The 115,343-nt window shown below is 61.6% G+C and carries 66 protein-coding genes and 1 pseudogene (1 of these 67 running past the window's edge); 36 read left to right on the top strand and 31 right to left on the bottom strand.

What is annotated here, in order from left to right:
- Together HU806_RS06610 and HU806_RS06605 are read left to right on the top strand one after the other, a co-directional pair.
- Positions 1–1,395, top strand: partial view of a dermonecrotic toxin domain-containing protein gene (locus HU806_RS06610; protein WP_186610624.1) — the 3' portion only. 3,438 nt of this gene lie to the left of the window's left edge; only the last 1,395 of its 4,833 coding nucleotides appear in the window; the start codon falls outside the window, past its left edge; it ends in the stop codon at positions 1,393–1,395.
- Positions 1,396–1,547: 152 nt separating this feature from the next.
- Positions 1,548–2,546, top strand: a complete 999-nt coding sequence (locus HU806_RS06605; RefSeq protein ID WP_186610623.1) for a FecR family protein — start codon at positions 1,548–1,550, stop codon at positions 2,544–2,546.
- Between the two features lie 49 nt (positions 2,547–2,595).
- Here the strand turns inward: HU806_RS06605 and pvdQ are convergent, their stop codons facing one another.
- Positions 2,596–4,944, bottom strand: a complete 2,349-nt coding sequence (gene pvdQ / locus HU806_RS06600) for a bifunctional acylase PvdQ (protein ID WP_186610731.1) — start codon at positions 4,942–4,944, stop codon at positions 2,596–2,598.
- 296 nt (positions 4,945–5,240) lie between these two features.
- Between pvdQ and HU806_RS06595 the strand changes: the two genes are divergently transcribed.
- Positions 5,241–5,621: a fe2+ zn2+ uptake regulation protein gene (locus tag HU806_RS06595; protein ID WP_186610622.1), complete on the top strand. Its 381-nt coding sequence runs from the start codon at positions 5,241–5,243 to the stop codon at positions 5,619–5,621.
- Between the two features lie 7 nt (positions 5,622–5,628).
- Here HU806_RS06595 and HU806_RS06590 read toward each other — a convergent pair whose 3' ends face one another.
- Positions 5,629–5,817 carry a hypothetical protein gene (locus HU806_RS06590; protein ID WP_186610621.1) on the bottom strand — a complete coding sequence of 63 codons (189 nt, stop codon included), beginning with the start codon at positions 5,815–5,817 and terminating at the stop codon, positions 5,629–5,631.
- Between the two features lie 334 nt (positions 5,818–6,151).
- Between HU806_RS06590 and HU806_RS06585 the strand changes: the two genes are divergently transcribed.
- The 6 genes from HU806_RS06585 (at position 6,152) to HU806_RS06560 (ending at position 15,312) form a co-directional block, all read left to right on the top strand.
- A complete protein-coding gene (locus tag HU806_RS06585; RefSeq protein WP_186610620.1) occupies positions 6,152–7,378 on the top strand; it encodes an MFS transporter in 1,227 nt (408 codons plus the stop codon).
- A 27-nt stretch (positions 7,379–7,405) separates the two neighbouring features.
- Entirely contained in the window at positions 7,406–8,533 is a 1,128-nt protein-coding gene (locus HU806_RS06580; protein WP_186610619.1) for a LuxE/PaaK family acyltransferase, read from the top strand.
- Between the two features lies 1 nt (position 8,534).
- A complete protein-coding gene (locus tag HU806_RS06575; protein WP_186610618.1) occupies positions 8,535–10,949 on the top strand; it encodes an acyl-CoA reductase in 2,415 nt (804 codons plus the stop codon).
- A 48-nt stretch (positions 10,950–10,997) separates the two neighbouring features.
- Positions 10,998–12,272: a phenylacetate--CoA ligase family protein gene (locus HU806_RS06570; RefSeq protein WP_186610617.1), complete on the top strand. Its 1,275-nt coding sequence runs from the start codon at positions 10,998–11,000 to the stop codon at positions 12,270–12,272.
- Entirely contained in the window at positions 12,269–13,213 is a 945-nt protein-coding gene (locus tag HU806_RS06565; protein WP_186610616.1) for a GNAT family N-acetyltransferase, read from the top strand. Before HU806_RS06570 ends, HU806_RS06565 begins: the two co-directional genes overlap by 4 nt.
- Positions 13,214–13,317: 104 nt before the next feature.
- Entirely contained in the window at positions 13,318–15,312 is a 1,995-nt protein-coding gene (locus HU806_RS06560; protein ID WP_186610615.1) for a methyl-accepting chemotaxis protein, read from the top strand.
- Between the two features lie 181 nt (positions 15,313–15,493).
- Here the strand turns inward: HU806_RS06560 and HU806_RS06555 are convergent, their stop codons facing one another.
- Positions 15,494–19,024 carry an Ig-like domain-containing protein gene (locus tag HU806_RS06555; protein WP_186610614.1) on the bottom strand — a complete coding sequence of 1,177 codons (3,531 nt, stop codon included), beginning with the start codon at positions 19,022–19,024 and terminating at the stop codon, positions 15,494–15,496.
- A 276-nt stretch (positions 19,025–19,300) separates the two neighbouring features.
- Positions 19,301–22,810: a hypothetical protein gene (locus HU806_RS06550; protein ID WP_186610613.1), complete on the bottom strand. Its 3,510-nt coding sequence runs from the start codon at positions 22,808–22,810 to the stop codon at positions 19,301–19,303.
- Between the two features lie 253 nt (positions 22,811–23,063).
- Here HU806_RS06550 and HU806_RS06545 point away from each other — a divergent pair, with 253 nt between their 5' ends.
- From HU806_RS06545 to HU806_RS06480, 14 genes are all read left to right on the top strand, one after another.
- The gene (locus HU806_RS06545; protein ID WP_186610612.1) at positions 23,064–23,510 is read left to right on the top strand and encodes a DUF411 domain-containing protein; all 447 of its coding nucleotides are present in this window, start codon (positions 23,064–23,066) and stop codon (positions 23,508–23,510) included.
- A complete protein-coding gene (locus tag HU806_RS06540) occupies positions 23,510–23,944 on the top strand; it encodes a YqaA family protein (RefSeq protein ID WP_186610611.1) in 435 nt (144 codons plus the stop codon). Before HU806_RS06545 ends, HU806_RS06540 begins: the two co-directional genes overlap by 1 nt.
- Before the next feature lie 87 nt (positions 23,945–24,031).
- Positions 24,032–25,063, top strand: coding sequence for an alpha/beta fold hydrolase (locus tag HU806_RS06535; RefSeq protein WP_186610610.1), 1,032 nt, complete (start codon positions 24,032–24,034; stop codon positions 25,061–25,063).
- A gap of 11 nt (positions 25,064–25,074) precedes the next feature.
- Positions 25,075–26,037: a D-2-hydroxyacid dehydrogenase family protein gene (locus HU806_RS06530; protein ID WP_186610609.1), complete on the top strand. Its 963-nt coding sequence runs from the start codon at positions 25,075–25,077 to the stop codon at positions 26,035–26,037.
- 549 nt (positions 26,038–26,586) lie between these two features.
- Entirely contained in the window at positions 26,587–28,158 is a 1,572-nt protein-coding gene (gene glgA / locus HU806_RS06525; protein ID WP_186610608.1) for a glycogen synthase GlgA, read from the top strand.
- 8 nt (positions 28,159–28,166) lie between these two features.
- Positions 28,167–29,969 (top strand): malto-oligosyltrehalose trehalohydrolase, encoded by a 1,803-nt coding sequence (gene treZ / locus HU806_RS06520; RefSeq protein ID WP_186610607.1) that lies wholly within the window; start codon positions 28,167–28,169, stop codon positions 29,967–29,969.
- On the top strand, positions 29,966–32,044 hold the full coding sequence (gene malQ, locus HU806_RS06515; protein WP_186610606.1) for a 4-alpha-glucanotransferase: 2,079 nt from the start codon (positions 29,966–29,968) through the stop codon (positions 32,042–32,044). The genes treZ and malQ overlap by 4 nt, the downstream gene beginning before the upstream one ends.
- Positions 32,041–34,827 carry a malto-oligosyltrehalose synthase gene (locus HU806_RS06510; protein ID WP_186610605.1) on the top strand — a complete coding sequence of 929 codons (2,787 nt, stop codon included), beginning with the start codon at positions 32,041–32,043 and terminating at the stop codon, positions 34,825–34,827. The genes malQ and HU806_RS06510 overlap by 4 nt, the downstream gene beginning before the upstream one ends.
- 21 nt (positions 34,828–34,848) lie before the next feature.
- Positions 34,849–35,202, top strand: a complete 354-nt coding sequence (locus HU806_RS06505) for a DUF2934 domain-containing protein (protein ID WP_186610604.1) — start codon at positions 34,849–34,851, stop codon at positions 35,200–35,202.
- Positions 35,203–35,348: 146 nt separating this feature from the next.
- Entirely contained in the window at positions 35,349–37,508 is a 2,160-nt protein-coding gene (gene glgX / locus HU806_RS06500; RefSeq protein WP_186610603.1) for a glycogen debranching protein GlgX, read from the top strand.
- A gap of 254 nt (positions 37,509–37,762) precedes the next feature.
- Positions 37,763–38,527, top strand: a complete 765-nt coding sequence (locus HU806_RS06495; RefSeq protein WP_186610602.1) for a PIG-L deacetylase family protein — start codon at positions 37,763–37,765, stop codon at positions 38,525–38,527.
- Positions 38,528–38,713: 186 nt separating this feature from the next.
- The gene (locus tag HU806_RS06490) at positions 38,714–39,466 is read left to right on the top strand and encodes an endonuclease/exonuclease/phosphatase family protein (RefSeq protein ID WP_186610730.1); all 753 of its coding nucleotides are present in this window, start codon (positions 38,714–38,716) and stop codon (positions 39,464–39,466) included.
- A gap of 167 nt (positions 39,467–39,633) precedes the next feature.
- Positions 39,634–42,054, top strand: a complete 2,421-nt coding sequence (locus HU806_RS06485) for an autotransporter family protein (RefSeq protein ID WP_186610601.1) — start codon at positions 39,634–39,636, stop codon at positions 42,052–42,054.
- Positions 42,055–42,213: 159 nt separating this feature from the next.
- Positions 42,214–43,839, top strand: a complete 1,626-nt coding sequence (locus HU806_RS06480; protein ID WP_186610600.1) for an NADP-dependent glyceraldehyde-3-phosphate dehydrogenase — start codon at positions 42,214–42,216, stop codon at positions 43,837–43,839.
- A 13-nt stretch (positions 43,840–43,852) separates the two neighbouring features.
- Here HU806_RS06480 and HU806_RS06475 read toward each other — a convergent pair whose 3' ends face one another.
- Positions 43,853–44,746, bottom strand: a complete 894-nt coding sequence (locus HU806_RS06475; RefSeq protein WP_186610599.1) for a DMT family transporter — start codon at positions 44,744–44,746, stop codon at positions 43,853–43,855.
- Positions 44,747–44,879: 133 nt separating this feature from the next.
- On the opposite strand from HU806_RS06475, the gene HU806_RS06470 reads away from it, so the two are divergent.
- A complete protein-coding gene (locus HU806_RS06470) occupies positions 44,880–45,329 on the top strand; it encodes an Lrp/AsnC family transcriptional regulator (protein WP_186610598.1) in 450 nt (149 codons plus the stop codon).
- Here HU806_RS06470 and HU806_RS06465 read toward each other — a convergent pair.
- Positions 45,274–46,224, bottom strand: a complete 951-nt coding sequence (locus tag HU806_RS06465) for a LysR substrate-binding domain-containing protein (RefSeq protein ID WP_186610597.1) — start codon at positions 46,222–46,224, stop codon at positions 45,274–45,276. The genes HU806_RS06470 and HU806_RS06465 overlap by 56 nt on opposite strands.
- Positions 46,225–46,286: 62 nt before the next feature.
- Positions 46,287–47,891 (bottom strand): alpha,alpha-trehalase TreA, encoded by a 1,605-nt coding sequence (treA, locus tag HU806_RS06460; protein ID WP_186610596.1) that lies wholly within the window; start codon positions 47,889–47,891, stop codon positions 46,287–46,289.
- Between the two features lie 151 nt (positions 47,892–48,042).
- Between treA and HU806_RS06455 the strand changes: the two genes are divergently transcribed.
- The gene (locus HU806_RS06455) at positions 48,043–49,356 is read left to right on the top strand and encodes an SDR family oxidoreductase (protein ID WP_186610595.1); all 1,314 of its coding nucleotides are present in this window, start codon (positions 48,043–48,045) and stop codon (positions 49,354–49,356) included.
- Positions 49,357–49,671: 315 nt separating this feature from the next.
- Here HU806_RS06455 and HU806_RS06450 read toward each other — a convergent pair whose 3' ends face one another.
- Both HU806_RS06450 and HU806_RS06445 read right to left on the bottom strand, forming a co-directional pair.
- The gene (locus tag HU806_RS06450; RefSeq protein WP_186610594.1) at positions 49,672–51,102 is read right to left on the bottom strand and encodes a diaminobutyrate--2-oxoglutarate transaminase; all 1,431 of its coding nucleotides are present in this window, start codon (positions 51,100–51,102) and stop codon (positions 49,672–49,674) included.
- A gap of 35 nt (positions 51,103–51,137) precedes the next feature.
- A complete protein-coding gene (locus HU806_RS06445) occupies positions 51,138–51,353 on the bottom strand; it encodes an MbtH family protein (protein ID WP_186610593.1) in 216 nt (71 codons plus the stop codon).
- Positions 51,354–51,551: 198 nt separating this feature from the next.
- Here HU806_RS06445 and fhuF point away from each other — a divergent pair, with 198 nt between their 5' ends.
- Positions 51,552–52,289, top strand: a complete 738-nt coding sequence (gene fhuF, locus HU806_RS06440) for a siderophore-iron reductase FhuF (RefSeq protein WP_186610592.1) — start codon at positions 51,552–51,554, stop codon at positions 52,287–52,289.
- 9 nt (positions 52,290–52,298) lie between these two features.
- On the opposite strand, the gene HU806_RS06435 is transcribed toward fhuF, so the two are convergent.
- The 10 genes from HU806_RS06435 to HU806_RS06390 form a co-directional block, all read right to left on the bottom strand.
- Complete coding sequence (locus tag HU806_RS06435) at positions 52,299–53,942, bottom strand: cyclic peptide export ABC transporter (protein ID WP_186610591.1); 1,644 nt, start codon at positions 53,940–53,942, stop codon at positions 52,299–52,301.
- Positions 53,939–57,721, bottom strand: coding sequence for a non-ribosomal peptide synthetase (locus tag HU806_RS06430; RefSeq protein WP_186610590.1), 3,783 nt, complete (start codon positions 57,719–57,721; stop codon positions 53,939–53,941). The genes HU806_RS06435 and HU806_RS06430 overlap by 4 nt, the downstream gene beginning before the upstream one ends.
- On the bottom strand, positions 57,718–66,750 hold the full coding sequence (locus tag HU806_RS06425) for a non-ribosomal peptide synthetase (protein WP_186610589.1): 9,033 nt from the start codon (positions 66,748–66,750) through the stop codon (positions 57,718–57,720). The genes HU806_RS06430 and HU806_RS06425 overlap by 4 nt, the downstream gene beginning before the upstream one ends.
- A gap of 11 nt (positions 66,751–66,761) precedes the next feature.
- Positions 66,762–76,226, bottom strand: coding sequence for a non-ribosomal peptide synthetase (locus tag HU806_RS06420; protein WP_186610588.1), 9,465 nt, complete (start codon positions 76,224–76,226; stop codon positions 66,762–66,764).
- Positions 76,227–76,268: 42 nt separating this feature from the next.
- Complete coding sequence (locus HU806_RS06415; protein ID WP_186610587.1) at positions 76,269–81,077, bottom strand: non-ribosomal peptide synthetase; 4,809 nt, start codon at positions 81,075–81,077, stop codon at positions 76,269–76,271.
- Between the two features lie 66 nt (positions 81,078–81,143).
- Positions 81,144–82,097, bottom strand: a complete 954-nt coding sequence (locus HU806_RS06410) for a TauD/TfdA family dioxygenase (protein WP_527251135.1) — start codon at positions 82,095–82,097, stop codon at positions 81,144–81,146.
- 158 nt (positions 82,098–82,255) lie between these two features.
- Positions 82,256–83,200 (bottom strand): ABC transporter substrate-binding protein, encoded by a 945-nt coding sequence (locus HU806_RS06405; protein ID WP_346657154.1) that lies wholly within the window; start codon positions 83,198–83,200, stop codon positions 82,256–82,258.
- Positions 83,201–83,242: 42 nt separating this feature from the next.
- Positions 83,243–84,292 carry a FecCD family ABC transporter permease gene (locus tag HU806_RS06400; protein WP_186610585.1) on the bottom strand — a complete coding sequence of 350 codons (1,050 nt, stop codon included), beginning with the start codon at positions 84,290–84,292 and terminating at the stop codon, positions 83,243–83,245.
- Positions 84,289–85,272, bottom strand: a complete 984-nt coding sequence (locus HU806_RS06395) for an iron chelate uptake ABC transporter family permease subunit (protein ID WP_186610584.1) — start codon at positions 85,270–85,272, stop codon at positions 84,289–84,291. Before HU806_RS06395 ends, HU806_RS06400 begins: the two co-directional genes overlap by 4 nt.
- Complete coding sequence (locus HU806_RS06390) at positions 85,269–86,072, bottom strand: ABC transporter ATP-binding protein (protein ID WP_186610583.1); 804 nt, start codon at positions 86,070–86,072, stop codon at positions 85,269–85,271. The genes HU806_RS06395 and HU806_RS06390 overlap by 4 nt, the downstream gene beginning before the upstream one ends.
- Positions 86,073–86,362: 290 nt before the next feature.
- On the opposite strand from HU806_RS06390, the gene HU806_RS06385 reads away from it, so the two are divergent.
- Positions 86,363–88,576: a TonB-dependent siderophore receptor gene (locus tag HU806_RS06385; RefSeq protein WP_186610582.1), complete on the top strand. Its 2,214-nt coding sequence runs from the start codon at positions 86,363–86,365 to the stop codon at positions 88,574–88,576.
- Positions 88,577–88,770: 194 nt separating this feature from the next.
- Positions 88,771–89,985 carry a multidrug effflux MFS transporter gene (locus HU806_RS06380; RefSeq protein ID WP_186610581.1) on the top strand — a complete coding sequence of 405 codons (1,215 nt, stop codon included), beginning with the start codon at positions 88,771–88,773 and terminating at the stop codon, positions 89,983–89,985.
- Between the two features lie 6 nt (positions 89,986–89,991).
- Here the strand turns inward: HU806_RS06380 and fabF are convergent, their stop codons facing one another.
- Genes fabF through HU806_RS06365 form a run of 3 tightly spaced genes read right to left on the bottom strand, consistent with a single transcriptional unit; the run spans position 89,992 to position 95,443 of the window.
- A complete protein-coding gene (gene fabF, locus HU806_RS06375; protein ID WP_186610580.1) occupies positions 89,992–91,278 on the bottom strand; it encodes a beta-ketoacyl-ACP synthase II in 1,287 nt (428 codons plus the stop codon).
- Complete coding sequence (locus HU806_RS06370; protein ID WP_186610579.1) at positions 91,275–94,337, bottom strand: efflux RND transporter permease subunit; 3,063 nt, start codon at positions 94,335–94,337, stop codon at positions 91,275–91,277. Before HU806_RS06370 ends, fabF begins: the two co-directional genes overlap by 4 nt.
- Positions 94,334–95,443, bottom strand: coding sequence for an efflux RND transporter periplasmic adaptor subunit (locus HU806_RS06365; protein ID WP_186610578.1), 1,110 nt, complete (start codon positions 95,441–95,443; stop codon positions 94,334–94,336). The genes HU806_RS06370 and HU806_RS06365 overlap by 4 nt, the downstream gene beginning before the upstream one ends.
- A gap of 219 nt (positions 95,444–95,662) precedes the next feature.
- On the opposite strand from HU806_RS06365, the gene HU806_RS06360 reads away from it, so the two are divergent.
- Positions 95,663–97,138: an efflux transporter outer membrane subunit gene (locus HU806_RS06360; protein ID WP_186610577.1), complete on the top strand. Its 1,476-nt coding sequence runs from the start codon at positions 95,663–95,665 to the stop codon at positions 97,136–97,138.
- 54 nt (positions 97,139–97,192) lie between these two features.
- Here HU806_RS06360 and HU806_RS06355 read toward each other — a convergent pair whose 3' ends face one another.
- On the bottom strand, positions 97,193–97,813 hold the full coding sequence (locus HU806_RS06355; protein ID WP_186610576.1) for a TetR/AcrR family transcriptional regulator: 621 nt from the start codon (positions 97,811–97,813) through the stop codon (positions 97,193–97,195).
- Between the two features lie 65 nt (positions 97,814–97,878).
- A complete protein-coding gene (locus HU806_RS06350) occupies positions 97,879–98,835 on the bottom strand; it encodes a threonine dehydratase (RefSeq protein ID WP_186610575.1) in 957 nt (318 codons plus the stop codon).
- Between the two features lie 95 nt (positions 98,836–98,930).
- Between HU806_RS06350 and HU806_RS06345 the strand changes: the two genes are divergently transcribed.
- The 6 genes from HU806_RS06345 (at position 98,931) to HU806_RS06320 (ending at position 105,406) form a co-directional block, all read left to right on the top strand.
- Entirely contained in the window at positions 98,931–99,752 is an 822-nt protein-coding gene (locus HU806_RS06345; protein WP_186610574.1) for a helix-turn-helix transcriptional regulator, read from the top strand.
- A gap of 138 nt (positions 99,753–99,890) precedes the next feature.
- On the top strand, positions 99,891–100,889 hold the full coding sequence (locus HU806_RS06340) for a response regulator (protein WP_186610573.1): 999 nt from the start codon (positions 99,891–99,893) through the stop codon (positions 100,887–100,889).
- Positions 100,890–100,893: 4 nt separating this feature from the next.
- Positions 100,894–101,847, top strand: coding sequence for a sensor domain-containing diguanylate cyclase (locus HU806_RS06335; protein ID WP_186610572.1), 954 nt, complete (start codon positions 100,894–100,896; stop codon positions 101,845–101,847).
- A 217-nt stretch (positions 101,848–102,064) separates the two neighbouring features.
- A complete protein-coding gene (locus HU806_RS06330; protein ID WP_186610571.1) occupies positions 102,065–103,075 on the top strand; it encodes a zinc-binding alcohol dehydrogenase family protein in 1,011 nt (336 codons plus the stop codon).
- Positions 103,076–103,092: 17 nt separating this feature from the next.
- Complete coding sequence (locus HU806_RS06325) at positions 103,093–104,619, top strand: D-arabinonate dehydratase (protein WP_186610570.1); 1,527 nt, start codon at positions 103,093–103,095, stop codon at positions 104,617–104,619.
- A gap of 73 nt (positions 104,620–104,692) precedes the next feature.
- Positions 104,693–105,406, top strand: a complete 714-nt coding sequence (locus HU806_RS06320; RefSeq protein ID WP_186610569.1) for a FadR/GntR family transcriptional regulator — start codon at positions 104,693–104,695, stop codon at positions 105,404–105,406.
- 405 nt (positions 105,407–105,811) lie between these two features.
- Here the strand turns inward: HU806_RS06320 and uxuA are convergent, their stop codons facing one another.
- The 6 genes from uxuA to HU806_RS06290 form a co-directional block, all read right to left on the bottom strand.
- Positions 105,812–106,987, bottom strand: coding sequence for a mannonate dehydratase (uxuA, locus tag HU806_RS06315; protein WP_186610568.1), 1,176 nt, complete (start codon positions 106,985–106,987; stop codon positions 105,812–105,814).
- 16 nt (positions 106,988–107,003) lie between these two features.
- Positions 107,004–108,461, bottom strand: a complete 1,458-nt coding sequence (locus HU806_RS06310) for a mannitol dehydrogenase family protein (protein WP_186610567.1) — start codon at positions 108,459–108,461, stop codon at positions 107,004–107,006.
- A 13-nt stretch (positions 108,462–108,474) separates the two neighbouring features.
- Positions 108,475–109,767: an MFS transporter gene (locus tag HU806_RS06305; protein WP_186610566.1), complete on the bottom strand. Its 1,293-nt coding sequence runs from the start codon at positions 109,765–109,767 to the stop codon at positions 108,475–108,477.
- A 77-nt stretch (positions 109,768–109,844) separates the two neighbouring features.
- Positions 109,845–110,876: a Zn-dependent oxidoreductase gene (locus HU806_RS06300; RefSeq protein ID WP_186610565.1), complete on the bottom strand. Its 1,032-nt coding sequence runs from the start codon at positions 110,874–110,876 to the stop codon at positions 109,845–109,847.
- A gap of 53 nt (positions 110,877–110,929) precedes the next feature.
- Entirely contained in the window at positions 110,930–112,141 is a 1,212-nt protein-coding gene (gene manD, locus HU806_RS06295) for a D-mannonate dehydratase ManD (RefSeq protein WP_186610564.1), read from the bottom strand.
- 4 nt (positions 112,142–112,145) lie between these two features.
- Entirely contained in the window at positions 112,146–113,147 is a 1,002-nt protein-coding gene (locus HU806_RS06290; protein WP_186610563.1) for a sugar kinase, read from the bottom strand.
- Between the two features lie 152 nt (positions 113,148–113,299).
- Here HU806_RS06290 and kdgR point away from each other — a divergent pair, with 152 nt between their 5' ends.
- Positions 113,300–114,082, top strand: coding sequence for a DNA-binding transcriptional regulator KdgR (gene kdgR / locus HU806_RS06285; protein ID WP_186610562.1), 783 nt, complete (start codon positions 113,300–113,302; stop codon positions 114,080–114,082).
- 482 nt (positions 114,083–114,564) lie between these two features.
- Here the strand turns inward: kdgR and HU806_RS06280 are convergent.
- A pseudogene (locus HU806_RS06280) lies at positions 114,565–115,343 on the bottom strand (hypothetical protein); the annotation flags it as partial.

Genomic DNA, 115,343 nt, shown 5'->3' with positions numbered 1-115,343 from the left:
GAAGACTTGCAGCGGCATGATTGGAAGAGCGGGCTGCACAATTTTATCGCCGGCGCCGCGGAAATGGTTTCCCTTGGTTTTTTGAATCGCAATGATACATTCGGCCTTCTTGACCCCATCGAACCCATTTCGGCGAGCACCCCGCCACCGTTGGACTGGAAGGACATCGCATGCACGGCGTCGGCCCGCACCGACCTGCAAGTCTTCGAAGCCTTGGATGTCAGTCTCTCGGACCTTCAACGAAACTTGATGCACGGAATCTACAGGGCAGTGGAAACCGGCAAGCTATACATTCCCCTCGCCGGCAAGGTGTATCAAGTGGCAAAAGCCGGCCTGGCATGGCGAATCATTCACGACGACGGCGAAGGACCGTTATTGAAGTATTCGCCTGATGACTCGAGATGGGCGATTGACCCACAGCGCCAGACGATTCGCTTCGGTAAGGCCGGGTCGAAAATAGCCGTCACCTACAGTGACTTACAGGCCAAGGGGTCATTGAATATCGAAGCGCGGGGCATGGCGCAGATACGCAGGAAATACCCTTATCGCGCCAATATGATCGTGCAAGCGCTGGAGACGGCACGGTTCTATTGCTCCAACGCCCTTTCAAATCTAGAACGACTGAAACGGCAGGTGCTTGCAGGCTCGCGACTGGATACCTACCTGAAGGCATTTTTTGGCGTCAGCGCCGTCGACGCCAGTCTTATCGGCAAAATAGACGCAGCGATCTCACCGATATGCCAGGCATTAGCCAACCCTTTATGGGCGCAGCAGAATGGGGAAAACATCGTTGTCGGCAGCCTTAAACATTTAGGGGACAGGGCGCCAGCCTTTGTGCTGGACCCCGCCAGAGTCGACAGAATTTACCTCACGCAACATTTTTTCGAGATGGGACTGGATTGGTATAAGTCCGCCGTACCCGATTACTTCAATGTCGACGCGCATGGCCAGGCAGCCACCTTCATCCACGAAGCTTCCCATCTGCTGCTCAATACACTCGATATTGTTTACCTGGATGCGGCGTATCCATTTCTGGACTTGATTCCGACAATGACCCATTCGGGACGAATGGAATACGAAGCGCTAAAAGTCAAGCAAGAGGAGGGATTTTCTTTGGCCACACCAAAATCAAAACTGTTTACGCAATGGAATGAATCAGACAACAGGCTTACGAACATCGAGCAATTGCCTATGTATAAGGACACCGTCCGAGAAATCCTGAAGATAACCGGCGCTGAAAACATGAATGGCGCACGTGACGCGTTCCTCGACCCGATTCTGCCGGACAAGCGCATCGACGTCATGCTGCGTAACGCCGACTCGATCACGCTCTTGATTTGTGAATTGGGACGGCAACTCGATGTGAGTCCCACCCGCAAAGTTGTGGCGTCGTGATCTGGATGGTGGTGTTGATCTTTTTTTCACGCACGGTATGCGACGCTAGGCTATGACACGAGAAAAAAACGCTCATTGATGCTCAAACGCCATAACGGCTGTTCTCGGCAGCTCATGCCGAAGGTTAGAATGCGGCAAACCAGGAAGAGTCAATGACCGAACGTATACTCTCGGAAGCCGAATATGACGCCATCACCGATGCGGCCGCGCATTGGTGCATGCGTCTGCATGCCGATGACTGCACGAATACCGAGCGGCTCGCATTCAAGCAATGGCACGACGCCGATCCCTTGCATGCCTTTGAATACGAAGCCATGCTGGAAATCTGGGGCGCTGCCGAACACTTGCCGCGTGTCGAGCCGATGCCCGCCGCCCCGCGCCCCCGATCCCGGTCCCGCTGGAACCGGTTGGCCATCGCTGCCACGGTGCTCGCCCTGGGCCTGCCCCTGGCCGCGTTCACCGGTTGGAACCTGGGATGGCTACCCAACGCCTATCAGCGATTCGAGGCCGGCACGAGCGTGCGTCAGATCATCCTGGACGACGGCAGCCAGGTAGAACTCAACCTGGGCAGCGAACTGGTGTTCGCCAACTACAAGGACGAGCGTCGGGTCACGCTGAAAAAAGGCGAGGCTTTTTTCGACGTAAGCCATGATACCCGGCATCCGTTCGTTGTCCGGGCAGGCCAGGGCCAGGTACGCGTGACGGGTACGCGTTTCAACGTCTGGATGTATCAGGATCAGGTACGGGTCACGCTGCTGGAGGGTTCCGTTTGGGTGACCAGCAACAAGGCGTCCAATGCTGGCGGTTCACAGCTGTCACCCGGGATGCAGGCGAGCTACAAGGCTGGCGATTTCCAACCGCAGGTTCGCGAGGTCGGGGTCGATGACAGTTCATTGGCGTGGCGTAACGGCAAGCTGGTGCTGGATAACCTCGCCCTCTCGGACGCTCTGCCTTTGATCAATCGCTATCTCGACCACCCCGTCATGCTGGCCGACAACAGCACGGGCACCTTGCGTATCGGCGGTATCTACAACCTCAACGAGGTGAAGAACCTCGTGCCTACGTTGCCTAAGGTCTTGCCGGTCTACCTGACACAGAACAAGGACGGCAACCTGGTGCTCAACGCCATCGGCCGCCCACCCCGAAACTGAAAAAGCCGCCACCCATACGGGTCGCGGCTTTCTGTCCAGCTCGGCTTGACTACTGCGTCGCCACCTTTGCTGCTCGATCAGCCTCTCGAATAATCAGCGCTTGATAATGCGGGTCGGCCTTGATCTGCTGTTCGGTGAAGGGCAGCACACTCCATTGGCGGTTCGAGAACGCCTGGGTCTGATCCGCCGAATAAGGCGATGAGGGATCGCTGGAGAGCGAGAAGGCCAACAACCCCTGAGCATTGGGACCGCTGCCGTCAAACGTCACCACTTGCAGATAGCTGGTGCCGCCGACCACTTCGCGTTTACCGTTCGCGCCCGGCACGCTCTGGATCGCGTTGTAGATTCCCAATTCTCCAGGTCCGCCGTGAATGGGCGTGCGATGGGCACCGCTGCTGGCCACCTGTATGTCCTGCCATTGACTGTCCGCAGGCAGCCCGGCCGCCTTCAACGCGTCCACCGATGCACGCATGGCCTGACGCAAGGCCTCGGCCACCGCAGGCCGCTCGACCGCCAGGCCGCGAGGGGTATGTTGCGGATCCTTCGGGTCAAATGCGACGCGCCAGATACCAGGCACAGCCTGCAACGCCTGCATGATGTGCTGGAAATGGACGAAGCCCACGCCGTTGTCCAGGCTCGCGGTGCGATCCCAGTTCTTCAGACGAGTGCATGCCTCGGCCAATGCCGATGCATCGGCTCCCAGGTCGCCGGCGCAAAACCCCAACAGGTCGGGCATGACCTGATCGGCCAGATAGACCTGGTCGTCCATGACCATGCGCTGCAGGTCATTGACCGTCACTGGCCCGCTCTTGGCCAACTGGCCCAGTCGATCCAGGGCAAACCGCGCGCGCAGGCCCAGCGGCAGGTCTTGCTGGCTGATCACCGGCGAATAGCCGGACAAGGGCCGCGAGGGGTTGACCATCCAGGCGGAATCGTTGGAGTTCTGCACGTAATCGCGACGTGACAACTGTGGGAGCTTGTCGGCCGCGTAAATACCCTTTTGCACGGCTTTGGGGTCGATGTCCCAATCACATTCACTGCGCGAGCCATCCAGCACGATCAGCTTCTGGCCGGCCCTGGGATCGCTGCAGCGGGCAAGCTTGTGGGCGTCGACGTTGGGCACCACCGAGACGTTCATGTACAGGCTGTGACCTTGGTCGTCCACCGCCAGCGTATTGACCCACGCAATCCCATGGATGCGCTGGACAGTGTCCTGCAGATCCTTGAGCGTGACGGCACGATTCATCGCGTACCACTGCGCCAGTACCCGATCATTTTCCAGGTTGGCATCGCGCAAGCTGTAGGCGAACCGGTTATCCCAGTCCAGCTTGCCCGGCCATTGCACGATCGGCCCGAACCTGGAGCTATAGACCACCCGCGAAACGGGCTTGACCTGCCCATCGGCTTGCTTGATATCCACCGTGACCGTTTGCTGACGCATAGGCACTGACTTGCCATCGAACAGGTAGCGGGTCGGGTCTTTGGGGTCCAATTGCAGGCGGTACAGTGTGAAGTGTTTTGACGTATCGACGGTGTGGGTCCAGGCCAGATGCTGGCTGAAGCCGATATTGATCATCGGCAAGCCTGGGAGGGCCGCACCCATCACGTCAAGTTTGCCAGGTATGGTCAAGTGCATCTGGTAAAAACGCATGCCACCCAACCAGGGAAAATGCGGGTTCGCCAGCAGCATGCCGCGCCCGTTGAAGGAGCGTTCGCTGCCGATGGCCAAGGCATTGCTCCCGCGTTCAAGGGCGAAACGCTGCTGGCGGGCCGCCGCGACAGCGAAGCCGGACGTCGATAGGTCGGCTTGCGCGGTTGCCTTGGGTGGCTGCGCCCCGGCCAAGGCCTCGGCGAACTGGCCGACGCCGCCCTCTACCAGCAGACGCCGGGTCAGCTTCACCAAGTCCTGCGTGGTGATCGGTCGTACCCATTCGCTCGCGCATTGTTCGGGCAGGCCTTTCTCCCTGCGCTCAGCCAACGCACGGTTGTAACCGCCCACATAACCTTCCACCAACTGTTGGACCTCGGGCGCCTGGGCCTGCCAGAAACCGGAGACAGCCTGCGGTGTATTGAGCCAGGTGAAAAACAGGTCGCTGGCTCGGTTCTCTCGTTGCTCGACCGTGACCTGTTGCGGGCCAAAATAACGCGAGCGTTGACCATTGACCGTCACGATTTCATTGGCCAGCAAACACAAATTATCCTGCGCGTAAGCGTAGCCGATGCCGTACCCCAGCCCCCGCTCGTCCTGGGCCCGAATATGCGGCACGCCAAAACTGGTGCGACGAATTTCCGCAGTGGCCTGCTCAGCCTCGCCTCGCGCGCCGACCACGGTACTCAGGCCCAGGGTCATCCCCAGCAACGCACCGGCAAAGCAAAACCTCGATAACTGCCCGGACATTCCCACATGCACTCCCGCTCGATAGCTTTCAAGAACCAGGACGGTCACCGGTACGTCCACGGACAACATCCGGTCCGGCCTGGAAATCCACATGCCGCATGCTGAACGCGGATGTGCCTACCTTGAGAACGAACCGGATGAAAAAAAATTAACGGTCTCGCAACCCGCTTTTACGGGGCTTCGGCCAGGTCCAGGCAATTTTTTCACATCAAGGCTCTCATGATTGGTCACTTTCGTTCGTCCTATACAGGAGAGCATTCGTGATTGTTTCTGTCAGGCTGATAAGGAGTCTCTACATGCATAACACGCAAGTCCCCATGGAGGGTAAGCCAGGATCGGCCCGCGTCGCGATGACAAACACCCACCGCGAATTTCCGGGGCCAACGGAGCGAGGCGGTAACGAACAGATCAAGCGGCTGCTCAAGAGCTATGGGCTCAGGACCAGCCTGATCCGTCTCAAAGTCATCGATGCGCTGCTCAAGGCCGCCGAGGAAAATCGCCGCTTGGGCGTACGGGGTGTTCACAGCCAATTGCTGGGATTGGACATTCCATTGTCCTTCCTGAGCGTGCGTGAGGTTTTGAAGCGCCTGTGCAGCGAGGGCGTGGTTACGCTCAATCCCGATAAAAGCTACAGCTTGCACCACAGCGCCGTGGCCTTGCTCAACCCTGGGGAGTGACCGGCGCTCAAGGCTTGACCTTGCGCCGCATCACGCCGTTGATCCCCACCACGATGACCGCCACGGCAATGGCGATGTATTGAAACAGCTGCTCGCTGATCATGCCTTTGCCTTGCATCCAGGACAGTCCCAGCATGATTGCCAGGACGACGAGCACCACCAGAATCGAGTATTTCAAACGTTGTGAATGTGTCATTTGCCATGTTCCTGAAGTGATCCGTTGTGCATCCCGCGTACTTCCCAGGCACTGTTTCGCCGATGTCATTTGCGCGATGCAGGCAGGCCATATGGTACAGCCGTGGCGCATTTTTGCGCGACTGCGGCTGTAGAAGATTGGTCAGCTGTCTCCATCGGACGTCAGATTATTTACCAATAGGAACTGCAAGCATCCTCTGAAGGATACTTCCTACAAACGTAGTTCCTTTTTCCCTCACCGATACAGGGAAAGACGCCTTACGACCATGGACGCCCCCACGTACTCTCGAAAAAGAAGTGATTTTCTTCTTTCCGAAAGCCAACGTTGGGTACTCATGCAGAATCAGCCGTCCCTTTTATCACCCATTCGCCTGACAGGTTTCTGCCTGGCAATCGCCCTTTTCGAATGCCTCACTTACATGGCCAGCGACCTGGTCATGCCCGCCATGCTCAAGGTGACCCAGGACCTGGATGCGCCTGCAGATCAAATTCCTTATGCGTTCAACTTGTACCTTTTGGGCGGCATCCTGCTGCCATGGCTGATCGGTCCGTTGTCGGACCGCCATGGCCGGCGCCCATTCATGCTCGCCGGTTGTGGCGGGTTTGTGGTCGCCTGCGTGGCAATCACCCAGGTCACCGACATGCATGGGTTCAATGGGCTCCGTCTGATCCAAGGCATGGGGCTGGGCTTTGTGATTGCGGTCAGCTATCCGGCCATACAAGAAGTATTTTGCGAAGCCGACGCCGTGAAAGTCATGGCGTTGCTGGGCAACCTCGCCCTTCTCTCGCCGTTGCTGGGGCCATTGGTGGGCGGGCTGCTGCTGCAATGGCTGTCCTGGCGCGAGCTGTTCATGCTGCTGGCCGGCCTCGGTATGGTGAGCTGGCTCGCTTTGTGGTGGTTCATGCCGCGAAACATCCAAGTTACGGCTAAAACGCCGGACGTCGAGGCGTTAGACGTGCGTTCGCTGGTCAGGCGATACAGCGCGCTGCTGGGCCATGTGGGGTTCATGTCGGCCAGCGTCGCGCTGGGCTTGATGAGCTTGCCGCTGATTGCCTGGATCGGCCTGTCGCCCTTGCTGTTGATCCAGGGCCAGGGCTTGTCGCCACTGGAATATGGGGTTTGGCAGATTCCGGTTTTCTCGGCGGTGATCCTCGGAAATTTCCTGCTCAACATCCTGGTAGAGCGGGTCGGCGTGCGCCGGGTGGTCTACTACAGCCTGTGGCCTTTCTGCGCTGGACTGGTCGCCTTGGTCGTAGCCAGCCAATTCGATCTTCCCCTCACCGTATTGGTCAGCAGCCTGTCGCTGTACGCCGTCGGGCTCGGCATGGGCAATGCCGCGTTGTATCGACTGGCGCTGTTTGCCAGCGATGACAGCAAGGGGCTGGTCTCGGCCATGGTCGGGATGATTTCCATCGCGGTGATGAGCGCGGCGGGCTCGCTGTTGGCCCTGCTGGGTGCCGGGGCGAACCTGCAATCCTTTGCGTTGATGGCCGGCATCGCCGGGCTCAGCTGTCTTGTTGCGTTGCGCCTGTTCATAACGCAACCGTCCGCTCACGTTTGAATGCTCCCCCTCTCTGAGGAAAACCTGATGATTCACTTTCCCTACGCCGATGCGCTTTGCGCATTGCCGCAACCGTATGGCTGCGATTTGGTACCCCTCGGGTTGTTCGATAAGGCGATGGCTGAAATCAGCCTGTTCCACTGCCATCACTCGCCCGGCTACGAAGACTGGCTCAACGCCAACGGCCTTACGGTGGACGACTTGGAGCACCTGACCGACTGGTCGCGCCTGCCGCCTATCTATGCCAATTACTTCAAACAGCGATTGCTGCTCAGCCCCACCGCCGAAGATGCACTGGAGCTCACGTCTTCTGGCACCAGCGGCCAGAAAAGCCGCATGCGTTATGACGAGCGCAGCATGGCGGCGGCCCAAGGGATGGTGGCAAACATCTTTGACTACTATCGCTGGAACACACCGGATTCGCCCTGCAACTACCTGCTGTTCAGCCATGAACCCGAAGCAGCCAATCGGCTAGGCACCGCGTATACCGATCAGTTCCTCTGCCGCTTCGCACCGGCCAATCGCGTCGCCTATGCCCTGAGGCGTACCGGAAAAAGCCACGAGTTCGACGTTTTCGGTGTGATCGCGGCCTTGCAATCGTTCGCCGAAGAAGGACTGCCGGTGCGCATTTTCGGCTTTCCGGCGCTGCTGTGGCACGTGCTTGAGCGCATGACGGACACCGGCCAACTGGACCTGAAGCTAGACCCCGCGTCTCTGGTTTTCCTGGGCGGGGGCTGGAAGAAACAGGCCGCAGAGGAAATCCCCCGCCGTCAGGTCTACGAACGTATCACCCGGCAACTGGGCATCGAGCCCCATCGCTGCCGTGACGGTTATGGCGCGGTCGAGCACGCGGTGCCCTACATCGAATGTGAACGCCATCGGTTCCACGTACCGGTCTATTCGAAAGTCTTCGTGCGCCACCCCGCGAACTTCAGCGTCCAGCCGTTCGGCGAGGCAGGACTGCTGTCGTTCGTATCGCCTTACATCTCTTCCAGTCCGGCCCATGCCGTGGTGATGAGCGATCTGGCGACCTTGCACCCCGCCACCTGCGAGTGCGGCCTGAAGACCCAATGGTTCGAACTGCACGGTCGGGCCGGTACCAGTGCCAGCCGAAGCTGCGCCATGGCCGCCGCCGAACTGATCAAGGAAAACTGACATGTACCTCGTAAATGGCCAACTGAGCGCCGACCTGACGCTCGAAACCGCGCTTGAATGCCTGCAAGCGCAACTCCCCGCGCTGCTGGACGTCCCGCCCCGCAGCGAAGAGGTACTCGATTGCGCAGAGGCGTTCGTAGCGAGGCTGCGCACGCCCGGCCAGCAGCTCATGCTCGATGAGGATCAGCGCCAGGCGCTGATAACATTCTGTGACCGCAAGCACTTGAGCCTCAAGCTTGAGCGGGAACTGGGAGCGAGTCCACGCTCGTTGCGGCGAATCGATTACGGCGACGGCCCCTTCGAAAGCTGGCAGCCCCTTGGCCTCGTGGTGCACGTCACCCCGGGTAACTCAGCCTTGCTGGGATTCTGCGCGGCGTTGGAAGGCCTGTTGGCGGGGAACGTGAACTGGCTGCGACCCAGCGCTCGCGATGGCGACCTCACGGCCCGCCTGCTGGCGGCATTCTTGAGCGGCGACCCGAGTGGACGGCTGCACGGTTACGTGGCGGTACTGCCTGTGCCAGCCAAGGAGAGCAGGCGTCTTTTCGCACTGGCGCATGGCGTCAGCGCCTGGGGTGGCAACACCGCGCTGACAGCGCTGCGCGAGCAGATTCCAAGCGGCTGCCGCTGGATCGACTGGGGTCATCGGGTCAGCTTCGCCTATATCACCCCTGCCGCCGCCAACGAGCAGACGCTGGACAGCCTGGTGGATGAAATCTGCCGCCTCGATCAACAGGCGTGCTCCAGCCCGCAATGGCTGTTGGTCGACAGCAACGAGCCGGCGCAGCTGCAAGCATTGGGCAACGCCCTGGCTGCCGCTTTCGAACGGCGGAGCGGACACTGGCCCGCCCTGGAAGCCACCGCGGCTGAAGCGTGTGAAATCACCACCCGAACCGCATTGGCCCGACTCGATTACAGTTTCGCCGGAGCAATCGGCGAGGTCTGGGCGGGTGACGGCTGGCGCATTTTGTGGGAGCACCACCGCGAACTGCTGCCCTCGCCACTGTTTCGCACGTTGCTGCTGCGGCCGGTGCCTGAAGAGCTGCTTTGTGAAACGTTACTGCCCTGGCGGAACGTACTGCAGAGCTGCGCCCTGATCTGTGAGCCGGAGCGGGCGGCCGGGTTGGCGCGCCGCCTGATAACGGCGGGCGTCACCCGCGTGGCCTCGACCGCCGCGATCCAACAGGGCTATGACGGCGAGCCACACGACGGTGTCTACGCGCTGCAGCGATTGAGCCGGCGAGTATCAGTCGGACTAGCGCCGGATGTCGCCAGTCATCGTGTCACGCTGGATGCCGTTGCCGCGGCGGTGCCGCTCCATCCGTCGACGCCAATCATGGACAAGGCCGCGTTCCTTGCACTGCCCCTAGCCCCTCAAGCCCAACTGTTCTTCCGCTCTGGCGGCAGCAGCGGCGCCCCCGTGCTGTCGCCCTACAGTTATGGCGATTTTGAGCACCACATGCGTGCCGCCGCCGACGGCCTGCGCGCTGCGGGCCTGGATCCTGCGCAGGACCGAGTCATCAACCTGTTTTATGGCGGCGGTCTGTACGGCGGCTTCCTCAGTTTCACGAAAATCCTGGAACAGATGAAGGTCGTGCATTACCCCATGAGCGCGCCAGCCGATGAGGATTTCGCCGAGATCGCGCAGTTGATTGTCGATCATCGGATCAACACCGTGATTGGCATGCCCAGTACCCTGCACCGCCTGTTCGCAAGCCAACAGCGGGAGCTCCAACGCTACGGCGGCGTTCATAAAATATTGCTTGGCGGCGAGCACCTGGGGCCAGACAGCCGCACGTTATTCCAGCAGTGTGGCGCCACCCGGATCTGCTCAGCCATCTACGGCACCGTGGACGCGGGGCCCCTCGGTCATGCCTGCCTGGCCAGTGATGACGGCGTGTTCCATCTCATGGACGACATTCAATACCTGGAGATCGTCCAGCCGGACATCGACAGTCCGGTCGCCGCGGGCGAAACCGGACGCTTGCTGTTCACGTCGCGCATACGTCAGGCGCGGCCTCTGCAACGCTACGAAGTTGGCGACCTGGGGCGCTGGCTACCCGGTCGCTGCGCGTGTGGCCTGGAATCGCCGAGATTCCAATTGCGCGAGCGCCACGGCCACCTGCTGCGCGTTGCGACCGAATTTATCAATACTCGGGAACTGGTCGAGCAGGCACAAGCGGCCATCCAGATCGTGCTCGATCACGAGAACGGCGGTTGTGAACGCTTGCTGATTCGCACCAATGGCGACGCCGAAACGGTTCGACGCAAAGTGCTGGAGCTTGCACCGCTGCGCACGTCCGTAGATGCCGCGCTGCTGGTCCTGAACGTCCGGAGCTGTCCGATAGAGCGCTTCGAACGCAATAAGCACAGCGGCAAAGTCCCGCTGGTAATTGATCGCAGAATCTGCGGCCAGTGAGCCCGTCCGTAATCGATAAGCAGACCTTCAAGCCTTGAGAGAATCCTGATGAGCGCTTCATTATCTTACGAGCAGTGGCTCAACCACATCCGCACGCATTCGGCCTTCTACAACACGCAGTTAAGCCATTTGCCCGCCCAGGGAAGCGCCTTCGAACAACTGCCGGTGGTCGATTTAAATGAATACTGGAAAGGCAGCGATGACCTGGATAATTGGCGAGTACTGACCGACAAAGTCAGCGATGCACTGGTTTTCAAAACCGGCGGCACGACCAGCCAAGGCAAACTTTCGGTATATACCCACGCTGAATGGCAATTGATGCTCGACTGCTTCGGTCGCAGCCTGTCCGCCCAATTGGACGCTGGAGATAGAATCGCCAACCTGTTTTTTTCCGGCGACCTGTACGCCAGCTTCCTGTTCATTCATGGCGCCCTTTGCAGCGTGGACATACCCATCACCGAGTTCCCCTTCACCGGATCGGTGGAACTCGACGCGTTGGCCGAGGCCATCGCCGGGTACGGCATCAATGTGCTGGTAGGCGTGCCTGCGCACTTGTTGGCATTTGCCAGCCATGTCAACGGACAAGGCCGATCGCTGCCAGAAATCACCACCATCCTGTTTGGCGGCGAGAACCTGTTCGAAAGCCAGATGCCGACCTTGAAGCGGGCGTTTCCCCGCGCGCGCTTTGCGTCGATCGGATACGCCAGTGTGGATGCCGGCCTGGTCGGCGCCAGCACAGCCGATTGCGGTTTGGGGGAGCATCGCGTGTTCGACGAACAGACTCGGGTAGAGATCATCGACGACCTGAGCGGTGAAGTCATCGAGGCCTGCGGTCAAACCGGCAACCTGGTGGTGACCAATCTCACCCGGACCTTGATGCCGATCGTCAGATACCCGGTAGGCGATCGGGCCATCTGGTGCGAGCCTGCCGGCACGCCACGGCGCAAGTTCGCCCTGCAAGGGCGCAGCGCACAAAGCCGTCGTGTCCGGGTGGGTGTGTTGTCGCTGTTCCCCGAAGAAATCAACGACATCGTCCGACGCATGGGCGGCGATCTTCAATGGCAACTGATTATCGAGCACGCCCAGGACAATGATCGCGTGCTTCTCAAGTGGCGACCCGATGTACCGGCGAACGCTGGGCAAATACGCTCGCGGGAACTGAAAGACGCCTTGATCGAGCAATATCCTGGCCTCGATCAACTCCGCGTGGATGTCCAGACCTGCAATGCGCAGGAGCTCGAACGCCATCCCCGTTCCGGCAAGCACCTGTCGATCATCGATCGTCGGGTCTACGGTGCGCCGACCGATAGGAGCCTCGGATGAGCCAAGTGGTCATCAGGCCGTTCAGCCCTACGGACAGTGCCGGTACCTGCGAGCTTTTCCGCCGGGTGTACGGCGATCATTACGTCTCGCCGGACGTCTACATGCCGCAGATGATCTGCCAGCATCATCTCCAGGGCCGATGGCATTCCTTGGTCGCGGTGATTGGCGATCACGTAGTCGGTCATGCCGCACTGTGTCGCCAGCAGCCTGCGAGCCAGGACGCCGAACTGGCGTTGGTGGCGGTTGATCCTGATTTGCAGGGCGCGCAGATTGCCACGCGGCTGGGAGAGCAACTCCTGGACCGCTGCCAGGCGCTCGGGCTCGCCAGGTTATCGATCAAACAAGTCACCAGCCATCGATACAGCCAACGGCTGGCACAACGGCTCGGTTTTCACGACACCGGCTTGTTGCCTGATTTCGTGCCCTCTCCGTTCGCCACGGACCGGGCCGAAACCATCGTCATTGGCTGTCAGGTCAGCGGCGGCAACGATCGGCCGTTGCCGCATCTTCAATGGCCTGCTCAATACCAATGGCTGATGGATCCACTGGCGTCGCGATTCGGAACCACCCTTGACGAGACTCCGACGGCGATACAACCGCTGCGGGTAAGCCATTTGCCTGGACGAATCGACATCGTGGCCGAGCGCATGGACGCCTGCCTCGTCGGGCAACTGCGACACCTGCCAGCCCACTGGCCGCTTTCGGTACGGCTCGGTCTCGGTCGGCACTTCTGCACGGACTACCGCCTACTGATGGCCGCCGGGTTCTTCTTCACCGGAATAATGCCCAACGAGAGCACGCAACGCTGGCAGGCGCTGTTTCACCGTATCGCCCAAGCGCGCAGGCTCACGCTGGATTCAGCGCCAATGCAACGGCTTCACGATCAATTGCAGGCGCACGCTCAAGCCTGGAAAAACACCCAGGCCAGCTCGGCCGCCTGATACCCGCCTGACCTGCGCTCAAGCTATTGGCAAGGACGCCGATAGAATCGGTACGCCTATCCCAAATTGTTTCCGAAAGACGCCTTCGTGCAAGGAACACCCACATGCCCTCATTGCGCACCATTCAGGCCCGCTACACGCTGTTCCTGGTTCTGTTTATTCTGGTGTTATCCATCCTGACCGTTGTCGGCATCAGCTATCTGGTCGCGCCCAAGCTGCGCCACACCGAAGAGCAAGTGGCACTGAACCGCATTGCCGAGGTCGCCGAACAGATCCAGGGCGAACTGAACAAGGTACAGGCACAACAACGCAGCATTACCCAGACCATCCCTCTGCTCGACAGCGATGCCATCGACAAGGTATTGCCAGGCCTGGTGGACCAGTACGGCGAGCTGAAAATCTTCGGCGGCGGGATCTGGCCATTGCCCAACCAGCGCGCCGAAGGCCGTAACAAATTCAGTACCTTCTGGCACCGTGACGCCTCCGGCAAGCTGGCAGTCAATACGTTCTGGAACAGCGACGCCGCGCCGAACTATTACGAACAACCGTGGCACAAAGGTGGCATGGCCACTGCGCCGGGCAAATGCGCCTGGGCGGCCGCCTACAAGGACGACGCCAGCGCCGAGCCTCGCACCAACTGCGCCATGGCGATCCAAAAGAATGGCGCGCCTTATGGCGTCTCCACCATTGACGTGACCTTGGGGTTCTTTAACAACCTGATTGCGCGCAAGGAAGCCGAATTGAGCGCCGAAATGCTGATCGTCGAAGGCGACGGCAAGATCATCAGCAACAGCTCGCGGATCAGCGGGCCGATCGTGCTGAAGAACATCAGCGAATTGGCGGCGGATTCGCCCTTCGCCGCCCAGGTCAAGGCTGGCCTGGCCCACCGCGACCAACCGTTGCAGCGCGTCGAGTTCGACAACAAAGGCGAAGCCAGCACGTTCTTCATGCGGCCGATCGAAGGCTCGCCGTGGTTCCTCGCCACCGCGTTGCCGACCCGCCTGATCACCGCCCAGCGTGACGATGTGTTGAACACCCTGAGCCTGCTTCAGATTCCGATGGTGATCCTGCTGGTACTGATGCAGCTGTATGCAATCCGCCAGTTGACCCACCGCATGAAAATCCTCAAGGGCAACATCGATGCGCTGTCGACCGGCGACGCCGACCTGACCCGCCGCATCACCATCCGCGCCGAGGACGAACTGGGTGCCATCGGCCATTCGGTCAACAAGTTCATTGCCTATTTGCAGGACATGATCGGCGAAGTCACCCAGGCCACCGGCGCCATGGCTTCGAGCCTGGACAACCTGCAGCGGACCTCGGCCCACACCAGCGAAATCCTCATGCGCCATGCCTCGGAAACCGACCAGACCGTGACGGCGATCACTGAAATGAGTTCCACGGCGGAAAGCGTGGCGCAGAACGCTGCCGAGACGGCGGCCTTCACCCAGCGCGCCAACGAGCATGCCGACCGTTCCCGGGTTGTGGTCGGTGAGGCGTCGAACAGCGTCGTGGCGTTGATCGACGAAGTGGCCATAGCCACCCGCAAAGTCGAAAGCATGCAACAGGACGCGCAACGCATCACCGAGATCCTCGGCGTGATCGGCGCCATCGCCGGACAAACCAACCTGTTGGCCCTCAACGCCGCCATCGAAGCCGCCCGGGCCGGTGAACAAGGCCGTGGCTTCGCGGTGGTGGCCGACGAAGTTCGCGCCCTTGCCGCCCGGACCCAGGCCAGCACCTCGGAAATCAACGAAATGCTCACCCGCCTGACTCAGGGCGTCAGCTCCTCCGTGTCGGCCATGGAGAACACCCAGGCCAGCTGCCAATCCGCCGCCGACGCCACGTCCCGGGTCAACTCGGGCCTGGATGAAATGGCCGGTTCGGTCAGCCAGATCAACAGCCTGAGCACCCAGATCGCCACCGCCGCCGAGCAACAGAGCGCGGTGACCGAGGAGATCAACCGCAGCATGGTGCAGATACGGCACATGGTGGAGGAACTGGTGGAAAGTGGTCTGGCCAGCGAGAACAACACTCGGCAACTGCTGGATGCCAATAGCCGGGTGAATGCGATTATGGGGCGGTTCAAGGTTCGGTGATGTACGCACTTGATGAAAGCACCGTGGGGTGAGAAAGCCTACTCTCTCATCCCACAGTGGTCGGGTGCATGCCGCCCGCGCTAGCTCTACGGAACGCTGTTTGGAAAACAAATGCGTATCCTTTTCTCTCAATCTTGGCGAATTCTGGATCAGCCGCGACGCTAGAAGTTGAACTCCGCCATCACGGTTTATTGCGATAGCAGATCGTCCACCACACCTGAGTGCCATCGTATTGTCCGGACAGGTGGCGACCCTGGTCCAGGAAGCTCAAATCTCGCCACCTGGTCGTCCCACCAGGATCGTTGGCGAGCCAAATGTGTGCATCGCCGCCGTCTCCCCATCCATAACGGATCAGCGATCCCCACTCGGGGTAGAGATGCCCCAGTCGTCTGTCTCCTTGTTGTCCTTGAACTACAGTGAAGTCGGCAACAATTGGAGGTCGATACCCCTTGCCCGCATTGGCTTGGACGTAGGCATAGAGTTGAGCGACAGAACGCCGCGCCAGCGTTTCCGTCAGGAACCACTTGGCGGGCGCGTTCAGGGTGTATGCGACGCTGCGCCCGGCACCATCGCGCGCGGTGATCGTGGCAGCTCCCGTCCAAGCCCGAACCAGCGTTACCTGGCCCGCGGCATTGACGGTGACCTCCGGCCGAGAGGACGTGTAGGTGACCGGACCAACGGCCCGGCCCACTGACCGAGTGTAGTAGGCGCCATCGAAGCCCGTCGTCGGTTGGAATACGCTGGGGTTCCAGCCGTTGATGCTGAATGCATTCCATTCAAGTCCGAGCACCCTCAAGGAGTACTGCGCAGAGGGATCGCCGAGGGGCAGCCCATTGCGATGCACCTCATAAAACACCAGCGCGAAACGATCGCTGTTGGGCAACAGCGTGCCCTGACCAACCGTATAGTCCAGCGGGGCTGGGGGAGTCCCCACCCGCTTGCTCTGCCGGGCACTGCCGTCAGCGGTGCCTTCGAAGATCATCGTCACGTCATCGCCGGGGCGCATGTCGTCGAATTCAACGCGGATCGTTACGCCGCCGGGCAGAACGCTCGGATCCACCGTGTCGTCGGCATCTGCCTCGATGACTCTGGGCGCCGGCAAGTCTAGCGCCACCCGTATGCTGTAAGAGCGCAGCGGGAGGGTGACGGCCTCGGCCTCGTCCTGGCTTCGGTCCAGGGTCACCTTGAATTCCAGGTCCAGCTGCGTGTCGTTCCCCAGGTCCTGCAGGTAGCTGTAGGGGGCTGTGCTGAGGGCGTAGCCCTGATCCACCCATCCCTGGCTGACGCGGCTGCCCGGCGCCAGGGTCAGGTCGTGCGCAGTGCCGTCCGCCTTGCGCCCCTTCAGCCGCAACCAGACGTACTGGCCGGCCGCGATGAGCGGCCATACGCCCACGCGGATGGTTCCGCCGCTGGTGACGGTGCCCAAGTCCAGCCCTGCGCCCTCGCCACTGTTGTCCGCCTGCAGGATCTTGGGCTTGGCGACCAGCAGGTCGTCTTGGGCAATAGGCTGCACCACCAAGGTGAGGTCGGACGAAGGAATGGGATCCTGGTTGCCCCGAATGACCTCATAAGACACCGTCACCGAGTTACCCAGATTAAAGGCCACCACACTGTTGGGGATTTCGATCCCCAACCCATCGCCGACCAACGATTCGTCTGAGGTGTATGAACCGTCGTCCGGCGCACCGGCCCAGGTGACCTTCAGCTTGTCATCGGGCAACAGACCATCGTTGGCCGGCACTTCGATGGTCAGCGAATCCTTGGCGTTCACCGGGTTCAAGGTACCTCCGTTGGCCTCCTTCACCGACGGAGGCTGCAGCGCCAACGCCGTCCCGATCACAAACTTCAACGAATCCGAATAGCTGTACTTACCCGTCGCGAACCGCAGGATGTCGTATTTGACCTTTAGTTCTCCCCCCCGATGGGCTTCGAAATGCTCCTGCACAAACGCAGCGCTCAGGGGAAACTCCACGGGTTTACCTTCGCTCAAGGCGTTAAGGGGCTTGGAGTCCTCATCGAGCAAAACACCTTGGGCATCACGTAACTCCCAATGTACGACATCTCCGCGCTTGGTCGGGTTGGTGACAGGATTGGGACACGTGACCTTGCTGGTGCCGTTGGGCAAGTCCTCGGGTTCCAACGCTCCGTCCTGCTCCCCCAGCACAATGGGCGGCGCCAGTTCGAATCGCGGTTCGCCTACGTTCAACAGCGCCGCATGGCGCGAGCCGCGACTGATGATATTGTCATCTTCATCGACACTCAGCAGGTTGTACGACAGGTCCAGCGTGCCGCCTTCGAGCGTCTTAAGGTGAGGGCCATCGACGGTGAAAAAGAAATCTTCCTTATTTTCTACTTCCTCCACGCTAGGATGGATCCACTTAAACTCCGGCTCATAGCTGCTCTGGTCAGCACGGGTCCCGGCCCATTTGAGTTCGATGGCCATCTCCGCCGTGATCACCTCGTCGAACGGAATGCGGATCCGCGTGCTCGTCAGGTCCGGATCGAGCGCACCGCTCTGGGCGTCGTCGGCAATGGGCGCCTCCAACTGGGTGGGCTCGCCGATGATGTTGATGAAGCGGCCCTTGGATTGCCCGATGACCGTACCGCCACGTTCCAGCTTGTAGGAAAACACCGCCTGGGTCCTAGCCAGGGCGCGGGCGGCACTGTTGGGCAGCAGGACCTCGACCACGTCGGGCGGGTTTTTCCCAAGTGTCTTGCGAGCCGTGGACTCGATAGGATCGCCGTCGAGAGTCGTGCCCTTGACGCGCATGATGATCACATCGTCCTTGGCGAATATGTCAGGGTCTACGGCCCAGACCTCAAGCATCACTGCCGCGTCGCCGAGCGTATCCAGGTCAAGTACGTTGCCGTCAGCTTGGTGGACGATCGGAGCCTCCAGCCGTGAACTGCCGGTGTCGACCACGATGCGCGTCTCCGGGCACCAGTCCTCGGATTGGTTTTTCACCAGGTCGTGGATCTGGAACGTCACGGCCAAGCCATCGGAACCTGAATCCCCCGCCTCTAGAATGACCTCCTTGCTGACATGGAGGGTGATGGGGTTGTTGTCCGGATCGTCGACCTGCGCCTGCTCAACCGGATCGGACTCCACCAATACGCCGCCCCAGCTCAAGGTGATCAGGTCACCCACGGCAATGTTGGGGTAGGGCTCTGGGGTCGAGCTATCCGGCTTGGCCCGAACGATGATGTCGACACCGTTCTCGGCGGCGTCTTGGTCCACGCCGTCCTCGACGAGCGCGGGGTCGATGTACATATACAATTCGGAGTGTGAGCCGGGGTCTGGGTCGAGGTCCTGGCCGCCGGGCAGCTCCAGCTTGACGTAAAGCTTGACCGGCGGGGTGTAGGGTTCATCTGACTGACTGGGCCGCTTGACCGTATAGGTCAGCTCGTAGGGGCCGGTCAGGAAGCGGTTCGGTGGGACCCACAAAGTCACGCGCTCCCCCACTTCGGTTTGTTGAGTGATCGTGTGCTGATCAACCTCGCCGCCGTCCAGCAACAATTTGACGTTGTCGCTGATGCTCATCTGCGTCCAATCGAGGATGTGAACTTTCAACCCCTTGTCAGGAAAGTTGCCCTGGACGGCGGCGAAGTTAAGCCCCCACTCGCCGGACGGCAAATCCTGCTCTGTGCGCCCGGGGATCTCCGGGGCACGCAGGGCCAGTGGTGCTGGGGCTTTTTTCGGTTGAGTCAGCATGGCGGGCACTCCGGTCGTGAAGGGACGATGGAGTGATTTATGCGCCCGGGCGTGTGGGGTGGCTACTGTCAGAACTTACAGGTGTGGGCAGGTTGCCGACGGATGGTCGGGGGCTGGCTGAACACTGCCCGTGTGGCGAGAGAGCAAGCTCGCGCTGGCCTCATAGGAGCAGACGAAGCCTGCGATCTTTTTGGTCTTTCGCTCGAGACTCAAGTGTCAGGAGAAAGATCGCAGCCCGTTGCACCCCACAGCTTCTAAAATGCGAACAACCATCGCCTATGTATTAAGGCGATAGCAGATCGTCCAGCTTTGCGTTTCGCCTGTACTCCTTTGCGACCAATGCTGTGGGTGGTTGAGGTGCGAAAAATCGCGCCAGCGCATCGTCCTGCCCGCATCGTTGGTGAGCCAGATGGTCTGACTTTGCTCGGCAGCTCCCGGCCATCCAGGATAGACATTGAGAATGCCCCATTCGTACCAAAACCAGCCATTTTTCCGAGTGCTGACGTATGAATACCCAGAACACCAGTCCCTAATCAGCGCCGGTCGATACCCCTTCCCCGCATTGCTCTGGACGAAGGCGTAGTGCTCAGCGACATTCCGTTTCGCCAGCGTCTCCAAGAGAAACCACCTAGCCGGCGCCTTGATCGTATAGGAGGCGCTACGCAAAGCCAAATCGTAGGCGGTAATGATAGCCGATCCCGTCCAGGCCCGAGTGAAGGTGACCTTGCCGGTTGCCGGCTCGACATCGACCAGTCCCGGCCGGTCGCTGCTATAGCTCACAGCCCCGATCGCGCGACGGACCGTGCGCAGGAAGAATGCACCATCGAAACCCGTAGTGGGCTGAAAATTGGCCGGGCTCCACCCATTGACCGCGAAACTGTTCCATTCCAACCCCCTCACTTTCAATGGATAGTGAAGGGAGGGGGCGGAGATTGGCTTGCCATCGTCGAAGATCTGGTAATACACCTTGACAGTCCGATCGCTGTTGGCCGCCAGGAGTGCTTGCGTGATGTCATAGTCAATCGGCTCTACGCGCAGAACCCGCTTGGTCTGTGTGGCGCTGCCGTTGGCAGTGCCTTCGAAAGTCATGAGGATGTCGTAGCCGACAAGCATGCCATCGAAGGGCTGGACCCTAACGGTGATCCCACCGGGCAGCGCACTGGGATCGACCGTGTAGTCGCTGTCGGCTTGGACGACTTGCGGGGGGCCCAATACGCCGGGCAGCGTACTCACGACATAAGTCCGGACTGGGAATGTCTGCGACTTGACCTCGTTGGTGGACTTGCTGAAATCCACTTTGAACTCCATTGCCAGTTCACTGCCATGCTTGAGTTCCTTCAGGTAAACGTAGGGTGCCGCAACCCTGTACCGCCCGTCCCTGATCCATTCTGCATTCACCGCAGGCCCTTTGGGCGGTGGCGCCCAGATATCTCGGTCATAACCTTCGGTACCATCGGCTTTCGTCCCTTTCAAGCGCAGCCAAACGTCCTGGTCCACTGCGATCAGCGGCCAGGTACCCAACTCACACGTAAGATCGGTACCGATTGCACTTAAGGTCAAATCAGGCCCGTCACCATCGTTGGCGGCTTCAAGGATCTTCGGCTTGCCCATCAACAGATCGTCTTGGTGGAAAGTTTCCAGGGTCAGATCGAACCGGGGAGAAGGGATGCGTTCCTTATCGCCCCGAATAACTTCGTAAGACACCGCCACCGTCTCACCCATACTGAAGGCCACGACGCTGTTGGGAATCTGGATCTCCAAACCATCGCTGACCAACGATTCATCCGAAGAGTGTGAACCACCGGCGGGCGTTCCCGGCGCGCCGGTCCAGGTGACTTTCACCTTGTCGTCAGGACGCAGGTCGGCGTTGACTGGCACTACGACGGTCAACGTGTCCTTGGCAGCGACTGGGTTCAGCATCGCGCCATCGGCCTCCTTCACCGATGGGGCGTGCAGATCCAGCGCCGTCTTGACTAAAAGCACCAACGTATCCGAATAACTGTACGCCCCAGTGGCGTGCTTGAGAGTATAGCGGACCGTGACAGTCTGGCCGATATTGCCCATCACAAATTCGGCGCCCACTCGAAATGTCACAGGCCGGCCGGCAGACACCGTTGTGATAGACACCCAACTGCTTGTGCTGCCAAGAGGGTTTGAGCCGGTCCAGTAATAGGTCAGGATGTCGCCTTTGACCGTGCCCGAATAGTCGACCCGCACTGTGACTTTATCGATAACCTTTGAAGGATCGAGCACATCGTTCTCAGCCTCCGGGACTATCGGTGGCGGCAGCGTTGGGCTAATCGCCTGAACCTTGATCAGCCGATGTTCGGATTCACTCACCCCGTAGATCGCCGCTTCGTCATTGGAGACCCGGTACCACAGGTCAAGACGCCCATTGGCAAGGATGCTGATGTGCTCCTCGAATACATACAACGTCACCAATTTACTAGCGGCGTCATTTCTGCTGACGGTATGGGTTTCCCCGTGCATATAAGGCGCACCATTGGATCGCGTGCCTTCCCAGATCAACTCGATGAAATCGCCGTCGGCGATGCCGGGATACGAGACGTCCACCGTCGCCATCGGAGTGTCCGGTTCCAGGATCTCGCCCATCACTTCACGAAGGACCGGGGCGGGATACGCGTAAACATCGCCCACGACACTGGCAAACGCACGCTTGGAGGAAAGGGGCGGATCACCATTTTTCTTGGTCAATACATGCGAAGCGTCAGCCGAGCCCATGGCGATGGCGCGGACTTCTGCGTAGGGAATCTTCAGGGGAAGTATTTGCGGCACCTTAGTGATCTCGTGTGCCTGGGTGTGGATCAACGGCTTGCCCACCTGTGGCGTGCCGATCCAGGTCATCGTGACCGTGTCGCCGATTTCGAATTCCTCTTCCCGGACATGGATCAGCACGGTGACGTCCTGTTGGTTCAACGCCTTGAGATCGATGATACCGTCGACGGCCTCGTCGATGATCGGCGCCTCAAGGCGCCAGGCGCCGGCATCCACGACCACGTTGGTTGATATCGACCAGTCCTCCGAGTTATTCCATACCTCATCGTGCACCCGATACCGCACCGGCAGATCGCGGCTATCGCCGCCAGCCAGGATATCGGCCTGTTCGGCGATCACCTCGATAGGTTGTGTGCCCGCCACCTGCTCTGGCGTCAGAACGAGTGGCGTCAGGGAGACGCTACCCCATCTCACCTGGATGACGTCGCGCACGGCGATGTTGGGGTAGCGCTGGATCGTCATGGGCACGCCTTTGGCGGCCCACTCGGCATCCACGCCTTGAGCGATCACCTCGGGTGGCAACTGCACCATCTTGAGTTCCGAGTGCCCCGGCAGGTGCGGTTCCTTGTCGCGACCGCCGGGGCGATCCAGCTTGACCAGCAAGCGCAGCTCAACGGACGGATCGTCAGGGTTCGGTTTATCTTTGCGATGGACCACGTAATAGCAGCGTTCGATCCAGCCGGGCACGAACCACTCCTTGCCCACGAAGAAGTACAGAGGTTCGTTCTCCTCGCCAGCCAGCACTTCGTGGTGCCAGACGACGTTCGCATCCAGATAGACATCGACGATATCGCCCGCCTGCATGGGAAAGCTCCACGGGTCGAGGATACAAAAGACCCCTTGTTCGTGGTCCTCCACCACGCCCAGGCCGATACCGCCGTCACCGTCCACGATGGGGCTGGCCATGCCCGCGATGGTCAGCGCATAGTTTGACAATTGACCTTCGGCGGTTGATCTGGAGGGCGGTAAATAAAAGCGAAAAGAGGTCATGGCCAGTTCCTTTATCCAGCACGATGCGGTGGCTTTTTCAGATCGCGACGCGATAGATCGGATTTAGCGCCACATCAGCAGGATCAGCTACTGTCAGAACTTACAGGTACGGGCAACTTACAGATGAATGGTCAGGGGAGGATCACCAGTTCTTCGAGCCTGACAATTCTGTAATCCGCCCCTCAGCCTCCCGTCAGGCGCTCGCTGCTACTCTGTTATTCTCCGTCCAATTCTTTCGCCACGAGATCGCCCCATGGCCAATCCCCTGCATCTGCTCGCCCTGAGCGCCCTGCTCATTTCCTCCCTGGCCCAGGCCGCCGAGCCGCTTACCATCGATGTGCATCGCGACGCCAATTGCGGCTGCTGCAAGAAGTGGATCTCCCATTTGCAAGCCAACGGTTTCAAGGTCAACGACCACATCGAGGCCGACATGAGTTCGGTCAAGCAACGCCTGGGCGTGGCACCGAACCTGCGTTCGTGCCACACCGCCGAAATCAACGGCAAGTTTGTCGAAGGCCATGTCCCGGCCGACCAGGTGCTGGCGCTGAGCAAGCGCGATGATTTGCTCGGGGTGGCCGCGCCGGGCATGCCGATGGGCTCGCCGGGCATGGAAATGGACGGCATGAGCGACGCTTATCAAGTGATCGGCCTGAAACAAGACGGCACGCAAACCGTGGTGGCGGACTATCCGGCCCATTGATGAACGGGGCGTATATCGGGCTGTTCCTCGCGGCGTTTGGCGCGGCGACCCTGTTGCCGTTGCAATCCGAGGCGCTGCTGGTGGGCTTGCTACTCAGCGAGCGTTACGCGATCTGGCTGCTGCTGGCCGTTGCAACCCTCGGCAACGTCCTCGGTTCCCTGGTGAACTGGTGGCTGGGTACACGCCTGGAACAATTCAAGGATCGCCGCTGGTTTCCCGTCAGCCCGTCCCATCTGGACAAGGCCCGTCGCCATTACCAACGCTATGGGTATTGGACGCTGCTGCTCAGTTGGTTGCCGATCATTGGAGATCCCCTGACGTTGGTGGCGGGGGTGATGGGCGAGCCCTGGCGGCGCTTTCTGCTGATCGTGACCCTGGCCAAGGGCCTGCGTTATGGCGTGCTTGTTCTGGCGACTCTGGGGTGGATGGGTTGAACGTTCAGACGGTTCGGTTGCCTGTGGTTAATGTCGCCATAATCGAGCCGTTCCAGGATCGGCCGGTTGCCAAAAAGGAGATCGACCATGCCGCGTTCCACCGTCCGCTGGCTGCCCAGCCTGTTCCTGACCGCTGCCCTGCCGCTGCTCGCCCAGGCCGCGAATCCGCCCGAAGGCCCGACCTACGGTCCGCAATTGGAGGGCTTCGAGTACCCCTATACGCTCAAGCATTTCCCCATCCAGTCCCAAGGCAAGTCATTGCAGATGGGCTATATGGACGTGCCCGCCCAAGGCAAACCCAACGGCCGGAGCGTGGTGCTGATGCATGGCAAGAATTTCTGCGCGGCCACCTGGGGCGATTCGATCAAGGCCCTCAGTGAAGCAGGCTACCGGGTCATCGCCCCGGACCAGATTGGCTTCTGCACCTCTAGCAAGCCGGACCACTACCAATACAGCTTCCAGCAACTGGCAACCAATACTCAGGCGCTGCTCAAGGCCCTCGGCGTGCAAAAAGCCATCGTGATGGGCCACTCCACCGGCGGCATGCTTGCCACCCGTTACGCGTTGCAGTTTCCCGACCAGGTCGAGCGCCTGGCAATGGTCAACCCTATCGGCCTTGAAGACTGGAAAGCCCTCGGTGTGCCCTACCGCACCGTGGACCAGTGGTACGAACGCGAGCTGAAACTCAGCGCCGACGGCATTCGTACCTACGAACGCAATACCTATTACGGCGGACGCTGGAAACCGGAGTTCGACCGCTGGGTAGACATGCTCGCCGGATTGAACAAAGGACCGGGGCATAAGCAAGTGGCGTGGAACTCAGCGCTGATCTACGACATGATCTTCACCCAGCCGGTCTACTACGAATTCAAGGACCTGAAAGTCCCCACGCTGCTGCTGATCGGCACGTCCGACACCACCGCCATCGGCAGCGACATCGCGCCGCCGGCCGTGAAAGCCAAGCTGGGCCGCTACGACGTACTGGGCAAGCAGGTCGCCGAACTGATTCCACGATCGACACTGGTGGAGTTCCCCAATCTGGGTCATGCGCCTCAAATGGAAGAGCCGGATCGGTTTCACAAGGCCCTGCTGGGCTGGCTGGACAAACCCATTCCCTGAAGAGGTGTTCCATGGCGGTGCAGATAGCAGTCATCGACGATTGGCAAAACGTCGCACGTGATGTGGTGGATTGGTCGGCGCTGGACAGCGTTGGCCAGGTCACGTTCCTCCACGACTACCCCGCCGACCACGACACTCTCGCCGAGCGCTTGCAAGGTTTTGAGGTCATTTGCGTGATGCGCGAACGGACCCGTTTCGATGAAGCGCTGCTGCGCCGCCTGCCTGATCTCAAGCTGTTGCTGACCGGCGGCATGCGCAATGCCGCCCTTGACCTCAAGGCAGCGGCGGCGCTGGGCATCCAGGTGTGCGGCACCGAGAGCTACAAGCACGCTGCGCCGGAGTTGACCTGGGCGCTGGTCATGGCCCTGAGCCGCAATCTTGTGGCGCAAGCCAACGCCCTGCGCGCCGGACTTTGGCAACAAGGCTTGGGCGGTGACTTGCATGGCAAGACGCTGGCAATCCTCGGCCTGGGCAGCATCGGCACACGGGTGGCGCGGTTCGGCCAGGTGTTCGGTATGCGCGTGATTGCTTGGAGCGAGAACCTGACCGCCGAACGGGCAGCTGAAGTCGGCGTGACCTATGTGAGTAAACAGGCACTCTTCGAGCAGGCCGATATTCTCTCGATTCACCTGGTGCTCAGCGAACGTAGCCAAGGCCTGGTGGACGCCCAGGCCTTGGGCTGGATGAAGCCAGAGGCGCTGTTGATCAATACCGCTCGCGGGCCGATTGTCGACGAAGCAGCCTTGGTCGACGCACTGCGACACAAACGCCTGGCGGGTGCCGGCCTGGACGTTTTCGCCGAGGAGCCTCTGCCATCCGGCCATCCGTTCCGAACGCTGGACAATGTACTGGCGACGCCTCACGTCGGTTACGTCAGCCGACAGAACTATCAGCAGTTCTATGGCCAGATGATCGAGGATCTGCAAGCCTGGGCGGCTGGCAAGCCAATCAGGACGCTGGCCCCGGCCGGTTGAACGTCCCCTTCATCAGGGAGCAAGCTCGCTCCCTGATGAAGCATGTGGATGCCCTCTTATAAGCCGTCAAAACGCCTCCACCGAGCGCGCCCCCTAATGGTGCGGCGCGCTGTTGAAACGCGCACGCGATTGAATCGCCACTCCTCCCCTACGCCTTCAATGTTTCAAACGAACTGCACTTCGTCGGCTCATATCCCCCTACTTCGTGTAAGACATTGCCGACAATAAACGTGATTGTCTGACAATTCGACGAAGCGAACCGCACCGCTCTAGCTTCTGACCTAGACTGCCCGTCCGGGGGCAAAACCGACCGGTCATCAGAAGGAAAAAAAGTCGAAACTTTTCGCAACGGCGACGGGTCAGGTTAGAGGTAGGGCTACAACGGCTGGAGCATTCCTTGCAACGGTCCCCTCACCTGATTCGCTTCGCCGCATTGGGCAGCGCTTTGCTCTCCTTGCGTAGCGCTCGTGCGCCTGGCCGCAGGATTCGGCCAATGAAACAACAGCTCTGGCGCTTGCCGGAAACAGATCGAGAAAATAGGAGTTATTTATGATCAGTGCTGCCTTGGAACCACAGCAAGTCCGCTCTCAACTACCGCCGGCGGCTGGGTCGCCGACGGCACCGGTGCTGGCCACCGGAGGCAAGGCACTGCTCCCTGTAGCCCGACAGAATCCCAATCGCAAAAAGATCTTGTTCGTCACCTCGGAAATTGCCGACCTGGTAAAGACCGGCGGCCTGGGCGACGTTTCTTCCGCCCTGCCGCGGGCCATGGCCGGTTTGCATGACGTTCGGGTACTGATTCCCGGCTACCCACAGGTCATGAACAGCGGCAACCCAATCCACATCATTGGCGAACTGGGCGGCCATGCCGCGCTGCCGCCATGCAAGATCGGCCGCATGGACATGGCCGATGGCTTGGTGATCTACGTGCTGATCTGTCCCGAACTGTATGCCCGCGAAGGGTCTCCCTACGGCGCCAACAATGGGCGCGACTGGCCCGACAACCATATACGCTTCGCCCGCCTGGGCCTGGCCGCGGCGGACATCGCTGCCAATCTTGCGCAGATCCACTGGTGCCCCGACCTGGTCCACGCCCATGACTGGCCAGCCGGGCTTGCGCCAGCTTACATGCACTGGCGCGGCCAACGGACGCCTACCCTGTTTACCATCCATAACCTGGCGTACCAGGGCGTGGTCAGCCTGGCGTCCTGCCCTGAACTGGGCATTCCCGAGCATGCGTTGCAACAGGAAGGCATGGAGTTCTACGGCAAGCTGTCGTTCCTGAAAGCCGGCATGGCCTATTCCAGCCACATCACTACGGTCAGCGCCACCTACGCCCAGGAAATAACCACGCCGCAATTCGGTTGCGGACTCGATGGGTTCCTTGCCGCCAAGACCCAGCAAGGCCTGCTCAGCGGCATTCCCAACGGCATCGATGAGAGCTGGGACGCAGCTACCGACACTCATCTGCAGCGCCAGTTCTCCATCGGTGACTGGGACGGCAAGGCTGCCAACGCCGCCCATGTACGCGACCTGTTCGGCCTGGACGACTCCAGCGGCCCGCTGTTCGCCGTGGTGTCGCGCCTGGTTTACCAGAAAGGCCTGGACCTCACCGAAGCCGTGGCCGAATTCATCGTCGAGTCCGGCGGGCAGATTGCAATCATCGGCCGCGGCGAACCGGAAGAAGAACAAGCCATGCGCGAACTGGCGCTGCGCTTCCCTGGACGCATCGGCGTGCGCATCGGCTTCAACGAAACCGACGCTCGGCGGATGTTCGCCGGCAGCGACTTCCTGCTCATGCCGTCGCGCTACGAGCCCTGCGGCTTGAGCCAGATGTATGCCCAGCGCTTTGGCTCGCTTCCGGTGGCACGCAATACCGGCGGGCTCGCGGACACAATCGAGGACGGCGTTACCGGCTTCCTTTTCGATGAATCCACCGTGGAGAGCTACAAACTGGCCTTGAGCCGGGCTTTCAAGGTGTTCGAGTTCCCCGAACTGCTCAATGCCATGCGCTGCCGGGCGATGTCGGCCCCCTTCAACTGGTGCAAAGCCGTGGAACCCTACGCCGAACTCTATGAACAATTGGTAGCTAAATCGCTAGGAAAATCGGCCATTCAATGAGGTAACCGATGCCGTCAAGGACGCCTGAAACCTGGACCCACGGTGCGGTCTTGCTTGATCCCGAGCACACCCGTTTTGCCCTGTGGGCCCCTGATGCCTTTTATGTCAGTGTCGAAATCGACACTGGCGAATCCATACCGATGCTGCCCCAGGCCAATGGCTGGTTCATGATCCAGGCCCGTTGCCCCGCCGGCACTCGTTACCGCTTCAATATCGATGGAGAGCTGGAGGTGCCCGATCCGGCCTCCCGAGCCCAGGACGGTGATATTGACCGCCACAGCGTGGTGGTCGACCCCCACGCTTATCAATGGCGACACACCAGTTGGTCCGGTCGCCCTTGGTACGACGCTGTCATCTATGAGCTGCACGTCGGCGCCCTCGGCGGTTTTGAAGGCGTCGAACAACAGCTGGCACGCCTCGCCGGGCTTGGCGTCACCGCTATCGAACTGATGCCGCTGTCGCAGTTTCCCGGCGATCGCAACTGGGGTTACGACGGCGTACTGCCCTATGCGCCCCAGGCTTCCTACGGCACACCGGACCAGCTCAAGCACCTGATCGACAGCGCCCACGGCCATGGCTTGGCGGTCATCGTCGATGTGGTCTACAACCACTTTGGCCCTGACGGCAATTACCTGCATCGCTACGCCAAGGGTTTCTTTCGCGAAGACAAACACACGCCTTGGGGCGCGGCGATCGATTTCCGCCGGCGCGAGGTGCGCGACTTCTTCATCGAAAACGCGCTGATGTGGCTGCTGGAATACCGTTTCGACGGCCTGCGCCTGGACGCCGTGCACGCGATCGAAGACCCGGACTTCCTGCAAGAGCTGGCCGCCGAGGTACGCCAGCAGGTGGACCCGACGCGGTACGTCTGGTTGACCGTCGAGAACGAACACAACCAGGCCCACCTCTTGGAAGAAGGCTACGACGCCCAGTGGAACGATGACGGCCACAACGCCTTGCACGTGCTGCTGACTGGCGAAACCGATGCCTATTACGCCGACTATGCCGAGCAAACGACGGAAAAACTCGCGCGTTGCCTGAGCCAGGGTTTCGTTTTCCAAGGCCACACCAACCGCCACGGCCAAGCCCGCGGCGAACCCAGCGGACATCTGCCGCCCAGCGCCTTTGTGCTGTTCCTCCAGAACCACGACCAGATCGGCAACCGGGCGCTCGGCGAACGCCTGCACCAACTCGCCCCGCCACAGGCGCTGCAAGCCGCGACAGCCTTGTTGCTGCTGTCACCGATGATTCCGTTGATGTTCATGGGCGACGAAGTTATCGCCGAACAACCGTTCCTGTTTTTCACCAGCCACCATGGCGAACTGGCGGAGCTGGTGCGTGAAGGCCGGCGCAACGAATTCAAGGCTTTCAGCGCCTTTGCCGATCCCGAGAAACGCGAGCGGATCCCCGACCCGAACGCCGCCAGCACCTTTGACGCTTCACGGCCCAGCCTGGAGGCCCATCAACCGGAGCAACTGGCCAGCGAAGCGTTCTATCGCCAGTTGTTGAAAATCCGCCGCGAGGAAATCGTCCCGCGGTTGCCCGCCGCCCATGCCCTCGGCACCGATGTACTGGGCCACGGCGCCGTGAGCGCGCGCTGGCAAATGGGCGACGGGAGTGTGTTGCGTATTGACTTGAACCTCAGCGCCCAGCCGGTCAAACACAGCGCACCGCAAGAGGCGCACATTCTTTTCGAACATCCACCGCAGGCCATGGGTCTGTTGCAACAAGGGGTACTCACGCCCTACAGCGCGCTGGTCAGTCTGACGCAAGCGACCACCTTGCCCAACATCACTGGAGAGCGCCTATGAGCGATGCGCAACTTGAAATTCTCGCGGGTCGAGCGGGCCTGGCAGTCGATTGGATCGACGCCAACGGCCGAGCGCAGAAAGTCTCACCGGCGGTACTGCGCTCGGTCCTGACCGGCCTGGGCCATCCCGCCGGCAGTGCCCAGGAAATCGACGCCAGCCTGCTGCAACTGCAAGAAGACCAACAGAATCATCGCCTGCCCCCACTGATTACGGCGGACGCAGGCGTGAATGTCGACCTGCGTCGTTATTTCGAGCCCGCCACGCCTTGCGAGGTCCAGCTCGAGGATGGCGCGACGTTGAACCTGAAACTCGATGCCGATGCCGCTTTGCCGGGGATCGTTCCGGTGGGCTATCAGCACGTCAATATCCAAGGCCAGCATTTCACCCTGGCCGTGGCACCCGCTCGCTGCTATAGCGTCGCGGATGCCGTGGACGATCCGGCACCCAGGGCCTGGGGCTTGAGCGCGCAGCTGTATTCGCTACGCCGCCCTGGCGACGGCGGCTTCGGCGACACCCAGGCCTTGGAAGAACTGGCGCGGGTGGCCGGCGAACGGGGTGCCGATGCCTTGGCCATCAGCCCGATGCACGCCATGTTCAGCAGCGACACCGGACGCTACAGCCCCTATTCACCGTCCAGCCGATTGTTCCTCAACAGCCTGTACGCCGCGCCCGGGACCATCCTGGGCGAGCGTGCGCTGCGCACCGCCATCGACGCCACGGGCTTGACCAACCAACTGCGCAGCCTTGAAGACCAGCCGCTCATCGATTGGCCAGTCGCCGCCGAGGCCAAGCAGAGGGTTCTTCGCGCCCTGTACGACGGTTTCAGCCAGGGCGAACATCCGTTGCATGAGGATTTCAGCAGCTTTCGCCACAGCAGCGGCGAAGCCCTGGAAAATCACTGCCGTTTCGAAGCGCTCCAGGCCGAACGCGCAGCGCGAGGTGAAAGCCTCGACTGGCGGCAATGGCCCGCGGAATGGCGCGACCCACGCAGTGCGGCGATAGCCCGTTTCGCCGAAGAGAACACCGACGAAATCGGCTTCTACGCCTTCTGCCAATGGCTAATCGCCCGCTGTCTCGAGCGCGCCCAGAGCGCCGCCAGATCCAGCGGGATGAGCATCGGCCTGATTGCCGATCTCGCGGTGGGTGCCGATGGCGGCGGCAGCCAGGCCTGGAGTCGGCAGGACGAACTGCTCGCCTCGCTGACCGTTGGCGCACCGCCCGACATCCTCAACCGTTCAGGCCAAGGCTGGGGCATTTCGGCGTTCTCCCCGGAGGGGCTGGTTCGCAACGGCTTTCGCGCCTTCATCGAAATGCTCCGGGCCAATTTCGCCCATGCCGGCGGCTTGCGCATCGATCACATCATGGGCCTGCAACGCTTGTGGGTGATCCCCAACGATGCCCCGCCCACCGACGGCGCTTATCTTTACTACCCGATCGATGACCTGCTGCGGCTGCTGGCCCTCGAATCCCATCGTCATCGGGCCATCGTACTGGGCGAGGACCTTGGCACCGTGCCCGATGGCCTGCGGGAAAAACTCGCTGCGCGCTCCATCCTCGGCATGCGCGTGCTGCTGTTCGAACAGGACAACACCCACTTCAAGCCTATCCTCGATTGGCCGGACGATGCCTTGGCCACGACCAGTACTCATGATCTGCCAACCCTCAACGGTTGGTGGCATGGCCATGACATCGACTGGAACGCGCGACTGGAGCTGATCGACTCCCATACAGAGATGGACTGGCGAAAACACCGCGAGCGCGAACGCGACGGACTGCGCAATGCGCTCGACCAGGACCCGCAGAACTTTCGCGAAGAACACCGTGAAACCGATCAGGTGCTGGACGCCAGCGTGCGCTTCCTCGGCCACACCCGTGCGCCGCTGGTGTTACTGCCTTTGGAGGATGCCCTGGGCATCGACGAGCAGGCCAACCTGCCCGGCACCACCGACACTCACCCCAACTGGCGGCGTCGCCTGGCTTTGGAGAGCCGAGTGCTGCTGGACGACCCGGACGCCGCTCGGCGTCTGGAAATACTCGCCTGCGCGAGACTTCAGGCGAACGAGCGTGACCGATGAACCAGACATTGACTCCACCACTGCGGGCCACCCTGCGCCTGCAGTTTCACAAAGGCTTCACCCTGGACGATGCCATACCGCAAGTGCCTTACTTCGCGTCATTGGGCATCAGCCACATCTACGCTTCACCGTTGCTGAAAGCGCGGGCCGGGTCCATGCACGGCTACGACGTGGTCGACCCGACCCAGGTCAACCCGGAGCTGGGCGGCGAGGCCGCGCTCAAACGCTTGGTCGCGACTTTACGCGAGCACCGGATGGGCCTGATCCTCGACATCGTCTCCAACCATATGGCCGTCGGCGGCAACGACAATCCCTGGTGGCTGGACCTGCTGGAATGGGGGCGCCTGAGTCCTTATGGTGAATTCTTCGACATCCAGTGGCATTCCCCCGACCCATTGATGTCAGGCCAGTTGCTTCTTCCCTTCCTCGGCAGCGACTACGGCGTGGCGTTGCAAGAAGGCACCTTGAAGTTGCACTTCGATGCCATGCAAGGCAGCTTCCAGGTCGAACATTACGAGCATCGCTTCCCCATCTGCCCAATGCAGTACGGTGAGCTGCTCAAACCCTCGGACAACGTGCCCGCCGAACATGTCGATGCACTCAAGGCCCTGGGCGAGCGTTTCACCACACTGAACTACCAGAACGACGCCCACTCTCTCGCCCGTCCTTTGCAATCGGAATTGCGAGACCTCGCCGCGCAACCGGCGATCCTGAACGCCATTGAGGACAACCTGCGCGGCTATGATTCCACTGAGCCGGAAGGTTTCGAACGCCTGCATCGGCTGCTGGAGCGCCAGAGTTACCGGCTCGCGAGCTGGCGCACAGCCGCCGACGACATCAATTGGCGGCGTTTTTTCGACGTCAACGAGCTGGGCGGCCTGCGCGTCGAACGGCCCGCGGTGTTCGAGGCGACCCACGCGAAAATCTTCGAGCTGATCGCCGAAGGGCTGGTGGACGGCCTGCGCATCGATCACATCGACGGCCTGGCCGATCCTCGTGGTTATTGCCGCAAACTGCGCCGCCGCGTCGACTCGCTTGCGCCCTCGCGGCACCTGCCGATTTTCGTCGAGAAGATCCTCGGCGATGGCGAAACCCTGCGCCGGGATTGGAACATCGATGGCAGCACGGGTTATGAGTTCATGAACCAGATCTCGCTGCTGCAACATGCCCCCGCAGGCGCCGAGCCCCTCGCGGAGTTCTGGAGCCGGCACACTGAACGCCCCGCGCATTTCATCGAAGAAGCGCGCCTGGCCCGCCAGCAGATTCTCAACGGTTCCCTGGCCGGGGATTTCGAAAGCGTCGCCCAAGCCCTGTTGCAAGTCGCGCGGGACGACGTGATGACCCGGGACCTGACCCTGGGCGCGATACGTCGGGCATTGCAGGAACTGATCGTGCATTTCCCGGTGTATCGCACCTACATCAGTCCCCTCGGCCGCTCGGCCGAAGACGAAGTGTTTTTCCAGAAAGCCGTGGAAGGCGCTCGACAAACCCTCAGCGAAGCCGACTGGCCGGTCCTCGATTGCCTGGCCAATTGGCTCGGCGGCATGCCTTGGCGCCAACGCCCTCGCGGCGGCGAACGCAAACGGTTGCGCCACGCCTGCGTGCGTTTCCAGCAACTGACCTCACCCGCCGCCGCCAAGGCTGTGGAAGACACCGCGCTCTATCGCTCGGCGGTGCTGCTGTCGCGCAATGACGTGGGCTACAACACCGAACGGTTCAGTGCCCCGGCCGAGGAATTCCACGACGCCTGCATCGAGCGTATGCAGCACTTTCCCGATAACCTGATCACCACGGCCACCCATGACCACAAGCGCGGTGAAGACACCAGGGCCCGACTGGCAGTCATCAGCGAACGCACCGATTGGTACACCACATGCGTGGAGCAGTGGCGCATTCTTTCGCCGTCCCTGCACAGCGATCCCGCGGCCCCTTCGGCCGGTGACGAGCTGATTCTCTACCAGGCGCTGCTCGGCAGTTGGCCGCTGAACCTCGACCTGCAAGATCACAAGGCGCTGGCCGACTACGCCGAACGCCTGTGGCAATGGCAGCGCAAGGCCTTGCGCGAGGCCAAGTTGCAAAGCAGTTGGGCGGCCGTCAATGACGCCTATGAGCAAGCCACCCAGATGTTCCTCGAACGGCTGCTGCTGTGCGACGAGGGCTTGCCTTTGCGCTCTGCCATCGCCGAGGCGGTGCAGACCATCGCTGCGGCCGGCGCGCTGAATAGTTTGGCGCAAACCTTGCTGCGCATGACTGTGCCCGGTGTACCGGATCTGTACCAGGGCAACGAGTTCTGGGATTTCAGCCTGGTGGACCCGGACAACCGTCGCCCGGTGGATTTCGAGGCTCGCCGCCAGAGCATGCATGCCGACAACGCACCCGACGAGCTGATACACAACTGGCGCGACGGTCGAGTCAAGCAGGCGCTGATCGCGCGGACGCTGGCCTTGCGGTCCGAGTACCCGCAACTGTTTGGCGAAGGCAACTACCAGCCGCTTGTGGTGCTCGGCAAACACGCCTCACAGGTACTGGCTTTCATGCGTGAAAACCAGCAGCAGCGGGCGGTCGTCGTGGTGCCGATTCACGCGGCCAGTCTGCTGGAAAACGGTGCCCTGCCTCACGTGGCTGCATCGGACTGGGGCGACACACGCGTGTCGTTACCGTTTGCCGCCAAGGATGAAAAACTGAAGGGACTTTTTGCAAGCGCAGCAGTCACACCCCAAAGGGAGCTGATGGTCAGCGCCGCACTGGGGGATTTCCCGGTCAATGTCTTTATTGAATCTTGAGTCAAAGTCAGGAGCACTGCGATGAGTACCGACGATAAACGCATTCGTGAATTCGCCTACCAGATCTGGGAGTCGGAAGGTAAGCCCGCCGGGCAGGAAAAACGTCATTGGGAAATGGCCCGCAAGCTGGCCGAAGCCGAGGCCTTGGCGCCAAGCAAACCAGCGAAGGCAGCCAGCAAGGCCGCCGCCAGCAAGACTGACGGCACCAAGCCGGCAACCGCCAAGAGCGCCACCGCCAAGGTTGCCACCAAGAACACCACGCCCAAGGCCAAGCCGGCGGCAAAACCTTCGGCGACAGCGGCCGCAGTGGTTCCGCCTGCCGACAAGGCCGCCGTGAAAAAGCCCCGAGCGACGCGCAAGCCACCGGCGGTCTGACCTCCCGAACTCGTCGTTCTCAAGCCAGTGCTCCTTTTAACGAAGGGGCCTGCTTGTGGCGCGAGGGTTTATCTCCTCGCCACAAGCGCAAGGCACGCAGTCCTGCGTGCACCGCATCACCGTATCCGTCTTCTGCAGGAGCAACTATGACCCGTCCAAACAAAACCACGCCGCCGCCCGTTATCGAGGCTTCGCGGATTCGTGAGGGGCTGCCGTTTCCGCTCGGCGCGACCTGGGATGGCCTCGGGGTCAATTTCGCGTTGTTCTCAGCCAACGCCACCAAGGTCGAACTGTGCATCTTCGACGACACCGGCGAGGTCGAACTTGAACGTATCGAGCTGCCGGAATATACCGACGAGATTTACCACGGCTATCTGCCCGATGCCCATCCGGGCATGATCTACGGCTATCGGGTCCATGGTCCATACGATCCGGAGAACGGCCATCGCTTCAACCCCAACAAATTGCTGATCGACCCATACGCCAAACAATTGGTCGGGGAGCTTAAGTGGTCCGAGGCGCTGTTTGGCTACACCATTGGCCACCCCGACGGCGACCTCAGTTTCGATGAACGAGACAGCGCGCCCTTCGTGCCAAAGTGCAAAGTCATCGACCCGGCGCATACCTGGGGGCACGACCATCGGGTCAGCGTGCCGTGGGACAAGACCATCCTCTACGAAACCCATGTGCGCGGCATCACCATGCGCCATCCCTCGGTGCCTGAGAACCTGCGTGGCACGTTCGGCGGCCTGATGGTCGATGATGTCCTGGAGCACATTCGCAAGCTGGGCGTTTCCTCGGTGGAGTTGATGCCTATCCATGCCTTCGTCAACGACCAGCATCTGCTGCACAAGGGCATGACCAACTATTGGGGCTACAACAGCATCGCCTTCTTCGCCCCGGACCCGCGCTACCTGGCCAGCGGCAAGATCGCCGAATTCAAGGAAATGGTCGCGCACATGCACGAGGCCAACCTGGAAGTCATTCTGGACGTGGTCTACAACCACACCGCCGAAGGCAACGAACAGGGCCCGACCCTGTCCATGCGCGGCATCGACAACGCTTCGTACTACCGGCTGATGCCCGACGACAAACGCTACTACATCAACGACTCCGGCACCGGCAACACCTTGGACCTGAGCCATCCCTGCGTCCTGCAGATGGTCACCGATTCCCTGCGCTATTGGGCCACGGAAATGCACGTGGACGGGTTCCGCTTCGACCTGGCGACTATCTTGGGCCGATATCATGATGGCTTCGACGAACGTCACAGCTTCCTCGTCGCCTGTCGGCAGGACCCGGTATTGCGCCAGGTAAAAATGATCGCAGAACCCTGGGACTGTGGCCCCGGAGGCTATCAAGTAGGAGGCTTCCCGCCTGGCTGGGCCGAATGGAACGACAAGTTCCGCGATACCGTGCGCGCCTTCTGGAAAGGCGATGACGGCCAGCTAGCCGACTTCGCCAGCCGCATGACCGCTTCGGGCGAAATGTTCAACCAGCGCGGTCGTCGTCCTTATTCCTCAGTGAATTTCGTGACTGCCCACGACGGGTTTACCCTGCATGACCTGGTGTCATACAACGACAAGCACAACGAAGCCAACGACGAAAACAACCAGGACGGCAGCAACAATAATCTGTCGTGGAATCACGGCGTAGAAGGTCCGACGGACGATCCGCAGATCAATGCACTGCGCCATCGGCAGATGCGCAACTTCTTCGCGACTTTGCTGTTGGCCCAAGGCACGCCGATGATCGTCGCTGGCGACGAGTTCGCTCGTACCCAACACGGCAACAACAACGCCTATTGCCAGGACAGCGAGATCGGCTGGGTCAATTGGGACCTGAGCGAGGATGGCGAGGCACTGCTCAAGTTCGTCAAGCGTCTGATCAAGTTGCGCCTGTCTTACCCGATCCTGCGGCGCGGGCGATTCCTGGTGGGCAATTACAACGAGGACATCGGCGTCAAGGACGTCACCTGGCTGGCCCCGGACGGCAGCGAGATGACCGTTGAACAATGGCAAGACGGCCAAGGCCGCTGCCTGGGTATGTTGATGGACGGACGCGCCCAGGAAACCGGCATCCGTCGCAAGGGTGCCGACGCGACGTTGCTGCTGGTGGTCAATGCCCATCATGACATCGTCAACTTCCGCCTGCCGGAAGTGCCCGAAGGCAGTTTCTGGACGTGCATGGTGGACACCAACCAACCGGCTGTACGTGGGCAGGAGCGTTTCGATTTCGAGTCGGAATATTCTGTAACCGGGCGCTCGTTGCTGTTGTTCGAACTTCAACGTGAAGAAGAGGATTGAGGTCGGCTCAACCACTTGCACAGGGAGAGGATCGCAAGGACGCGCTCCTCTACCGCGCATAATGCAGCTAGAACAAAAAATAACGGTTCAGATACACATTCCGACGCGACGAAACCGCCAGCATGGTCAATACTTCGCCTGCGGTAGATTCCAGGACTGGAAGCATCGCGAATCACAGCCAGGCCCTTACGGACCACAGCGGGCGGCAGGCCCGATGCATGGCTGCAAGATTGGACATGACAAGGACGTACCTCATGAAACCCGCCTCTCGCTTGCAAGGCCGGCATCACCCGCAGATATGGAACAGCGCGCCACAACTGGCCGACATTCCCATCATCAGTACCCAGACCCTCATTCCCCAAGGTGCCCGCGCGGTCATCCTTGCCCCGCACCCTGGCGATGAAGTGGGTGCCTGTGGCGGGCTGCTCCAGCTGTTGAGCAACCTGGACCAACCCATGTTGCTGATCTCAGTCACCGACGGCAGTCTCAGCCACCCCGGCTCGCCATTGTGGTCCGATGAACGACTGCGCACGTTCCGTCCGCACCCCCAGGAAAGCGTGGACGCCCTGCATCGCCTGGGCGTGCCTTCCCATGGCCTGCAATGGGTACGTGCCGGTTTCCCGGAAAAAAGCCTGGACGAGCATGAAGCACAGCTCGCCGCGTTCATCGGCCATCACCTGCGGCCAGGCGACGTAGTCTTCAGCACTTGGCGCATGGATGGCGACAGGGATCACGACACGGTCGGCCGCGCCGGAGCCTTGGCCGCGGAAAAGATCGGCGCGGTGTTCAATGAACTGCCCGTGTGGGCCTGGCATTGGCCGGTTCGCGAACAGAACAAGATACCCTGGCATCGGGCTCGCAAGTTGCGCCTGGACGTCTGGACCACCGCGCGCAAGCGCCACGCCATGCACGCTTATGCCAGTCAGCTCAGCGGTGAACCCGCCAGCGGCATTGCACCGCTGGTACCGCGGGTGATCCTTGAGCGCATGGGCATGCCGTATGAGATTGTTTTCATCTGATCGTTGAAATTTGCGGGACTTGACTCCTGAGTTGATTCCGCTGTTCCAGTCGCCCGTGATGCCATGCCACCAAGAATTCCGGAACTGCCGCAGCCGCCATCAGTCGCATGAACAGATACGTCTGACGCAGGAGTGAACGTGACTCGCGATCCCGACTGGCGGGCCCAGGAACCACTGTCGCTGGAGATGCCAGCGACGGTTCATCGGTTGCGCGTGCTGACAGTGAATACCCACAAGGGCTTTACCGCCCTCAACCGTCGTTTCATCTTGCCCGAACTGCGTGAAGCGGTGCGCAGTACAGGGGCCGACCTGGTTTTCCTGCAGGAGGTCCTTGGCGAACATGATCGACATGCCTCGCGCTATGACAATTGGCCGCAGACCTCACAATACGAATTCCTGGCCGACAGCATGTGGAGCGATTTTGCCTACGGGCGGAACGCGGTTTACCCCGACGGCCACCATGGCAACGCACTGCTTTCCAAATACCCTATCCGTCAGTTCCGCAATCTCGACGTGTCGATTACCGGTCCGGAGCGGCGTGGATTGTTGCATTGTGTGCTTGACGTGCCAGGCCACGCCGAAGTCCATGGGATCTGCGTGCACCTGAGCCTGCTGGAAAGTCATCGCCAGCTGCAACTCAAGCTGCTCTGCAAGCTACTCGACTCGTTGCCCGAAGACGCCCCGGTGATCATCGCCGGCGATTTCAATGATTGGCAATTGCGCGGCAACATCACGCTCGCTCGTCGTCAATACCTGCACGAAGCCTTCGAACACCATCATGGCCGTCCCGCTCGGACCTACCCTGCCCGTTTCCCGCTGCTACGCCTGGACCGCATTTATCTGCGCAACGCCACCAGCCACGCGCCACAAATCCTCGGCAACAAGCCCTGGACACACCTGAGCGATCATCTGCCGCTGTCGGTGGAAGTGCATCTGTGATCGCGGATATCGGCAAAGCGACCTGTAAGATCTGACAGTAGCGACGCTCTTCATTCATTGCTAGCGTGCCTTGCATACAGCGAGCGTTGCCGGGTCCTGTGTGCCATCTGTCGCGCAACCACTGCTGAAACCGGCATGCCAGGGATGCTGATGCAGAGGGATAGCACATGATTCGGCGCGATCAGGGCTTCAATCGGTTGTTCAATGTTTTGTGGGTAGCGGCTCCGTTGCTGCTACCTGTCTCTTCCGCCATGGCCGCTTGCACGCTGACACCCACGGCAGGTAATGACACCTACGTGTGCGACAGCAGCACCAGTGCCGTCGGGCTCACGGACCTGTCGGGCGATAACACGCTGACAGTCGAAGGCACCGGCGTCATTCAAGGAGACGTTGTCTTCGACGCTGGGAACGACACTGTCAGGATCAATGCCAACGGCGTGATCGACGGAGACGTCCAACAAGGTTCGGAAGCCGACGTGTTTGTGATGAGCGGTGGCAGGATCCTGTCCATCTCCCAAGGCGACGGCCTCGATCAATTCACGATGACCGGCGGGACCATTGTCGATGCGTTCGAAGACGGCGACATCGCCCAAATGAGCGGCGGCACCATTGGCAGGGTCGACATGAAGCTCGATGACAACGTTTTCGATATGTCGGGCGGGCGAATCGAAGGAAACCTCGTTGCCGGTTTCGGCAACGACACGATCATTGTGTCTGACGGATTCATCGGCGGAAATATCAGCATCAGCGGTGGCAATGACAACGTTACCGTCAGCGGTGGAATCATTGGCGGCGAGGTCCGTACCAGCAATGGCAATGATCGATTCCAATGGAGCGGTGGCCTCATTCGCTCAGCCATCCTGCTGGGCGCCGGCACCGACACCGCGCTGGTGCAGAATCTCACCGAAGCAGGGCTGGCTGCCACCCCAAGCCTGAACGGTGGCCTGGGCCAGGACGTTTTAACGTTCGAGGGCAGCACCTCCGGTACCGGCGCCCGCTACGCCAATTGGGAAACGCTCAATCTGACCCAAGGCTCACGCCTGGATCTGGCCGACACACTGGTGCTGGGTGACAGCGCTACAGGCACCGGCGTGTTCAATATCGACAGCAGCAGCGTGTTGACATCGACCCAAGGCGTCATCGCTCCATTGACCGCAGGCCAGATGACCACGCTGAACAATGCCGGGGCGATCGATCTCAGCGATGGCAATACCCGCACCAATGACACCCTCACCGTGCAGGGCAATTACGTCGGCAATAGCGGCCAGTTACGCCTGCAAACGGTGCTCGGGGCCGATGACTCCCCCAGCGACAAGTTGGTGGTCAACGGCGGCACGCTCACCGGCAGCACCGCCATCACCGTGACCAACCTTGGAGGCGCAGGCGGCCTGACCACCCAGGACGGCATCGAGCTGGTCCAGGCCCAAGGCGGAGCTGTCAGCGACAGCAATGCCTTTTCATTGGCGCAATCGGTCTCTGCCGGTGCGTTCGATTATCGTCTGTTCAAGGGCGGCGTGTCCGACAATGCCAACAATTGGTATCTGCGCTCCACTGTAGTAGCAGGCCCGATCGCGGCCCCCAGCCCAACGTTACCGGCCCTGCCTGTCGCCGTACCCGGTGCCGCGCCGATTCCACTGTATCGCCCGGAAGTTCCCACCTGGTCAGTGTTGCCCCCCGCCGCGGCACAACTGACCCTGATGGCCTTGGGCACGTTTCATGATCGCCAGGGCGACCAACGCCTGCTGACCGAAACCGGGGCGTTCGGCGCGGGCTGGGGCCGAGCCTACGGCAAGGACCTCGACCAGACCTGGGCCGGGACGGTTGCGCCGCGGTTCGACGGCTCAATCAAAGGTTTCCAGGTAGGCAACGACCTATACGCCGCGCCGACCTCTGGCGGCCAGACCCAGCGTATCGGGTTCTTTGTCGGTCATACCGAATTGAACGGCAATGTCGACGGTTTCAATCTGGGTTTCGAAGGCCGACGCGCCGGCAAGATCGAACTCGACGGCGACAGCTATGGGCTGTACTGGACCCTGATCGATCCCTCCGGCGGGTATGTCGATGCGGTAGTCATGGGCACCCGGTTGAATGGCGACAGCCGCTCCGATCGCGGCGTCAAAATCGACAATCGCGGGCACGCCCTGACCTTGTCGGCGGAGGCCGGTTATCCGTTTGCGGTGGGGCGCGACTGGGTGCTCGAACCCCAGGCGCAGATCATTCATCAGAAAATATCCCTGGACACCCAGGACGACGGTATTTCAAAGGTCGAATTCGATTCCGACAGCGCCTGGACCGGTCGCTTGGGCGCGCGGCTCAAGGGGCGCTACCAGGTCAGCAATATGCCGGTTGAGCCTTATCTGCGGGCCAATCTCTGGCACACCTTCTCCGGCACCGATACGGTGACATTCGACGACACGCAACGGATCGAGACCGAACAACGCGCTTCCACCGCCGATGTAGGCGCGGGCGTTATCGTCAGCGTGGCGCCCAAGGTCAGTGCCTACGCCGGCGTGGACTACAGCAACAACCTCGACAGCAACCAGCAACGCGGCGTGGCCGGCAATATTGGCCTGCGGATCAGTTGGTGAGCCCTGGCGATCCTGCGATAGAGGGGCCCGCGTCCAAACGAATGGCAGGACCATCGGCCCCTACCACTTAAAAAACACCTCCATTAAGGCGTATAACGCTAAAAGCGATATACGCCTGAAGCTGCAGCCCATGGCTCATTTCATTGATGGAGTAACGACATGACCACAGCCAACCTCCTCGCGACCCTATTCCCAAGCGCCGCCGATGTTCCGCAGGCCTACCGTCTCGACGGGCAGGTCGAGCAACGTGAATACCTGGTCGATGGTGTCCTGAGAACCTGGCAAGGTCCGCTGGCCACGGTGCGCAGCCCGGTGTACCTGGCAGGTCCACATGGCGATGAACAAGTGATTCTCGGCAGCACGCCATTACTCGATGCCGAAACTGCGCTGACCGCCCTCGACGCGGCTGTCCGCGCCTATGATCGCGGCCAGGGCCAATGGCCGACGATGCGTGTCGCTGAGCGTATCCGCCATGTCGAAACCTTCCTGGCGCGCATGCGCGAACAGCGCGAGTCGGTGGTCAAGCTGCTGATGTGGGAGATCGGCAAGAACCTCAAGGATTCCCAGAAAGAATTCGACCGCACCTGCGATTACATCGTCGACACCATCGATGCCCTCAAGGAGCTTGATCGGCGCTCCAGTCGGTTCGAACTGGAACAGGATACGCTCGGGCAGATTCGCCGCGTCCCCTTGGGCGTCGCCCTGTGCATGGGCCCCTACAATTATCCACTGAATGAAACCTTCACCACGCTGATCCCCGCACTGATCATGGGCAATACCGTGGTGTTCAAGCCGGCCAAGCTTGGCGTATTGCTGATACGTCCATTGTTGGAAGCTTTTCGCGACAGCTTCCCGGCGGGCGTGATCAACGTCATCTACGGCAGCGGCCGGGAGACGGTCAGCGCGCTGATGGCCAGCGGTAAAATCGACATCTTCGCCTTCATTGGCACCAACAAGGCCGCCAGCGACCTGAAGAAACTCCATCCGCGCCCGCACCGCCTGCGTGCCGCGCTGGGGCTGGACGCGAAAAACCCCGGCCTGGTGCTGCGGGACGTCGATCTCGACAACGCTGTCAGCGAAGCCCTGACCGGTTCGTTGTCATTCAACGGCCAGCGCTGCACGGCACTGAAGATCCTGTTTGTCCATGAGGACGTCGCCCCGGCGTTCATCGAGAAATTCAACGCCAGGCTCGGCGCGTTGAAACCGGGTATGCCCTGGGAAGACGGCGTGGCGCTGACGCCTTTGCCCGAGGCCGGCAAGGTCGATTACCTGCATTCGCTGGTGGCCGACGCAATCGCCAAGGGCGCAGGCATCATGAACGCACACGGTGCTGAATCCAGGGCTTCGTTTTTCTACCCGGCTGTGCTCTATCCCGTGAATACCGCAATGCGCGTCTACCATGAAGAGCAGTTTGGCCCGGTCGTGCCCATCGTGCCGTACCGCGACCTCAACACCGTGGTCGATTACGTACTCGAGTCCGACTTCGGCCAGCAACTGAGCATTTTCGGCACCAACCCGGCCGAAGTCGGCAAACTGGTGGACACGTTCGCCAACCAGGTCGGGCGCATCAACATCAACGCCCAGTGCCAACGCGGCCCGGACACGTTCCCGTTCAATGGCCGGAAAAACTCGGCCGAGGGCACGTTGTCGGTGCACGATGCATTGCGTACCTTCTCGATCCGCACGCTGGTGGCAACCAAATTCCAGGAAAGCAACAAGGCACTGATCAGCGACATCATCCGGGAACGGGACTCGAACTTCCTGACCACCGACTACATCTTCTGACACCGATGGCCGGTTACGGCAGGGCTGGACGGCGCCACTTGATGCTCCAGCCCTGCTGCATGCCGGCAGCCGCCAGCAGAATCGCCGCCACACCCAGCCATTGCAGCGGTTCGAGGCGATGGCCGAAGGCAAACCAGTCGACGAAGATCGCTGCGATCGGGTAGATGAAGGACAGTGCGCCCGTCACCGCAGTCGGCAAGCGCTGGATCGCGCTGTACAACAGCACATACATTACGCCAGTGTGAATCATCCCAAGGGTCAGCAGGCTGGCCCAAGCCTCGGGTTGCTGTGGCAAGGCCGAGAAATTCGCCCACGGCGCCAGCAGCAATATCCCGGTGCTGACCTGGATCAGCGCGATCAGATGGGGCGGCGTGCCGGTCAGGCGCTTGATGATCAACGCCGCAACGGCATACAGAAAGGCCGCGCCCAATGCCAGGGCGATACCCACCAGATAGTTTCCGCCCCCCTGCCCTTGCTCACCGTGGGCACTGACGATGGCCAACATTCCGAGAAACGAAACCGCCAACCAGAACAGTTTTTGCGCGGTGATCTTCTCGCCCAGGAACAGCGCCGCCAACCCCACCAACATGAACGGCTGGACGTTGTACACGGCCGTACCGATGGCAATCGAAGCGTGGGAGTACGAAGCGAATAACAACACCCAGTTCCCCACGATCGCTACGCCGCTGAGCACCGCGAGCAGGAAAGTCGTCCGTGTCAGCAGATCCCGGCGCAAGAAACCAAAACCGGCGCAAATCAACAGCAACGTGCCAGCGCCAAATACGCAGCGCCAGAACACTACATCCAGCACCGGAACACCCGAGACCAGCACGAACCAGCCTATGGTTCCGGAAATCAGCATGGCGGCGGTCATTTCGAGCGAACCGCGGCGTAAGGTCTTGTCCATCTTCAGGCTCCTCCAGTCAGTGCGCACAGTATGCCGAGCCGCCGGGCTGCTTCTCCATGGCTTGAAAAAGGCTAAACTGCGTTTCGACCTTTTTTATCAAGGCCACTTGCGATTTTTGCCTAACGGAGCAGAAATGACTGACGATATCGACCAGATCCTCATCGGCGCCCTGATGGAAGACTCCCGGCGTTCGCTCAAGAACTTGGCAAACCTCAGCGGCCTGTCCTCACCCAGCGTCGCCGAGCGCCTGCGCCGACTCGAAGAGCGCGGCGTGCTCAAGGGTTATACGGTTGAGGTCGACCCAAAGAGCTTTGGCTATCAGCTCCAGGCTATCGTGCGCATCCGCCCGTTACCGGGGCAGTTGCAGGAAGTGGAGCGACAAATCCAGGCCATCGGCGAATTTACTGAATGCGACAAGGTGACGGGTGAGGATTGTTTCATCGCTCGTCTGCATGTGCGTTCGATGGAACAGTTGGATGTCTTGTTGGACAAGCTCAATGTTCATGCCGAGACCAATACGGCCATTGTCAAGAAGACGCCGGTGAAGCGGCGTTTGCCGCCCATGGCACCGACAAATCCCTAAAACAATCTTCGAGAAATTCGACACACACCTGCAGCTTGGCCGACTGACTAAGCCGGGTCGGATACACCGCCCAGACATTCGCGCTTTGCGAATACTCGGGCAGCACCTGGACCAGACGCCCCTGGTCCAGCATGGACCTGACGTCCCACATCGAGCGCAACAGGATGCCGCCGCCACTCAAGGCCCACTCCAGAACGATCTCACCGCTGTTGGACGACAACGGGCCGCCGACGCGCACCGTTTCCTCTTGGCCATTTTTAGTCAGTGTCCAGATGCCGAAGGCGTTGTTGCGCTCCTTGAGCACCAGGCAATCATGCGTCTTGAGGTCGTCCAGCGAGCGCGGCTCGCCCCGTCGCTCCAGGTAACCGGGGCTTGCGCAAAGCACCCGCCGATTACTCGCCAACTTGCGGCCAAGGTGTTGATCCGGCAAGTCATCGCCCACGCGGATTTCCAGGTCGAACCCCTCGCCGACGATATCGACGACACGGTCGAACACGTCCAGGCGGATATCGAGCCTGGGATAGGTCTGGGACAGTTTGCCGATGGCCGGGGCAACGTGATTGCGGCCAAAGCCAAGGCTGCTGCAAATGTGCAACGACCCGGTGGGTTGATGACGTGCCTGGGCGATATCGCCGACAAACTCATCGAAGTCACCCAAGAGTTTTTCGGCCCATACCTGCACACGCTCACCGTCGTCGGTCAACGCGATGCGCCGTGTCGTGCGGTGCAGCAGCTTGGTGGACAGGGTCGCTTCAAGGACTGAGATGCGCTTGCTGATATAGGCCGGTGAAAAGCCCAACTCTTGCGCCGCGCTTGCAAAGCCGTTCTTGCGAATGACCGTCAGAAAGACTTTCAAATCCTCTGGCAACGGAAATTGATCACGATGCGTGTTCATATACCCAATGGCAACGCTATTCTTCCCAGATTTCGCGAAGAATAGCATTGAACCCACTTGGATCAACCGCCGTATTTTTGCAATAACTTCAAGGTCACTCCGTTGGTCCAGCCGAAGCCGTCCTGCAATTCATACTCACCGCCTCCGCCACCGTCGCCTTGCCCGGATAGGTCGTACTTCTCGACCAGCTTGTCCTCTTTGCCATAAAGCGCTTGGACCTGCTGCAAGAAGCCATTGCCAATCTGCCTGGCCAGCTCGGTTTGCCCATATCGCTCGAGCCCTTCGACTGCCACCCACTGCAACGGCGCCCAGCCATTGGGTTCGTCCCACTGCTGACCGTTGTTGACCTGGGTGGTGGCAATGCCGCCCGGACGCAACAAGCCTTCACGCACCGCATCGGCCGTACGATTGGCACGCTCGGCGGAGGCCAGGCCGCTGTAGAGCGGGAAAAGCGTTGCAGCGGTGAGCGCCGGGCGTTGCCGGTTCCGCTGCCAATCGTAGTCGACGTAGTAACCGCCTTCGGCGTTCCATAGATGCGTTTCGATGGCCCGTTGACGCTGGACGGCGCGCTGGCCGTAGGCATGGGTGCACGGCGAGTTCTGGATGGTTTCACAGGCCTTGGCGATGGTGCGTTCCAAGTGATACATCAGGCTGTTCAAATCCACCGGGGCAATAGATGTAGTGCGGATTGTGGCCAGGTTCTTGTCGTCGTCCAACCAGCGCGAACTGAAATCCCAGCCGCTCTCGGCGCCGGCGCGCAGGTCGCGCCAGACTTCCTGCCGCGGCCTGTCGGGCGCCTGTCCGGCGGTCTTGAGATCCTGCAACCAGGACTCCTGCCGAGGCGTCGCGCTGGCGTCCCAATACCGATTGAGCACGCTGCCATCGGCGAGCTTGACCACGTGTTTCCCGGCCTCGCCGGCCTTGAGCGCTTGCGCACCGGCCATCCAATAGGCGTATTCCTTCTGCAATTGGGGAAGGTAGCGCCCGTAGGCCTGATCGCCTTCGATGTGCGCTTGCAGTTCCACCATGTAGGCGAAAAAAGGCGGCTGTGATCGGCTCAAGTAGTAGGTGCGATTGCCATTGGGGATGTGGCCATAGGTGTCGATCATGTAGGCGAAATTGTCGGTCATCTGGCGAATCTGCGCGTTCTTACCGCTTCGCTCCAACCCCAGCATGGTGAAATACGAGTCCCAGTAATACATTTCCCGGAAACGTCCACCCGGGACCACATATGGCTGCGGCAACGGCAGCAGGCTGCTGTATCGGGGGACTTGGGAATAGGTTCGGCTGAGCACGGGCCAGAGGTTGTCGATATGCTCTTTGATCGGCGCCCCGGGTTGCGACGCCGGGCTTTGCGCTTGGCCGGATTCGATGAAGTTGTCTTTCACGAACTCGTTGAGGTCGAAGTCGGCGCTGTCGCGACGGGCCAGGTAATCGGCGCGGATCTGCGAAGGGTCGCGCTTGGGCAGCGCATCGACGAAGTGCTTCTGGTCAGTGAAAATCTGCTCATGCTGTACGGCTTCGAACAGCTCGGGGTAGATCTGGTCGGGCGGCAGGTTGGCCCGATCCCGGGCGTCTGCATAACCCCACATGGCGGGAGGTTGGCTTGAACAAGCCGTGCACAGCACGGCGGCAAGGGACAGGCTGGCGAGATAAACAGGACGCATCCGAGGCTCCATGGTTTTGTCATTCCTTTCAGAAATAACTGACCGGAAAGGATGAGCCTCGGTTCACTTGAACTTCCTTTCCTCACCCCGACGGAACCCCGCTTTGTGCACTGCTCTCTATCGCAGAACCAACAGAGCGGAGGTATGGACCATGATCCACCCAGCAACCGGCATGAAGCCCGGCGAGCGCTACGTCATCGAGGACCTTGAGCGCGCGCCGCATTTCCCTGGTTTTATCCTCGATGGAAAATACTACCTGGGCCCTGAGCTGAACACAGCGGTGGGCTGGCTCGACGGCCAACGTTTCATCTACGACCAGCTCGACCCGACGGGCGAGCCGGTGTACCCCAATCGGGTCGCCGGCACGATTGAAGACCTGACATTGATCATGGCCGACGGTGTGCGTCTGAAACTTGCGCCCATCCACGCCGAGACCAACAGGCCCTCCCAACAACCCAAGGATCGCGCCGATCCCGCCCAGGGATCCAAGGCATCCCCCTTGGCGGAAAAACTCGTGGTCATCACCGGAGCGTCCAGCGGGATCGGCCGCGCAGCCGCCCAGGCGTTTGCCCGGCAAGGCGCGCGTCTGGTCCTGGCGGCACGCGATCGTGTCGCGCTCGCTGAGGTGGTCAACGAATGCCAGGCACAAGGTGCCACTGCGTTGGCGGTGTGCACCGACGTCACCCGTGGCGAGCAGATGCAGGCCTTGGCGGCCGAGGCCGCGACGTTCGGTGATGGTCGCATCGACATCTGGATCAACAACGCCGGCGTGGGCGCGGTGGGCAGTTTCGAGCAGACACCGCTCGATGTGCATGAACAGGTTCTGCAAACCGACTTGCTCGGCTACCTGCGTGGAGCCTATGTCGCCTGGCCCTATTTCAAGGCGCAAAAGCGCGGCATCCTGATCAATACGCTGTCGTTGGGCAGTTGGGTCGCGCAGCCGTATGCCGCGGCCTATTCAGCCAGCAAATACGGGTTGCGGGGTTTGTCCGAAGCGTTGCGCGGTGAATTGGGCGAACACCCGGATATCCACGTTTGCGATATCTATCCTGCTGTCATCGATACACCTGGCTTTCGCGACGGCGCCAACTTCACCGGGCATGCTCTCAAGCCACCGCCTCCGGTCTATGATCCGCAGCGGGTCGCCGCAGCGATGGTCAACTGCGCGCTCAACCCCAAGCCCAGCACCACCGTCGGCAGCGCGGCGATACTCGCCAGAGCGGCGCATTTCCTGCTGCCGGGATTCCCGCAGCTCTCCGGCTGGCTGACACGCCGGAGCCTGGACCGCAGCCCGCCGTTAGCTTCGTCTACGGGCAACCTGTTCGCCCCACCCAGCGGCCAGCGGCGTATAGAGGGCGGCTGGCGCAAACCCGCACGGCGGCCGACACCCTTGCTGGTGGCGGGCGCGGCGCTGTTGATTGGCGGTTGTCTGGTGGCGTTGGGCCGGGAGCGTGGTCGGGGGTAACGGGACCACTTCACCTGCTGTGAGCTGAAGCGCTGGAAAAAATGGGGCCATGGCGTAATGCTGTTCAATCAAGGCAATCGACAAACCCGTGGCGAGGGAGCTTGCTCCCGCTGGGCCGCGAAGCGGCCCTAAAACCTGCCAAATGCGGAACATCAGACACACCGCATCAGCCGGCTTACGACTGCTTCGCAGCCGAGCGGGAGCAAGCTCCCTCACCACGGGTCGTCATTCTCCTTAAATGAACCGCATTGGGGCCATGGCGAGGGGTTGACTCCATCGCCACGGTCTTTCAGAAAGACCTGAGCGGACTGCAACTCAGGCGATGTGCAACGCCCTTCCCTTGGTCTCTGCCAGGGCATTGTTCAAAGCCGTCTGGAACAGCTCGACCAACATATCGATTTCAGCGACCTGAATGATCAACGGGGGTAGGAATCGCACGACGGCCCCATGGCGCCCGCCAAGTTCGAGGATGACCCCCAGACGCAGGCATTGACGCTGAATGGCCTGGGCCAGCGCCGAATCCGCCGGGGGCACACGACTGTCGCTCGGCGTGTCACTGACGATTTCCACGCCCACCATGAGCCCACGGCCGCGCACTTGGCCCAGACAAGGGTAACCGCCCTGCAGCTGACGCAGCTGTTCCATCAGGCGTTGGCCCATGAGGTCGGCATGCCCTGGCAGGTCTTCGCTGATGATATGGCGCAACGTCGCGGCTCCCGCGGCCATCGCCATCTGATTGCCACGAAACGTGCCGGCATGGGCACCGGGTTTCCAGGTGTCCAGCTCTTCGCGATACACCATCACCGCCAGTGGCAGCCCGCCGCCGATGGCTTTGGAAAGTACAAGAATGTCCGGTTCAATGTCGGCATGCTGGAAGGCAAACAGTTTGCCGGTACGCCCCAGGCCGGTCTGCACTTCATCGATGATCAGTGCGACGCCATGCTTGCGGGTCAATTGACGCAAGCCCTGGAGCCAGCGTACCGGTGCCGGAATCACCCCGCCCTCGCCTTGCACGACTTCCACGACTACCGCCGCGGGCGGCAACACACCGGACTCCGGGTCGCTCAACAGCTGTTCGATAAAATGCAGGCCGGCATCGACACCGGCTTCACCGCCGATACCGAATGGACAGCGGTAGTCATAGGGATATGGCAAGAACTGCACGTCGGCCATCAGAGAACCCAGCGCCTGTTTCGGCCCCAGGTTGCCCATCAGGCTCAGTGTCCCGAGGGTCATGCCATGATAGCCGCCGGAGAACGTCAGGATCGGCTTGCGCCCGGTGGCGATTCTCGCCAGCTTCAAGGCCGCCTCGATGCCATCGGCACCGGTCGGTCCGCAAAACTGGATGCGCGCGTGACGAGCAAAATTTTCCGGCAATGCGTTGAACAGGTCCTCGACGAAACGATCCTTGACCGGTGTCGTCAAGTCCAGGGTGTGCAGGGGCAAGCCAGAATCGAGTGTCTGGCGCATGGCCGCGATGGCCGCCGGATGGTTATGACCCAGCGCCAATGTCCCCGCGCCAGCGAGGCAGTCCATGAACAATTGGCCTTGGGTATCACGCACATATAGACCATGGGCTTCTTGCAAGGCCAACGGAATGCGCCGCGGGTAGGAACGAGCATTCGACTCCCGGGCCGCCTGGCGTTGCAGATACGGGTTGGTGTTCAGTTCACGCGGCGCTTGTTGGCGGAACTGCTCCAGCGTGAAGGTTGCGCTGGAGGATGAACGGGGCTGGACACTTTCCATTTTGACTCCCTGAGTAACCACTCGGTTGTGGGCGATCAGCCCTGTCCTTGTACCTGCATGGCCTGACGCAGGCTTAGCGGGCGCATGTCAGTCCAGACTTTCTCGATATAAGCCAGGCACTCTTCCTTGCTGCCCTGCATGTCCACGGTGCGCCAGCCGTCGGGGACGCTGCGGTAGTCCGGCCATATCGAGTACTGCTCTTCTTCATTGACTACAACCAGAAACCGCGTATCCGGGCTATCCAAACTCATTGCTTGCTCCTTGATTGGCATGGCGGGAAAGGTCGCTACGATACAATACTAATGGTAGCGATTCTCATTAATATTTTAAAAATCTTACGTTGCTCGCATATTTCAATGTCGACGAGCAGTCGCAAGACGGTTGTGCGCTGTTTATACTTCGCCCCTCTGAACGATAACCTCTCTCAATTCGCGGTCACGGATGAGTCAATGATTCCCAGCCTTGCTCCGCTGTTCACCGGGCCGCTCGCTGCCTTTGAAGAAAAACTGCAACTGCGCAGCCATCCGCGCACCGATCTACAGGCCGCCGTGTTCTTCCAGCACGAGACGTTCAGTGCATTCGTCGACGATCTGCTGGCACGCTACAAGACCGATGAGCGTCTGGCCTTGGTGTCGCTGTGGTCCAAGTGGTATTTCAGTACCTTCCTGGCGCCAGTGATGGCCGCCAACCTGCTCCAGCAACGGGACCTGCCGCTCGCCCTGGCTGATGTCGGCCTGAAACTCGGCGATGACGCCAGGCCGCAAGCCCTGCATTTGCGCGACGATGGCCAGATACTCCTCCAGTGCACGGCCTTCGAGCGGTTCCATACGCTCGTCGAATGCCATCTGGAACCCGTCATCGAGATCCTTGCCAGTGTCAGCCGGGCATCGCCCCGGTTGTTCTGGAGCAACGCCGCCAACACCTTTGAGTTCGTCACCACGCGGATCGAACTGCACCCCCTGGCTGATGCCTTCAGCACCCTGCCGGCCAGGGAAATCCTCACTGCCCGGCTACGTCCCGAAGGCCGGCGCAACCCTCTGTTCGCGCCCGTGCGGTACCAAGACATCGGCGAGGACGAACCGCAGCGCCTGAGGCGCATCTGCTGCATTCGCTACCGTCTTCCCGGTGTCGGCTATTGCAGCAGTTGCCCACTCGATGAATCCAAGCGGCAGGACCAGCACGGCTGAGTGCCCCCATCAGTTGACCAACTGAAAAGGGTTCTCCGTGGCCCGGTCGTAATCGACGAGGTGGCCGTAATCGAGCCGATAGACCCGATCCGCCACGTCGAAATAGCGATCGTCGTGGGTGATGGCGATCACGGTCTTGCCGGCCGCTTTCAGCTCGGGCAACAGCTCGTTGTAGAACACATGGCGAAAGACCGGATCCTGGTCCGCAGCCCATTCGTCGAGCAGGAACACTTCACGGCCTTCCATCATCAGCAACAGCAAGGCCAGGCGTTTGCGTTGGCCCTGGGACAAGGCCGTGGTCGACAACCGTCCGGCGGCAAATTCGACCTTGTGGGCCAATCCGAGGCGCTCAAGATAATGATCCACTCGTGCCTCAAGCCCTTCATGGTCGCCCGCCTCGCCCAGCACGTCAGCGAACAGGTAGAAGTCGGCAAAGATGGCGGCGAAATGTTCCCGGTGCCATTCACTGGTGCTGGCATCAAGCGCTACACCATTGAGTGAAATCTCTCCGGACGCGGGCACGTAGAGCCCAGTCAGCAGCTTGGCCAGGGTCGATTTGCCGCTGCCGTTGCCCCCCACGATGAAAATCAGCTCGCCGCGGCGAATCGTCAGGTCGATCGGTCCCAGCTCAAACGCAAACTCGTCGTTCTTGCCGGCATAGCGGTAGCGCACGTCCGACAGACGCAGTTCGCGGAAAGGTTGCGCCGCTTGTGCGGGGGTCTTGAACTCCACCGTCTCGCCCAATGCCAGGGCGTCGATGGCCTGCAAGGCGACATGACCACGTATGACCGCGGGAATGGCGTCGAGGATCATCGAGATCGGCGTGCGCAGGAACATGATCGCCAACACGTAGCCGACCACCACCTGCTGGTTGAGCAACCCCAACCCCTGGCCGAGGAAAAACAGTGTGCCGATCAACATGAACACCAGCAGCGTCGTCCAGTTGAGGTTCACCGCCCACAGCGTATCGGCGCGTACCGATGCGTCCAGCGAGGCCCGCGCGATGGGTTCGAGCTTGTGTTGATAGAGCAAGTGCCGGCGCTCCCGGCTCAGGCCCAATTCGCAGCGCCCCTGGATCGTGGCTTCGAACTGCTCGGCCAACTGGTCGTCCTGCTGCCGGACGGCCTGCATCAAGGTCTTGACCTTGCGCCCCAGCAACACATCGAGACCAACGCCAGCGGCGATCACTGCCAGCGTCAGGACAAAGAACGGCAGGCTCAACCAGGCCATGTAGGCCAATCCCGCCAATAGCAGCAAGCCGTTGTACAAGGAAATCGGCAACTGCTTGAACGCCGTGGCGACAGTGGTCACGTCTTTGGTCAGCGCGTTGTAGATACGCGGGCTGCCGAGCCGCTCGATGCGTTCCAGCGTGGTTCCCAGTACCTTGCCCACCAGCCGCAGGCGTAGTTGATACACCAGGCGATGGCCGATCTGCACCAGCAACCACTGCGAGGTGACACCGCTGATGAACAACAGGACCAGCAGGCCACCGAACAGCAGCACGCCGCGACCGAGGTCGTCCAGGCCTTGCTCCAGGCAGCGGTTGATGTAGCCGATCAGGCCAATACTGGTGGCCGCGCTCAAGGCACTGCTCAGCACCGCGAGGAAAATGCGCCATCGCGCGTTATGCAGCAGTTCTTTCAATAACATCATGGGACCGGCACCACCTTGGCAGAGGTTTGCAACAGTAAAGGCAGCAGGTGTTCGACCAATCGCGGGTCGCCGAGCATCTCATGATGCCCCACGTCCAATGTCCACTGGCTGACAGGTTGGCGAGCATGGCGTTGCCACTGCGCGCGTAAATCCCCATGGGCATTACCGCGCCAGAGCCAGACCGGCACATCGACGGTCGGCAAGGCCTGCTCGTACAAGCGGGTCTTGATCGCGCGATATTGCGCCATCAACGCCAGTAATTCTGCGTCGGCTGCCTCCCACTGCAAGTGAGCGCGCACCTGCTCATCGTCGAGCAACCGGGCGACACCCTCGGCATAGTCAAGGCCGGCCAACAGGCCCGTCAACCGCTCCCTTAGCGACTCGCCGAGCGGCTGCGCGTGGCTGCGGCAATAAAAAGCGAAATCGGCGATCAACTGCCCGGCTTCATCGCCCTCGCCGGCCAGGCTACGCTGAGCATCGTGATCGAGCACCACCAGCCCTTCGACGCTAAAGCCACTGGCTTGCAGATGCGGCACCAGCAGCAAGGCCAGGCGTGCGGCCAGGCTCCAACCCAACAACACTAACGGGCGCTGTTTGAGCCGCGCCGGGATACTCGCCACGTATTGCCGCAACAGCGCGTCCATATTCCCGTGGGTCCAGCCGTCTTCAACGGCGGAGAGGCCAAACACCGCGACTTCGCCGCGCAGGTTATCGACCAGCGGTTGGTACGCCTGCAGATGCCCTTGCGCGCCATGCACCAGCAACAAGGCCGGCGCATGCGGATCGGCATCGTTCAGGACTTTCCACGGACCGCCACCGACCTCGCCCAGGCCTCGGACAAGATCGCGCACCGTATGCCGTTCGAACAGCAGGTTGGTCGGCAGGTTGAGGCCCAGTTGTTCGCGGATCAGCGACACCACTTTGATCGCCGCCAGCGAATGTCCGCCGACGTTGAAGAAGTTGTCGGTCACGCCGAGGTCGTCAACGCCCAGCACATCGCACCAGATGCCGAGGACGGCTGTCTCCAGCTCGCCAACTGGCGCCACGCGGGTATGCTGCAAGCGTTGCCGGGCGCGTTCGAGCAGGCTCTTGCGGTCGAGCTTGCCGTTGCTGTTCAGCGGCATGGCCTTCAAGGCAAAGATACCGCTGGGCAGCATGTAGTCCGGCAACTGGCGAGCCAGGCAGGCGCGCAGTTGATCCGTTCCTTGCCAGTGGGCGTCATCGCTAACCACAAAGGCCAACAACCGCCCGTGATCACCTTCACCGTCCAACAGCACAGCGGCCTGTAAGATGCCAGGCTGAGCCAGCATCGCTTGCTCGACCTCCGCCAACTCAAGGCGGAACCCGCGGATTTTCACCTGCTGATCGTTGCGCCCCAAAATGCGCAAAGCCCCGTCGGCCTGGCGCAAGGCCAGGTCGCCGGTACGGTACAGACGATTGCCGCTGGCAGGATCGACACCGAAGGCACCGCCGCCGACATCGCCTACATAACCCCTGCCGACGCTGGCGCCACTGATGCATAGCTCACCAGCCTGACCGGATGGCACCGGCCGTTGCTGCTCGTCGAGCAAATGAACGCGGTTATCACCCAGCACCTGGCTCAACGCGCAACCGCTCCCGCCTTGCTCCAGATCGATTGCCCGCCACAACACACCGACGGTGGTCTCCGTCGGACCGTAGTGGTTGTAAAGACGGCAGGTCGATTCAGCCTGTGCCAGACGTGTCAGCAGCGCCTCGCCAATCGGCTCGCCGCCCAACACCAGGACTTGACGTGGAAGCACATCGGCAGCCTGCTCGCCCATCAAGGCTTCGAGGTGCGACGGGACGATTTTCAGCACGTCCAACGGGTAACGCCGAAGCTCTTCGGCAAAGGCCTGTGCGTCGGTCACCGTCGACTGTGCGAGTACATGCACGCAACCGCCCTGCAGCCAGGCCGGGAACAGCACGGTATTGCCCAGGTCCGCTAGCAACGAAGACACCAACCCGTAATGCCCGCCCTCGGGCAACTGCAGGGCGCGGGTTACTTGGGTGGCGTAGTGACGCAATTGCCCCTGTTCGATCTGCACGCCTTTGGGTTTGCCGCTGGTGCCCGAGGTATAGAGCACGTAGGCCAAGTCTTGCGCCGTGCCGGGGACCGGCGCATCGAACGCCGGTCCGTTGCTTGCCTGCGACCAGCACAGGGTCTGCACCGACGTTTCCGGTGGCAAGTCATCCAGATGCAACAACAACGCCGGTTGGGCATCGTCGAGTATGCCGGCCAGACGCAGCGGTGGTTGTTGAGGATCCAACGGCAGATAGGCGGCACCTGCCTTGAAACAGGCGAGCATCGCAATCAGCATCTGCGCACCACGCGGCAGGTAGAGCCCAACCACCTGCTCGCGGCCCACGCCGGCCTGACCCAGGCTGCCGGCGACACGATCACTCAGGGCATCCAGTTCAGCGTAGGAAAATATCTGCTCGGCATAACGCAGCGCCGGTCGATCCGGGTGTGCCCGGGCGTGCTGGCGCAAGGTCGCAACGATGTCGAGATCCGATTCAAGGGCCGGACGCGCCGACGACGCCAGCAACTCCTCAGGCAGGCGCGCGTCAACGCTGTCAATGAGCCCGTTGGGATGCTGCACCAGTTGGCCGAGCCAATGGGCAAAACGCCGGAGCAGCGCCTGCACCTGCCCTTCGCGATACAGACCCTGATCGTAGGCCAGCGCCAACGCGCCGTTGCCATGGCCATCAAGGGTCAATTGCAGTTGCAATTCGACCGGTGTGTCGAAAGACAACCACTGCAACGCATCCAGTCGTGACACCTGCAAGACACGCAGCCCGGTCTGGAAACTGGCACGCCACTCAGGCAACAGCTGCGCCTGGCCGACGTATTCCTGCCAGTCGACGGCACTCTCCAATTGCCGGGACAATTGCCGGGCCAGATTGATCAGGGTGCTGTGCTCGGACATCTGCACCACCATCGGCAAGGTCTGCTCGAACACCCCATAGGCACCGGACAACTCCTCGTAGTTGTCCCGAGGATCATGCTGCAAACCGAGCTGGCCCTGCTGCTGTCCGTTGAGCCTGCCGAGCAAGGATCCCCAGGCAGCCAAGACCAGTTGTTCCACCGCCACGCCTTCACGATCAGCCAGTTCCGTCAGCAGTGCGGGCAGGGTCTGCGCCAGTTCCTCGCGGACAACCGCGTGACTGCCGCTGGCGACGCCGTAGCGTTCGACCAGACGCATGCCTGGGACATCCTGCAAGGCCAGGTTGCGCCAGAACTGCGCGCCCTGCTCAGCGTCTTCATCCAATTGCAGGCCATTGATCCACTCGGCGTAGTCAGCGTACTGCATGGGCTCGTCGCCAAGCGCTGCGGCACAACCCAGCATGTGCTGCTGCAAGCCGATTATGCTGCGCTGGTCCAGCGAGTAGACCGGGATCGCCAACAGCAGGTGATCATCGAGCAGCCAGGCGAGAATGTCGGGTTGTTCGGCGTGGCAACGACGCTGGGCCTCTTCAAGCCACCCTTGCGCAGCATGGCCGTCGCATGCCCGCCCATGGCGCCAGTCCAGCTGCAGCGAATGAGGCTCGATCACCCGTTGGCGCAACCCCGTGGCGCCCAGCGGGCGCTCATAACGCAGGCGCAACGCCTGATGCTGCGCCAGGCCGTCGCGCAGCCGTTGCTCGACGGTGCCCTCGGGCACGCCCGCCAATCGCATGCGCACCCAGCGCCAGGCTTGCGGATTGGCCTGGGCCAGTTGCTTCTGTTGCGGTGAAAGTGTCAGTCCAAGATCCATCATGGGGTCAACTCTGCGGAATTCTCTTCGGTCTGCGCTGGGGCAGCCATTACCTGGTGGCGGGCATAGATTTCACCCATGGCCACGACAATTTTTCGTTCGCCTTCGAACGGATCCCGGGCGTGCGCCGCGAGCATGTTATCGAGCATGACCACATCACCTTGTTGCCAGTCGAAACGCACGGCACAGCGGTCATATGCAGCATTGATGGCTTCGATGGCCGCCGGCTCGAGTTCCGAGCCGTCACCGTAGAACACCTGCCTTGGCATGGCCGCCTCACCATCACGCAAGAACTGCTCGCGGATATCGGCATCGAGAAACGCCGGGTGGTACAGCTGGATCTGGTTGAAGAAGCTCTCTTCGTCCGTCAATGGATGCAGAATCACCGCCGGGCAAACCTGGCGGGTATACAGGTCGTTGGCGCCGCGCCATTGGAATTCGATGTTGCTCTCACGGCAGATCCGCTCGACCTCGTCCCGATTTTCGGTCTGGAAGAAATGCTGCCAGCTGACGTCCAGGCTGGTGCTGAAATTGCGCACATACATCAGTTGTTTGCGCCGCAGGCTTGCCTGCAACCACGCTGGCAGTTCGCGGTAGACCTGGCGGCTGTCGACGATCGGCGTTGCGCCACCGGACGTCGCGGGTGTCTCGCAGTAGAACCACTGGCGGCGGGGCCAGCGGTGCTGATGCGCGCTTTCGTTATGAAACAGGATCATCCGGTCCTTGGGGTATGGCGTGGACTTGTAGATGTTCTTGCCGCCTTCTTTCTTCGGCAGGTCGCCGTACTGTCCATACAGTTGCGGACACAGCGCCTGGCAGAATGCCTCGAAGTCGGCCGGTGTCGGCAGATCGAAGCCACGGAACAGAATGCCGCCATGCTCGCGCAGCCACTGTTCGACCTTGTCGCGGTTGGCTTCGGCCCAGATGGCCGGGGCCAACTCACGGTCACGCAGCGAGACCAGCAAAGGAAACGTCGAGTCCTCTCGCAGCGGCCGGGCCTCGATGGGCTCACGGGTCGCCGCCGATCCGCCCTGGCGCATCTTGCCCAATTTGCTCATTTTGCGTTGCAGCGGGTTGTCCGTGGACATTGCGGCAGCTCCCTTTACAGTCGGAATCAAGGTATCGATGGGGTTGTCCGGCGCGCCGAGGACCATCTCCAGCAGCGACTCGAAGGCCTCGCGCAAACGCTCGACGGTGGCCTGACGGAACAGGCTGGTGCGATAGACCCAACGCAAGCTGATCGACTCGCCGTCTTCGCTGGCGAACAAGGCCATGTCGAACTTGGAATGGTGTTGCTCGCCGGCCAGCGGTTCGACCTGCAGATCGCCCAGCTGGCGCCGCTGACGTGGTGTGTTGTCGAGCACGAACAAGGTCTGCAACAGCGGATGGACATTGGCGACGCGCGGCAGCTCGAGGCACTCCACGACCTGTTCGAACGGCGTGTCCTGCCAGGCGAACGCTTGCAGGCAGACTTCCCGGACTTGCAGCGCCTGCTCACGGAAGCTCAACTCCGGTTGCAGGCGAATACGCAAGGCCAGCAAATTGACGAAGAAGCCGATCAGCGACTCGGTGGCCGGATGGTCGCGGTTCGCCACGTCCGTGCCGATGACCAGGTCGCGGCCTTGCGTCTCGCGTTGCAGCACGGCGGCATAGCACGTCAGCAGCAACATGAACGGCGAAGTCCCGCTGTCCCTGGCGAAGGTCTTCAGCCGACCAACCGTGGCGACGGACAGTTGGAAATCCACGGCTGCCCCGGCACCGCTGTCACGCTCCGGACGCGGAAAATCGAATGGCAATGGAACCTGCGCGGGAACGCCCGCCAGGGTCCGACGCCAGAAATCCAGGCCTTCGCGCTGACGCAACTGGACCGCGGCCGAACCTTGCCATACGGCATAGTCGACATATTGGATCGGCAACGCTTCCTGGGTCGGTAGCACGCCCCTGCTGTAAGCCTCGTAGCCTTCGATCAGCTCATCGACCAACACAGCGCCGGACCAGCCATCGGAAGCAATGTGATGCATGACCATTTGCAGCACATGATCCTGTTCGCCGAGGCGATACAGGACGACCCGCAGCGACGCCTCACTGCCGAGATCGAACGGTCGCAGCGCCATGTCACGGGCATCGACGGGCCACTGGGGCTCACTCGATGCCAGGCTTTGCAAGGCCACCGCCAATTGCGGGTGGATCCGCTGGCGTAGCTCGCCGCCGCGCTGATGATAGGTGGTACGCAGGATCGCATGGCGATCCACCAGCCGCTGCAGCGAACGTTCCAGAGCCTGGGCGTCGAGTTGCCCACGCAAACGAACATTGCTGCTCATGTTGAAACTACTGTCGGCCAGATCCAGCTGCTGCATCAACCAGACCCGTTGTTGCGCCGATGACAATGGCTGGTCGAGTCGCTGGTCAACCGTTGGAATTGTCAGCGATTCCAGATTCCGCTGACCCGCAAATTCCTCAATTCGCTCCGCCAGTTGCGCCAGCACCGGCGTTTCGAACAGCCAGCGCAGTGGCACGTCAAAGCCCTGCTCACGCAGGCGCCCACGCACCTGCGCGGCCATCAGCGAATGCCCGCCCAGCTGGAAGAAATGGCCATCGACCGGCACGTGTCGTACGTCCAGCACCGAAATCCAGATCTGCGTCAGCAGGGCCTCGCTGGCCGACAATGCGCGCTCGGTCGCTGGTGCACTGTCAGTCACCGCTTGCAGGCGTGGCAATTGCTTGCGATCGACCTTGCCATTAGTGTTGAGCGGCAGCCGCTCCAGCGCTTGCAGGTGCGTCGGCAACATGTAGATCGGCAGACGTGTCTGCAAATAGTCGCGCACAGCCGCCTCGCCAGGTGCGTTTTCAGCCTCCGCGACCCAGAAAGCCGCCAGATGCTCGCCTTGCACGGCCACGACCGCTTGCAGAACGTTGGGATGGCTAAGCAGGACGGCCTCGATTTCTCCCAGTTCGATGCGATACCCGCGCAACTTGATCTGGTCATCGGTACGCCCGAGGTAATACAGCTGCCCGTCGGGTTGCCAGCGCGCCAGATCGCCGGTGCGGTACAAACGACTGCCATGGCCACCGAATGGGTCGGCAATGAAACGCTCGGCGGTCAGCCCCGGCTGCCCGGCGTAACCCCGGGCCAGACCGTCGCCGGCGATATAGAGTTCACCCACGCAGCCTGGAGGCACTTCGCACAGGTGTTCGTCGAGAACATGACAGCGCGTGTTGAGCAGCGGTCGGCCAATCGGCGCCACCGGCAATTGCAGCGCATCGATCGGCGCGTGGGTCGACCATACCGTGGTCTCGGTCGGGCCATAGACGTTGATCAGTTGCGCCACGCACTGCTTCAGCTCGTTCGCCAATTCGGCCGACAGTGCCTCGCCACCGGCCAGGGCAACGCACCCCTTGAGCACCTGGCGATTGCCTTGCAGCAACATCGCCCAGGTAGCCGGCGTGGCCTGGATCAGGTCGACGTTGCTTTGCTCGATCAAGCGCGCGAGCAGCAGCGGATCCTGGCGTTCTTCATCGTCGGCGAGGACGACCGCGCCGCCACGCACCAGCGGCAGGCACAGCTCCAGGCCACAAATGTCGAAGGTAACCGTGGTCAAGGCCAGGTAACGCTGCACGTTTGCCAATGGCAGCGCCTGCTCCATGGCGAGGAGGAAGTTGGCGAAGTTGCCGCGACTGATCTGCACGCCCTTCGGTTGGCCGGTCGAGCCCGAGGTGTAGAGGGTGTAGGCCAACTGCCGAAGATTTCTCGGCAATCCCGGCGCCTGTGCCGCGAATTGCGCCAGCGGCAGGTCCGCCCATACGCACCCGCGCACCTGGGCAGGCCAATCGGTCGTGAGCGAATCGCAGAGCAGCAAGTGCGGCTGCGCTCGGTTGAGAATCTGCGCCTGGCGAGCAGGCGGATGGGCCGTGTCGAGGGGCAGGTAAGCGGCGCCGGCCTTCTGGATACCCAGCATGCACACTAGTAGTCGTTCATCCCGGGGCAAGCAAAAAGCGACCAGTGATTCAGGCCCGACACCCTGGGCCAGTAGCCAGCGAGCCAGGCGGTTGGCTTGGGCATCCAGCGCGGCGTAAGTCAATTGGCGACTGGCGCAATACACGGCGATGCGCTCGGGATGCACAGCGGCCTGCCCTTCAAAACGCGTCACGAAATCCGCTTCGTCTTGCAGGCCCACGACCTTGCCCGCGGTTGCCACGGTCGCAACGGAACGCAACGGGATTTCCAGCAAACGAGCGTGAAGATCGAGACCCGTCAGGCTGGCAAGTAACGCCTCGTAATCCTCCACCAACCGCTGGACGGTGTCCAAAGGCAACAACGCCGTCGCGTATTCGACGATCAAGTGGGCACTGGCCTCGGCGCCGCGCCCCCGGGTGAACAGGTTGAAGGTCAAGTCAAATTTGGCGCTCACTACCCCGCCCGGCAATGCCAACGCCTGCGCATTGATGCCAGGCAGCTTCAGGCTGCGGGAATCCTGATGATCGACCTGATAGTTGAACATCGTCTGGAACACAGGCGTGCGATCCAGACTGCGCTCGACATCCAGGACGTCCAGCAACCGCTCGAACGGCAGCGCTTGATGGGCCAGGTCCTCGGTCACTTTCCCGCTCAGGGCCTGGACAAACGATTGCAGGCTCTCGCGGCCATCGATTTGCACCCGGTGCGCCAGCGTGTTGACGAACAAACCGACCAACGCCTGGCTCTCTGCCGACTCACGTCCGGCCACTGGAACACCGACGGCGAAGTCGTTGCGTCCGCCGTGGCGCCAGAGCAGCAATTGATAAGCAGCGAAATACAGTACGAATGGCGTGACCCCAAACGCCCTGGCTCGCGCCTCGACCGCGGCACTCAGCGCGCCGGGCAAGACAAACTCGTCCCGCGCGCCGGCGTACGCCTGCGCTGCTGGCCGTGTGGATTGGCCGGGCAGTTCCAGGGGCTCGTTGCCCAGGCCTTCCAGGCGCTCCTGCCAATAAGCCAGCAACGCCCTGCCGTGTTCCCCTTCCAGCCGCTGCCGCTGTTCGTTGATCAACGGCAGCAAACCGGTTGCCGGCGGCAGCGTCCGGTCCTGATAGAGCGACGTCAGGTCCTGGACCAACAAGCCCATGGACCAACCGTCCACGGCAATATGGTGCACATTGAACAGCAGGCGGTAGTCACCGGGCGCAACCCGAAACACGTCAATGGCCAGCAATGGACCCTGCGTGAGGTCGAACGCACGCTTGGCGGCGCTGGCGATGGCCGCATCCTGCTCGGAATCAGTCAGGCCGCCGATGTCATGAACGTTGAACAGCGGCGCGGTCTTATCATCCAGGCGCTGCCAGACCTGCCCCTGCTCTTCGAAAAAGCGGCACCGCAATGCCTCATGCCGCGCCACCAGCGCCTGGCAAGCGCGTTGCAGACGAGACACATCCAGATCACCGCGCAAGGCCAGCAATTGAGTGACGTTGTAGGCGGTTTCAGCCGGGTCGAGCTGTTGCATGAACCACACCCGTTGCTGGGCATGAGACAACGGTTGTGGTTGCCCCGCGAGCTCGTTCGGGTCGGCAGTCGCAACGACGGGCACCACGGCAGCCGCAAGCACCTTGGCCAATTGCCGAGGACTTGGGTTTTCCAGCAGTTGCCGGGGCATCAGGCGCAGATTGGCCTGACGCAAGCGCGCGATCAATTGCAGGCTGAGAATCGAATCGCCGCCCATGGCAAAAAAATCCGCATCCGCTCCCAGCGCGGGTTGGCCGAGCAGCTCGCGGAAGGCCGTCAGAACCACAAGCAAGGCGGGCTCGGCGCGGCAGTCGATGCACAGCGCCATGGCCGCCAGTGTCGGGTACTGCAAGACATCGCGCGGTTGCAGCTTGAGCCCTTCCCTGGAAGCCAGGCCGATCAATTGCAAGCTGAGAATCGAGTCTGCGCCGAGGGCGAAAAAATCGTCCCCGCGTCCGACTTGAGTGCAACCAAGAATCTGGCACCACAGTTGCGCCAGACGCTGTTCGGTCGCGCCGCTCGGCTGTTCGGCGGCTTCACCGGTCGGCTCATCCGTCGCCGGCTCGGGCAATGCACGCCGGTCGAGCTTGCCATTGGCGGTCAGCGGCAAGGTGTCCAGCTCCACCCAATGGGCAGGCACCATGTGTTTCGGCAGTTGGCGCTTGGCCTCGGCTTGCAGCATCGCCAAGGCTTCGCTGGTTATCGAAGGGCTGATCCCAAGGGTGAAATACGCCACCAGTTGCCTGCGCCCTTTCACCTCGCAGGCGAGCACCGCACTTTCACGCACCTGAGGCTGGGCGTTGAGCCAGGCGCTGACCTCGCCCGGCTCGACACGGAACCCCCGAATCTTCACCTGATCGTCCTGGCGCCCGAGGAATACCAGGCGCCCGCTACGATCCAGGCGAACCCGATCACCGCTGCGATAAAAGCGCTGTCCCTGGGCGGTGCAACCGAACGCACGCGCGGTCAACTCAGGCTGACCCAGGTAGCCTTGTGCGACCTGCGGACCACCGATCAACAGCTCACCGACGACACCGACCGGTACGGACCTGTCATTGCCATCGACAATGCGCAATTCACAGCCGGACAGCGGCTGGCCCAACGGCAAATACTGGCCCGATTCGAACGCATCGGTCCCGAAGACTTCTCCACAGATCACGCCGACCGTGGTTTCCGACGGGCCATAGTGATTGAAGATGCGCAACTGCGGCGCCAACTCGTGCACCTTGGCGAACAAGGCCTGATCGAAACCCTCGCCACCGAGGATCAATATTTCCCTTGGCAATACGCGCCGGGCGTCATCCAAGGCCAGCAAGCCGCGCAAATGCGAAGGCGCGATCTTCAGGCAATCCACCGGATACTGATCGAGGAAGTCAGCCCAGCCGGGCGGATCGAAGGTCAACGACGCTGGCGGCAGGACCAGCGGGTCGCCAGCCGCGAGCGCGGCGAAAACGGACGTCAACCCCAGATCCGCGGCGACCGTCGCCAACGTCGCCCAACGGCTGCCCGGCCTGGCCTGCAAGCGCTGGCCAATTGCACTGGCGTAATGCGCGAGGTTGGCATGGGTGACCAGCACACCTTTGGGTTGGCCGGTCGAGCCCGAGGTGTAGATCAGATAGGCAGGCAACTGCGGCTGGCTGAGGCTTTCGGCCTCGCCGACACCCGCATCGACCGACCATTCGGCCGCGCTTACCACCAAGCGCGGGATGCCAACACCTGTTTCAGGCGCTTGCGCCAAGGTCACCCACAGGCTCGCGCCGCTGTCTTGCAATAGCTGCGCGAGTCGCCGGGCCGGTTGCGCCGGGTCCAGGAACAGGCAAATCGCGCCGCGCTGCCAACAGGCCAGCGTTGCCAGCAACTGTTCAGCGCAGCGCGGCATGCACAGCCCGACCACTTGCCCTGGGCCAATACCCTGCCCGGCCAGGCGCTTGGCCAATGATCGAGTGGCCACGCCGAGCGTAGCGTAATCGATGGTCTGCTCCAGGCCGCATAAAGCTTCGGCGGTCGGCGTATGCGTAGCCCAGTGCAGTACTTGCTGGTCCAACGGCAACGGGGTCCAATCCAGGGCTGGTCCTCGCAATTCGCTGGGTCGAGAAACCAGTTGCAGATCCGACAGGCGCCGCTGCGGGTGCTGCGAAGCATCCTGGAGAATCGCCAGCAGGTCGTCCTGCATCTGATCAATTGTGGACGCGTCGAACAACTCGTCGCTGTACTCCAGCTCACAGCGCAGCCGCGCGTCTGCAGTACGTACGATGCGCAGCGTCAAGTCGAAGCGCGCATGACGTTGCGGCGGGTCAAGCACCTCGACCGCGACACCGGGCAAGGCCAGGGTGCGACTTTCGGGCAAATCAACCTGGACGAACATCACTTGGAACAGCGGGCTCGAACGCGGACGCTCAAGACTTTCAAGCATATTTTCGAAGGGTAACTGTTGGTGGTCGAACGCGGCCGCGACGGTGTCACGGGTGCGCAGCAAAGCGCTGCCAAAGTCCGGGTTGTCTTGCAGGCGCTGGCGGATCACCAGGGTATTGAGCAACGGGCCAATCAACGGCGCCAGTTCCGGCCGATCACGTTGGGCCGCCGAAGTGCCCAGGCACAGGTCAGTCTCTCCGCTGTAGCGCGAGAGCAGGCAGCTGAAGGCCGTCAAGCCGTAGATATACAGCGTCACCCCTTGGTTGCGAATCGCCGTCTCGACCGCCGCTGTCAGTTGCGGCGAGAGTTCCCGGGCCAAGACCGCGCCGCTATGGCGACGTTGCGGGGCCGCGGGGCGCGGCCGGTCCAGTGGCAATGCCAGCGGTGCCGGTGCATCCACCAGTTGCTCGCGCCAGAAAGCGATCTGTTCCCGGCAGCTTTCGCTGTCCAGCCACTCGCGTTCCCACGCGGCGTAATCGGCGTACTGAATGCTCAGTTCCGGCAGCACGGTCGGCTCGTTCGAGGCGAGCGCCCGATAGACCTCGGCCAGTTCAAGGGTGAGTTGTTGGGCGGACCAGGCGTCATAAGCGACGTGGTGGATAGTGAAAAACAGCCAGGTGGATTGCTCCTGGGCATCGCTGAACGCTTGCCAGCGCCAAGGGGTCGACTGCGCCAGGTCAAAGGGTTCGGCGAGTTGGCGGGCGTACTCATCGGCGCACCATCGCTCATGCTCGGACGCTGCCATTGTCAACCGCTCGACAGAAGGCAACGGCACGTGCTGTGGCACGCAATGAGGCCGCAACTGTCCATCCGCCTCCGTGGTGTAGCGAGTGCGCAGCGTCTGGTGGCGGTCGACAACTTGCTGCATCGCCTGTTGCAAACGCTCGCCGTCCAGGCGTCCGTCAAAACGCAGCACCGAGCACAGATTGTAAAGGGCTCGGTTGCTCAGGGCTTCAGCCGACAGGAAGCGGCGCTGAGCCTGCGCCAGCGGCGTATGCTCGCCCCCGCCGAGTACGGTGGGGACGATCGGCAGGCGCCAGCTGTCGATGCCCTTCTCCGCCAGGCGCTGGCGAAAGAGCTTTTTTTTGTCTGCGGGCAAGGATGCCAGCCGCTGCGCAATCTCCAGGAAAGCTTGTTGCGTCATCGTACTCATCCTTACTCTTCCATCTCTGATAACAGGCGCTGCATTTCGTCCAGGGCTTCGTCGGTCGAGGGCCCCTGGGGTTTTTCGATCTGCTCGGCAAGCGCGGCGATCGTCGGATTCTGGAACAGGCTGCGCAGTTCGAGCTTGATGCCGAAGCGACTCTCGACCTGGGTCATCAAACGCATGGCCAACAGCGAATGCCCGCCCAGCTCGAAGAAGCTGTTGAACACGCCGACTTGCGGCAGCGCCAGCAAGTCCTGCCAGATGTCCGCCAGTTGGCGCTCCAGGTCGTTGCGCGGTGCCACGCCTTCGATCGCCACGGGTTGCGGCGCTGGCAGCGCCTTGCGGTCGATCTTGCCGTTGGCGTTGAGGGCAAAGCGTGGCTGCTCGATGAAGCCGGCCGGGATCATGTAGCCCGGCAGCACGCCTTCCAGATACCGACGCAGCGCCGGCTGATCTATCGGGCTCGGCACTTGCAGCCAGGCGAACAGGCTCTGGCTGCGCGAATCGATCATCACCACCGCTTCTTCCACACCCGGGTAACGGCGCAGCAGCGACTCGATTTCACCCGGTTCGATGCGGAACCCGCGCACCTTGACCTGGAAGTCGCCCCGACCGACGTAGGCCAGTCGCCCATCGTTGCGTCGGCGTACCAGGTCGCCGGTGCGGTACATGCGGCTGCCGGGCTCGCCTGCGTAAGGGTCGGGCAAGTAGGCCGCTGCCGTGGTGGCGGGCGCGCACTGATAGCCACGGGTAACCCCGGAACCAGCGATGTACAGTTCACCGGTGGCGCCCAACGGGACCGGACGGAGCATGTCGTCAAGCACATAGCAGCGGGTATTGAGCAACGGCGCGCCGATATCGGCGACACCGGACGGTACGTCTCGCAACGCCTGGGTGGTGGACCAGACGGTGGTTTCCGTTGGGCCGTAGGCGTTGATCAGCGCCACACCCCGGCCACGCAATTCGTTCACCAATTCACCGGGAACCGCTTCGCCACCGATCAGGCCTCGCAGCGGCGGCCAATCGGCCTGCCCGGTTTCCAGCAGGATTTGCCACCCGGCCGGTGTCGCCTGGAACACCGTGGCCCGGCGCAGCAGCGCGAACAGTTGATGCCCATCGACCACCTGCTCGCGGCGCGCCAGCAGTATGGCCGCGCCATTGACCAATGGCAGGAACAGCTCCGGCTTGCACATATCGAAGGCATACGTGGTGCTGGCAAGCCAGACATCCTCTGCGCCGAGCGGCAGCAAGCGATCAAGGCCGGCCAGCAAGTTGCTCAGGTTTCCTCGGGTGACCTGTACGCCTTTCGGTGTGCCGGTCGAGCCCGAGGTGTAGATCACATACGCGCGCTGTTGCGGGTCGACCGCCAGCGTCAGGTTGTCGTCGCTGCAAGTGTCCAGCTGCAACCGGTCGAGCAGGACGTGATCGACGCCGCCCAGGGCATCGGCGCACAGGCTTTCGCTGAGCACCAGGGCCGGACGCGCATGATCGATGATGAAGCGCAGGCGCTCGCCCGGGTGTTGCGGATCCAGCGGCAGGTACGCCGCGCCGGCCTTTTGGATCGCCAGCAAGGTGGGCAGCAACCAAGGACCGCGACTCAGGCAAACGGCAACCAGATCGTCGGTGCAGACGCCTTGCGCCCGTAGCCAGTGGGCCAGGCGATTGCTGATGGCGTGCAATTGCGCATAGTTCAGTTGCTGCTCCTGGCAATCCACCGCCAGCGCTTGCGGCGTCAGGACGGCTTGCCGTTCGAAGCGGGCAATCACGTCCACGGCCGGAGTCAAGGACTGCGCAGGCCGATTCCATGGCCGCTCTCCGAGCGCGTGATCGGCATTGGCCAGGTCGATGTCCCAGAGACGCGCCTCGGGTTGTTCCAGCATCCCTTCGAGCAGGTAGAGGAACTCATCGGCGTAACGCTGGGCGGTGTGCGCCAGGAACAGTTCGGTGTTGTATTCCAACACGCACGGCCAGTCCTCGCCCATCTGCTCGATGTGCAGGCCGATGTCCACCAGGGCGCTGTCGCTTTCGACGTTCAGGCGCTGTGCCGGCAACCCGGCGAAGCGCTGTTCGAGCGAGGCGTTGGCGTCCCGCTGGATCAGGTTGAACAACGCCTGGAACAGCGGCGTGTGGCTGAGGTCACGACGCACTTGCAACGCTTCCACCAAGCGCTCGAACGGCACGTCGGCATGCTGTTGCGCCGACAGGTGAGTGGCTTGCAATTGCTGCCAGAACTGCCGGACCGACTGTTGTGGGTCGATCTGGCTGCGCAGGACCTGGGTGGTGGCGAAGTATCCGATCAGGTTATCCGTGTGGGCCTGATGACGATGGGCGACCGGCAAGCCGATCCAGATTTCACGCTGTCCCGAGTGCCTGGCCAAGAGGGTTTTCCACGCGGCCAGCAGCGGTGCAAACGCGGTCAAGCCATGACGTTGCGCCGTATCGCGCAGGCGCTTGACCAGCGTTGCCGGCAGGTTGAAACGCAGGCGCTGCCCGCTGTAGCCCTGCTCGGCGGGCCGAGGCAGGTCGGTCGGCAGGTTCAGCACCGGCGGTTCGCCCGCCAGGGCGCCGCGCCAATATTCAAGCTGCGATTCGATCCGTGCCTGCCCGGCCGGACTCTGCCAACTGGCGGCGATGTCGCAGAATTGCAGCGGCAGTGGTGGCAGGCAAACGTCGCGACCTTCTAGCAAGTCGTGGTAGATCCGTTGCAGTTCGTTGAAGAGAATCTCCAGCGAGCGCGCATCGGCGATGATGTGATGCAAGGTCACCTGCAGCACGCTCCTGTCCTGGCCCTGATACACACGCACCCGCCACAGCGGCGGCGCGGTGAGGTCGAACGGACGCTGTGCCTCGTGGCTCAGTTTCAGCGCAAAAGCGCTGGAGTATTCGTCGCTTTCCAGCGGCTCGAAGTTCAGCGGCACGGCGCCGAGATCCTCGACACGCTGGCGCGCGCCCTCGGCTGTTTCGCTGAATACCGTGCGCAGGCTGTGTTGGCGAGCCACCAATTGCGTCAACGCCTGCTCCAGTAACGTGGGTTGCAGGATGCCATCCAGGCGCAGTGCCAGCGACAAGTGATAGGCCTGGGTATCGCCCTGCAAACGATCGAGGAACCACAAGCGTTGCTGAGTGAAATGCAACGGTGCCAAGGGTTCTTCGAAAGGTCGCAAAATGCCGTCAGCCTCGGTACTTGCCTGGGCCAGCGCAGCGGCCAGATCGCGCAGGACCGGTAGCTCGAACACAGTGCGCAATGGCAGGCGCCGGCCATGCTGTTCGGCGATCCGTGCGACCAGTCGCGCCGCCAGGAGCGAGTGTCCGCCCAAGGCAAAGAAGTTATCGTCGGCGCCAACCTCGGTGCATCCCAGCAGCTCCTTCCAGAGCTCGGCCAGGGTCAGCTCCCACTCACCCGACAGCGCGCCATGCTGGCCGTCACGCTGTTGCGGTGCCGGCAGGGCCTTGCGGTCAACCTTGCCGCTCGGGCTCAACGGCAGCGTGTCGAGACGTACAAACTGACTGGGCAGCATGTAGTCCGGCAACTGAGCGCCAAGGGCGTCACGCAGCAGCGCATCATCCAGCGCATCGCCTGCGTAATAACCCACCAGGCGCGCCGAATCACCGCTGCCCAACAGCACGACAGCGGCCTCGCGAACCCCATGGATACGGGACAACAGCGCCTCGATCTCGCCCAACTCGATACGGAAGCCGCGCAGCTTGACCTGGAAATCCAGGCGCCCCAGGTAATCGAGGCTGCCATTGCTGTTGCGGCGCACCCGGTCGCCGGTACGGTACATGCGGGCGCCGGCCACGAATGGGTCCGGCAGGAACGCGGCGGCGGTCAGGCGCGCAGCGGCGAAATAACCTCGGCCCAGGTTGGCCCCGGCCAGGTACAGCTCACCGGGAACACCAGCGGCCACCGGTTGCAAGTCGGCATCGAGAACGTACGCGGCGGTATTGGCCACCGGTTGCCCGATCGGCACCTCGACGCCGGCTTCGTTACCGCTGCGTACTTCAAAGGTGCTGTAGACGGTCGCTTCCGTCGGCCCATAACCATTGATCACATGGGCTCCCCTGCCCTCGATGGCTTCGGCCAATGCGCACGGCAGGGCCTCGCCACCGGAGATGGCGCGCACGCCTTGCCAACTGCGCGAGGTGTGCGCCACCAGCATCCGCCAGGTGGCCGGCGTGGCCTGCATGACGGTGGGTTGCCCGGACAGCAACAGTTGATCGATGGCCTGCGGGTCTCGCGCCTGTTCGCGATCGGCCAGCAGGATACTGGCGCCATGGGCCAGGGGCAGGAGCAACTCGACGATGGCAATGTCGAAGGTCGCGGTGGTCAAGGCCAGGACCCGGTCCCGTGCCGTCATCGGCAGGACCTGCTCGACGGCCAGCATCAGGTTCATCAGGTTGCCACGGCTGATCGCCACGCCTTTGGGCTGGCCGGTGGAACCGGAGGTGTACAGCACGTAGGCGAGCTGACCGGCGACGCAGGCCACTGCATTGAAGGTCTCGATCGAAGCGCTGGCGTCAATGTCGAGCAACGGCAGGTCGTTGTTCCACTGCGCCAACTCCGCGAGACTCGCCGCCGTGCCCAGGCACAACGTGGGCCGGGCCGCTTGAAGAATATAGCGGCCACGCTCCGGCGGTGTGTCCTCGGCCAAGGGCACATATGCAGCGCCGGCCTTGAGCACCGCCAACATGGCCATCGGCAGGCGCGCGTCGCGAGGCAAGCTCAGGGCAACGCGGTCTTCTATACCGACGCCCTGGGCCTGCAACTTCGCCGCCAGCCGCTCGGCGGCCTGATCCAGTTCGGCATACGTTAGTTGGGTATTGCCTGCCACAACGGCAATCGCCTCGGGCTGGCGAGCAACCTGGAGCGCAAAGGCCTCGAGTATGTCTTGATGACCGGTCACCGCGTGTCCATCGATCCGCGCAAGGCTCCGCTCAGCCGGCTGCCATGCCAGCTCGCCGAGCGGCTGGGCGGACTGCTCGATCAACGCGTCGAGCAATGCCAGGTATTGCTCGACCATCGCTTGCACGGTCTGCTCGCGGAACAGATCACTGCTGTATTGCAGGCTCACGCTGATGCCGTGTTCGCTGTCGCGCACGTCCAGGTGCAGGTCGCACAAGGCGCTGTCCGGGCGGTTGTCCAGCGGCTCGGCAATCAGGTCGGTGAGGTCGAAACGCTCCAGGGCATTGCCCGGGAAGTAGTTGAACATGACTTGGAACAGCGGGTTGTAGCTCACCTGCCGAACCACGCCGAGTTGTTCGATCAGGTAATCGAACGGCAAGTCCTGGTGGGACTGGACCGATACGGACAGCGCCTGCAACTCGCTCATCAGTTGCAGCAGGCTGCGCTCGCCGGAAAGTTTCTTGCGGTACACCAAGGTGTTGACGAAGCAACCCACCAGGGGCTGCAACGTCGCATGGTGCCGATTGGCCGCTGGCACACCGACCAGAATGTCGTCTTCGCCGCTGCGACTGCGCAACAGTAACTGGAACGCGGTGAGCATCGGGATGAAATTGCTCCAACCGTGGCGAGCGCTGAATGACCTCAGCCGTGCCGCCAGCGCTTCGGGCAAGCGTCGCTCGACACGGCCTCCGGCCTGGCTGGCCTGGGCAGGCCGGGCGAAATCGGTCGCCAGGTCGAGCACCGGCAGTTCGCCGGCCAGTTGCTCGCGCCAGTAGGCCAGCTCCTGCGCACACGCCTTGCTGCCCATCCACTGACGCTGCCAGACGGCGTAGTCGGCGTATTGCATCGCCGGGGCGAGCCGTTGAGTCGACAGGCCCTGGCGGCGGTTGCGATATTGCTCACACAGACCGTCGATGATCAGTTGCAGGGACCAGCCATCGGCAACGATGTGATGGCAGTTCAACGACAGGACAAACACCTGCGGCGCCAGGCGATACAGCCGAGCACGCAGCAACGGCGCCGCATCCAGGGCAAACGGTGTCATTGCATCCTGACGCAGCCGATCGTGCAGCGCCTCTTCGCTCGCCACATCGATCACCGGCAAATCAAGCTCGGTCTGCGCCAGGATCACCTGGCTAGGCCCTTGGGCCTCGCTGATAAACCCGCTGCGCAGTACCTCGTGCTGGTCGACCACCGCTTGCAATGCCGCATGCAGATCAGCGACATGCAGCTCGCCGGTCAGGCGCACAGCGCCAGCCAGGTTGTACGCCGGGCTATGCGGATCGAGTTGCTGCAAGAACCAGAGCCGTTGTTGGGCATACGAAAGCGGTAGCTTTTGCGGACGCGGCAGCAGGGTTGGCGAAGGTTTTAGCGCACCGGCCTGGTTTTCCAGCCAATCGGCCATGGCGGCGATGGTCGGACGCTCGAAGACCACGCGCAACGGCAAATCCTTGCCACTGAGTTTGCCGATCAGGCCGATCAACTGGGTCGCCAACAAGGAATGGCCGCCAAGCTCGAAGAAGTTGTCCTCGACGCCCACCTGTTCGAGCCCGAGCACGCTTTGCCAGGCTTCCACCAACTGGCCTTGCAATTCGCTGCTGGGCGCCACATAACGAGCCTGGCTTTGCGCGGCGAAATCCGGTGCGGGCAAGGATTTGCGGTCGATCTTGCCATTGCCGTTGAGCGGGAAACGCTCCAGGAACACGAATGCGCTCGGGATCATGTACGCCGGGAGATTGCCGAGCACGTGCTCGCGCAACGCCTCGACGCTGCAAGCGGTATCTGCCACCGCATAGGCCACCAGCACCTTGGCGCGTTGCTGGTCGTCACGGGCCACCACCACGGCTTCCCGCACGCCGGGATAACGGGTCAGGCAGGCTTCGATCTCGTCCAGTTCAATACGATGGCCACGGATCTTGACTTGATGGTCGGTGCGCCCAACGTATTCCAGGTCGCCGTTGGGCAGGAAGCGCGCCAGGTCGCCGGTGCGATACAGGCGCGAACCGTCATTGGCGATCGGATCCGGCAGGAAGACCGCCGCCGTGCGCGCAGGGTCGGCCATGTAGCCACGCCCGACGCCAACACCGGCGACGAATATCTCGCCGACGGCACCGATGGGTATCGGTTGCAAATCGGCATTGAGCAGGTACAAGCGGTTGTTCAGCGTGGCGCGCCCGATCGGTACGTTGATGCGCTCATCCGGCAGGCGTTCCAGCAATGGGTGGAAGGCGACGTCATCCGAGCACTCGGCGGGCCCATAGGCGTTCATCAACGGAATCGCCGGGTAGCGCTCGAACCAGCGCCGCGCCAAGGCCGGCGGCAAGGCCTCGCCCGTGGCGAGCACCCAGCGCAGGGGCGATGCTTCCAGCCCGGCGTCGAGCAGGCTCTGCATCAATGACGGCACCGCCTCGAGGATGCTGATGCCATGCCGTCCGATAGCCGAGGCCAGCGCCTCGGGGTCCTGCACGACGCAGTCGCCGAGAATCACGGTACGCGCGCCCAGCACCAGTCCGGCAAGGGTTTGCCAGACTGAAATATCGAAACATTGCGGCGCGGTCTGGGCAATCACGTCATCCGCATCGAGCCCCAGCCCCGGCAGCTTGCCAAGGATGTTATTGAGCATGCCCGCCTGGGCCACCATGGCGCCCTTTGGCGTACCGGTGGAACCGGAGGTGAAGATGCAATAGGCCAACGAGTTGTCGTGCACCACGATGTTCAGATCGTCGTCGCTGTAGCCGGCCAGTACCGATGGGTCATAGCGCACGGACTGGGGTCGCTGCTCGAGCAGATCCAATGCCTGCAAGGCCAGTTCGCCTTGTTCCGCACTGTGCACCAGCAACGGCGTACGGCTCTGGCGCAGCACCTGGGCCAGGCGCTGGGCCGGGTTGCGCGGATCAAGCGGCAGCCAACCGGCGCCGGCCTTGAGGGTGGCGACGATCATGACCACCAAGTCCAATCCACGCTCGTCGAATACGGCGATCAGATCGTCGCGATTGACGCCTTGCGCACGCAGGTGCCGGGCCAGCCGGTTGGCGGCGCGGTTCAACTGATCGAAAGTCAGGCTTTGCTCGCCGTGGACAATGGCGACGCGCCCTGGACTCTGGCGGACCTGCTGTTGGAAGCGCTCGATGAACAACGGTTGCAGCAGTTGCTCATCGGCTACCAGCCCGCCACCGGCCCAGACCTCGTGCTGGTGAGCGACTTCACGTTCATCCAGCATTGCCAGTTGATGCAACGGCGTCCCGGCGTTCGCGTCCAGGGCATCGCCCATGTTCAACAGCAGCGTGCGGAAATGCCGCAGCATCTGCTCGACTTCTTCACGCAGGAACCAGTCGGTCTGGTAAGTCAGCTGCAAGTGCAAGCGTTCACCCGGCACGATGACCACAGTGATCGGGTAATTGGTGTGGGTGCGGTTGGCCATGTCGCTGATCAGGTAGTCCAGCTGCCCCTGGCGCAGGTCGGCGGCGATGGGCGCGTTCTCGAACACGAACAGGCTCTGGAACAGGTCCTGGCGCTGCACATCGCTCCAACGCTGGATGTCGGCCAGGGAAACACTTTCGTGTTCGCGCAGGCTCAGGTTCTCGGTCTGCAAGGCTTTGAGCCACGGCCCCAGTGCGTCATCCGGGCGCCAGCTCCAGCGCAGCGGCAGGCTGTTGATGAACAGGCCGACGATGCTTTCCATGCCTTGCAGATGAACCGGGCGGCCAGCAACCGTAATGCCGAACACCAAATTGCGATCACCGCTATAACGCGCCAGCAACAGCGCCCAGGCACCCTGCACCAGGGTGTTGAGGGTGATGCCATGCCGGGCCGCAACGCTTTGCAGTGACTGGGTCTGCCCTGGCTCCAGGAACTCGACGCAGTCCTCGACCGGCTCGGTCGCACCCTGGATGCGGCCGGCATGACCGAAGCCAAACTCGTTGGGCGTGTCGAACCCCGCCAGGCGTTGTTGCCAGAAAGCCTGATGATCTTCCGGCTTCTGGGTTTCGAGCCACCGGATGAAATCGCGATAAGGACGCGGGGCCGGCAGATTCAATCGACGACCTTCCTGGGCGGCACGGTAGCCGTTGAGGAAATCCATCATGATGATCGAGAAGCACCAGGCATCCATCAGGATGTGGTGGTAGCTGCGCACGAACTGGTAGGTGTCGGGCGCCAGTTTGTACAACCGGACCCGCATCAGTGGCGCCTTGGTGAAGTCCAGCCCTTCGGCACGCTCCTCGCTGAGCAACTGATCCAGGCGACCCTGCTGCTCACCTTCGCTCAGGTGCGACCAATCCTCATAGGTGATCGGCAATTCGACCTGTTTGTGCACCACTTGCATCGGACGCTTCTGCTGCTTCCAGACGAAAGAAGTGCGCAACAGCTCATGGCGTTCCACCACTTGTGCCCAAGCCTGGCGAAACGCAGCGAGGTCCAGGTTCGGCATGACCATCACATGCCGGTATTGCAGCAGATACATGCCCTTGCCCGGGTGCATCAAGCTGTGAAACAGCAGTCCTTGCTGCATGGGAGCCAGCGGGTAAATAGCTTCGATATTGCGCGAAAGAGCTTTGACCTTGTCGTTCATGCTGACGGTATCCGAACCTGTAATGTTTGGGGACGCAGGGGTTCACTGCTCAAGTTGTTCGAGCAGCCCGAGGAATTCATCGTCGGACAAGCCGGAGTCGGCGAAATCCGAAGCCGTGGCTCGCCCCACCGAGGGCGCTTGGCAATGCTCCAGCAGGGCTATGAGTCGCTGCTGGAACTGCCGCGCCAATTCACCCACCAATGCTGCATCATGGACCTGCGGCGCATAACGCCACTCCACATGCAACTGGCCTTCGTTGACTAGCGCCGTCACATCCAGCCAATGCGTGCGGCGGGTGCTGTCGGCGCGCATGCCAGGGCACACCGGTCGCGACAGACGCCAAAGCCGCGAAGCGCCGATCCATTGATCGACCCGTCCCAGGTAATTGAACGTCAAGAGTGAAGCCGCACCCAGGCCGTGGGCCGGTTCCTGGCGCAACAGACCATAGCCAATGCCTTGTTCGGGGACACGGCGCAGCGCTTCCTTGGCCGCGATGATCGAGGGCTCGAGATCCCAGGAAGTATCGACGGCCAGCGGATAGCGGCTGGTGTGCCAACCGATTGAACGGGACAACTCGGGGCCCAGCTCCCAGCCGCTGCGGCCATGACTTTCCAGCTCAAGGGTGACGCGTTCGCGTCCCTGCCACTGACCGATGACACCGGCCAATGCCGCTAACAGCAGGTCCTGGACCTGGGTGCTGTAGGCCGCGTGACAATCGCCCAGTAGTAACTGGGTCTGCTCCAACGACAATTGCGTGGCCAGCGTGCGACTTTCGCCGTACACATTGGCTTGTTCGGGAACCGAGCCTTCGGCGGCCAACTGCTCATGCCAGTAATCAACCTGGGCCTGTACGGCGGGCTCGCGGCGATGTTGCTGCAAGGCCTCGCTCCACACATGAAAACCCGCCGAGACGGTAGGCAATGCCACGTTCGATTGCAGGTAGAGGCTTTCCAGTTCCTCCAACAGAACCTGCCAGGACACCGCATCCACCAGCAAATGATGCGCCGTGCACAGCAGCTCGCGGCTCTGGGAGAAATACACCCAGCGAATCAGTGGCGCCTTGGCCAGATCGAAGCCGTGCTGCCAGCGCTGCAATAGCGCTTCGCTCAACGGTTGCTCCTCGACGTGGAACAACACGTCGACCTGGGATTGGGTAAATGCCTGGTAGCGTTGTTGCCAACCCTGCGGCGACGCCTCAAATGTCAGGCGCAAGCTGGCATGACGCTGCAACAGCGTGCCCACCGCGTGGGCAAACCGGTCCAGCTCCAACGGTTCGTCCAGCGCCAACAGCAAGGACTGGTTCCAGTATCCGGGCTCGCTTTGCTCCTGAGCGAAGAACCATTGCTGGATCGGCGTCAGGGCAAATGCCGTGGTGGGTTCGATGTCGGAGGGCTTGGCACCCTCCTTCGCCGCGCCTGAATCAACCACTTGCCCGGCCCAGCCGCGCACCGTGGGGAACTCGAAAATCTGCTTGGGCTTGAGTTGCAGCCCCTGCTGCTTGGCCCGGGCGATGATCTGCAGGCTCAGGATGGAGTCGCCCCCGACGCTGAAGAAGTTGTCATCGACACGCAGTCCAGGGTTATTGAGGATTTCGCGAGCGATATCGAGCAGACGTTGTTCGAGGCTGCGCTGCGGCGTCTGCACCACTCGGGCCAAGGCCCGCACGGTCTGTTCGGCGAACAGCTGCTTGGGCGTCATGAGGATATTTTGCTGGCGCGCCAGGGCAATGATCTGCAGGCCAAGGATCGAGTCGCCGCCCTGGGCAAAGAAATTGTCATCGGGCCCCAGGTCGGGATTGCCGAGCAGCCCGCGCCAGATGTCGAGCAACGCGCTTTCGACCGCGTCCAAGAGCTCCTCGGTTGGAACCGTCGCCTGCGCGGTGGCCGGCGCTTGCTCGGCCAACTGCAGCAATGCCTTGCGATCGACCTTGCCGTTGGGCAACAGGGCAAACCCATCGAGGCAATGCCACTGGGCCGGCTGCATATAGTCCGGCAGTTGCGCTTGCAGGGTGGCTTGGATATCCGCCAACGCGCTCGACGGCGCGACCAGGAACGCCACCAGGCGGTTGCCCGTCAGCCGCGACGGGCTGTTCAGCACCTGGACGTCGCTCACATGCGGCATTGCCCGCAGCCGTGCCGCGACTTCCGCCGGCTCGACCCGGTAGCCGCGGATCTTGACCTGCTCATCGAGCCGGCCGAGAAACTCCACCCGCCCTTGATGATTGAGCCGTACCCGGTCGCCGGTGCGATAGCCATGCTCACCGAAGCGGGCGCGGTCTGCATCGCTGGCGCTGAGATAACCCAGCGCAACCGTCCTGCCCTGCACGCAGAGCTCGCCACTCACGCCGATCGGCAACAAACGGCCGTCGGGCGAACGCACGCTGACCTGGACATTAGGCAGCGGTCGACCCAGCGGTGCCGCGCCATCCATATCGACCTCATGGGTCAACACCCCGACGGTGGTTTCACTGGGACCGTAGTGGTTGACGATACGCAAGTCCGGCCTCAATGCGCGCAAGCGCGACACCAGCTCATGGCCCAGGGCCTCGCCGCCGGTTACCAGGCATTGGCGCGGCAACAAGCGTTGCGGATCGTTGGCGACCAGCAAGGCGTTGAGGTGCGACGGTACGATTTTCAGCAAATCCACGGGCTCGCGTTCAAGCACAGCCGCCAGCTCCTCGGCATCGAACGCCAGTTCCTCGGCCAGGAGCCGCAAGCGGCGGCCGCTGAGCAAAGCACCGAACAAGGCCGTATGCCCAAGGTCAGTGGCACAACTGGCAAGGCTTGCCAGGCTGGCATCGGCGGGCAGGTGCAGGCGCTCAAGACACCCCGTCACGTAATGAATCAGGTTGCCCTGGCTGACCGCCACGCCCTTCGGCCGGCCCGTGGAACCGGAGGTGTAGACGATGTAGGCCGGCAGGTCAGCATCAACCGACGCGCGCATCGGCGATTCGCTCGACAGCTCGGCATCTGGCAACGACAGCCAGCGCACCGCATCCGGCAGCCAGTCGGGACGCAGGCCCTCGCCGATCCAGATCTTGGGCGCGGCATCCTCGCAGATATCCTGCAAACGCGACTGCGGCCACTGCGGATCGACGGCCAGGTAGGTGGCGCCGCACTGCCAGGCCGCGAGCATGTGCATTACCAATTCGCGGCTGCGGGGCAGGCACAAGGCGATGCGTGCATTCTCCAGGTCTGTACCCGCTTGCAAGCGCTCGCCACGAGCCACTACTGCCCGGCCCAGTTCGGCATAGTTGAGAGTGCCTTGCTCGTCCTGAAGGGCGATTGACTCGGACTTGCACTGTTGAACGAACGCCTGCCAGGCGTTGCTGAACGGAACCGGCATGTCCGCGCCGTGAAGGATTGATTGTTGCGCGGGCGGCAGCCAATCGAGCTGGGCAAACGGCTCGTCCGGCTGTTCGATGACCGCGTGGACCAACGCAACGAACTGATCGCAATAACGCTGGACTGTTTCGTGGCGGTACAAGGCTTTGCTGTAACGCCACCGACAGAGGAAACCCTCCTCCTCATCCACCACGACCATGTTCAGTTCATGGGCCGCTCCACGCTGTTCCGACAGCAGGCGATCGAGGTACTGATGAAAAGGCGCGGCACGTTCCCTGTTGAGCGTGAACATGTGCTGGAACAGCGGCGCCTTGCCCGCCTGACGCTCGAAGTTCAACTGCTTGACCAGGCGCGAGAACGGGTAGTGTCGGTGCGCGAGGGCCTGCTTGACGGTGGCGTCCACCTCTCGGGCCCAATCACGACTTGAAAGATCTGCCTGCAAGCGACAGCGAACCGGCAGCGAGTTGACCAGATAGCCCGGCAAACTGAGGTGTTCGCGTCGCAAGCGCAGACCGCCGGCCGTACCCAGAACAAAATCGTCTTGGCCGGACAACACCCCGAGAAACTGTTGAAACAGCGAGAACCACCAGACGTACGGCGTTACGCCCCACTCTCGGGCGAGGGCCCGGATTCTCGCCGTGGTGGCGAGATCGAAGCGAACCGGCAGCTCCATTCCTTCGAATGACCGGTCACCGCCAAAGGCGAAATCCGTCGGCAAATCCAGCGTCGGGGCTTCGCTCAGTTGCGCCTGCCACCAAGCCAGCTCCGCAGCTTCAGTCGCCTCGCTGCGCACATGCAGCTCACTGTTGTAGTCGCGATAGGCATCAGGGTTGATCGCCGGCAACGGCTGATCATCGACCTGTGCGAACAACTCATTGAGCACGATATGGAACGTGGCCGGATCGGCGGCGATGTGATGGATCACCAGCACCAGCGTGAGCTCGGTATGACCATCCCGGGCGTTGCTCAGCACCACACCTCGGCTGACTTCCCCGGCCTGGAGATTGAAAGGCCGGTCGGCCAGTTCGGCAATGTGTTGCTGCAAGGTGTCGGTGTCCGCCGCTTGTAAGGCAACCCATTCCAACGGCTGGATATTTTCGCCACGACTCCACTGCACCAGGTCGCCGTTGCGTTCGCCGTAGGCCATGCTCAACACAGGGTAACGCCGCTGAATCGTGGCCCAGGCGTCTTGTAGGCGCCGGGGCAAGTCCTCCGTTACGAACTGCGCCTTGATTCGTCCTGCGTAAGCAAGGTTATAGGCACAACTGTCGGGCTCCAGTCGCTGTAGAAACCAGAGCGCCTGCTCATTGTCGGTCAGTGGCCGCGCATCAAAATAATCGGGATGCCGGGCGAGCCATTGCAACACCTCGTGCTCTCGCGAACGGAGCTCGATTTCGAGTTCATCCGTCAGAGCGCCCTGCGGCCCCGGCGTGATGATCAGTTGACCTTCAGCTTCCGACAGGCGAATTCCACGCAGCCAGCAGCGATGCATCAGGCGATCGAGCATGAGTTGTCCTTCATTTTGCTTGTTCGAAATCAGCCGTCTGTTGCAACGGCTCTGAAAGAGAGGGGGTCAACCCGCCGAAGCAGGTTCCGCCATGGCGACGACAACTTTGCGCGCGCCCTGGAATGTCGAGCGACCGTGGGCAACGAGCATGTTGTCGAGCATCAGCACGTCGCCCGCCTGCCAGGGGAAACTCACCTGGCAGCGCTGCAATACTTCGCGGACATGGTCAAGGGCCTCCTGCTCGATCGGTGAGCCGTCCCCGTAGAAAACATTACGCGGGACGCCCTCTTCGCCCACGATGGAAATCAGCGTCTCGCGCACAGGTGCCGCGAGATTGGAGATATGGAACAGATGCGCCTGGTTGAACCAGACCCACTCTCCCGTGATCGGGTGCTGGGCCACGGCCTGGCAGACCTGGCGCGTGGACAGCTCGCCATCGTCCTTCCATTGGAACTGGATCTGGTTGGCACGACAGAAATGTTCGACCTGCGAGCGGTCTTCGGTGCTGAACGCCTGTTGCCAGGGCAAGTCGAGGCCGTTGCCGTAGTTGCGCACGTACATCAGGCGCTTCTCGGCGAAACGCTGGCGGATAGCCGGGTCGAGTTGCTGGTAGACCATGCGGCTATCGGCTATAGGGGTTTCACCGCCCACAGGAGAAGCCTGTACGCAGTGGAACCAGATTTTCATCGGCCAATTGAGGGAATAGGACTGTTCGTTGTGCAGCGGGATAATCTGGTGGGCCGGATATTCGGTGGAGGTGTATACCCGGTTATTGAGCTTGGTGCGCGGTGTGGAGGCGTAGTCATAGGTCAGGAGTTCATGACCGAAACTGCGGGCGAACGCTTCGAAATCCGCCTCCCCATTGAATGCAAAACCGCGAAACAGAATCCCGCCCACACGTGGCAACTGGGCCTCGACTGCCTGAAGGATCTGCGCTCGGCTGTCCTGCCAGACCGCACCGGCGGCGGGCGCTTCAAGGATGAACGGCAAGGTCTGTTCGTTGCCCGGTACGCCTTCCATGGATTGAACCTGTGCACGCGCCAAACCAGTTTCCATTAGTAATCCCTCGCCATTCCGATGAGCGTGTTTTTTTCGAGAGCACAAACTAATACAAACGAGTAACAACCGCAATAGAGAATCATTGTCATTAATGACATTTGTATGACGGCTGATACATTTCACTTGTCCTGCAGCACACTCTCCCGCTCGGCGATATGAGACATCAACAAATAGGCGGAGCCCAATAATCCCTGCATCGTATCGGCATAGCGACTGCGGTTCAGGTACAGGAACTGGCGGTTCTTCACGGCAAACAGATTCCGCCATTGAGGTGACTGACGGAAGGCTGCCGTGCTGGCTTCCGAATCGAGCATTTCCTCATAAGTGTCGATAATGAAATCACTGTCGAAGTCACCGATTCGCTCCAGGCTGTAGGGCACATTCTGGCGCGCCTCGCGATACGCGGCGACACGACCCAGGCCGAAATCAGCGATGACATCATCCATCCCGCCACGGCCGATCAGCTGGAACCCGTCGGTATAGACTTCAAGCGTCGTGACCGTAATACGCGAAGGGTCCTTGACGCGCTTCTTGAACTCGCTGACCACCCATTGGTATTCGCGCAGCATCTCCTCATAGCGCTGTTGCTTGCCGACCAGTTCCGCGAGTTCCTTGGCGTATGTCTTGATATCGCTTTCCCGGGAGGGCAACAGCACCACCGGGGCGATTTTGCTGAGCTTTTCCTTGAGGTCGGCGTGATACGAAAGGCCCACGATCAGGTCAGGTTTCAAGGCGGCAATGGCTTCCAGGTCGGGGGACTGGTGTGAGCCGATGTATTGGATGCCCGTCACATCGAAGCGCTCCTGCGCGCCGCGAAACAGCACGTCTGAAAAAAGCTTCTTGCGCCCTGTCGAGCCGCAAGGCTTGATGCCCAGCTCCAACAATTGGGTGGTCAGGCTGAAATCGTGCAAGGACACGATGCAGTGAGGTTCAACAGGCACCTCGACCCGACCGAAACTGTTTTCGAACACTTTGGTTTCAGCCGCGCCAGCGTCCATGGACAGCAATGCCAGCGGCACGCATAGCATGCCGAGCAACCTTGGGAACATTCCTTTCAACCGCACGCACTTGCCTCCAGATAACTTCAATACGAACATCGCTGTGTTTCAGCGACTGCGTTGTCGCGCCAGCAGCACGATCAAATAAGGCGCGCCGATGATTGCGACAACCAGCCCCGCCGGTAATTGCAAGGGTGGAAAAACGCCCCTGCCCAGCGTATCGCCCGCCAACACCAGCAGCGCGCCCATCAAGGCCGACAACGGCATCAGCGCCCCGTGGCGATCGCCCGCCAGTTGTCGCGCCAGATGAGGGGCTACCAAGCCGACAAAGGTCATGGTGCCGACATTCGCCACGGCTGCCGCCGTCAGCATCACGCTACACAGCAACAGGAAAATCATCACGCCGGTGACGTTCAGCCCTCGGCTGAGCGCGACCTTTTCACCCAACTGCAGCAGGTTCAACTGACGGTGAAAAAACAGCAATGGAGCGCCTGCCAGCAACAACCAGATACCGAGGCTATGAACCTGCGTCCAGCCGGCCCGGTGCAAACTGCCACCCAACCACATCAGGGCGGACTCGACCTGATCGATGTTGCCGTAGGTGATCAGCAGGTCGGCGACCGCGCTGAGCATGGCGGTCAACCCGACGCCGACAAGAATCAAGCGCAACGGTGAGATGCCCTGGCGCCACGACAGCAGCGCGACGAAGAACGCCACGGCCAACCCGCCTGCCAGTGCCGCCAATGGGTAAAGCTCCAGCGGCAGCAGCGTGGGCCAGAGCACGATGATCAGCAACATCGTGACGCTGGCGCCTGACTCCACGCCGACAAGGCCCGGTGCCGCCAGGGGATTGCGCGTCAACGACTGCATCAACAGGCCGGCAAGCGACATGGCCATGCCCGCGAGGATTGCCAGCGCAACACGGGGTAACCTCAGCTCCCACAGCAGGTTGCGTGTCGTCGAGTTGACCTCATCGGGCGACACAAGCGCTTGCCAAGCCTGGGCAACATCCAAGGAATAACTGCCGACCGTCAACGCATACAACGACAAGGCCACCAAGGCAACCAGCAGCGCCAGCACCGAGATCAAGTCGATCGGTCGAGCGACCCAAGGCAACAACGGCAGCATCCTGGGCAGGGCCAATCCCAAGCGCGTCATCGGACTTTCCTCAATACCAGCAGGACAAAAACAGGCCCGCCGATCAACGCGGTGACGATGCCGGTATTGAGCTCGAAAGGACGCACCACGGTCCTGGCGGCGATGTCCGCCAGAATCAGCAGGAGCCCGCCAAGCAGGGGCGCGGCCAGCAACAAGCGACGATAGTCATCGCCAAACAACAAGCGCGCAGCGTGAGGCACCACCAATCCGACAAAACCGATGGGCCCCGCCAGGGCCACGGCGGATCCCGATAGCAACACCACGGAGGCCAGGCCGAACAAGCGCATTTTCAGCAAGTTGACGCCCATGCCGGCCGCGGCTTGCGGCCCCAGCCGATGGGCATTCAGCGCACGGACGTTGACCAGGCACAAAAACATGCCCAACACGGCGTAAGGCCAGACCCACGCTTGCATCGAGCCTCCGGTTACACCGATGGAGCCGGTGAGCCAACGACGCAGGCTGTCGAGCCCCTGCTGGTCGAGCAACAACAAGATAGAAGTGATGGCGCTGAACAACGCCGCAATCATTGCCCCGGACAGGGTCAGTCGAATCGGATTGTGCCCCCTTCCCGCCAGCAACAGAACGCCAATGGCTGCCACCAGGGCGCCACTGAAAGCAAACAGCGGGATCATCGACAGGTCGTGGCCCGGTAAAACCAGCAAGCCGAACACCACGAACAATGCCGCACCGCTATTGATCCCAAGAATTCCAGGGTCAGCCAACGGGTTGTCACCCACCGCCTGCATGATTACGCCGGCCAATCCAAGGCTGGCACCTACCAGCATGGCGACCAGCAAACGCGGCAGGCGGCTGCCGCGAATGACACTCTGGTCGGCGTTGCCCGGTGCATAGGCCACCAAGGCCTGCCAGGTGTCACTCCAGGGAATGCTCTTTGCGCCCACGGCCAGATGCAGCAGCGCGGCCAGCGCAATGGCGATCAACAGGCCCAGCCACACCGGCAAACGCAGACCGTGACTCACATGGCCTCCCGCACGGCCAATGGACGACTGCGGTTGGTTTGCGGCACACATAACGGATCGCCAGAATAAGGGTCGGTAATGATGTGCGCATCCAGGTCGAAGACCGCCTTGAGATTCTCCTGGGTGAAAACCTCGGCGGGCGACCCTTGGGCCAGCAACCGTCCTTCACGCATCATCACCAGGTGATCGGCGTAACGTGCAGCCTGGTTCAGATCATGCAGCACAGCCACGATGGTCTTGCCTTGCTCACGCAGGTCCACCAGCAGTTCAAGCAGCGTGATCTGGTGGGCGATATCGAGAAAGGTCGTGGGCTCATCCAGCAGGATGACCGGGGTGTCCTGGGCCAGGGTCATGGCAATCCAGCAGCGTTGCAATTGCCCGCCCGACAGGGTTGCCAAGGAACGGTCAAGCAAAGGGCCGATGCCCGCCAGGTCGATGGCGCGGTCAATCGCCAGTTGATCCTGCTCGGACCATTGGCGCCACCAGCTCTGCCAGGGAAAGCGCCCCTGCATCACCAGTTCCCGTGCGGTCATGCCGGCGGGTGATGTGGTGCGCTGCGGTAACAGCGCCATTCGTTGCGCCAGTGCCCGGCGCGAATACTGCCCCAGGGTTTTCCCGGACAGATGCACGTCACCAGCGCTCGGTCGCAGCATATGCGCCATTACATTCAACAGCGTGGTCTTGCCGCATCCGTTGGCCCCGATCAACGCGGTGAAGCAGCCTTCGGGAATTTCCAGGCTGACACCGTTGAGAATCTGTTGCTCGCCATAGCTCAGCCGCACGTCTGTGGCCTTCAGCATGATCGTCCCTCCATGCCCAAGAGGGCCTAATCGAATCGTCCAGCGCGCATTGCCCCTGGGTCATTTTTTGCAATGACACCACGTTGTAAACCGGCCGGGGCAAAAAAGTGGGGCACAGAATATGTCGAAACGAAAATAATTTCCCTACAAGCCTGACAATATTAATGCAAACCCTTATCATTCACAGTCAGATTATGGCCAGTAGACACTAACCTTGCTCGTCTGCCTGATGCCGCTGGACCAGGACAACAGGCTTGCGAAGCTGAAAAACAACCCCAAGGACTTCCTCGATGCTCGAAAGAAAAACAACAGTTGGCACCGAAAAACGCTACGCCTCGCGTCATCCAGCGTTTCACCTGAGCACTTTGGCATTGGCCTTGGGGAGTATTTTTTCAGCGCAGGCGATCGCTGCTCAAGAAGAGGCATCCAACAAGGCCCCTCTTCAACTCGGCGAAATCAATATCAATGCCGCCGCCGTTGAAAACCCGACGGCGCCTCTCGCCGGCAAGGTCGCCCTGCGCAACGGCAGCGCCACCAAGACCAACGCGGCCATCACTGAAACGCCGCAATCGCTGTCCGTGGTCACTGCCGATGAAATGCGTGATCGCAAATCGGACACCATGGCTGACGCCTTGAGCTATACGCCGGGTTTCACCAGCCAGCCAAGCAGCTTCAACCGCACGTCGGACCGGTTCCGCGTTCGTGGCTTCGACGTCGAGTCCGCCACCGGCGGCTCGCTGCGCGACGGCATGCGCCTGCAATACAACTCCTATGATGGCGTCCAGGAACCGTATGGCCTGGAACGCGTGGAAGTCATCCGTGGCGCGGCCTCGGTGCTGTATGGCCAACTCTCGCCCGGCGGCTTCGTCAACGGCGTCAGCAAGCGTCCAACCGAAACCCCGCTGCATGAACTGGGGCTGCAATACGGCAACCATGATCGCAAGCAACTGACCGCCGACTTCAGCGGCCCGCTCGGCGACAGCGAGGTCCTCAGCTACCGCTTGACCATGCTCAAGCGCGACAGCGACACCCAGCAGGACTACATCAACGACGACAAGCTCTACATCGCTCCGGCCCTGACCTGGCGTCCCAACGATGACACGTCGCTGACCCTGCTCTCGTTCTACCAGAAAAGTGACACGCGCTTCTCCGCCCCGCTGCCCTATCAATTGGTCAAGGGTGTGGGCGACGGTCCGTTCACCATCGGTCGGCACGACTTCATCGGCGAGCCCGACTACGACGACATGAATGGCGAAATGTCCGCCGTCGGCTACGAGTTCGAACACCGGTTTGATGAACACACCCGCATCAGTAACAAAATGCGTTACTACGAAGCGGATGTGAAGTGGAAATACATGCAGGCCCAGACCAGCCCGGCTGCTATCAACGGAGCGGTCAATACCGGCGTCCTGCGCCGCCAGTACAGTGACCGGCGTGAGCGCTCCCGTGCGTTAGCCAGCGACACGAATATCGAGACGCGTTGGAACATCGCAGGTATTGAAAACACTTTCCTGGTGGGCGCTGATACCTACGACGCGTCGTACGACTCGCACAACTTCCGGGCCAACTCGACACCTATCAACATCGGTGACTACAACTACGGTCAGCCGGTTGTTGTGGACAAGAGCCGAAACCGCGACCGTGGCTCGCAGATCGACACGTTCCAGAAAGGCATCTACCTGCAGGATCAAATCAAGTTCGATGACCATTGGCTGCTACTGCTCGGCGGTCGCCACGACTGGGCAGACCAGGATCAGGAAGCATTCAGGGACGGCCTGAAGCTGAGCCAGGGCGACGAAGCCACCACCTGGCGCGCCGGCTTGGTTTACCAGGCAGATAACGGCCTGGCCCCTTATATCAGCTACAGCGAATCGTTCTTCCCGGTCGCAGTGGCTGAAGCAACGGACAGGACCTTCGCGCCTACCGAAGGCAAGCAATACGAAATCGGCATCCGCTACCAACCCCCTGGCAGCAACATGCTGCTTAGTGCAGCGGTTTACGAGCTGACGCAGGAAAATGTCGTGAAACGCGACCAAGCTGGCGGCAATCCCCAGCAGATTGGTGAGCAGCGCTCCCGTGGCCTGGAATTGGAGGCCAAGGCAGACGTCACGCCTCAACTGACGGTCATCGCGTCATACGCCTACACCGATGCCCGCATCACCAAGAGCCAGGTCCAAAGCGAAGTCGGCCAGCGCAGCGAGGACACGCCTTACCATCAGGCCGCCTTGTGGGCGGACTACAATTTTGCCCTGTTCGGCGTCCCCCAACTGAAGGTGGGCGGTGGGGCACGCTACAAAGGAACTACCCAGGCCTCGCTTATCGATTCCCAGCTCCCCGCCTATACGCTCTTCGATGCAATGGCGAGCTACCAGATCGATAAAAACTGGGACATCGCCCTCAACGCCAACAACGTGACGAATAAAAAATACGTCTATTGTGAGGCAGCCGTTTGCCGCTATGGCGACGAACGCGAATTGGTGACCTCGGTAAACTTCCGCTGGTAACCTCCCCCGCTCGGTCGGCGCTGACAAGCGGCGACCGAGCCATTTCATACTGTACGAACGCCTCTCTGCGCCCCCTCGAACTCCCCCTACCGCACCGATCGCTCTGAAGACTCTTTTGACTTGACTCATGAGATTACGATCGTCATATTACGATCATCATAAGCTTCGTAAAAACCGGCCAAGAGGGGTGTCCCATGGAAACTGGAAGTGCTACAGCAGTCGCAGGGGCGCCGGCACATGCATCAAGCCAACCCCTGACCGGCCGAATCGTGGCGCTGCTCGCAGGCCTCGCGGCGATCGGCATGCTCTCCACCAATATCATCCTCCCGGCGTTCCCGGTCATCGGCGAAGAGCTCGGCGTGACCGCCCGCGAACTTGGCCTGACCCTCTCCAGCTTCTTCGTGACCTTTGCGTTCGCCCAATTGCTGGTCGGTCCGTTGGCCGACCGCTATGGGCGCAAGAAACTGGTGCTGGGTGGACTTTCTATATTCGTCGTCGGCACCGTCATTGCGGGCTTCGCCACGTCCCTCGATCTGCTGATCGCCGGACGCGTCGTCCAGGCATTGGGCGTCTGCGCAGCCTCGGTGTTGTCGCGCGCTATTGCCCGGGACCTGTTCGAGGGCGAAACGTTGGCGCGCGCCCTGTCGCTGACGATGGTCGCCACCGCCGCAGCGCCGGGTTTTTCGCCCTTGGCCGGCAGCGTCCTGTCCGTCACGCTCGGATGGCGCGCCATCTTCATTCTCGTCGGATTGGCCGCCGTGGTACTGGCTTTTTTCTATGTGCGTGACCTTGGAGAAACCCATCCCGTCGACCGCCGGGCACCGCACTCCACCGGCAGCGTGCTGCGTGCCTATGCCAGGTTGATGGTGGACAGGCGCTTCATTCTGCCGGCCCTGTCGATGAGCCTGCTGCTGAGCGGCTTGTTCGCGTCCTTTGCCGCCGCCCCCGCGATCCTGATGAAAGGCATCGGCCTGACGTCGGTGCAGGCTGGCTTGTATTTCGCCTCAACGGTGTTCGTCGTGTTCGCCGCCGGCATGGCGGCGCCCCGCCTGGCGCACCGCCACGGTCCTCGAACCATTGCCTTGCTGGGCATCGCCTGCGCCATGGTCGGTGGCGGCTTGCTGCTCGTCGGCTCCGCCGAGCCTGGCCTCGGCTGGTATGCGGTGGCGATGGTTACCTTTCTTTGGGGCATGGGGCTGGCTAATCCGCTGGGCACGGCCATCACCATGGGACCGTTTGGCAAGGAGGCCGGGATGGCCTCCGCGCTGCTGGGTTTTCTGTCCATGGGTGCGGCTGCGCTGACGACCTGGCTGGCCTCTGTGCTGAGCTTTTCACCCGTCACCACGCTGGGCGCGATCCAGGCGCTGACGTGCCTGGTCGCGCTGCTCCTGTTCGTCCTGCGGCGCTGATCGGTCTCAGTCTTCCCAGCGGCGAAACAGCACGCTGGCGTTGACGCCACCAAAGCCGAAGCCATTCGACAGCGCATGGGTGATCGGCATTTTCCGAGCCTTCAAACCGACCAGATCGAGCCCGCCGGCCGCCTCATCGGGATGAGTCAGGTTCAGCGTTGGTGGCACGACCTGGTCGCGCAGCGCGAGGACGGCGAAGATCGCTTCGATGCCTCCCGCCGCCCCGAGGAGATGCCCGGTGGCGGATTTGGTCGACGTGATCGCCACGCCCGAGCCAGTGCCAAATACCGCGCGAATCGCCGCCAGCTCACCGGCATCGCCGACCTGGGTCGACGTCGCGTGGGCGTTGATGTGCTGCACTTCGGCGGGGCTGACCCCAGCCTGGCGCAGCGCCTGCTCCATGGCGCGCCGTGCGCCGTTGCCATCCTCCGGCCCGGCCGTTAAATGATAGGCATCGGCGCTGGTGCCATAACCCACCAGCTCCGCCAGCGGCTTGGCGCCACGGGCCAGGGCGTGCTCCAGCGATTCGATCACCAGCAGCCCGGCGCCTTCGGCCATGACGAAGCCGTCACGCTCGCGGTCGAAGGGCCGCGAAGCTTCTTGCGGGCGCTCGGCGAACCCCATCGACAGTGCGCGGGCCGCGGCGAAACAACCCAAGGTCACACGGTCTATTGCCGCTTCGGTGCCGCCGCAGATGGCGATGTCCGCCTCGCCACTTCGAATGAGCCTGGCGGCGTCACCGATGGCCTGCACACCGGCAGCGCAAGCCGTGACAGGCGCGCCAAGCGGCCCCTTGAAACCATGTCGGATCGACACCTGCCCGGCCGCCATGTTGGCCAGGAAAGCCGGTGCGGTGAACGGCGACAACCGGCGCGGGCCACGACTGTCCGTGGTGCGCACGGCCTCGGCAATCGTGGCAAACCCACCCACGCCCGAGGAAATGATCGTCGCGGTCCGCTCTTGATCGATGGCATCGACGGGATGCCAGCCCGCTTGTTCGAGGGCTTCGTGAGCGGCCACCAGGGCGAACTCGATGAAGCGATCCATCTTCTTGCGGTCCTTGGGCGCGATGAGGCGTTCCGGGTCGTAGCCGGCAATTCCATCCTCTTCGAGGGAAGGCACCTGCCCGCCAACGGCAACGCCGGTTCCTTCGACGATGTCATCGGACAGGTTGCGAATCCCGGAATACCCAGCCAGCAGGCGCTTCCACACCTCTTCCACGGCACAGCCCAGGGGGCCGACAATACCGACGCCGGTGACGACGATGCGTGTTTGATCTTGGCGATTTTTCATGAAGCCCTCTTCGTCTCAGGACGGATCTTGAACCAGATGGAATACATCGCCGGCAGGAACACCAGCGTCATGATGGTGCCGACGAACGTGCCGCCGATCAGCGTGTAGGCCAGCGTCCCCCAGAACACCGAATGGGTCAGCGGAATGAACGCGAGGATTGCCGCCAGTGCCGTCAGCAGCACCGGACGGGCCCGTTGCACCGTGGCCTCGATCACCGCGTGGAACGGATCGAGACCTTCCTTGGCGTTCTGATGAATCTGCCCGATCAGGATCAACGTATTGCGCATCAGAATGCCCGACAAGGCGATCAGGCCGACCAGCGCGTTGATACCAAACGGCTGGTTGAAGATCAGCAGCGTCGGCACCACGCCGATCAAACCCAGCGGTGCGGTGAGGAACACCATGATCATCGCCGAGACCGAACGGACTTGCAGGATGATGATCAGCAGCGTCATCGCGACCATGATCGGAACCAACGGGACGATGGCCTTGCCGGCCTTACCCGACTCTTCGATGGCCCCCGCTTGCTCGATCCGGTAGCCGCTGGGCAGCCTGTCGATAACCGGTTGCAGTTGCTTGAAAATAGCACTGGAAACGTCCGGCGGTTGCAGGCCTTCATCGATATCGCCGCGCACGGTCATGGTGGGTGTGCGATCACGACGGCGCAGGATCGGGTCCTCCATGCGCACATCCACCTCGCCGACCTGGGACAGCGGAATCCGCTGTCCCGTCGCGCCCACCAGGGTGAAGCCTTCTATCTTGGCGGGATCCAGACGAATGTCCCCGGCGGCGCGACCGACCACCTGCACCGAGCGGATGTCTTCGCGAACCGCCGTGATCGGCACTCCTGCAAGGAGGAACTGCAACTGCTGCGCGACCGCGTTGGAGGTCAGCCCCACGGCCTGCAAGCGGTCCTGATCCAAGTTGAAATGCAAGGTTGGCACCCGCGGCCCCCAGTCGGTGTTGACGGTCCGCATCAGCGGGCTCGCCTGCATGACGTCCTGGACCTGGCTGGCGATCTCGCGCAGTTTTGTCGGGTCAGGCCCCATCACGCGATAGGCCACCGGGAACGGCGAATACGGGCCGAACACCAGTTGGGTCACCCTCACGCGCGCTTCCGGTGCAAGCCCTTCGGCGACCGCTTCACGGAGACGGAACTTGAGGGCTTCGCGCGATTGCTGGCTGTCCGTCAGCACGACGATCTTGGCGAAAGACGGATCGGGCAGTTCCGGCGCCATCGCCAGGTAGAAACGCGGTGCGCCTTGGCCGATGTAGGCGGTAACGATCTTGGCCTCGTCCTGTTTTTGTAGCCAGGCTTCGACCTTGGCGACGGTGGCGCTGGTCTGCTCGATGGACGTGCCATAGGGCATTTGCACTTCCACCAGCACCTCTGGCCGATCCGAGGTGGGGAAGAACTGCTTCTTCACCAGGCTCATGCCGAGGATCGCCACCACGAATGTCGCGATCACGGTACCGGCCACCCACCATTTGCGCGCAATGACCCGCGTCAGTACCCGACGAAAGCGGTTGTAATGGCGGGTGTTGTAAATGGCCGCGTGGCCACCTTCGACCTGTTTGATGTCCGGCAACAGTTTCACGCCCAGGTACGGCGTGAACGCCACCGCGACCACCCAGGAAGCGATGAGGGCAATGCCAACGATCCAGAACATGTTGCTGGTGTATTCGCCAGCGGTCGATTGCGCGAAGCCGTTGGGCATGAAGCCGATGGCGGTCACCAGCGTGCCGGACAGCATCGGCGCAGCCGTATGACTCCAGGCATAGGCCGAGGCTTTGATCCGGTCGTAGCCCTCCTCCATTTTCACCACCATCATTTCGATAGCGATGATCGCATCGTCCACCAGCAGCCCGAGCGCGAGGATCAGCGAACCGAGGGTAATGCGGTCGAAGTTCTTGCCGGTGGCGGCCATGACCACGAACACCACGGCCAGCGTCAGCGGTACCGCCGCCGCGACCACCACACCGACGCGCCAGCCCATGCTGACAAAACACACGATCATCACCACCAACAGCGCGACGAAAAACTTGACCATGAACTCACCGACGGCCGAGTCGATGTTCACCGACTGGTCGGTGACCTTGCTCAGCGTCATGCCCAGCGGCATGCCCTCGTTGATCGAGTTCGTCTCAGCGTCCAGCGCTTTGCCCAGGTCCAGGCCATTCCAGCCCTCGCGCATGATCACACCCAACAACAGCGTCTCTTCGCCGTCGTTACGCACCAGGAATGTGGCCGGGTCTTCATAACCGCGCTCGACGGTCGCCACGTCCGAAAGCTTCAGCGAGCGTCCCAGGACTGAAATGGGCGTATCACGAATTTTCTGCAGCTTGTCGAAAGCACCATCCAGGCGCAGGAAGACCTGAGGCCCGGCGGTTTCGATCGAGCCGGCGGGCGTGAGCATGTTCTGGCTGTTCAGGGCGGCGAAAATCTCCTGGGGCGAAACGCCTAGCGTCGCCAGCCGATCATGGGAAAAAGACACGAAGATCCGTTCAGGCTGCTCGCCGATGATGTTGACCTTCTTCACGCCCGGAACATGCAGCAGCCGTTGGCGCAACGCCTCGGCGTCGCGGACCAGCAGTCGCTGCGGTTCGCCCTTGGCTTTAAGGGCAAACAAGGCAAAGGTCACATCGGAGAACTCATCGTTGACCATCGGCCCGATGACACCGGCCGGTAGCTTGACAGCCTCGTCGGCGAGCTTCTTGCGCGCCTGATAAAACTCTTCCTGCACCTGCGACGGCGGCGTGCGATCGACCAGCGATACCATGGTGAACGCCAGCCCCGGGCGGGTATAGGTTTCCGTGCGGTCGTACCACTTCAGTTCTTGCAGGCGTTTCTCCAAAGGCTCGGCGACCTGGTCCTGCATCTCTTGGGCCGTCGCGCCCGGCCAGGCGGTAATCACCGTCAGTTGCTTGACCGTGAACGGTGGATCCTCGGCGCGCCCAAGCTGGAAGAAGGCCAGGACGCCCGCGACAGCGATCAGGAACAGCAAGAACACGGTAATGGAGCGCTCGCGGACGGCGAGCGCCGAAAGGTTGAAGCTCATGGGCGGCTCCCCGCGACGTCCACATCGCCTGGCGGAGCCAGCCTCACCGCGTCTCCTTCACGCAACAGATGGGCGCCCAGCGCGACGATCCGCTCGCCCATTTTCAGGTCGCCCGAGACTTGCGCGGCATCGTCGCTCAAGGCGAGGACCTGGACGGGACGCCAGGTAACTGTCGCCGGCTCGGCGGCGATCACCCACACACCGGTGCCTTTGCCCGAGTCGAGAATGGCGGCAATCGGCACTTGCAGCGCTTGCCCTGCTTGAGCGCCCTCGGCGATCCGAAGCGTCACCGTCGAACCCAGCGGCGCGTTAGCCAGCGCGCCCTCCAGCACATACCGCGCCTCGAAAGTACGCGTCACCCGATCGGCCGAATCCGACAGCAGCCTCAGCTTGGCGCTCACCACCTGCCTGGCGTTGCCATAAAGCGTCGCCTGGGCGGTGGACCCTGCGGCCGGCCGCAGGGTCTCGGGCAACTGCACGACGGCTTCGCGCTGTCCGGCCCGCGCGAGTCGGACCACAATTTGTCCAGGACTGACGACTTGCCCAGGCTCGGCGAGCGTTTCCATCACGACGCCGTCCGCATCGGCAAGCAGGACGGCGTAGCCGGAGGCATTGCGAGCCACGTCTGCCTGCGCTTGCGCGGCGCTGAGCTGCGCCTTGGCGGTATCGGCGGCGGCCTTGATCTGGTCGTACCCCGACGCGGAAATAGCGCCAGCGGCGACCAGGTCACGGTAGCGCGCCTCGTCATCAGCGGTCTGCTTGGCCCTGGCCCGAGCGGCGGCGACAGCCTCCTGTTGCGCCCGCGCCTGCAACCCCAAGTCGATCGGGTCGAGGCGCATGAGCGGCTGTCCCTTTTTTACACTCTGGCCGGTATCGACCAGACGCTCGAGCACCTTGCCCGCCACCCGGAAACCCAAGTCGCTCTGAACCCGTGCCGTGACGACACCGGAAAATGTACGAGAAGTCGCGGACGAGGCCTGGACTTCAGCAACCCTCACCAACGGCGCAAGCGTGCGCGGATCGTTCGCGGTAGATGACTCGCCACACGCCGTCAGGACGAGTGGCAACAAGCAAGCGGCAAGGGTGACGGATCGGTGCCGGAACATGGGGTCCCTTACTTGAACGAATAGGATGGGAATCGCATTCTCAGTCCAGTGACCATATCTGTCAATCGTCACAGCTTCTCGTAACTAGTTCTTTCACTTACCTTCGCCCCATAGCGCTCGACGATGAAATTACATTTTCCGCAAGCCAAGATAAGCCAGATTGACAGACAGTGACCACAACGTAATATGGTCACAACCCTCCGAGCCCAAGGAACCTCAATGCCACCCTTCCGTCCCATTGCCCTTTTGATGAGCGCCAGCTTGATGGCGGGTTGCGCGGTCGGCCCGGACTACCAGCGTCCCGAGGCCCCGCTTTCGAGTCGGTACTTGGGCCAGTCTTCGGCCGAACAGTCTTCGGTCGAACAGAGCTCCGCGAGCACACAGGCCAACCGGACCGCCTGGTGGGAAGGCTTTGGTGATCCCACGCTCAACGGACTGGTCGTCCAGGCTCTTGAACAGAACCTGGACCTGGCACAGGCCTCGGCGCGACTCACGCAGGCACGGGCGGGCCTCGGCGCCGCCAACGCCGCTTTGCTACCGTCGGGAAACATCAGCGGCCAAGCCGCGCGCGCTTATCAGTCGGTGGAAACACCGCTCGGCCAAGTGTTGGACTCAACGCCCGGTTACGACCGGTACGCAAGTTCCTACGAACTCAACCTCGGCGCCAGTTGGGAGGTTGACGCCTTCGGCGGCCTGCGACGCGGACGCGAAGCGGCATTGGCCGATTACCAGGCGTCCGAGGCGGGCGTCGCCGCCACGCGACTCGCCATTGCCGCGCAAATTGCCGACACCTACATCACCGTGCGCGGATTGCAGAACCGATTGGACATCGCGAACCGTCAAGTCAGAACGCAGCAAGACCTGCTGGAAAAAGTCCAGTTGCTCTATAACAAGGGCGTTGCCGCCAGCTATCAGGTCCGACAGACCGAAGGGCAACTGGCACAGGTGCAGGCCACGGTTCCGGTATTGCAGACTGGGCTCGATGTGGCCATGAACGCCGTCGATGTCCTGCTCGGCACGCCGCCAGGCACCCATCGCCCGCAATTGGCTGCACGACGAGATATTCCTCTTGCCCCACAGCTAACGGCAACGGGAACACCGGCCGACCTGCTGCGGCGCAGGCCCGACCTGATGGTCGCGGAGCGGCGCCTCGCGGCGTCCAATGCACGAATCGGCGAGGCCGTCGCCGAGTACTATCCGAAGTTCTCCCTCAGCGCCTTGCTCGGCAGCGCCACGGCGGTGTCCGGCGGTAATCTTTTCAGCAGCGGCGCCAGCCAGTCGGCGGGTGTGTTGGGCCTTCGCTGGAGGCTTTTCGATTTCGGCCGAATCAACGCCCAGATCGATCAGGCGAAAGGCCAGGAGGCCGAAGCGCTGGCCGCTTATCGCCAGTCTGTATTGCGCGCCACCGAAGAAGTCGAAAATGCATTCAGCGCCTTGGTCAACCGGGAAACCCAGGCGACCACCCTCGCCCAGGGCGAAACGGCATTGACCCAGGCCCGGCAGTCATCGTTCGTTGCCTATCAGAAAGGCACCGCCAGCCTGATCGATGTGCTCAACGCCGACGACACGCTGCTGCGCACTTCCGATGCTCATGCCCAGGCGCGCACGGAGTCGGCACGGGCGACGGTCGCGGCATTTCGAGCGCTGGGTGGTGGCTGGCAACCGCCTGAAGAGCTACCCGTAGCGACAAGGTGATTGTTTTCCAGAACAGTCACTTTTCCGCGACGTGAGCGTCCCTTCAACCAACGCTCAGGGCATCAGGCTGCGCAGGATGAGATTGGAGGTGAGCGTTGGGGCTTGCTCGACGAAATCGAGGTTGTATTGCAGCAGCAGCGGATTGACGAATGGCCGCAGGGCCAGGTGAATGGCGTCTACGGTTTCGTCCAGCGGCGTCTTGCGCTCGAACTCGCCAAGCTCGCGCCCTTCGCGGACGATCTGCAGCACGAAGCTCTTGATCTGCGCGTTGTAGACCTGCGAACTGGGCCAGTGCTCCGAGGCCGAAAACGCCGCGATGTCATAAAGTTTGCGGTCGTTGAAGAACAGGTCCACGCCAGTGGCCACCACGGTCTTGACCAGCCGACGAAAACGCTCCGTTGCTGACAGGCCCTCTTCGTTGATGGCCTTCTCGACGGCCGCAACGATAGTCGACAGGCAATTGGCACAGATGGCTTCGCCGATCGCCTGCTTGGAATCGAAGAATTTGTAGATGTACGCCTTGGAAAAGCCGATGGCCTTGGCCAGGTCGGAAACCGTGGTCTTGCCATAACCATACTGGCTGAAATGTTCATTGGCTGCCGCGACGATCTGATCTCGAATGTCGTGATCGACTGGGCCGCGAGCGCCGGGCGAGGTAACTGATGGCTGGTTCATGGGGGCAGCTTACGCATCCGAAAGCGGGTTGACAACGCATGACCCGATCGTAATACAGTCACCCATTATCCAATCACTTCGGCATACACCGACCTGTCGACATTGCCGCCCGACAGGATTACCCCGACGTTTTTCCCCTTCATCAACCCACGCTCCTGGATAAGTGCCGCCAAAGCCGCAGCGCCGGCCCCCTCTGCCAGGTTATGGGTATCGGTGTAATAGACCCGCATCGCCTCGGCAATCTCCTGATCGCTGACCGCTACGATCCGTGCCGCCCCGGCGCGATAGATGGCGAAAGCCTCGGGAATTGGTTTGCGCACCGCAAGGCCGTCGGCGAAGGTGTTGGCAGAGGCGGTTTCGCAGATTGTGCCCGCCTCGAACGATCGTTTCGCCGCCGTAGCCTCGGTGGACACGACGCCCACCACCTGCGTATTCAGGCCCAAGGCGTCACGAGCGGCGATCACCGCGCAGATGCCCGAGCCGCAGCCAATGGGCACGTAGACGGTGTCCAGGTCTGCCACAGCCTTGAACAACTCAAGGGCATAGGTGGCGACCCCTTTGACCAACTCGGTGTGAAATGGCGGCACGAGATACAAGCCCTGTGCCTGCGCCAGGCGTGCTGCTTCTTCACGGGCCTCATCGAAATCGCGACCATATTCGATCACCTCGCCACCGAAGCCGCGCATGGCGTTGTTTTTCTCCTCCGAGTTGCCTTGCGGCACCACGATCAACGCCTTCAGCCCCGTCGCGCTGGCTGCCAGCGCCAGGCTCTGGCCATGATTGCCCCGAGTGGCGGTGACGATACCGTTCACCTCCGGGCGCTCACGCTTGAGCCAATGCATGAAGGTGATACCGCCGCGCACCTTGAAAGCGCCCGTGGGGGTATGGTTTTCATGCTTGACCCAGACCGTGCAACCCAGCCGTTGCGCCAGCAAGGGCCAGGCGTATTGGGCCGTGGCGGGCATGACTTGGTAGACCTGGCGGGCGGCTTGTTCAATTTCGTCATGAGTCAGTGCGTACATGGTGGACCTCCTGGGGTTTCGCCGAGTCTAGCCAGCGACACCGAATCCGGGCTTTCAAAAAACTGACCTGACTTTTGCGGCGCTGCTTCACTACTATGAGCACCATGAGCCATCGAAACCGCACGCCGTTGCCGCGCCCGACTGAATCGATCCGTCGTATCGAGGTCGGCCCTTGGGCAATCGAATTGCTTCCCGGCTGCGCCTATGCCGCCCGCTACATCGCGACCCAGGCGGCGATCGGCTTTGCCTTCGACAGCCAGCGAGGCGTGCATGCCATCGGCAGCGACCGGATACAGCCTTTCTTTGCCATGCCCAACGGCCTGGCGTTCATCCCGGCCCAGTGTGACGTCTATTCGGAGTCTTCCCTGGGCGGCGAGTATCTGCGAGTGCTGCGTACCGACGGGCAGGCGTTGGCGGGAGACCGCGCCTTCAACAATCACCTCGCCCCCCGTGCCATCGCCCTCGCCCAACACATGCGGCGCGCGCTGCTGCACGGCTCGATGGACGACGATTGGGAGGCTTGGGCGCTGGCGTTGGCTGAATGCGCGGCGCCTGGAAAACGCTCGCCAGCAACGCTCCAAGGTTCGATGACCGACAGCCGGATGCGCCTGCTGGATGAGTTCATCGATGCGGGCCTCGACCAACCGCTGGGCGTGCCGGCGATGGCGCAACTGCTGGGACTGTCCGAAGGCTATTTCATGCGGGCCTTCAAGCACGCCACGGGCCAAAGCCCCCATGGCTACCTGATCGATCGGCGTCTGGCCAAGGCCCGGGCATTGATACGCGACACATCAACTACACTGACGCAAATCGCCCTCGCGTGCGGCTTCAGCTCACAGGCGCACATGACGACGACGTTCAAGCAGCGCCTTGGGGTGAGTCCGGCGCAGTTGCGCCAGATGACGAAGTGCATTTGACGTCCTTGACTTAATGGTCCAGTTTTTAAAAGACAGGACGTCATGCCTGATACCCCATTCGTTAATCAGAGGGCCTCAGCTGCCTATGAACGATCTACGAAACACCTCCCCCGCCATTGAACCGCTTTGGGCTTTCCAGTGCCGCTGATTCCCCTGGTCGTGTGTGACGACTCCACCATGGCGCGCAAGCAAGTATTGCGTGCGCTGCCGTCAGATTGGCCGGTATCGATCACCGAGGCCGCCAACGGTCGTCAAGCGATGGAAGCCATCCGCCAAGGCCTGGGGCAGGTCGTGTTGCTCGACCTGACCATGCCGGAGATGGACGGTTACCAAGTCTTGAGCGCCTTGCGGGCCGAAGGGCTGAACGCGCAAGTCATCGTGATTTCCGGTGACGTGCAGGATGAGGCGGTGCGCCGCGTGCTTGAACTGGGTGCGCTGGCGTTCCTGAAAAAACCGTTCGATGAAAAAGAGCTGCGCCAGACACTTACCCGAGTGGGGCTACTGACCCAACCCGGCAAGGCGCCGCCGCAGAGTCGAGCGGCACCGGACGCGGCCATCAGCTTTCAGGATGCATTTCGCGAGACGGTCAACGTTGCCATCGGCCAGGCAGCGGCCCTGATCGCACAAGTGCTGGGCGTCTTCGTGCAACTGCCGGTGCCGAACGTGAACATCCTCGAAGTCGGCGAATTGCACATGGCGTTGAACGACGTCGGCAGCTCCCAGCAGCTCACTGCCATCTGCCAGGGGTTTATCGGCGGCGGCATCGCCGGCGAAGCCCTGTTGATCTTCCACGACTCCGAGATCGCTGACATTGGGCACTTGATGCATCGCGAGAGCGCTGATTATTCGGACCTGGAAATGCTCGTGGACCTTTCCAGCATCCTGATCGGCGCTTGCCTGAGCAGCATCGCCGAGCAAATCGACGTGGTGTTCTCCCAAGGCCATCCGCAGATTCTCGGGCAACACGCGGCCATCGAGGAACTGATCCGCGCCAACCGCACACACTGGAAAAAGACCCTGGCGGTGGAAATCAGCTACAGCCTGGAAGGGCAGAATATTCGCTTCGACCTGTTGCTGCTGTTCACGGAAGACTCCATCGAACGGTTGAACCACAAACTCGCCTACCTGATGAACTGAGCCCATGACCGAATCCATTGATCTGAACGAATTCCACTGGTTGCTGGCCATCGTTCAGAGTATCGACGTCGGCGTGGTGGTGCTCGACCGCGGGTACAAAGTGCAGGTCTGGAACACCTTCATGGAGAACCGCTCCGGGTTCCAGCCCAAGGACGCCCAGAATCAGAACTTCTTCAATCTGTTCCCCGAGATCGATCGCCAATGGTTCACCCGCAAGGTCGAGAGCGTCGCGACCCTCGGCACGCCCGCGTTCACGGTCTGGGAGCAGCGCCCTTACCTGATGCGGTTCAAGAGCTACCAGCCGATCACCGGCCAGGAAGAGTTCATGTACCAGAACACCACGTTGTTGCCGCTGCGCTCGCCCGACAACCGCATCAACCATATCTGCCTGGTGATCTATGACGTCACCGACGTCGCCACCAACCGGCACCAGATCCAGGCCGCCAACGCACAGCTGCAACTGCTCTCCAGCACCGATCGCCTGACGGGGCTGTACAACCGCGGTCATTGGGAAGGCAGCCTGAAATCCGCCTATGCCCGGCATCAGCGCTACGGCAATGCGTTGAGCCTGGTGATGCTCGATATCGACCACTTCAAGCGAGTCAACGACACCTACGGCCACCAGGCGGGTGACAAGGTCATCGAGAACGTCGCAAGGCTCCTACATGAGCATGTGCGTGAGTCCGACGTGGCCGGGCGTTATGGCGGCGAAGAGTTCGGCGTCGTGCTTTCAGACACCGACAAGGACGGCGCGCGGGTGTTCGCCGAGCGCCTGCGCAAAGCCGTCGAGGAACTGCTGGTGCAATACAACGGCCAGGACATCCGTTTCACCATCAGCCTGGGGGTCGCCGACCTGAGCGAGCCCTCCAATGACCACGCCGAGCTGATCGCCCGGGCCGACCAGGCGTTGTATACCTCGAAGAAGACCGGACGCAATCGGGTGACGGTCTTCGGCTAGACAACGCCCACCTTCCGACACTGGTCAGTCCAATCCAGTTTTTTATGGATTGGTCTTGCCAATATTTTTCCCCGCGTGTAGTTTCGAGCCAATATCAGCGGCGCAGGTCACTGCGCGCGCACAACAAAAAAGACAGCCTCGGTCCCGGCAGCCGTGCGCTCACAACCCTCCTCGCCTGCAAGCCCGCGGCCTGCACGCTCGCTAAAGGAGCATCGATATGCTGACTGTCATCTGTAACGAACCCGGCTCGCTAACCGCCATCGAACGTGAAAAACCCTTCAGGAAACCCGGCGAAATCCTCATCCGGGTCAAGCGCGTCGGTGTCTGTGGCACCGACCTGCACATTTTTACCGGCAATCAACCGTTCCTCGAATACCCGCGCGTCATGGGCCACGAGTTTTCGGGAATAGTGGAAGGCACGGACGGAGCCAGCGACCTGGCGGTGGGCGACGTCGTCTACGTGATGCCTTATCTGTCCTGCGGAAACTGCATTGCCTGCCGCCAGGGCAAGACCAACTGCTGCACCCGTATCCAGGTGCTGGGAGTCCACTGCGACGGCGCGTTCACCCAATACCTGAGCGTCCCCGAGGAATTCGTTCACAAGGCCGTGGGAATTTCCCTCGACCAGGCGGCGATGATCGAATTCCTTTCGATCGGCGCTCACGCCGTGCGGCGGTCGAACGTCCAGCCGGACACGCACGCCTTGGTGGTCGGCACCGGCCCGATCGGCATGGCGGCGGCGATCTTTGCCAGCCTGCGCGGGGCGAAAGTGACGGTCCTGGATACGCGCAAGGATCGCCTGTCGTTCTGCGAGCAGCACTTGAACATCCATGCGGCCGTCCACATTGGCGAAGGCGACAGGCAGGCCTTGGCGGAGCTGACCGGAGGTGATTTTTTCGACGTGGTGTTCGACGCAACCGGCAATGCCCGGGCCATGGAGCGCGGGTTCGAGTTCATCGCTCATGGCGGCACCTACGTGATGATTTCAGTGGTGCGGGACTCCATCACCTTCTCCGACCCCGAATTCCACAAGCGCGAGGCCACGCTGATGGGCAGCCGTAACGCCACCCACGAAGACTTCCAGCACGTCGAACGATGCTTGCGCGATGGATTGATTCCAGATGCAGCCCTGAACACCCACCGACTGACGCTGGGCGACGTGGCCCATTCCTTTTCCACATTGCTCGACCCCAGCCAGGGCGTCGTCAAGGCAATCATTGAGTGCTAGGAATCGGAGGACGTGCCATGAACCCACCCTCTTCTTTGCTTGTGCTGACACCAGGAGATGATGTCGCGGTGGCCCGGGGCGATATCGCCGAAGGCCAACGCCTCGGCGCCGACGGCCTCACCCTGGTCGCCCGGCAACCGGTTCCGTCCGGCCACAAGATTGCCCTGCGCAGGGTATTGGCCGGCCAGCAAGTGCTCAAGTACGGGCAAACCATCGGCCAGGCGACCCTGGACATCGAGCCCGGTGATCACGTACACGTACACAACCTGCAGATGCCCGCCACCAACGCCGGGCATACCGTACAAAACACCTACGTGCCCACCCTGCCCGGCGAAAACCCCGCAACCTTCCAAGGTTACGTGCGGGACGATGGCCGCGTCGGTACGCGCAATTACATCGGCGTGATTTCCAGCGTCAACTGCTCGGCAACCGTCTGTAAGCACATCGCCAACGCGTTCTCTTCCGAGCGCCTGAAAGACTTCCCCAACGTCGATGGCGTCGTTGCGATCACCCATGGCAGCGGCTGCGGCATGGGGGCCAAAGGCGAAGGCATCGACATTCTCAAGCGAACCTTGCGCGGTTATGCCGATCACGCCAATTTCGCCGGCGTGCTGTTGGTCGGACTGGGGTGCGAAGTCAACCAGCTCACGCCATTGATGAACGAACTGGGGGATCGTTGTCCGGAACTAAAGGCCAGCCTGATCATCCAGGACGAAGGCGGGACTCGCGAAGCGGTGCGACAGGGCATCGCCCATATCGACGCGATGCTGCCCATCATCAGCCAGTACCGAAGGACGACCGTTTCCGTCCGCCACCTGTGCGTGGGTTTGCAATGCGGCGGCTCGGATGGTTATTCAGGCATCACGGCGAATCCGGCACTCGGCGCGGCCGTGGACTTGCTGGTGCAACAGGGCGGCACGGCGATCCTTTCGGAAACGCCGGAGATCTACGGGGCCGAGCACTTGCTGACGGCACGCGCCGCATCCGCCGACATCGCGACAAAGCTGATGGAGCGGATCCGCTGGTGGGAAACCTACGTGCACCACAACGACGGCGACATGAACAACAATCCTTCGCCGGGCAACAAGGCCGGAGGCATCACCACCATTCTGGAAAAATCCCTGGGTGCCGTGGCGAAAGCCGGTTCGACCGGGCTGATGGGCGTCTATCACTACGCCGAGAAAATCGATGCCCAAGGCCTGGTGTTCATGGACACGCCCGGCTACGACCCGGTGTCCGCAACCGGCCAGGTGGCGGGCGGCGCGAATCTCATCTGTTTCACCACCGGTCGCGGCTCGACCTACGGCTGCAAGCCCACGCCTTCTTTGAAAATCGCGACCAACACCCGCCTGTTCCAACGCATGGCGCTTGATATGGACTTCAACGCTGGCGGCATCGCCGATGGCCTCGAGTCCGTGGCGCAGGCAGGTGAACGGTTGTTTCGAATGATGCTGGAAACCGCTTCCGGCCGCCGTACCTGCAGCGAGGAAAACGGCCTGGGCGACAACGAATTCCTGCCCTGGCAGATCGGCGCGGTGATGTGAATGACCAGGCAGACAAACTCACGCCAAGCAAGCCTATGGTAGCCTTTGCGGACTATCCGATGGACACCAGCCCATGGCCTCACCGATCAACACCGCCGAACGAAAGCCGTATCAGAAAATCGCCGATCAACTGCGCAATTACATCGCCCAAGGGGATTTCAAAACGGGCTCCAGGCTTCCACCCGAACGTGATCTGACCCAGCTGCTGGGGGTTTCCAGACCCTCGCTGCGCGAGGCGCTGATCGCCCTTGAGATAGACGGTGAAATTGAGATCAAGATGGGCTCCGGCGTGTACGTGCGAGCCAGGCCCGAGCGCGGAAAAAACCGCAGCACGACCTTGGGCGAGAGCCCCTCGGAACTGATGCAGGCGCGCGCCCTGATCGAAGGCGAATCGGTAGTCCTGGCGTGCCTGCATGGCAAGAAAAGCGACTATCGCTACCTACAGGCGTGCATCGACGCCATGCGCGCCAGCATCGCCAACGGCCAGCCGCCGCTGGAGGATGACCGTAGATTCCATCATCACCTGGCCAAAATGAGCGGCAACTCCGCCTTGGTTCGAATCATCACGGCCCTGTTCGATGAACGACACACGCCGATTTCGGCCCACCTGAGCAAACACTCGGAAAACACCCAGACATGGGAAGCCGCGGTCGCCGAGCACGAGGCGATCCTGCACGCCCTCGCCAACAAGGACGTGTTCGGCGCCCAAACCTCGATGCGCCAGCATCTGAACCGCTCGGAAAATCGCTGGCTACAAGCGCTGGGGCCGGAAGACACACACGTCTGAACCGAGGGGCTTTTGTGGCGAGGGAGCTTGCTCCCGCTGGGTCGCGCAGCGACCCCCAACCAGACAACTCGGTGTGCCAGTAAGATCGGGATCGTTGCTTTTGGGGCTGCTGCGCAGCCCAGCGGGAGCAAGCTCCCTCGCCACGGTTTTAGTGGTGACTGAAGGATCGGGTGGATCAATCTTGTGGGCCTGCTGGCGTTTCCCGACCTTTCACCTCGATAGACGCCGCTACCGCTTTTGTGGCGAGGGAGCTTGCTCCCGCTGGGTCGCGCAGCGACCCCTGGCAGATTGAATGCGATCCGCCTGAGGCACCGAGGCGCCGGGGTTTAGGGCTGCTGCGCAGCCCAGCGGGAGCAAGCTCCCTCGCCACGGGTGTTAAACATGTCCCCGACTAATTATTCCTGGCTAACCCAACTGTCGACGCACGGCCAGTTCTACGCCGCGGATTTCCGCCAGGCCTTTGAGGCGGCCGATCAATGAATAGCCGGGGTTGCTTTTGCGTTGTTGGTCGTCGAGCAGTTGATGGCCATGGTCCGGGCGCAGCGGCAAGCGTGGGCCGCCTTCGCGCTCGCGCCGGCGCTCTTCAGCCATCAAGGCACTGATGACCCCTACCATGTCGACGTCGCCATCCAGGTGATGGGCTTCATGGAAGCTGCGCGGGTCGGCTTCCCGGCGGGTCGAGCGCAGGTGGGTGAAGTAGATGTATGGCGCAAACTGCTTGGCCATCGCCACCAGGTCGTTGTCTTCGCGCACGCCATAGGAACCGGTGCAGAACGTCAGGCCGTTGGCCGGGCTTGGCGCGGCGTCCAGCAGCCACTGGGCGTCTGCGGCAGTCGAGAGGATGCGCGGCAAGCCGAGCAGCGACCGGGGTGGATCGTCCGGGTGGATCGCCATGCGCACGCCCACCTCTTCCGCGACCGGGATCACCGCCCGCAGGAAATACTCCAGGTGCTCACGCAACTTGCCTTCGTCGATGTCGGCGTAGGTGCGCAGCAAGTCCCGGAAGTTATCCAGGCTGTAATGTTCCTCGGCGCCGGGCAAACCGGCGATCAGCGTGTTGACCAAGGTTTCGCGCTCAATTGGCGTCAGTTGTTCGGAGTACGCCTTAGCCTGCTGGATATCCTCGGCACTGTACTCGGCCTGCGCACCCGGGCGCTGGAGGATGAACAGATCGAAGGCGGCGAACGCGGTCTGATCGAAACGCAATGCCCAGCCGCCATCCGCCAGCTCATGGAAAAGGTCGGTACGGGTCCAGTCCAACACCGGCATGAAGTTGTAGCAGACGATATCGATGCCGCAGCTCGCCAGGTTGCGCACGCTTTGCTGGTAGTTGGCGATGTACTCGTCGCGCCGCCCACAGCCACGCTTGATGTCTTCGTGCACCGGAATGCTTTCCACCACTGACCAGCTCAAGCCGGCCGCTTCGATCATCTGCTTGCGCGCCGCGATAGCCTCCACCGGCCACACTTGGCCATTAGGAATTTCGTGCAACGCGGTGACGATGCCGGTCGCACCGGTCTGGCGAACGTCCGCCAGGGAAATCGGGTCTTTGGGGCCAAACCAACGCCATGTCTGTTCCATGTTGTTTTCCTTTTTGTCAGTTAGGTATGGCAAAGCTGTGCAACAGGCTATCGACGCCGTCTCGGGCCAAGGCGCCGTAGGCGCGGTGTACCGCCTCGCGAAACGCCGGGCGATCCATCAGCGCTGGCGGGAAGACTTCGTCCAGGGCAAGAAAAGCGTCCACCCGCGCTGCGCCGTCGAACCGTCCGGCAAGATCGGCAAAGATCGCGCTCAAAGGATCGTCGACCACGTGCGCCGCACGACCGGGCAACGGCTGCGTGCAGTAGTGAATCCACGCCGCGACGCCCAGCGCAGTGCAGTCGATGCCGCGCCCCTGGTCGAGCAACTGCTGCGCACCGAGCAACCAGCGTTGCGGCAGTTTCTGCGAACCGTCCATGGCAATCTGGCGCAGGCGATGTTGCAGGCTGTCGTTGGCAAAACGCGCCAGCAGGTCGTTGGCATACACCGAAAGATCGATGCCTGCCGGCATGTCCAGGGTCGGCGCGGCTTCCTCGGCCATGTAGCGTCCGATCAGGCGCGCCAACCGCCCATCACTGACAGCTTCGAAGACCGATTCATGGCCCGCCAGCAGCCCCACGTAGGCCAACAACGAATGGCTGCCATTGAGCATGCGCAGTTTCATCGTTTCGAACGGGCGCACGTCGTCGACCATCTGCACGCCGTCGACTTCCCAGTCTGGACGGCCGAGGGGGAAATTGTCTTCGATCACCCACTGGCTGAAGCTTTCACAGACCACCGCCGCACGATCGTCGCAGTCCAGTTGTTGCTCCAGCCGACGGAAGGATTCGTCGTCCATGGCCGGCACGATGCGGTCGACCATGCAGCTGGGGAACGCGACTTCTTGCTCGACCCATTGCGCCAACGCTTGATCTTGCGGCGCCGCCAACGCGCTGACCGCCTGACGGGTGCGCTGGCCGTTGTCGGGCATGTTGTCGCAGCACAACACGGTGAAGGCTGGAACGCCGGCGGCGCGACGGCGACGCAACGCCTCCAGGACAATGCCGGGAGCCGAACGCGGCGCGTGGGGGTATTCGATGTCATGGGCAATCAATGGATCTTCGCTGCGCAATTGCCCGGAGGACGGACTCAAGCAGTAGCCTTTTTCAGTGACCGTAAGCGTGACAATCCGCGTTTGCGGCGCGGCCATGCGCTGCAACAGTTGCTCCAGCTCATTGGCGCCAGCGCCGGCATACAAGGCTTCGCGCAGTACGTTGATTTCCCGCAGCGCCACCTGCTCGCTGTCAGGGTACTCCGCCACATGGTAGCGGCCTTGCTGGTCGCGCAACTGCTCGACCAAGGTGCGGTTGGAGCGAATGTTGGCACTGCACAGCCCCCACTCGCTCGTGCCGTGGCGATTGAGATGGCGTTGCAGGTACACCGCCTGATGAGCCCGGTGGAAGGCTCCCAGGCCCAGGTGCACGATCCCGATTTCACTGGGCTGGCCCGTGGCGGGGATCCGTTGGATGAGCGACATGGGCGTCCTCCTTTCAGGGATGATTCAGCGCTGGGCGTGGCTGGGCGCCGCCGTCGGCCTGCGGTGCGACACCCGCCACCGCCAGCGGCTTGACGTAACGCGCCACGCACAGTGCACCGATGATCGTCAGCAAGCCCGCCAGCAGGAAAGCACTGGTGAACGAGCCGGTGAATTGCACGATGAATCCGGTCAGGGTCGGCCCGATGATCCCCGAGGTATTGGCCAGGAAATGCATGAAGCCGCTGACCCCGCCTACCCGCGCCGCAGGCACGGTGTCCTGGATGATCGCCCAGTAGATCGCCCCGGTGAGATAGAGGAAAAACACCGCCAAGGCCACCAGGATAACGGCCGGGTACAAGGTCTTCACCACCCCGGCGACGCCGATGCAGCCGGCGCAGGCCAGCAGGCACGTCACCAGCACTACCTTGCGCGAGAACATGATCCGCCCGGTCTTCTTGAACACGAAGTCGGAAATGAACCCACCCAATGCCAACCCCAGGAAACCCAGCAGCCAAGGAATGACCGTGGCGATACTCATGTCCTTGACGTTCAGGCCATGGGCCATGGTCAGGTAGCTGGGGAACCAGGTCAGGAAGAAAAACAGCGTGTAGTTATAGGAAAAGAACGCCAGGGAAGTGAACAGCACCGTCGGCTGCTTGAGGTAGAACCGCAGCGGGAACACCGGTTGCGACGCCAGCTCGCTCTGACCCTCGGCCCGCAGGATGTCCTCGGCGCCCTCGCCTTCAGGCTTCTCCTTGACGAACTTGTACCAGACCGCCGCCCAGATCAGGCCGACCAACATAATGATGATGAACGATACTTTCCAACCGTAGGTGACAGCGATAAAGCCCACCACCGGGCCGGAGATCGCCCCGCCCAGCGGCGTGCCGGACATCGAGGCACCCAGGGCTCGAGCCCTACGCTTGGGGGTGTACCAGTTGTTGACCATTTTGCTGGTGGTGACGCTCAGCGGGCCTTCGCCCATGCCGAACAGGATCCGGATGAGCACCAGCGAAGCAAAGCCCACCGTCAGCACCGTGAGACCGCTGAACAACGACCACAAGACCATGGCCAGCAACAACGTGGTCTTGGCGCCGTAACGGTCGGCGGCCCAGCCACCAATGAAGTTGAAGGCGGCATAACCGACGAAGAAGCTGCTGAAGATCATGCCCATCTCACCCGTGCTCAGACCGTAGTCCTTCTGGATGAAAGGCGCCGCCACAGACAATGCCGACCGGTCGAGGTAGTTGATGACCCCGGCCAGGAACAGCATGATGATGATTAAGCTACGTCCTTGACCAAACATGGTGGAACCTCCCGCTTGTTGTGTTTATTCGGTGAGGATGCCTATGACAGGCACGATGAAACGGTGGTACAGACGGCTCAGTGATGGGCGTTCGTCAGCTCCACCAGCACTTTTCGGGTTTGCTCGGGGTGCTTCTCGATCAGATCGATGGCGCCGGGCATCTCGTCGAAGCTGACGCGATGGCTGATCAGGTCCTGGACCTGCAACTTGCCGCTGGCGATCAGTTCGATCACCTGGGGAAACTTGCGGTTGTTGAGGCGCGAACCGACCAAGGTGAGTTCCTTCTTGATCATTTCCAGCTGCACAAGATCGCTGGGCGTGGCATTGAAGCCGAGCAGCCCGATGCGCCCGGCCGGCGAGGCCAGGCGCACCATCTGCGGCATCAGTGCCGGAATGCAGGCGGCATCGACGATCAATGGCACGCCCTCGCCTTCGGTCAGTTCGCGCATGACGGCCTCGACATCCACTTGCTGGCCGTTGAGGGTCCGGCTGGCGCCCAATGCCCGCGCCGTTTCCAGGCGACTGTCGATCACGTCGGTGACGGTGATGTCGGTCAATCCCAGCGCCCGTGCCATTTGCACCAGAGTCAGGCCGATCACCCCGGCGCCGTAGATCAACACGCTGTCGCCCGGATGGGGCTGCATGCGGTCGAGCACGTTCAACGCAATGGAGTAAGGCTCGACCAGGGCGCCATGGCTCAGGGACATCGAATCGGGCAAGCGGTGGGCGTTCTCGGCTGGCACGCAGACCTGCTCGCTGAAGCCGCCATCGCGATGCACGCCGATCACTTGCAGCCGAGTGCAGACATTGGGCCGGCCAATGCGACAGGGATAGCAGCTCCCGCAACTGATCACCGGATCGATGCACACCCGGTCGCCGACTTGAAGGTGCTCGACACCTTCACCGACCTGCCGGATCAACCCGGAGAATTCATGGCCGGTGACGCGAGGGAAACGCACGAAGGCGTTCTGCCCATGAATGATGTGCATGTCCGAACCACAAATGCCGGCATAAGCGACATCGACCTGGACCTCGCCATGGGCGACCTCCGGCCGGTCGACCTGGGCCAGCCCGAACTCGAAGGGTGCTCTTACCTGGAACGCTTTCATCGGTCACTCCTGACGGGGCCTTCGCCCCGTGTCCTCAAATGGTTGGAACCGTTTCACCAATGCCAGAGCGTGCCGTCTTCAAGACGGTTGACCGGCAGGCTTGCGCGCTTGTAAGGGTATTGGCGGGCGAGCTCTTCATCGATATCGACGCCGTGCCCCGGTGCTTCGCCCGGCGTGAAGTGGCCGTCCTCGAAGCGATAGGCATGGGGAAAGACTTCATCGATGCGCTCTTCGTGAGGCATGTGTTCCTGGATGCCAAAGTTCGGCACCCAGGTATCGAAATGCAGCGCCGCGCCCATGCACACCGGTGACAGGTCGGTGGCGCCGTGAAAGCCCGTGCGTACCTGGAACAGCGCGGCGAAATCGGCAATGCGCCGCACGTGGGTAATGCCGCCGGCATGCACCAGCGTCGTGCGGATGTAGTCGATCAACTGTTCCTGGATCAACTCTCGGCAGTCATGAATGGAGTTGAACACCTCGCCGACGGCCAGCGGCGTGGTGGTGTGCTGGCGGATCAGGCGGAAACTCTGCTGGTTTTCCGCCGGTGTGCAGTCTTCCAGCCAGAACAGGTTGTACGGTTCCACGGCCTTGCCCAGGCGCCCGGCCTCGATGGGCGTCAGGCGATGGTGAACGTCGTGGAGAATGTGCAGGTCGTCGCCAAAGCGTTCGCGCACGGCGGCAAACAGCTTGGGCACGTAGTTGAGGTATTTGGCGGTGTCCCAGACGTGTTCGGCGGGCAAGTCACTGTCGGCCGGCTCATAGCGCTCGCCGCTGCGCTTGGCGACGCCGTAGGTGGTGGCAATGCCGGGCACGCCGCATTGCACCCGCACGGCTTTATAGCCGAGTTCGACGTGACGGGCGACTTCGTCCAGGCAGCCTTCGATGTCCTTGCCAGTGGCGTGCCCGTAGACCATCACCCGCTCACGGCTCTTGCCACCGAGCAACTGATACAAGGGCATGTTCGCGGCCTTGGCCTTGATGTCCCAGAGTGCGACATCGACAGCGGCGATGGCGGTCATGGTCACCGGCCCGCGGCGCCAATACGCGCCGCGATACAGGTACTGCCAGATGTCCTCGATGCGGTGGGCGTCGCGGCCGATCAGCGCAGGCAGGACGTGCTCCTCCAGATAAGCGACCACCGCCAGTTCGCGGCCATTGAGCGTTGCATCGCCAATGCCGTAAATGCCTTCATCGGTGACGATTTTCAAGGTGACCAGGTTGCGGCCCGGGCAGGTAACGATGACGCGCGCTTCAACGATTTTCATAAAGTCAGACCTGTGCAACAGAAGGAAGTGAGGACGCACCCATGCTCGGCATGGCCGCCTGGGGAATCAGCGCACCTCGGTATTGGACGACCTGGGCCGCCAGGCGATGGCCCCAACGGGCAGCCTGCTCCGGATCGCCGCCGCGCAGGCGACAGGCCAGGTAGGCGGCGCTGAACGAATCACCGGCAGCGGTGGTGTCGACGACGCGGGAAACGGTTTGCGCGGGCACTTCGAAACGCCCGGCGGGGCATTGGATCAGGCAGCTGGCGGCGCCACGCTTGAGGACGACTTCACCGACGCCCGCTTGGGCGTAATCGATGAACAAGGCATCCGCGTCGCGATAACCGAACAAAAGGACATCGTCTTCCCAAGTGATCAGGGCCAGGTCGGTCAGGCGCAACAGATCGCGGTGGGCCTGCCGAGCCGTTTCGGGATCGGGCCATAGATGGGGACGGTAATTGTTGTCGAAGACGATGCACGTGCCGGCTCGGCGAGCTGCCTGCAAGGCTTGGATCAGGCGTGCACGCCCTTCTGGCATGAGGATCGCCAGGCTGATGCCGCTCAGGTAGACATAGTCGTAATCGGCCAGCGCATCGAGCATGGCCTCAGCCTCGGGGCCATCGAACATGCGCCGTGCCGCCGCTTCCCCACGCCAATAGAGAAAACGCCGCTCGCCCTGGGGATCGGTCTGGATGAAATAGAGCCCTGGCAGCGCGTCCTCGATCACCCGGACATGGCCGTCACCAACACCTTCGTCCAGCCAGGACCGGCGCATCGCGTCGCTGAACGCGTCACTGCCGACCGCCGTCAGGTAATCCACGCTGATCGTCGTCCGTGGGCTCAACCGTGCCAAATAGACTGCGGTGTTGAGCGTATCGCCACCGAACGTTTGCGTGATTGCCGCACCCGGCTCACCGCGCATCTCGATCATGCACTCACCCAGCAGCGCCACTTTCAACGGACGGTCGAAACGGCTTTGCGGGTCGTGGTTAAGCGTTACATCCATCATTACGCGCCTTTGTTGTTTTTAAAACGGCGTTTCATTTTTATCTCAAGGCCCGAGTCTAGTCAGATTTCTCGCCTCGTCAAGCAAAAATGAAACAGCGTTTTGTTCTGCTTGCGTATATCCTTGGGTTTTACTTTTACGTTGGAGCCTTCATGGACAACAGCGTCATCCCAAACAACGATCTGGTGTCGGCGGTCGGCCGGACCATGGCCGTGCTCGAAGCGCTGGCCGAACATCCGGAAGAAAGCGGCGTCTCGGAAATCGCCACCAAACTGGACATGTCCAAGGCCACGGTCTACCGCTTCTTGCAGTCGCTGAAGGCGCGTGGGTATGTGGTGCAGGATGCCGAAGATCGCTATCGCCTCAGCGTCCGGCTATTCGAACTGGGTGCCCAGGCCCTGCCCCACCTGGACATCGTTCGGGAAGCGGAACCGGGGATGCGCAGGATCAACGAGTTGACGGGCGAGACCGTCCACCTGGGGATTCTCGACGAAGGCAGCATCGTCTACGTGCACAAGATCGACTCCAAGTACAACCTGCGCATGTACTCGCGCATCGGCCGCCGGGCGCCGTTGTACTGCACGGGCATCGGCAAAGTGCTGATGGCCTGGCTCGAAGAAGACGAGTTGCTGGCGCACCTTGAGCAGGAAAGTTTCGAGCGTCGCACAGCCAATACCTTGACCACCGTCGAGGCGTATTTGCAGGAACTGGAAATCGTCCGCCAGCAAGGCTATGCCGAGGATCACGAAGAATTCGAAGACAACATGCGTTGCCTGGCGGCACCGATCCGCGACCGTTTTGGCCATGTGATCGGCGGGATGAGCGTTTCATTCCCGTGCTTTCGCTTCAGGGAAGAATTGAAGCAGGATTACGTCAAGCAGCTGATGCATGCCAGCCAACAGATTTCCAGTCAGTTGGGCTGGCATGGGCGGTAAGAGCAAACCTGTGGTGCAGCCCTCACCAAACGGCAAAACAGCAGTTGGTGGGGGATTTTCGGATTTAAGGATGGTTCCGTCAGCCAGATCAACAGCCTGAACACCCAGATCGCCACCGCCGCCGAACAACAGAGCGCGGTGACCGAGGAAATCCACCGCAGCATGGGGCAGATTCGGCATATGGTGGAGGAACTGGTGGAAAGTGGTCTGGCGAGTGAGAGCAACACGCGGCAGTTGTAGGAGGCCAATAGCCGGGTGAATGCGATCATGGGGCGGTTTAAGGTTCGGTGATGTACGCGCTTGCTGACAGCACTGTGGGATAAGAAAGCCTACTTTCTCATCCCACAGTGGTCGGGTGCATTCCGCTCGCGCTAGATATACGGAACGCTGCTTGAAAAACAGATGCGTCCCCTTCCCTGTTTTCCTTGGAATCATTCATTCTTCCCCTACCGAATGCGCGGTCCCTGCGCGGGCTCAAAACATCAAATCTGACGAATTCGAATATCGTCGATATCGACCGCCCCCCCCCCCCTGAGGTACAAACTTCGGATCGGTACAGTCACGTCGAATTCCTTAATGATATCCATCCAATAAGGCTGGTTGTTAGCATACAAGGTGAAATTATTGTGCGTCGACCCGTCCACGGCCAATGTTAAACCAGCCAAACCCCCGACGACCCCTACCAAGCCGCGCACCCGCAAAGTAAGCTCATAACGTCCAAGCGTAAACGGCAGGTTTACAAATATCTGTGGTGTAGGCGCTCCACTAGAATAATAAAGGTGACAATAGTAATTGCCGGGCTCCGTTCTGATTGATACGCCTCCGCCAGTCTGCCAGCCGTTCATATCTCCATTGGTAAATGGGGTATAGTGATCGATAGGAAGGATCACCGTGAACGTGCGCGCATCCGACACCGGCTCAGCGCCATACTTGGCCTTGGCCGTGAAACTGTGCGCGGTCAAGGCCAGCCCGGTAACCTGCAGGCTCCAGTCGCCAATGCCGTTGGCCCTCGAGGTGCCCTTGGAGGTGGCGCCGTCGAAAATTTCCACCAGCTGGTTGTTCGAGGCCTTGCCGCTCAGCGTGACGGTGGTGGCGGTGGTCGTGGTGCCGTTAGGGATCTCGGTGCCCTGCGGATCCTTCACCGAGGTAATCGCCGGTGTCACGAGGGCCGTGACGTTGAAGGCCTTGGCCGCCGACTCCTGGCCGGTGCCATACAACGCCTTGGCCTTGAGGCTGTAGGCCTTGGCGGTCAGGCCCGTGA

The sequence above is a fragment of the Pseudomonas sp. SWRI154 genome (genome assembly GCF_014268645.1).
In the GTDB taxonomy this organism is placed as follows: Bacteria; Pseudomonadota; Gammaproteobacteria; order Pseudomonadales; family Pseudomonadaceae; genus Aquipseudomonas; species Aquipseudomonas marvdashtae.
Note: the sequence above shows the minus strand (reverse complement) of the source record. Positions and strands in the feature narration are given on the sequence as shown.

Excerpts from the sequence above, each read along its gene's own strand:
- HU806_RS06605 (WP_186610623.1), top strand. The coding sequence starts at position 1,548 with ATGACCGAACGTATACTCTCGGAAGCCGAATATGACGCCATCACCGAT.
- pvdQ (WP_186610731.1), bottom strand. The coding sequence starts at position 4,944 with ATGTCCGGGCAGTTATCGAGGTTTTGCTTTGCCGGTGCGTTGCTGGGG.
- HU806_RS06595 (WP_186610622.1), top strand. The coding sequence starts at position 5,241 with ATGCATAACACGCAAGTCCCCATGGAGGGTAAGCCAGGATCGGCCCGC.
- HU806_RS06590 (WP_186610621.1), bottom strand. The coding sequence starts at position 5,817 with ATGACACATTCACAACGTTTGAAATACTCGATTCTGGTGGTGCTCGTC.
- HU806_RS06585 (WP_186610620.1), top strand. The coding sequence starts at position 6,152 with ATGCAGAATCAGCCGTCCCTTTTATCACCCATTCGCCTGACAGGTTTC.
- HU806_RS06580 (WP_186610619.1), top strand. The coding sequence starts at position 7,406 with ATGATTCACTTTCCCTACGCCGATGCGCTTTGCGCATTGCCGCAACCG.
- HU806_RS06575 (WP_186610618.1), top strand. The coding sequence starts at position 8,535 with ATGTACCTCGTAAATGGCCAACTGAGCGCCGACCTGACGCTCGAAACC.
- HU806_RS06570 (WP_186610617.1), top strand. The coding sequence starts at position 10,998 with ATGAGCGCTTCATTATCTTACGAGCAGTGGCTCAACCACATCCGCACG.
- HU806_RS06565 (WP_186610616.1), top strand. The coding sequence starts at position 12,269 with ATGAGCCAAGTGGTCATCAGGCCGTTCAGCCCTACGGACAGTGCCGGT.
- HU806_RS06560 (WP_186610615.1), top strand. The coding sequence starts at position 13,318 with ATGCCCTCATTGCGCACCATTCAGGCCCGCTACACGCTGTTCCTGGTT.
- HU806_RS06555 (WP_186610614.1), bottom strand. The coding sequence starts at position 19,024 with ATGCTGACTCAACCGAAAAAAGCCCCAGCACCACTGGCCCTGCGTGCC.
- HU806_RS06550 (WP_186610613.1), bottom strand. The coding sequence starts at position 22,810 with ATGACCTCTTTTCGCTTTTATTTACCGCCCTCCAGATCAACCGCCGAA.
- HU806_RS06545 (WP_186610612.1), top strand. The coding sequence starts at position 23,064 with ATGGCCAATCCCCTGCATCTGCTCGCCCTGAGCGCCCTGCTCATTTCC.
- HU806_RS06540 (WP_186610611.1), top strand. The coding sequence starts at position 23,510 with ATGAACGGGGCGTATATCGGGCTGTTCCTCGCGGCGTTTGGCGCGGCG.
- HU806_RS06535 (WP_186610610.1), top strand. The coding sequence starts at position 24,032 with ATGCCGCGTTCCACCGTCCGCTGGCTGCCCAGCCTGTTCCTGACCGCT.
- HU806_RS06530 (WP_186610609.1), top strand. The coding sequence starts at position 25,075 with ATGGCGGTGCAGATAGCAGTCATCGACGATTGGCAAAACGTCGCACGT.
- glgA (WP_186610608.1), top strand. The coding sequence starts at position 26,587 with ATGATCAGTGCTGCCTTGGAACCACAGCAAGTCCGCTCTCAACTACCG.
- treZ (WP_186610607.1), top strand. The coding sequence starts at position 28,167 with ATGCCGTCAAGGACGCCTGAAACCTGGACCCACGGTGCGGTCTTGCTT.
- malQ (WP_186610606.1), top strand. The coding sequence starts at position 29,966 with ATGAGCGATGCGCAACTTGAAATTCTCGCGGGTCGAGCGGGCCTGGCA.
- HU806_RS06510 (WP_186610605.1), top strand. The coding sequence starts at position 32,041 with ATGAACCAGACATTGACTCCACCACTGCGGGCCACCCTGCGCCTGCAG.
- HU806_RS06505 (WP_186610604.1), top strand. The coding sequence starts at position 34,849 with ATGAGTACCGACGATAAACGCATTCGTGAATTCGCCTACCAGATCTGG.
- glgX (WP_186610603.1), top strand. The coding sequence starts at position 35,349 with ATGACCCGTCCAAACAAAACCACGCCGCCGCCCGTTATCGAGGCTTCG.
- HU806_RS06495 (WP_186610602.1), top strand. The coding sequence starts at position 37,763 with ATGAAACCCGCCTCTCGCTTGCAAGGCCGGCATCACCCGCAGATATGG.
- HU806_RS06490 (WP_186610730.1), top strand. The coding sequence starts at position 38,714 with ATGCCAGCGACGGTTCATCGGTTGCGCGTGCTGACAGTGAATACCCAC.
- HU806_RS06485 (WP_186610601.1), top strand. The coding sequence starts at position 39,634 with ATGATTCGGCGCGATCAGGGCTTCAATCGGTTGTTCAATGTTTTGTGG.
- HU806_RS06480 (WP_186610600.1), top strand. The coding sequence starts at position 42,214 with ATGACCACAGCCAACCTCCTCGCGACCCTATTCCCAAGCGCCGCCGAT.
- HU806_RS06475 (WP_186610599.1), bottom strand. The coding sequence starts at position 44,746 with ATGGACAAGACCTTACGCCGCGGTTCGCTCGAAATGACCGCCGCCATG.
- HU806_RS06470 (WP_186610598.1), top strand. The coding sequence starts at position 44,880 with ATGACTGACGATATCGACCAGATCCTCATCGGCGCCCTGATGGAAGAC.
- HU806_RS06465 (WP_186610597.1), bottom strand. The coding sequence starts at position 46,224 with ATGAACACGCATCGTGATCAATTTCCGTTGCCAGAGGATTTGAAAGTC.
- treA (WP_186610596.1), bottom strand. The coding sequence starts at position 47,891 with ATGCGTCCTGTTTATCTCGCCAGCCTGTCCCTTGCCGCCGTGCTGTGC.
- HU806_RS06455 (WP_186610595.1), top strand. The coding sequence starts at position 48,043 with ATGATCCACCCAGCAACCGGCATGAAGCCCGGCGAGCGCTACGTCATC.
- HU806_RS06450 (WP_186610594.1), bottom strand. The coding sequence starts at position 51,102 with ATGGAAAGTGTCCAGCCCCGTTCATCCTCCAGCGCAACCTTCACGCTG.
- HU806_RS06445 (WP_186610593.1), bottom strand. The coding sequence starts at position 51,353 with ATGAGTTTGGATAGCCCGGATACGCGGTTTCTGGTTGTAGTCAATGAA.
- fhuF (WP_186610592.1), top strand. The coding sequence starts at position 51,552 with ATGATTCCCAGCCTTGCTCCGCTGTTCACCGGGCCGCTCGCTGCCTTT.
- HU806_RS06435 (WP_186610591.1), bottom strand. The coding sequence starts at position 53,942 with ATGATGTTATTGAAAGAACTGCTGCATAACGCGCGATGGCGCATTTTC.
- HU806_RS06430 (WP_186610590.1), bottom strand. The coding sequence starts at position 57,721 with ATGATGGATCTTGGACTGACACTTTCACCGCAACAGAAGCAACTGGCC.
- HU806_RS06425 (WP_186610589.1), bottom strand. The coding sequence starts at position 66,750 with ATGACGCAACAAGCTTTCCTGGAGATTGCGCAGCGGCTGGCATCCTTG.
- HU806_RS06420 (WP_186610588.1), bottom strand. The coding sequence starts at position 76,226 with ATGAACGACAAGGTCAAAGCTCTTTCGCGCAATATCGAAGCTATTTAC.
- HU806_RS06415 (WP_186610587.1), bottom strand. The coding sequence starts at position 81,077 with ATGCTCGATCGCCTGATGCATCGCTGCTGGCTGCGTGGAATTCGCCTG.
- HU806_RS06410 (WP_527251135.1), bottom strand. The coding sequence starts at position 82,097 with ATGGAAGGCGTACCGGGCAACGAACAGACCTTGCCGTTCATCCTTGAA.
- HU806_RS06400 (WP_186610585.1), bottom strand. The coding sequence starts at position 84,292 with ATGACGCGCTTGGGATTGGCCCTGCCCAGGATGCTGCCGTTGTTGCCT.
- HU806_RS06390 (WP_186610583.1), bottom strand. The coding sequence starts at position 86,072 with ATGCTGAAGGCCACAGACGTGCGGCTGAGCTATGGCGAGCAACAGATT.
- HU806_RS06385 (WP_186610582.1), top strand. The coding sequence starts at position 86,363 with ATGCTCGAAAGAAAAACAACAGTTGGCACCGAAAAACGCTACGCCTCG.
- HU806_RS06380 (WP_186610581.1), top strand. The coding sequence starts at position 88,771 with ATGGAAACTGGAAGTGCTACAGCAGTCGCAGGGGCGCCGGCACATGCA.
- fabF (WP_186610580.1), bottom strand. The coding sequence starts at position 91,278 with ATGAAAAATCGCCAAGATCAAACACGCATCGTCGTCACCGGCGTCGGT.
- HU806_RS06370 (WP_186610579.1), bottom strand. The coding sequence starts at position 94,337 with ATGAGCTTCAACCTTTCGGCGCTCGCCGTCCGCGAGCGCTCCATTACC.
- HU806_RS06365 (WP_186610578.1), bottom strand. The coding sequence starts at position 95,443 with ATGTTCCGGCACCGATCCGTCACCCTTGCCGCTTGCTTGTTGCCACTC.
- HU806_RS06360 (WP_186610577.1), top strand. The coding sequence starts at position 95,663 with ATGCCACCCTTCCGTCCCATTGCCCTTTTGATGAGCGCCAGCTTGATG.
- HU806_RS06355 (WP_186610576.1), bottom strand. The coding sequence starts at position 97,813 with ATGAACCAGCCATCAGTTACCTCGCCCGGCGCTCGCGGCCCAGTCGAT.
- HU806_RS06350 (WP_186610575.1), bottom strand. The coding sequence starts at position 98,835 with ATGTACGCACTGACTCATGACGAAATTGAACAAGCCGCCCGCCAGGTC.
- HU806_RS06345 (WP_186610574.1), top strand. The coding sequence starts at position 98,931 with ATGAGCACCATGAGCCATCGAAACCGCACGCCGTTGCCGCGCCCGACT.
- HU806_RS06335 (WP_186610572.1), top strand. The coding sequence starts at position 100,894 with ATGACCGAATCCATTGATCTGAACGAATTCCACTGGTTGCTGGCCATC.
- HU806_RS06330 (WP_186610571.1), top strand. The coding sequence starts at position 102,065 with ATGCTGACTGTCATCTGTAACGAACCCGGCTCGCTAACCGCCATCGAA.
- HU806_RS06325 (WP_186610570.1), top strand. The coding sequence starts at position 103,093 with ATGAACCCACCCTCTTCTTTGCTTGTGCTGACACCAGGAGATGATGTC.
- HU806_RS06320 (WP_186610569.1), top strand. The coding sequence starts at position 104,693 with ATGGCCTCACCGATCAACACCGCCGAACGAAAGCCGTATCAGAAAATC.
- uxuA (WP_186610568.1), bottom strand. The coding sequence starts at position 106,987 with ATGGAACAGACATGGCGTTGGTTTGGCCCCAAAGACCCGATTTCCCTG.
- HU806_RS06310 (WP_186610567.1), bottom strand. The coding sequence starts at position 108,461 with ATGTCGCTCATCCAACGGATCCCCGCCACGGGCCAGCCCAGTGAAATC.
- HU806_RS06305 (WP_186610566.1), bottom strand. The coding sequence starts at position 109,767 with ATGTTTGGTCAAGGACGTAGCTTAATCATCATCATGCTGTTCCTGGCC.
- HU806_RS06300 (WP_186610565.1), bottom strand. The coding sequence starts at position 110,876 with ATGAAAGCGTTCCAGGTAAGAGCACCCTTCGAGTTCGGGCTGGCCCAG.
- manD (WP_186610564.1), bottom strand. The coding sequence starts at position 112,141 with ATGAAAATCGTTGAAGCGCGCGTCATCGTTACCTGCCCGGGCCGCAAC.
- HU806_RS06290 (WP_186610563.1), bottom strand. The coding sequence starts at position 113,147 with ATGGATGTAACGCTTAACCACGACCCGCAAAGCCGTTTCGACCGTCCG.
- kdgR (WP_186610562.1), top strand. The coding sequence starts at position 113,300 with ATGGACAACAGCGTCATCCCAAACAACGATCTGGTGTCGGCGGTCGGC.